Annotated in this window: 95 protein-coding genes, 1 tRNA gene and 2 pseudogenes (2 of these 98 cut by a window edge); 58 read left to right on the top strand and 40 right to left on the bottom strand. The window is 62.4% G+C overall.

Annotated elements, in window-relative coordinates:
• Together BCCGELA001_RS28655 and BCCGELA001_RS37440 are read right to left on the bottom strand one after the other, a co-directional pair.
• On the bottom strand, window positions 1-1,350 hold the 5' portion of the coding sequence (locus BCCGELA001_RS28655; RefSeq protein ID WP_060736858.1) for an acetyl-CoA carboxylase biotin carboxylase subunit. It extends 126 nt beyond the left edge of the window; the window shows 1,350 of its 1,476 coding nt (coding positions 1-1,350); its start codon is at window positions 1,348-1,350; its stop codon lies beyond the left edge, outside the window.
• 257 nt (window positions 1,351-1,607) lie between these two features.
• Window positions 1,608-1,958, bottom strand: coding sequence for a hypothetical protein (locus BCCGELA001_RS37440; protein ID WP_144441520.1), 351 nt, complete (start codon window positions 1,956-1,958; stop codon window positions 1,608-1,610).
• A 1,028-nt stretch (window positions 1,959-2,986) separates the two neighbouring features.
• Here BCCGELA001_RS37440 and BCCGELA001_RS28650 point away from each other — a divergent pair.
• Window positions 2,987-3,187: a cold-shock protein gene (locus BCCGELA001_RS28650; RefSeq protein ID WP_083543413.1), complete on the top strand. Its 201-nt coding sequence runs from the start codon at window positions 2,987-2,989 to the stop codon at window positions 3,185-3,187.
• Window positions 3,188-5,668: 2,481 nt separating this feature from the next.
• Window positions 5,669-6,088 (top strand): CBS domain-containing protein, encoded by a 420-nt coding sequence (locus BCCGELA001_RS28645; RefSeq protein ID WP_060737896.1) that lies wholly within the window; start codon window positions 5,669-5,671, stop codon window positions 6,086-6,088.
• Between the two features lie 2,341 nt (window positions 6,089-8,429).
• Here BCCGELA001_RS28645 and BCCGELA001_RS28640 read toward each other — a convergent pair.
• Window positions 8,430-9,056, bottom strand: a complete 627-nt coding sequence (locus BCCGELA001_RS28640) for a LysE family translocator (protein WP_060736857.1) — start codon at window positions 9,054-9,056, stop codon at window positions 8,430-8,432.
• Window positions 9,057-10,285: 1,229 nt separating this feature from the next.
• Window positions 10,286-10,900 carry a septal ring lytic transglycosylase RlpA family protein gene (locus tag BCCGELA001_RS38955; RefSeq protein ID WP_236840766.1) on the bottom strand — a complete coding sequence of 205 codons (615 nt, stop codon included), beginning with the start codon at window positions 10,898-10,900 and terminating at the stop codon, window positions 10,286-10,288.
• Between the two features lie 1,383 nt (window positions 10,901-12,283).
• Here BCCGELA001_RS38955 and BCCGELA001_RS36275 point away from each other — a divergent pair.
• Both BCCGELA001_RS36275 and BCCGELA001_RS37425 read left to right on the top strand, forming a co-directional pair.
• Window positions 12,284-13,528, top strand: a complete 1,245-nt coding sequence (locus tag BCCGELA001_RS36275; RefSeq protein WP_083543410.1) for a tyrosine-type recombinase/integrase — start codon at window positions 12,284-12,286, stop codon at window positions 13,526-13,528.
• A 498-nt stretch (window positions 13,529-14,026) separates the two neighbouring features.
• Entirely contained in the window at window positions 14,027-14,323 is a 297-nt protein-coding gene (locus BCCGELA001_RS37425) for a hypothetical protein (protein ID WP_335339429.1), read from the top strand.
• A 128-nt stretch (window positions 14,324-14,451) separates the two neighbouring features.
• Here the strand turns inward: BCCGELA001_RS37425 and BCCGELA001_RS28615 are convergent.
• Together BCCGELA001_RS28615 and BCCGELA001_RS28610 are read right to left on the bottom strand one after the other, a co-directional pair.
• Window positions 14,452-14,527: transfer RNA gene (locus BCCGELA001_RS28615), tRNA-Ile, on the bottom strand.
• Window positions 14,528-14,925: 398 nt separating this feature from the next.
• On the bottom strand, window positions 14,926-15,900 hold the full coding sequence (locus BCCGELA001_RS28610; protein WP_060736853.1) for a Bug family tripartite tricarboxylate transporter substrate binding protein: 975 nt from the start codon (window positions 15,898-15,900) through the stop codon (window positions 14,926-14,928).
• 106 nt (window positions 15,901-16,006) lie between these two features.
• Here BCCGELA001_RS28610 and BCCGELA001_RS28605 point away from each other — a divergent pair, with 106 nt between their 5' ends.
• Window positions 16,007-16,969, top strand: a complete 963-nt coding sequence (locus BCCGELA001_RS28605) for a TAXI family TRAP transporter solute-binding subunit (RefSeq protein ID WP_008557837.1) — start codon at window positions 16,007-16,009, stop codon at window positions 16,967-16,969.
• Window positions 16,970-17,040: 71 nt separating this feature from the next.
• Here the strand turns inward: BCCGELA001_RS28605 and BCCGELA001_RS28600 are convergent, their stop codons facing one another.
• Window positions 17,041-18,255, bottom strand: coding sequence for an ABC transporter substrate-binding protein (locus tag BCCGELA001_RS28600; RefSeq protein ID WP_060736852.1), 1,215 nt, complete (start codon window positions 18,253-18,255; stop codon window positions 17,041-17,043).
• Between the two features lie 96 nt (window positions 18,256-18,351).
• Window positions 18,352-19,245, bottom strand: coding sequence for a helix-turn-helix transcriptional regulator (locus BCCGELA001_RS28595; RefSeq protein ID WP_060736851.1), 894 nt, complete (start codon window positions 19,243-19,245; stop codon window positions 18,352-18,354).
• Between the two features lie 273 nt (window positions 19,246-19,518).
• Between BCCGELA001_RS28595 and BCCGELA001_RS28590 the strand changes: the two genes are divergently transcribed.
• Genes BCCGELA001_RS28590 through BCCGELA001_RS28580 form a run of 3 tightly spaced genes read left to right on the top strand, consistent with a single transcriptional unit; the run spans window position 19,519 to window position 23,476 of the window.
• Window positions 19,519-20,352: a substrate-binding domain-containing protein gene (locus tag BCCGELA001_RS28590; RefSeq protein WP_060737895.1), complete on the top strand. Its 834-nt coding sequence runs from the start codon at window positions 19,519-19,521 to the stop codon at window positions 20,350-20,352.
• 54 nt (window positions 20,353-20,406) lie between these two features.
• Window positions 20,407-21,513: a molybdopterin-binding protein gene (locus tag BCCGELA001_RS28585; protein ID WP_060736850.1), complete on the top strand. Its 1,107-nt coding sequence runs from the start codon at window positions 20,407-20,409 to the stop codon at window positions 21,511-21,513.
• Between the two features lie 13 nt (window positions 21,514-21,526).
• A complete protein-coding gene (locus tag BCCGELA001_RS28580) occupies window positions 21,527-23,476 on the top strand; it encodes a molybdopterin biosynthesis protein (RefSeq protein ID WP_060737894.1) in 1,950 nt (649 codons plus the stop codon).
• Window positions 23,477-23,521: 45 nt separating this feature from the next.
• On the opposite strand, the gene BCCGELA001_RS28575 is transcribed toward BCCGELA001_RS28580, so the two are convergent.
• On the bottom strand, window positions 23,522-23,752 hold the full coding sequence (locus BCCGELA001_RS28575; protein ID WP_060736849.1) for a hypothetical protein: 231 nt from the start codon (window positions 23,750-23,752) through the stop codon (window positions 23,522-23,524).
• Window positions 23,753-23,863: 111 nt separating this feature from the next.
• Between BCCGELA001_RS28575 and BCCGELA001_RS28570 the strand changes: the two genes are divergently transcribed.
• The gene (locus BCCGELA001_RS28570) at window positions 23,864-24,163 is read left to right on the top strand and encodes a hypothetical protein (RefSeq protein ID WP_060736848.1); all 300 of its coding nucleotides are present in this window, start codon (window positions 23,864-23,866) and stop codon (window positions 24,161-24,163) included.
• 5 nt (window positions 24,164-24,168) lie between these two features.
• On the opposite strand, the gene mobA is transcribed toward BCCGELA001_RS28570, so the two are convergent.
• Both mobA and fdhD read right to left on the bottom strand, forming a co-directional pair.
• On the bottom strand, window positions 24,169-24,819 hold the full coding sequence (gene mobA / locus BCCGELA001_RS28565; protein WP_060737893.1) for a molybdenum cofactor guanylyltransferase MobA: 651 nt from the start codon (window positions 24,817-24,819) through the stop codon (window positions 24,169-24,171).
• Window positions 24,806-25,696: a formate dehydrogenase accessory sulfurtransferase FdhD gene (gene fdhD, locus BCCGELA001_RS28560; RefSeq protein ID WP_060736847.1), complete on the bottom strand. Its 891-nt coding sequence runs from the start codon at window positions 25,694-25,696 to the stop codon at window positions 24,806-24,808. Before fdhD ends, mobA begins: the two co-directional genes overlap by 14 nt.
• Window positions 25,697-25,912: 216 nt before the next feature.
• On the opposite strand from fdhD, the gene mobB reads away from it, so the two are divergent.
• From mobB to BCCGELA001_RS28480, 16 genes are all read left to right on the top strand, one after another.
• Window positions 25,913-26,440, top strand: coding sequence for a molybdopterin-guanine dinucleotide biosynthesis protein B (gene mobB, locus BCCGELA001_RS28555; RefSeq protein ID WP_008557783.1), 528 nt, complete (start codon window positions 25,913-25,915; stop codon window positions 26,438-26,440).
• Between the two features lie 9 nt (window positions 26,441-26,449).
• On the top strand, window positions 26,450-27,706 hold the full coding sequence (locus BCCGELA001_RS28550) for a molybdopterin molybdotransferase MoeA (protein ID WP_008557781.1): 1,257 nt from the start codon (window positions 26,450-26,452) through the stop codon (window positions 27,704-27,706).
• A gap of 46 nt (window positions 27,707-27,752) precedes the next feature.
• The gene (locus tag BCCGELA001_RS28545; protein ID WP_008557779.1) at window positions 27,753-27,986 is read left to right on the top strand and encodes a sulfurtransferase TusA family protein; all 234 of its coding nucleotides are present in this window, start codon (window positions 27,753-27,755) and stop codon (window positions 27,984-27,986) included.
• A gap of 127 nt (window positions 27,987-28,113) precedes the next feature.
• Window positions 28,114-29,547, top strand: coding sequence for a sigma-54-dependent transcriptional regulator (locus BCCGELA001_RS28540; protein WP_008557776.1), 1,434 nt, complete (start codon window positions 28,114-28,116; stop codon window positions 29,545-29,547).
• A complete protein-coding gene (locus tag BCCGELA001_RS28535; protein WP_008557773.1) occupies window positions 29,540-31,564 on the top strand; it encodes a sensor histidine kinase in 2,025 nt (674 codons plus the stop codon). The genes BCCGELA001_RS28540 and BCCGELA001_RS28535 overlap by 8 nt, the downstream gene beginning before the upstream one ends.
• Before the next feature lie 342 nt (window positions 31,565-31,906).
• Window positions 31,907-33,559, top strand: coding sequence for an OFA family MFS transporter (locus BCCGELA001_RS28530; RefSeq protein WP_060736846.1), 1,653 nt, complete (start codon window positions 31,907-31,909; stop codon window positions 33,557-33,559).
• Between the two features lie 83 nt (window positions 33,560-33,642).
• Window positions 33,643-33,912, top strand: coding sequence for a hypothetical protein (locus tag BCCGELA001_RS28525; protein ID WP_060736845.1), 270 nt, complete (start codon window positions 33,643-33,645; stop codon window positions 33,910-33,912).
• A 280-nt stretch (window positions 33,913-34,192) separates the two neighbouring features.
• On the top strand, window positions 34,193-35,896 hold the full coding sequence (locus BCCGELA001_RS28520) for an NADH-ubiquinone oxidoreductase-F iron-sulfur binding region domain-containing protein (protein WP_008557756.1): 1,704 nt from the start codon (window positions 34,193-34,195) through the stop codon (window positions 35,894-35,896).
• Window positions 35,893-38,661, top strand: a complete 2,769-nt coding sequence (gene fdhF / locus BCCGELA001_RS28515) for a formate dehydrogenase subunit alpha (protein WP_060736844.1) — start codon at window positions 35,893-35,895, stop codon at window positions 38,659-38,661. Before BCCGELA001_RS28520 ends, fdhF begins: the two co-directional genes overlap by 4 nt.
• Window positions 38,662-38,872: 211 nt before the next feature.
• Window positions 38,873-39,346 carry a Cys-tRNA(Pro) deacylase gene (gene ybaK, locus BCCGELA001_RS28510; RefSeq protein ID WP_008557740.1) on the top strand — a complete coding sequence of 158 codons (474 nt, stop codon included), beginning with the start codon at window positions 38,873-38,875 and terminating at the stop codon, window positions 39,344-39,346.
• Window positions 39,347-39,364: 18 nt separating this feature from the next.
• Entirely contained in the window at window positions 39,365-40,450 is a 1,086-nt protein-coding gene (locus BCCGELA001_RS28505; RefSeq protein ID WP_060736843.1) for a HupE/UreJ family protein, read from the top strand.
• Window positions 40,451-40,613: 163 nt separating this feature from the next.
• Window positions 40,614-41,057: a hypothetical protein gene (locus BCCGELA001_RS28500; protein WP_008557727.1), complete on the top strand. Its 444-nt coding sequence runs from the start codon at window positions 40,614-40,616 to the stop codon at window positions 41,055-41,057.
• Window positions 41,054-41,911, top strand: coding sequence for an alpha/beta fold hydrolase (locus tag BCCGELA001_RS28495; RefSeq protein ID WP_008557724.1), 858 nt, complete (start codon window positions 41,054-41,056; stop codon window positions 41,909-41,911). The genes BCCGELA001_RS28500 and BCCGELA001_RS28495 overlap by 4 nt, the downstream gene beginning before the upstream one ends.
• Window positions 41,912-41,927: 16 nt before the next feature.
• Window positions 41,928-43,124, top strand: coding sequence for an ABC transporter substrate-binding protein (locus tag BCCGELA001_RS28490; RefSeq protein ID WP_060736842.1), 1,197 nt, complete (start codon window positions 41,928-41,930; stop codon window positions 43,122-43,124).
• Between the two features lie 65 nt (window positions 43,125-43,189).
• On the top strand, window positions 43,190-44,071 hold the full coding sequence (locus BCCGELA001_RS28485; RefSeq protein WP_083543409.1) for an NAD(P)-dependent oxidoreductase: 882 nt from the start codon (window positions 43,190-43,192) through the stop codon (window positions 44,069-44,071).
• Between the two features lie 8 nt (window positions 44,072-44,079).
• Complete coding sequence (locus tag BCCGELA001_RS28480) at window positions 44,080-44,835, top strand: IclR family transcriptional regulator (RefSeq protein ID WP_060736841.1); 756 nt, start codon at window positions 44,080-44,082, stop codon at window positions 44,833-44,835.
• A gap of 4 nt (window positions 44,836-44,839) precedes the next feature.
• Here the strand turns inward: BCCGELA001_RS28480 and BCCGELA001_RS28475 are convergent, their stop codons facing one another.
• Window positions 44,840-45,523: a GntR family transcriptional regulator gene (locus BCCGELA001_RS28475; RefSeq protein ID WP_008565782.1), complete on the bottom strand. Its 684-nt coding sequence runs from the start codon at window positions 45,521-45,523 to the stop codon at window positions 44,840-44,842.
• Window positions 45,524-45,673: 150 nt separating this feature from the next.
• Here BCCGELA001_RS28475 and tcuA point away from each other — a divergent pair, with 150 nt between their 5' ends.
• The 4 genes from tcuA (at window position 45,674) to BCCGELA001_RS28460 (ending at window position 48,965) form a co-directional block, all read left to right on the top strand.
• The gene (gene tcuA, locus BCCGELA001_RS28470) at window positions 45,674-47,065 is read left to right on the top strand and encodes an FAD-dependent tricarballylate dehydrogenase TcuA (protein WP_060736840.1); all 1,392 of its coding nucleotides are present in this window, start codon (window positions 45,674-45,676) and stop codon (window positions 47,063-47,065) included.
• A complete protein-coding gene (gene tcuB / locus BCCGELA001_RS28465) occupies window positions 47,052-48,158 on the top strand; it encodes a tricarballylate utilization 4Fe-4S protein TcuB (protein ID WP_008557701.1) in 1,107 nt (368 codons plus the stop codon). Before tcuA ends, tcuB begins: the two co-directional genes overlap by 14 nt.
• 73 nt (window positions 48,159-48,231) lie before the next feature.
• Entirely contained in the window at window positions 48,232-48,390 is a 159-nt protein-coding gene (locus BCCGELA001_RS38515; RefSeq protein ID WP_193409743.1) for a DUF5993 family protein, read from the top strand.
• Window positions 48,391-48,413: 23 nt separating this feature from the next.
• Window positions 48,414-48,965, top strand: coding sequence for a disulfide bond formation protein B (locus tag BCCGELA001_RS28460; RefSeq protein WP_144441515.1), 552 nt, complete (start codon window positions 48,414-48,416; stop codon window positions 48,963-48,965).
• A gap of 44 nt (window positions 48,966-49,009) precedes the next feature.
• Here the strand turns inward: BCCGELA001_RS28460 and BCCGELA001_RS28455 are convergent, their stop codons facing one another.
• On the bottom strand, window positions 49,010-52,414 hold the full coding sequence (locus tag BCCGELA001_RS28455; protein ID WP_060736838.1) for an acyl-[ACP]--phospholipid O-acyltransferase: 3,405 nt from the start codon (window positions 52,412-52,414) through the stop codon (window positions 49,010-49,012).
• A 678-nt stretch (window positions 52,415-53,092) separates the two neighbouring features.
• Here BCCGELA001_RS28455 and BCCGELA001_RS28445 point away from each other — a divergent pair.
• Complete coding sequence (locus BCCGELA001_RS28445; RefSeq protein ID WP_008557687.1) at window positions 53,093-53,722, top strand: TetR/AcrR family transcriptional regulator; 630 nt, start codon at window positions 53,093-53,095, stop codon at window positions 53,720-53,722.
• A 5-nt stretch (window positions 53,723-53,727) separates the two neighbouring features.
• Here BCCGELA001_RS28445 and BCCGELA001_RS28440 read toward each other — a convergent pair whose 3' ends face one another.
• From BCCGELA001_RS28440 to BCCGELA001_RS28430, 3 genes are all read right to left on the bottom strand, one after another.
• On the bottom strand, window positions 53,728-55,041 hold the full coding sequence (locus tag BCCGELA001_RS28440) for a GGDEF domain-containing protein (protein WP_008557686.1): 1,314 nt from the start codon (window positions 55,039-55,041) through the stop codon (window positions 53,728-53,730).
• Window positions 55,042-55,406: 365 nt separating this feature from the next.
• Complete coding sequence (gene pncB, locus BCCGELA001_RS28435) at window positions 55,407-56,711, bottom strand: nicotinate phosphoribosyltransferase (RefSeq protein ID WP_060736837.1); 1,305 nt, start codon at window positions 56,709-56,711, stop codon at window positions 55,407-55,409.
• Window positions 56,712-56,793: 82 nt separating this feature from the next.
• The gene (locus tag BCCGELA001_RS28430) at window positions 56,794-57,720 is read right to left on the bottom strand and encodes a LysR family transcriptional regulator (protein WP_008557671.1); all 927 of its coding nucleotides are present in this window, start codon (window positions 57,718-57,720) and stop codon (window positions 56,794-56,796) included.
• A 93-nt stretch (window positions 57,721-57,813) separates the two neighbouring features.
• Between BCCGELA001_RS28430 and pcaH the strand changes: the two genes are divergently transcribed.
• Window positions 57,814-58,596, top strand: coding sequence for a protocatechuate 3,4-dioxygenase subunit beta (gene pcaH / locus BCCGELA001_RS28425; RefSeq protein WP_060736836.1), 783 nt, complete (start codon window positions 57,814-57,816; stop codon window positions 58,594-58,596).
• A 3-nt stretch (window positions 58,597-58,599) separates the two neighbouring features.
• Window positions 58,600-59,226, top strand: coding sequence for a protocatechuate 3,4-dioxygenase subunit alpha (gene pcaG, locus BCCGELA001_RS28420; protein ID WP_008557645.1), 627 nt, complete (start codon window positions 58,600-58,602; stop codon window positions 59,224-59,226).
• A 20-nt stretch (window positions 59,227-59,246) separates the two neighbouring features.
• Here pcaG and BCCGELA001_RS28415 read toward each other — a convergent pair whose 3' ends face one another.
• Window positions 59,247-59,858, bottom strand: a complete 612-nt coding sequence (locus BCCGELA001_RS28415; protein ID WP_008557644.1) for a LabA-like NYN domain-containing protein — start codon at window positions 59,856-59,858, stop codon at window positions 59,247-59,249.
• A 288-nt stretch (window positions 59,859-60,146) separates the two neighbouring features.
• The gene (locus BCCGELA001_RS28410; RefSeq protein ID WP_060736835.1) at window positions 60,147-61,061 is read right to left on the bottom strand and encodes a helix-turn-helix domain-containing protein; all 915 of its coding nucleotides are present in this window, start codon (window positions 61,059-61,061) and stop codon (window positions 60,147-60,149) included.
• Window positions 61,062-61,111: 50 nt separating this feature from the next.
• On the opposite strand from BCCGELA001_RS28410, the gene pobA reads away from it, so the two are divergent.
• Complete coding sequence (gene pobA / locus BCCGELA001_RS28405) at window positions 61,112-62,284, top strand: 4-hydroxybenzoate 3-monooxygenase (RefSeq protein ID WP_060736834.1); 1,173 nt, start codon at window positions 61,112-61,114, stop codon at window positions 62,282-62,284.
• 209 nt (window positions 62,285-62,493) lie between these two features.
• Here the strand turns inward: pobA and BCCGELA001_RS28400 are convergent, their stop codons facing one another.
• The 3 genes from BCCGELA001_RS28400 to BCCGELA001_RS28390 form a co-directional block, all read right to left on the bottom strand.
• Window positions 62,494-64,644, bottom strand: coding sequence for an adenylate/guanylate cyclase domain-containing protein (locus BCCGELA001_RS28400; RefSeq protein ID WP_060736833.1), 2,151 nt, complete (start codon window positions 64,642-64,644; stop codon window positions 62,494-62,496).
• Window positions 64,645-64,662: 18 nt separating this feature from the next.
• Window positions 64,663-65,331, bottom strand: a complete 669-nt coding sequence (locus tag BCCGELA001_RS28395) for a hypothetical protein (protein WP_060736832.1) — start codon at window positions 65,329-65,331, stop codon at window positions 64,663-64,665.
• Between the two features lie 185 nt (window positions 65,332-65,516).
• Window positions 65,517-66,632: an HD domain-containing phosphohydrolase gene (locus tag BCCGELA001_RS28390; protein WP_008557615.1), complete on the bottom strand. Its 1,116-nt coding sequence runs from the start codon at window positions 66,630-66,632 to the stop codon at window positions 65,517-65,519.
• A 256-nt stretch (window positions 66,633-66,888) separates the two neighbouring features.
• Between BCCGELA001_RS28390 and BCCGELA001_RS28385 the strand changes: the two genes are divergently transcribed.
• The 13 genes and pseudogenes from BCCGELA001_RS28385 (at window position 66,889) to BCCGELA001_RS28325 (ending at window position 80,153) form a co-directional block, all read left to right on the top strand.
• Window positions 66,889-67,212 carry an STAS domain-containing protein gene (locus BCCGELA001_RS28385; RefSeq protein ID WP_008557613.1) on the top strand — a complete coding sequence of 108 codons (324 nt, stop codon included), beginning with the start codon at window positions 66,889-66,891 and terminating at the stop codon, window positions 67,210-67,212.
• On the top strand, window positions 67,212-67,577 hold the full coding sequence (locus tag BCCGELA001_RS28380; RefSeq protein ID WP_018317043.1) for a response regulator: 366 nt from the start codon (window positions 67,212-67,214) through the stop codon (window positions 67,575-67,577). The genes BCCGELA001_RS28385 and BCCGELA001_RS28380 overlap by 1 nt, the downstream gene beginning before the upstream one ends.
• Window positions 67,574-69,652, top strand: a complete 2,079-nt coding sequence (locus tag BCCGELA001_RS28375) for a chemotaxis protein CheA (protein WP_060736831.1) — start codon at window positions 67,574-67,576, stop codon at window positions 69,650-69,652. The genes BCCGELA001_RS28380 and BCCGELA001_RS28375 overlap by 4 nt, the downstream gene beginning before the upstream one ends.
• The gene (locus BCCGELA001_RS28370) at window positions 69,652-70,113 is read left to right on the top strand and encodes a chemotaxis protein CheW (RefSeq protein WP_008557601.1); all 462 of its coding nucleotides are present in this window, start codon (window positions 69,652-69,654) and stop codon (window positions 70,111-70,113) included. Before BCCGELA001_RS28375 ends, BCCGELA001_RS28370 begins: the two co-directional genes overlap by 1 nt.
• Before the next feature lie 36 nt (window positions 70,114-70,149).
• Window positions 70,150-71,849, top strand: a pseudogene (locus tag BCCGELA001_RS28365) (methyl-accepting chemotaxis protein).
• A 64-nt stretch (window positions 71,850-71,913) separates the two neighbouring features.
• Window positions 71,914-72,402, top strand: a complete 489-nt coding sequence (locus tag BCCGELA001_RS28360) for a chemotaxis protein CheW (protein ID WP_060736829.1) — start codon at window positions 71,914-71,916, stop codon at window positions 72,400-72,402.
• Between the two features lie 66 nt (window positions 72,403-72,468).
• Window positions 72,469-74,640 (top strand): HAMP domain-containing methyl-accepting chemotaxis protein, encoded by a 2,172-nt coding sequence (locus BCCGELA001_RS28355; RefSeq protein WP_060736828.1) that lies wholly within the window; start codon window positions 72,469-72,471, stop codon window positions 74,638-74,640.
• A gap of 135 nt (window positions 74,641-74,775) precedes the next feature.
• Window positions 74,776-75,630: a CheR family methyltransferase gene (locus BCCGELA001_RS28350; protein WP_008557563.1), complete on the top strand. Its 855-nt coding sequence runs from the start codon at window positions 74,776-74,778 to the stop codon at window positions 75,628-75,630.
• 17 nt (window positions 75,631-75,647) lie between these two features.
• Window positions 75,648-76,739 carry a protein-glutamate methylesterase/protein-glutamine glutaminase gene (locus BCCGELA001_RS28345; protein ID WP_008557560.1) on the top strand — a complete coding sequence of 364 codons (1,092 nt, stop codon included), beginning with the start codon at window positions 75,648-75,650 and terminating at the stop codon, window positions 76,737-76,739.
• A gap of 5 nt (window positions 76,740-76,744) precedes the next feature.
• Complete coding sequence (locus tag BCCGELA001_RS28340) at window positions 76,745-78,466, top strand: hypothetical protein (protein WP_060737891.1); 1,722 nt, start codon at window positions 76,745-76,747, stop codon at window positions 78,464-78,466.
• 148 nt (window positions 78,467-78,614) lie between these two features.
• Window positions 78,615-79,058, top strand: a complete 444-nt coding sequence (locus BCCGELA001_RS28335; protein ID WP_060737890.1) for a hypothetical protein — start codon at window positions 78,615-78,617, stop codon at window positions 79,056-79,058.
• Window positions 79,059-79,281: 223 nt separating this feature from the next.
• Complete coding sequence (locus BCCGELA001_RS28330; protein WP_008557556.1) at window positions 79,282-79,566, top strand: hypothetical protein; 285 nt, start codon at window positions 79,282-79,284, stop codon at window positions 79,564-79,566.
• Window positions 79,567-79,706: 140 nt separating this feature from the next.
• Entirely contained in the window at window positions 79,707-80,153 is a 447-nt protein-coding gene (locus BCCGELA001_RS28325) for a CHRD domain-containing protein (RefSeq protein ID WP_060736827.1), read from the top strand.
• Window positions 80,154-80,203: 50 nt separating this feature from the next.
• On the opposite strand, the gene BCCGELA001_RS28320 is transcribed toward BCCGELA001_RS28325, so the two are convergent.
• The 3 genes from BCCGELA001_RS28320 to BCCGELA001_RS38510 all read right to left on the bottom strand — a co-directional run bounded on the left by BCCGELA001_RS28320 (window position 80,204) and on the right by BCCGELA001_RS38510 (window position 82,838).
• Entirely contained in the window at window positions 80,204-80,569 is a 366-nt protein-coding gene (locus BCCGELA001_RS28320) for a VanZ family protein (RefSeq protein WP_008557551.1), read from the bottom strand.
• Between the two features lie 59 nt (window positions 80,570-80,628).
• Window positions 80,629-82,221 (bottom strand): EAL domain-containing protein, encoded by a 1,593-nt coding sequence (locus BCCGELA001_RS28315; RefSeq protein WP_060736826.1) that lies wholly within the window; start codon window positions 82,219-82,221, stop codon window positions 80,629-80,631.
• A 443-nt stretch (window positions 82,222-82,664) separates the two neighbouring features.
• The gene (locus tag BCCGELA001_RS38510) at window positions 82,665-82,838 is read right to left on the bottom strand and encodes a hypothetical protein (RefSeq protein ID WP_008566330.1); all 174 of its coding nucleotides are present in this window, start codon (window positions 82,836-82,838) and stop codon (window positions 82,665-82,667) included.
• Window positions 82,839-83,973: 1,135 nt separating this feature from the next.
• Between BCCGELA001_RS38510 and BCCGELA001_RS28310 the strand changes: the two genes are divergently transcribed.
• From BCCGELA001_RS28310 to BCCGELA001_RS28300, 3 genes are all read left to right on the top strand, one after another.
• Window positions 83,974-84,264: a hypothetical protein gene (locus BCCGELA001_RS28310; RefSeq protein ID WP_008561458.1), complete on the top strand. Its 291-nt coding sequence runs from the start codon at window positions 83,974-83,976 to the stop codon at window positions 84,262-84,264.
• Window positions 84,265-84,305: 41 nt separating this feature from the next.
• Window positions 84,306-84,722: a hypothetical protein gene (locus BCCGELA001_RS28305; RefSeq protein WP_060737889.1), complete on the top strand. Its 417-nt coding sequence runs from the start codon at window positions 84,306-84,308 to the stop codon at window positions 84,720-84,722.
• Window positions 84,723-84,854: 132 nt separating this feature from the next.
• Window positions 84,855-85,133 (top strand): hypothetical protein, encoded by a 279-nt coding sequence (locus BCCGELA001_RS28300; RefSeq protein WP_236840764.1) that lies wholly within the window; start codon window positions 84,855-84,857, stop codon window positions 85,131-85,133.
• A gap of 13 nt (window positions 85,134-85,146) precedes the next feature.
• Here the strand turns inward: BCCGELA001_RS28300 and BCCGELA001_RS28295 are convergent, their stop codons facing one another.
• Window positions 85,147-86,358: a hypothetical protein gene (locus BCCGELA001_RS28295; protein ID WP_060736825.1), complete on the bottom strand. Its 1,212-nt coding sequence runs from the start codon at window positions 86,356-86,358 to the stop codon at window positions 85,147-85,149.
• A 176-nt stretch (window positions 86,359-86,534) separates the two neighbouring features.
• On the opposite strand from BCCGELA001_RS28295, the gene BCCGELA001_RS36270 reads away from it, so the two are divergent.
• The gene (locus BCCGELA001_RS36270) at window positions 86,535-86,780 is read left to right on the top strand and encodes a hypothetical protein (protein ID WP_061846878.1); all 246 of its coding nucleotides are present in this window, start codon (window positions 86,535-86,537) and stop codon (window positions 86,778-86,780) included.
• A 306-nt stretch (window positions 86,781-87,086) separates the two neighbouring features.
• On the opposite strand, the pseudogene BCCGELA001_RS36265 reads toward BCCGELA001_RS36270, so the two are convergent.
• The 3 genes and pseudogenes from BCCGELA001_RS36265 to BCCGELA001_RS28275 form a co-directional block, all read right to left on the bottom strand.
• Window positions 87,087-87,849: pseudogene (locus tag BCCGELA001_RS36265) on the bottom strand (IS5 family transposase).
• 397 nt (window positions 87,850-88,246) lie between these two features.
• A complete protein-coding gene (locus BCCGELA001_RS28280) occupies window positions 88,247-90,085 on the bottom strand; it encodes a serine hydrolase (protein ID WP_008561446.1) in 1,839 nt (612 codons plus the stop codon).
• Window positions 90,086-91,382: 1,297 nt separating this feature from the next.
• A complete protein-coding gene (locus BCCGELA001_RS28275) occupies window positions 91,383-91,760 on the bottom strand; it encodes a hypothetical protein (protein WP_060736823.1) in 378 nt (125 codons plus the stop codon).
• A 489-nt stretch (window positions 91,761-92,249) separates the two neighbouring features.
• Between BCCGELA001_RS28275 and BCCGELA001_RS28270 the strand changes: the two genes are divergently transcribed.
• Window positions 92,250-92,630, top strand: a complete 381-nt coding sequence (locus tag BCCGELA001_RS28270) for a hypothetical protein (RefSeq protein ID WP_236840763.1) — start codon at window positions 92,250-92,252, stop codon at window positions 92,628-92,630.
• Between the two features lies 1 nt (window position 92,631).
• Here the strand turns inward: BCCGELA001_RS28270 and BCCGELA001_RS28265 are convergent, their stop codons facing one another.
• Complete coding sequence (locus BCCGELA001_RS28265) at window positions 92,632-93,285, bottom strand: hypothetical protein (protein ID WP_008561433.1); 654 nt, start codon at window positions 93,283-93,285, stop codon at window positions 92,632-92,634.
• Between the two features lie 19 nt (window positions 93,286-93,304).
• The gene (locus tag BCCGELA001_RS28260) at window positions 93,305-94,042 is read right to left on the bottom strand and encodes a metallophosphoesterase family protein (protein WP_008561431.1); all 738 of its coding nucleotides are present in this window, start codon (window positions 94,040-94,042) and stop codon (window positions 93,305-93,307) included.
• Between the two features lie 193 nt (window positions 94,043-94,235).
• Between BCCGELA001_RS28260 and BCCGELA001_RS28255 the strand changes: the two genes are divergently transcribed.
• Complete coding sequence (locus BCCGELA001_RS28255) at window positions 94,236-94,862, top strand: transglutaminase-like cysteine peptidase (protein WP_060736822.1); 627 nt, start codon at window positions 94,236-94,238, stop codon at window positions 94,860-94,862.
• Between the two features lie 11 nt (window positions 94,863-94,873).
• Here the strand turns inward: BCCGELA001_RS28255 and BCCGELA001_RS28250 are convergent, their stop codons facing one another.
• From BCCGELA001_RS28250 to BCCGELA001_RS28240, 3 genes are all read right to left on the bottom strand, one after another.
• The gene (locus tag BCCGELA001_RS28250; RefSeq protein ID WP_060736821.1) at window positions 94,874-96,145 is read right to left on the bottom strand and encodes a hypothetical protein; all 1,272 of its coding nucleotides are present in this window, start codon (window positions 96,143-96,145) and stop codon (window positions 94,874-94,876) included.
• 86 nt (window positions 96,146-96,231) lie between these two features.
• Complete coding sequence (locus BCCGELA001_RS28245; RefSeq protein WP_008561415.1) at window positions 96,232-96,507, bottom strand: hypothetical protein; 276 nt, start codon at window positions 96,505-96,507, stop codon at window positions 96,232-96,234.
• A 75-nt stretch (window positions 96,508-96,582) separates the two neighbouring features.
• A complete protein-coding gene (locus tag BCCGELA001_RS28240; protein WP_008561413.1) occupies window positions 96,583-96,945 on the bottom strand; it encodes a hypothetical protein in 363 nt (120 codons plus the stop codon).
• Window positions 96,946-97,433: 488 nt separating this feature from the next.
• Here BCCGELA001_RS28240 and BCCGELA001_RS28235 point away from each other — a divergent pair, with 488 nt between their 5' ends.
• The 6 genes from BCCGELA001_RS28235 to BCCGELA001_RS28210 all read left to right on the top strand — a co-directional run bounded on the left by BCCGELA001_RS28235 (window position 97,434) and on the right by BCCGELA001_RS28210 (window position 104,932).
• Entirely contained in the window at window positions 97,434-98,636 is a 1,203-nt protein-coding gene (locus BCCGELA001_RS28235; RefSeq protein WP_060736820.1) for a polysaccharide biosynthesis/export family protein, read from the top strand.
• Window positions 98,637-98,806: 170 nt separating this feature from the next.
• Window positions 98,807-99,388: a hypothetical protein gene (locus BCCGELA001_RS28230; protein ID WP_060736819.1), complete on the top strand. Its 582-nt coding sequence runs from the start codon at window positions 98,807-98,809 to the stop codon at window positions 99,386-99,388.
• Between the two features lie 64 nt (window positions 99,389-99,452).
• Window positions 99,453-100,901 carry an O-antigen ligase family protein gene (locus BCCGELA001_RS28225; protein ID WP_236840762.1) on the top strand — a complete coding sequence of 483 codons (1,449 nt, stop codon included), beginning with the start codon at window positions 99,453-99,455 and terminating at the stop codon, window positions 100,899-100,901.
• 144 nt (window positions 100,902-101,045) lie between these two features.
• Window positions 101,046-101,663: a hypothetical protein gene (locus BCCGELA001_RS28220; protein ID WP_060736817.1), complete on the top strand. Its 618-nt coding sequence runs from the start codon at window positions 101,046-101,048 to the stop codon at window positions 101,661-101,663.
• Between the two features lie 262 nt (window positions 101,664-101,925).
• Entirely contained in the window at window positions 101,926-104,175 is a 2,250-nt protein-coding gene (locus tag BCCGELA001_RS28215) for a polysaccharide biosynthesis tyrosine autokinase (protein ID WP_008561384.1), read from the top strand.
• 130 nt (window positions 104,176-104,305) lie between these two features.
• Window positions 104,306-104,932: a hypothetical protein gene (locus BCCGELA001_RS28210; protein ID WP_144441511.1), complete on the top strand. Its 627-nt coding sequence runs from the start codon at window positions 104,306-104,308 to the stop codon at window positions 104,930-104,932.
• A gap of 429 nt (window positions 104,933-105,361) precedes the next feature.
• Here the strand turns inward: BCCGELA001_RS28210 and BCCGELA001_RS28205 are convergent, their stop codons facing one another.
• From BCCGELA001_RS28205 to BCCGELA001_RS28180, 7 genes are all read right to left on the bottom strand, one after another.
• Complete coding sequence (locus tag BCCGELA001_RS28205) at window positions 105,362-106,417, bottom strand: hypothetical protein (protein ID WP_144441510.1); 1,056 nt, start codon at window positions 106,415-106,417, stop codon at window positions 105,362-105,364.
• Window positions 106,418-106,783: 366 nt separating this feature from the next.
• A complete protein-coding gene (locus BCCGELA001_RS28200; RefSeq protein WP_083543408.1) occupies window positions 106,784-108,787 on the bottom strand; it encodes a right-handed parallel beta-helix repeat-containing protein in 2,004 nt (667 codons plus the stop codon).
• 78 nt (window positions 108,788-108,865) lie between these two features.
• On the bottom strand, window positions 108,866-109,780 hold the full coding sequence (locus BCCGELA001_RS28195) for a glycosyltransferase family 2 protein (RefSeq protein ID WP_008561366.1): 915 nt from the start codon (window positions 109,778-109,780) through the stop codon (window positions 108,866-108,868).
• 39 nt (window positions 109,781-109,819) lie between these two features.
• Window positions 109,820-111,148, bottom strand: coding sequence for an oligosaccharide flippase family protein (locus tag BCCGELA001_RS28190; protein ID WP_158511641.1), 1,329 nt, complete (start codon window positions 111,146-111,148; stop codon window positions 109,820-109,822).
• A 48-nt stretch (window positions 111,149-111,196) separates the two neighbouring features.
• Window positions 111,197-111,841, bottom strand: a complete 645-nt coding sequence (locus BCCGELA001_RS37415) for a hypothetical protein (RefSeq protein WP_144441509.1) — start codon at window positions 111,839-111,841, stop codon at window positions 111,197-111,199.
• 380 nt (window positions 111,842-112,221) lie between these two features.
• Entirely contained in the window at window positions 112,222-113,346 is a 1,125-nt protein-coding gene (locus BCCGELA001_RS36260; protein WP_144441508.1) for a glycosyltransferase family 1 protein, read from the bottom strand.
• Window positions 113,347-114,144: 798 nt separating this feature from the next.
• On the bottom strand, window positions 114,145-114,254 hold the end of the coding sequence (locus BCCGELA001_RS28180; protein WP_060737885.1) for an undecaprenyl-phosphate glucose phosphotransferase. Its footprint extends 1,258 nt past the window's final position; only the last 110 of its 1,368 coding nucleotides appear in the window; its start codon lies beyond the right edge, outside the window; its stop codon occupies window positions 114,145-114,147.

The raw sequence follows: 114,254 nt of genomic DNA, 5'->3' as shown, positions 1-114,254 counted from the left end.
TGCAAGCAACGGATTCCCGTCGAGATATCCCGTATGAACGTGGCCGCGTAGAAATCCTTCATCCGCGAGGATGCGCGCCAGAGAGCCCGCGTTTGTTTCACAGCCGAGAAGTACCAATTCCCGGATAGCGCGACCTGCCTTCTGCACAGCTCCCAAGCGTGTGGGCGAATGCACAATAATCTTCGCGAGCAAGGGATCGAATGCGGTCGTAATTCTCTGACCTTCCGAGATGCCACTGTCGATCCGTATGTCGTCGCCCTCCGGATACTCGAGCATAAGTATTTTGCCGGTTGTGGGTGCGTACCCTCGTTCGGGCGCTTCTGCACACAACCGGACTTCGATTGCATGACCACTTTGCAAGATGTCGGATTGCGAAAATCCGAGTTTACAGCCGGCGGCGGCATAGATCTGTTCGGCAACAAGATCGATGCCGGTAATCATCTCGGTCACTGGATGCTCGACCTGTAAACGCGTGTTCATCTCGAGAAAATAGAACTCTGTCCCGTCAAATATGAACTCAACAGTCCCGGCATTATGATAGTTGGCCGCACGCGTGATTCCGACCGCGGCGTCGCACAATCGTTGACGCATATCGGAGGTTAACGCAGGCGATGGCGTTTCCTCGATGATCTTTTGGAATCGTCGTTGGACCGAGCACTCCCGCTCGAAAAGATGCAAAACGTGTCCGAACGTGTCACCGAGCACCTGAACTTCGAGATGCCGCGGATGTTCGATGTATCGTTCGACATAGAGCCGACTGCATCCGAAGTATCGCTGAGCCTCACTGCGAGCTTGCGCAATCGCGTCCTCTAGCGATCCGAGATCGCGCACAATCCGCATTCCCTTACCGCCGCCGCCCGCCGAAGGTTTGACGAGCAAAGGGGCCCCGACTGCTCGCGCGCGAGATATGAATGTCCCTGGATCGTCTTCTTCAACTGCGCTAGGTGCGACCGGAAATCCGTTCCGCTGGACGAAGTCGCGAGCGCGAATTTTATCGCCCATCAGTTCTATGCTTTCGGGAGCCGGACCGATGAAGGTGATGCCAGCCTTTATCACCGCGCGGGCGAACTCGACATTCTCCGATAGAAAGCCATAGCCAGGGTGAAGGGCGCCGGCCCGCGCTTTGTGAGTAGCAGCGATGATCTGGGCGATATCGAGATATGCCGCAATGGGTGTACGCCCGCTGATTGGTATAGCGGCGTCGGCCATCGAGACCGCGGGAGTGTCCGCATCGATCTCGTGGTACACGATTGCGGAGCGAAGCCCAAGCTTGCGCAGTGTCTTGATGATACGTACGGCAATCTCACCTCTATTAGCGATCAAAACTGTATCAAAGGGCAATTGTTTCATTTTCCAGATCTTCGTCAAAAGCCAAGCCGACTTAGGCCTCGTTTAACGGCGTTGTCGTCAGATGTGACGGCGGCCTACATGGGGTGCCGGCTTGGAAGAGTTGAATTGCTTCGGAGCATGCGGGGCGAGGGACTCGGGGAATTCGGATGGTCCAATTCGAGCTGCAATAGGTCGTAACGCGCAGCTCTCTCAAGCCGCAGGTCGCCATTGATGCTTGATCACAGAGGGCCCGGCCTGCTTACTTATGGAACTGTTGATCAACTGCGCGCGCCTGCTGATATTTCGTTGGCATGGTCATCGGCTTTCTTGTCGATCAGCACGATGATCGCGGAAGGATGGTCTCGTCTCGCTCCTTCGCTGAAACCGAGCGCCACATGCGCAAGCTCCTGCTCGTTGGAGCCCAAGACCTGACAAGCGCGGCGTGAAATCTCTCCGGTTGGCTGCAGGCGAAGAGCCGCGTCCGTCCGCTGGCTGATGCATTGACAAAAGTCTCTAATCCCCAACGCATCAAGCCAGGAAACCAGTGGGCATTGAAGGTACGACGCACCTTTCGTGGAAGTTCTCGAGGACAGGCTGGGGCGGAAAGTGCGCAAAAGATTGTGAGACATTCCCGAGTTTCCTTAGCCGGAAGCCGTTGGGTGGCCAGACACGGTCGCGCCTGCGTTAAGATCCTACAATCTGACGCCACGTGCGGTTCAAGCGTTATGTCGAGATCCGTACATCCCACCAACGACAGGGTGGATTGAACGACAGAAGGCGTCATCGTTGGCCGCTGAGAGGCCCAAGTCGAGCGGTGCGGAGATCTTAAGAAGCGTGTTCGCTGCGCTTGAATGCTTTGCGCGGCTGACCGAATACCAAGCTATCATTGAAAGTGATCGACAGACGGCGACAAATGGGCAATGTGGAGCGCGGCCGACGGGCTCTTACAATGGACACGTGTCGCATTGTCTTCTTCCATTAGATGCTGTTCGTTTGCATGAACGTGAAGAGAATGTTCTGCGACAGTAAACACTGGCGGCGTCGTGCTGAAGCGGTCCCGCCGTCGCGAGGTTTCGGGGCTCTACAGGTGGGCGGTCGACAATCAAGCTCCTCGGTGCCAGTGTGCCATCCACGTCTCCTCTTTGGAAGGCAAGACACGGGACTTTGCAACGCTGTTAGCCAGCCGCGACGAAATCAAGCTGAACTGTCGTCTAGCAATGCTCCGCGGTTTAGACGACAGACCGATCGTTCACGTGTAAGAGCTTGCCGTGCGCTGGCCGCGGCCATCTTCCGAAAGGATGATGCGGCCCCATGAATTCTTGAACAGCCGATTGGTCTGCCTTGCGTCTTCCTATGGCACGGGCGCCGCCCTGCGTGAGGCTTGGGCGAAACGAAAAGCCGATCTTGACTGCACGACGATGGACTCGTTACATCCATTGCCGGATGTCAACGCGGGCGACGTGCATCGGATACGATGCGTACAAATGGGCGAGAAGGGTCCTTGTGATCCCTTGATTTCGATCCTGTTGCGATTTCGGTGCGGTGGAGTGAATGCAGCTATACCAAGCGCGCGTCGGCGTTTAGCCATCGGCTCGCCGTCACGCCGAGCGAGCTATAACCCGAGCGTGTTTTATCAAGGAGCGATACAAAATTGGCGATGGGGACTGTGAAGTGGTTCAATGCAATCAAAGGCTATGGAGTCATCAAGCCAGATGAAGGCGGTTCTGACGTGTTCGTGCACATATCTGTGGTCAAGAAAGCGGGGCTGAGCGAACTGCCAGAGGGGTGCAAGGTCAGCTACGAACTAGTGACCGGGCGCCATGGCAAAACATCGGCAGAAAACCTGCGCATTGGCTAAGCTCTACTGTCGTGAGCCTCGATGCCACGAACGTTGCGCCTGCACTACCATGGCAAGTCGTCGCGAAGGTATGAAACGCTAAAGCGAGCCTTCAGGGCCGCGTGCTTGGCGCGTGATATCTTGCGCGGGACGGGGCATAGACAAGCCAGGCGCATGAGACATCCGCTCACTTGGTTCATCCGGACAGCTGGCCAGGATCTTGAAGACCCTATCTGGAACGGAACGCCCCGCTGAGGAGCAGTCAGCGCCAGATGTGGCCGCAGGGACAGCGAAATCGTGCCAGACCTGCCTGTGCTCAAGTGTCGCGCGCAGCCTGTGCTGCCCTCTGAAACGTCTTTCATTCAAACGCACCGATAAGAAGACGGTAGCGATGGAAAAGCGCGATTAGGAGGCGTGCAGCCAAGGCCGAAGTGTCTCATCTAAAAGCCTAGAAGGAACGAGAGCGAGGGTCGCTCGAATGCCGAACCTTTAAGAGGCTCCCTCGGAGCGGGATCGGCCAATTTTCCCGGCCAGTGGCGTTGCGCCGACCGGGGACGACGACAGCGTTCGTGTTAACGAAGTAGTCGCAATGTCGACCTGACCGAGAGCAAGTTACTTACATAGTTAGGAACAGCTGCCCGCCGCGCGATTCGACCAAGAACAGCATTCGAGCTTGAGCGGATATCCCGAACGAGCGACAGCGATGCTGACAATCGCCTTTTCCGTCGCGGTAATCGTGGCGGGCCACATTTATGTCGAGCAGCGCACATCCAGCGATCCCGGCAATCATCTGATAGCTCGGCAGGCGAGCGTCAAAGATGGATTGGATATTTGCCGGGTGACGCTACTTAGCGCCCACATAAGATCCGGGCGGTGGTAGGCCGCGGCTGTCGTTCGATCGTGAACTGATCCCATTTCGGTTAGCTTCGCCGTCATGGAGGACCTCAAGCGGGACATGCCATCCTGTCGAACAGCGGGCGGGATCGGGCGGACCGCACCAGGCGCCTCGCCACGCGCGTACCGGAGCTCGACACCTTTTCCAAGGGGCTAGTCGAACGCCTTGGATGCTGAAAGTGTCCAAACGATCGCATTAGGAACTGACCTAGGTCGCTGCGGTTGCCCGAAGGAAGTCGCCCATGCGCAACGTCAAGCCCGGTCAAGTTCTTCTCATCGCGGCGTTGTTCACCATGCGTGGCCTTGCGTGTTCGGCATCGCGTGGGCCTGGAGCGTAACCAAAGGAGTGGAGGATGCCGCCATGGACGAAAATGGATGCGCCCTTGGTCCGGGCTCCCTCTCGCTGGTCATCGGCTGCGGAATGATGGCGTTGATGTCTTCGGCAGCCGGCATGGCTATGACGACGCCGCAGACCTGCTTCGAAACAAGGAGTCAAAATAGATGATGAAGTGTATTGCTTGTTTCTGAGCCTCATGGTCGGCAGCTATTCATTCGTCCTGGCTCAGAGCAACTCGGGCGGCTCCGCCGTGGGACAGGCAACGACTAATTCCTCGAGCGTGCAGGGCACCGCAGGAACGAATGTCGGCGGCACGGTGAATACCAACCAGGGCAACAGCTGCGGCGATAATGCCGCAGGCGGTCAGAGCGCAGGAACGAGCCGCACCGGCCACCCCCCTACGAACAATGTGTCATCCAGGTCGAGCAGGGAGAAATAGTGCTGAGTCGAACTTTGCTCGTCGCATTTATCACGTGTGAATGTCTTAGCGACTTCTCCCATTGAACTTTCAGGTCAGCGCTCGTGCGGGGGCAGGGCAGATGTTGCTTCTGGAATAGTACGTGTCCCATGTGACGCACGCGCTGGTGCGGGCCTGCAACCTGATGCCTGGTATCAATCATACCAGCGCGGCGGCATGTCGGGGATAGGATCGTCTTTCGTGCCCGGACCATTGTCGGGCCCTGGGCGGGCTCACTGGGGCGAGCGGGCACACACGATCCTTGCGACGAACGCGAACGAGGCTCTTAAGCTCCTCGAGGACTATGCCAGCGCTCGTCAGGGGCGAGGCCCTCGTTGCGTGCCGTGGCAATCTCGGCCTCGGGCTGCTCCAAGGAACAAGCCAGACGAACAAAACCGGTCGCGATGATACTAGTCGCGCCGTTTCTGCTCCTCGGATTGCGCGCGATGGTGCCGATATGGTCGATGCCGTTTCAAAGGTTCGGCGAGGCAAATCACGATAGCGAGGTCATCAAGGAACGGATGAGACATTGCCTAGGCTCGCCTGCAAGACCGGTCGGCTTAGCTGGAGCCCCATGGTACGGGGTCAAACGAGACGAAGCCGCGCCGCAGCCTAAAAAAGCTCCAGCTCAGGGGGCCTGCTCGTTGCCGGCCTGTGGACTTTCCCAGCCTGCGTGCATTGGACAATTCACTCGTGACGCAGCGGCTCATCTCATAAGTGTTGCTCGCTGGTTATTCCATACGTTTGACATGGGGCAATATCTTTGCGGCGAGGTATGCTAGAAACCATCCGGAACGAAAGCGAGGGCGTGGCGGTGTACAAGTTTCTCGAGCAAATAGTTGCCGACTACATGACACGTAAACCCAGGACGGTCGGGCGCGACACTACGATGCGCGAGCTTGGCGAGCTTTTCAAAACCCAAGACTTCAACGCTTATCCAGCGATCGACGGCGAGCAGGTGCTCGGCATAGTCTCAAAGCTCGACTACCTATCCTGTTTTGTCTTCTCGGCCGCACGCATGAGTCCGCGATACCCGGATCTGATGCAGCGTACGGTAGCCGATGTAATGAGTTCGGAATTCATCTATGTTGCCCCGGACACCAGGCTCACTCGGGTACTTGAGCTGATGGTCAATTATCGTCTCAGGAGCGTGCCGGTGCTCGATGCGGATCAGCGGCTGGCCGGCATCATTTCCCGGGAAGATGTCATTCACGCCGTGCAGGATTGCACCTAACAATGCAATCCTGATCAAAAGGATCTGAACATCGAAGATTGATGACCTTCAGCGGTGATACCTCAATTGGGGCAAGCCAAGCTCAGCCATGAGCCACATCTCAATGCATCTAGATAGGATCCATCAGTGCGCTGAAAGCGAAATCCCACGGACAAAATGCTAATTGCGCTGGCGGGATCATGCTATTCCGGATCACTTTTGGCACAATACTCAACATCATTTTTGGGGGAGGCAACGTTCTGTCGGCAAAGACCCTCCCGGTAAGTCGTGGACGGCTGAAGTGTCTCGTCCCGACTCAGCAAGTGTTTGCCGCCCGCTTCGCAAGCAAGGCCGCCAGCGAACTGGCGTCCAAGTGCTTAGCGCCAGCTTCACCGGTGGTTCGGGTATAAGTATCGCTTCCTCGCTCCGAAACTAAACCAGACGGGTGACTTGCCATGTCAGGCGAGCGCGATCGCAAGCTCCGTTCGGCGCTGGGTAGCAATACACATTAACGAACATTCCGTCACCGCTGGCGCGAGGATCTGGCTATTGACACTCTCCTTTCCGCGGGAGGAATTAGCCGCCCCGTCAGTCGCCCGACCGGCGCCAAGGAGCTGCTCTTTATTCATTCCATCTCCGGTTGCAGATTGCGGTTTGATTCAGCGCCATGTTTGGGGACTGCTTCGCACTGCACCAGCACGTAATCGTTAAACCGCGTGGCAGCAATCACCTCATACTTCACGCAGACCTTCCAAAATTCCGGCTGCTCCCCTCGACCGTTTCAGCAAACGATTTCGCTGCGGCAGGTAAATGCGGGGGGATGCAGGGACGCCTACCAACCATAAAGTCATTGCGGCTGACGCAGTAGATCGTTTTGTCAAAGTAGCGCTGGTCCGCATGTAGTGCTCGCCGATCGCGGCGCGATGTGCAGCGTTCGATTGCATCATTCTCAAGCTACGTCTGCGTGGGAAGTCGGAGCGCATAGATACCGGCCCAGCGGTGGTGACCGAGTTTGAGATCGCAATGCGACAGGAGCCGCCGATGTCCCGACGATTTTCGGATTGCTGTCGATGCCGCCATGCTGCGTGCTTTGAGGAAGCCTTCGTCGAGCTGGAGCGGAGGCTCTGGAGGGAATCCACGCGTTTCGCTCGCCAAATGTTTCTTTCAGCAACTGACGAAGATCTTTCCAAGCCGCGGAATGGAACCGTGCACTCGGTACAGAGCTAAGTTTGAAACGTTCTCACGAAAGGTTTTATGCCCTAGACGTGTATCGCTATGACCTACTCGTTAGTTGAAAATTCCGTTCGCTGTGCTAACAGCGCTGCCTGACGAGGATAAGGAGCTAACAAGGTGAAACGTCCTGCCAAAAAGAAGCCGACGCGACGCGAGTGGACACCCGCCGATTTGCGGGTTCTTAAGAAGCATTCGAAGGATCGAACGCCGGTTTCAAGAATATCGAAGGAAATGAAGCGAACTGTCGGATCACTGCGCCAAAAGGCTCTCATTTTAGGCATTGGCCTCGGTCATCAGCGCTAACAAAGCTGACGGGTCGCGCGGCGAGCAAGCTGCGCGGCGTTCCTCCTGTGCATAACCGGTTCGGTGGTCGGCCGTTTTTTGGAGATCTCCTCGTTAGCGGCGAGGTAATCCGCGCTGATCCTGAGAAGTTTCGAGCTGCGCCCGCAAGACATGCGCGGTCCTACACTTGAATGAAGCTGCCATCTCGTAACTGCACGCCGCACCAAGGATGACCGTCGAGGCGTTGATAAGCTCTCCGAATTTATTGCGCGGCACGGGCGGCTTCCCGCAGCCCGGATTGATATTATTACGCTTTCCAATATGGCCTGGGGAGAATTCCAAGACCCTTTTCTGCTATTTCACCTTGCGCATGAACCCCTTTTCGTTTGGCACGCCACCCGCGAACCCGTTGCTATGAAGGCGCCGCCCGCGATGCGTCAGCGCCTTGATGTAGAAACTGGTCGAGCGGGCCGTCATGCGCGCTAAGATCTTTCCAAAGCGGGGCCGCCTGTACTTTTAGAGTGAAAGCGATCCGGTTGCCGTTGTATGCGGCGTGAGCGGAAAGCCGGTTATGTCCTTTCCAGGCTTCTTGCTCTTGAACGGCTAATGGTAGCTGTTCATTTTGTCAGGCCAAACCGGCCGCCCTGAACGGCCGTATCATGAATCATCACACCAAAAGAGATTCTGTTCATCTGCCCCAAGATCGAGTTGCACATCTACACAAGGAGCTTCTAACTTCGCTGATCGAGACCACCTTCGAAGTCTCCTTACCGAACAACTTGCCGGCTATCACAACACAAGCGGCGTCAGCGCTCGTCGTCGATGCAGCCAAGGGCTTGGGCGGGCGTCAGCCGTTCCGGCGAGCAAAAAGCAGGGTCGCTCCGAGCCCGCACATCACAGCGCCCGACGCCTGCCGCATCCGTCGGATGAAAGATGGCCGTCTTGCAAAACCATCCTTCGCCCTCGCGGCCCAATAGGTCACAATCAGGTCCGCGCTTGTATTGAGCGCAACCGAGACGAGACCGAGCACAACGAACTGCGTGGGGACGTTAATAGATGGATCGACAAACTGTGGGATGAATGCCAGAAAAAACGCCGCTGTCTTTGGATTGAGCGCCTCGACAATGATGCCTTCGCGAAAGGCACGACCCGAGCCGATCGCCTGTACATCGGCAGGATCGACGAAGCGCGCTTCTCGCCATGTCTTGGCGCCGAGCCAAATGAGATAGAGCGCGCCGGCTACTTTCAAGGTCGTAAACGCCTCGGCGCTGGCCATGATCAGCGCTGAGACTCCCGCGGCGCCTCCGAAAACATGTACAAGGCCGCCGAGCCCCAGGCCTACGCTCGATGCCACGCCTTCTGCTCGTCCTCCTGTAAAGGTTCGCGCCACGATGTAGAAGATGCCTGGCCCTGGCGTGATAGCTATGACTGTGGCTGCAGCAAGAAATAAAAGGAAGGTCTGAAAACTGAACATCCATTGCGCCTAAAGTCTTGGTGCGAGCCCTTGATGGGCCACTCGCCGAATTCCATTGAATTTCGTTATACGCCAAAAAATCAGCGCCGCTTCGGGGAAGCACTCTTTGATCTGTTTCAGCGACGACGGAAGCGGCGGTAGGCGCCGCGCTTAGTCATTCGTGTGCCTGTCGGTTGAGGGGCCGTTCCACTGGCGGGTTCGTCCATGTAACCCTTAAGCTGCGAATCCCTCTCCATGCGCCCTCGGCAAACAGAACTTTCGCTCACCAAGCGATGCGCTTAAAGTCGCCGATGACGCAATATAGCAGATGCGAAGGGCAATGTCAGTATATACCAGAGTTTGCTCACCAGTACGAAAGGACACGGTGGGCACCAACTCCAACATGTATTGCGACACCATCAAGGTTCTTCCGCTGCGAAGAGCAATGGAAACAGCAGCATCATCCAAACGATGAGTCTGCGGATGAATTCGAAACAGCGGATCTCAGTTGCCGTGTTGAAGTCGAGCCCTATCATGGATCCAACATGGAACGTGCGCCACCTGTCCTTGCAAGGCAAGGCCTTTGTCTTAGCCGCCCGTAGTGCTGCTTGTTCAGGCTCCTAGTTAACATATGGCTCGGCTTGCCGGGAGCGAGACTTCCTGAGCACAATCTTGGGAGGGCGAACCTCCTCAAACTGAGCTCTCCGCCACCGGGTGTGCAGCCGTGTTGGAAGTAGCTCTGCAGCTGCAGACCGAGACGCCGGGATATTTTCTTTTGCTTCCAAGAGTTTCGGGACTGATCGTCCACCGCGGCCCGGAAGTCTTTGCGGCCGTTATCCAGTCGCCGGCTCGTACATCAGCTACCGAGGCAGCATCGGCGTCGATTATCTGTCCACCCACTTCTGTTCGCCATCACAGCAGCCGGGGCCGCCGCCGTCGCCGGGTACCACGCGTAGCTCTGGCATGTCATGCTTGCTGACAAGTCTAAGGCGAGCTGCTGCAGGAGATGGCTCTCCGCACCAAGAACAATCTTACGATTCTAGGGCGGCATGATCCGCCTGGAGGCGCGGCACCCTAGTCCCGAGGTCGCCGGTGCGCTCAAAGCAGAGCCGCGCGGTTATGAAAGAAGCCTCGGCGGAAAGGAAGGCTCTGGGCTGGTGGATGCCACCGGTCAGGCCTTAAGATTGTTTCCGCGCCACATCCGCCCTGCACAGCCTCTTCTTAGTACTTCGTTACCGGCAGTTGAGTCGCTAAACGCACAGCCGCAGCCAAACGTCCTTGCTGGACAACGTACCGGCCGGTGTTGCTATTTCCATGTCGACGACGCGAAGTGAGCCGGGCTGGTCATCATACAGGTAGCGAAGGTGCCAGACCGGCCCGAGTTTTGGCGTAGTAGCAAAGTCATCTATCGCATCCGCGACGTATCGAACTGCCTCGCGATGCGTTATTGGCGCGGAGAACATAGTGTCCATCAGCTTGGCAAGGTTCATACCCTCCACGAGCATGGTTCGGGCGACTTCGTCTCCATGGACGACTCTGAGGGCGGATACGACCGCCGCGATCGAGGCAGGATTCTTGAAAGCCACGGTAGGTTTGGTCCAGCAGCCAGACGGTTGATGCATGTGCCCGCCGGCCGGTTGCTTTTTTTCGTAGGGACGATGGACGGACGCTACAGCACCTCGGTAGCCGCGATCATAATCCCAAGCTGCGCGCGGCGACGAGCAGAACTCGAGGACGCGGCCGCGGATCCATGGTCCGCGGTCAGTGATACGAACCACCAGGGACTTGTTGGTGTCAAGATCAATGACGCGGACGTCGTGCCGAACGACAGATGCGGCGCGGTCGTCATCAGAGTCCGATAGCACGATGCGCTGCCCGCTGTTTTAGTTCTATGATCTAATCACGAACCCTTTCCAGAAGAGGCTCGGTTGGAAGTTTGAGCGCCTTTATGAGCATTCGGTGTTTGTTTTGCATTGGGAGTCTGAGCTTTCGACCGCCATAATCCGTCAATGAGGCGGCTTTGAACAGGCAAGGCTTGATCGGTCCGCAGCTTCAACGATCTGCCGCCGTAGCTCGTTCGTTTTAGCCCAGTAGGTCGCAATTTTCCCCGATCGTTGTTGCCGATCTTCGTTGTGGACCTCAGGGTGGAACCGAGAACTGGAGATCCAGGGCTCTAGACGAACATACGGCGAACAAATTCTGGAAGTTGCAGCTGCCTCGAAGATACATGTCGGCTGAAGTGATCCCCCGGTGTTTCTGAGTTAAGGGGCGGCGAGCGAATTGCTTTTTGGAATGACGCCGATCCAGGGAGTGATAGCGATTGTCCTTGTTCCGCCATCTCCAATGACGACGCGTTCTTGGCCTTCTCACGCGATCACAAGCACCCTTAGGCGGCCTTCTGCTCGACCTCCATGAAGACGATGCTAGCTGCCAACAGCCTGCGATGTGAACCCATCGCGACTAGGCGGTCGAGAAAGTATGCAGCCTCCCGGCCAGGGTTCGTGGGCTTGCCGCGATGATGAACCGGTCCCTTCAAGTGCTCATTGGCCATTCGCTTGACGAGTGCCCTCAAGTGCTTAGGATGCGTTGCGTGTGAGGCAATTGGACCACTTTGAACGCGCAGCCGTGTCTCGCGTCTCGCACGCGTTATGATATCAGCGTTCTTTGCGTTCACGCTTCTGGTGCCCAGTTGGGGCGTCTCGCCGGCCCTGGGGCAAGGCCTGCCCGTAGATTGTGATTTCGCTGGCTATCTCAGCCGGACCTCCGCAAGGTGGTGACCCAAAGCGGCACAACGTGTGCGAATTGCGGATGTTTTCGCACACCAGGTGCTTTCGCGGCAGCCGGATGGAGCACTCCTCCGTAGAAGCCTTCGCACCCAACTCCCCTTTGCGGGCGCGGATCCATATTGTCCTTCCTGCGCTCTCCCGATCGTTTGCGCGAGGACGTGCTCGATTCTACGATGAAGCAGAGCGGATACTTTATGCGAAAGTAAGTCTCTGTAAATGATGGTTGGTCTGCTCTTATGAGCTCCAACCACAGCTGAATGCGTCGATGCCAGATCGAACGCAACCTGAAATTACAGTTGATACTCCTCTTCGCCTTGCTGATGCCGTGAAGATGGCGTTTCCTTTGGGAGGAATGACTGTCGCGGGACTGCGCCGTGAGCGCGATCGTGGCCGGCTGGTCACCGAAAGGATTGCCGGCAAGGAATTTACAACGCTGGCGCATATCGAACGGATGCGAGAGCTATGCCGCGAAGAAGCAAGGGCGCTAGACTACAGCTTAAGGGCTCCCGCCGAGATAAAAACGGGAAGGTCACTCACCAAGCAACATGGATCATCAGAGACAACGGACGGGATGTCAGCACAGGCTGCGCTCCAGATGAGATTGCGCTCGCGGAAGAAAGACTTAGGGACTACATAACCTCGAAGTACACGCCCAAGCGACGAGTTCGGCACATAGACGTTATCGCCGTTGCTGATGTCCTTTCAATTTATTTGGATGCGCAACTAGATAAGCTTCGCAGTCGCTTCAAGGTCGAGTTCGAAAACGAAGATACCATCCCAGATATCCGCAAGTTCAAGAAGCGAATCGAGCGATTGAATGTGTGGTGGGGCGCAAAAATGCTTGGCGAGGTCAATGGCGAAGCATGTCGCTCCTACACCAGAAAACGTGTTAAAAGGGGCGGTGCTCGCCGAGACCTTGAAGATCTCCGTGCCGCCATCGGACACCATGCAGATGAAGGGTATCATCGGGAAATCGTGAAGGTCTCTTTGCCTGAGAAGGGCGAGCCGAGAGACAAGTGGTTGACGCGAAGCGATGCGGCCAAACTGATCTGGACCTGCTGGCGCTATCGGGAAATGCAGAAGGGCTCGCGTCAGCCGTTGGATGAACTAAAGGTCCCAACGAGCAAACGTCCGCTCCGACATCTTGCTCGCTTCATCCTGTTGGGAATCTACAGCGGCACCCGTGCCGGGGCCATCGCTGCCGCATCCCCCATTCCAGCGCTTGGTCGCTCATACGTGGATCTGGAGCGAGGTCGCTACTATCGTCTGAAGCAGGGCGCAGTGAAGACCAACAAGCGGCAGCCGACTGTGCCGATCCCGTTGCGCTTGCTTGCTCACCTGCGACGCTGGCATCGGATTGATCCAGGGGCAAAGCACTTTGTCGAGTACAACGGAAAGCCTGTGAGCTCGGTCAAAACGGCGTTCAGGACTGCCGTTAGGCTTGTAGGACTCGGTCCAGGAATCTCCCCTCACACTTTGCGACACACCGCAGCGACTTGGCTCATGCAAAGAGGTGCGGATCCTTGGCAAGCCGCAGGTTATCTCGGAATGTCGCTCGACGTGCTGCTCAACACGTACGGCCATCACCATCCAGACTACTTGTCCGATGCAGTCGAAAAAATAGCCAAACGCGGTGTTGGTCCACTTCAAAAAACGAGCCGTGACCAGTTGACCCCGCATTTTGCGTCCCACGAGATTGCGCTTTGAGGTCGGCGGCGAGCTCGGCGAGGCGGACCTCACTTCGATGAATGGCAAAAGGAGGATGTCGTTCACCGAGAAGTACATGGACCTGCCGGGAGGCGATGCCGGACGCCCCTGATCGTGGGCCGGATCGCGAACAACATGGAGCTCATACGCCGACCAGACCTACGAAGGTCTGCCCGCAATTGGAAACCAACAGCTTCCAGGAGCCGGCGGTCGAATACGGCCGTGCGGACTGGCAACTATCCCGAAACTATTTCCTTCCGGTCCCAGCACGCGCCCGGTATCACCGACGAGGACCCGGCCGCGGGTCCCGACCACGGCCATACGCGCACCTGCTCGCACGGCCCCTCTCGCGCGATGAGAGCACGTGTTGTTCGAAATCGGAGAGGACCGTGCGCAAATTCGCTGGCGCTTCTAGCAACGTGCTGAACCGCACCACGTTGCTGCCGTCAGAGGCCATTACTTGCGGGCTTTGCAACGAAATCCGATTGGAGGAAAGCCATGAAGTCGATCGTCAGCAGTTTCGCGATTGCGCTTGCCGTGACTGGTTCGGCAGCCCTTGCTCAAACGACGCAGCCCAGCGCATCTGCAGCGCCGAGCGCGCAGAATTCAGGAACCGGCATCGCGGGCCAGCCCGGAACAAGAACAGTCAGCGGTGAAGCCCGGCGACACCGTGGGGTCGTCGATTGGCACGAATCCGAGCGTGCAGTAGCAGGACACATCCAACATCAAAGGACTGCCGGACAACAAAAGCCGGCCGGCAGTCAAATAGCCGAGCAAGTGGCCACCGCTCTCTGATGAGGTCGGCATCAGGCGATCAAGAGTAGCACCAAGCCTGCGAACGAAAGGCGCACTGTTTCTGGTGCGGTTTCTGGTGCGGTGATTCCGATGAACCGGAATGAATCCTCGTAAGCCTTTGATTTCATTGGTGGGCCCGGCAGGACTCGAACCTGCAACCAGACCGTTATGAGCGGCCGGCTCTAACCATTGAGCTACAGGCCCCGCCGCGAGGCGGCCGCTTTGGTGCGGCCGGCAACGGTGCGCGGTTCGTTTACAGGGCCTGAGGCGGGGGTGCAATCCTCAAGCGTTTTCAAGGAGGAAGGGTCCTCGTTGACGTTCCGAAGGCGCATCGCATGGAGGGCGCTGGATCGAGGCGGAACGCGAGGGCTGCGCGGAAAAGCGCGGCTCTGGGGACGGCTGCCGGATTTCGGAATAATGGCATCATGCCACTGGTTTGCCCGACGAGTCAAAGCGCCAAACGCGCCCCTCGGGGTGCCTGTTGACGCGCTTTGCTAAGCCCCTGTGATTGCTCAGGTCTTCTACTGTGCATGGGGTTGTTTTCGCCCCTTTGTTGCGAGAGGGCCTGTTGGCCCCCTCGAATTTCGTGCCGGCGGCGTCGCCTAGTCCACCGAGACGCCGGCGAACTCGACCACCTTGCGCCACTTCTCGGTCTCGCCGGCGACCAGCTTGCCGAACTCGGCCGGCGTCATCGCCTTGGGAAGGCCGCCGACTTCGGTGAGCTTGGCCACCAGCTTGGGGTCCTTCAGCGCTTCGCCGACGGCCTTGTTGAGGGTCTCGATCACCTCGGGCGGCGTGCCCTTCGGCGCGGAGATGCCGTAAAAGCCGACCGATTCGAAGCCCGGCACGGTCTCGGCGATCGCGGGCACGTCGGGCACGCTCGGCCAGCGCTGCGGCGAGGTCACGCCGAGGGCGCGGACATTGCCGCCCTTCACCTGCTCCAGCGCGGAGGGCAGGTTGTCGAAGATCAGCTGCACCTTGTTGGAGATGATGTCGGGGAATGCGATGGCCGATCCGCGATAGGGCACGTGCACCATGTCGCACTTCGTCATCACCTTGAACAGCTCGGCCGACATGTGCACCGAGGTGCCGTTGCCGGAGGAGGCGTAGGAGATCTTGCCGGGGTTGGCCTTGCAATAATCGACGAACTCCTGAACCGTCTTCGCTGGGAACGCGTTGGAGACGACCAGCATGTTGGTGAGCTGCATGATGCTGGCGACGGGAACGGTGTCGCGCAAAAAGTCGAACGGCAGCTTCTTGTAGAGCGAGGTCGAGATCGCGTTGTTGGGCGCGACGAACAGCAGCGTGTAGCCGTCCGGCGGGGCGTTGATCGCGGCCGCCGCCGCGATGTTGCCGCCGGAGCCGGTGCGGTTCTCGACGATGACCTGCTGGCCGAGCTTGTCCGACAGCCACTGCGCCATGATCCGCGCCACGATGTCGACCGGGCCGCCGGCGGCAAAGCCGATCAGCCAGTGCACGGGGCGGTCGGGATAGGCGGCGGAGGCGGGAGGGATGTTGCTGAAAAGTGATGCAAGAATGACGAGCCCGAAAACACCTTGACGGAAAATTCGCAACATGACGTCTCCCATTGTTCTATTGTCGTTGCGGGGCATGCTTTCACAAAATCGGTCGGCTGCCTACATCGCCGCAAGTCGGTGTTGACGCAGTCCGTCAGGGACCATCATGAGATTCGCGATACTCGTTCTCGCAGCCGTGCTGCTCGCCGGCCCCGCCGCTGCTCAAACCGGAGGCAACGCCATTCCGACCACGACAATCAGTTTGGGCACTGCCACGCCCGGCGGCGGCTTTCCGCTCTACGGCAACGCCTTCGCCGAGGTGATGAACGCGGCCGATCCGCAATTGTCCATCGCGCCCCGCAACACCAAGGGCAGCAACGAGAACATCCCGCTCTTGGAGAAGGGCGAGCTCGATCTCGCGCTGGTCGCGGGCGAGCCGGCCTATGAAGCCTTCGCCGGCATCGGCCGCGCGCCCGTGCGGCTGAAGATCCTCACCGCGATCTATTCCAACCCCGGCATGTTCGTGGTGCGCGCGGACAGTCCCTACAAGACCATCCGCGATCTCGTCGGCCAGCCGGTTGCGTTCGGAGCGAAAGGCTCGGGCCTGCCGATCCTGGCGCGCTACGTGCTGGATGGCCTCGGGCTCAAGCAGGACGAGGACTTCAAAGCGGTCTATCTCGACCGCGCCGGCGACGGCCCCGCCATGGTCGAGGACGGCCGCGTCGCCGCGCTGTGGGGCGCCGGCATCGGCTGGCCCGGCTTTGCCGCGGTCGCCTCGAGCCCATCAGGCGCGCGCTTCATCGCGCCTGATGTCGAAGAGATGACGCGCATCCGCGCCAAGCACGCGTTCCTCAAGCCGCTGCTGGTGCCGGCGAACAGCTATCCCACCCAGACCGCGCCGATCGCCTCGCTCGGCTCTTGGAGCTTTGTCCTCACCCGCGAGGATCTGCCCGACGACATCGCCTATCGCCTCGCCAAGACGCTGCACGGTGTCGAAGCGACGTTCTGCAAGAAGCTCCCGCAGGCCTGCGAGACGACCGCGTCGAACACCGTCGCGGCCGCGCCGAGGCCAGAGCTGATCCATCCGGGCGTGATGAAGTATTTCCGCGAGATCGGCGTGGTGAAATAGCGAATAGCGAATGGCGAGTTGCGAATGGCGGCCTCGTCCATTCGCCACTCCCTATTCGCCACTCGCCACCCTCACTTCTTCACCAGCGGACACGCCGGGTCCGGCGGGCCGAACGCCTTGTCGCCGGAGATGGTCGTGAGGATCTTGTAATAGTCCCACGGATATTTGCTCTCCTCCGGCGTCTTCACCTGCACCAGCCAGAGGTCGTGCACCATCAGATTGTCCTCGCGCAGCTTGCCGTTGCGGGAGAAGAAATCCTCGATCGGCTTCTCGCGCATCTTGGCGGCGACCTTGAGCGGATCGTCGGTGCCGGTCTCCTTGATGGCGTTGAGATAGTGCATCACGCTGGAATAGACGCCGGCCTGCCACATCGACGGCATCTTGTTCATCTTGGCGAAATAGCGCTTCGACCATTCGCGCGTCTTGTCGTCCATGTCCCAATAGAACGATGTGGTCAGGAGCAGGCCTTGGGCGGCCTGCAGACCGAGGCCGTGGATGTCGGTGATCAGCGCCAGCAGCGCCGCCATCTGCTGGCCGCCCTTGAACACGCCGAACTCCGAGCCGGTCTTGATCTCGTTCATGTTGTTGGGGGGACCGGCGGCAATGCCGATGATCTTGGCCTTGGAGGCCTGCGCCTGCAGCACGAAGGAGGAGAGGTCCGGCGTCGCCAGCGGCGGCCGCACCGAGCCCAGCACCTTGCCGCCATTGGCGGTGACCACGGCGGACGCATCGCGCTCCAGCGAATGGCCGAAGGCGTAGTCGTCGGTGATGAAGAACCAGCTATCGCCGCCGCGCTTGACCACGGCATCCGCGGTGCCGACCGCGAGCGCGCGGGTGTCGAACACCCATTGAATTGCGTAAGGCGAGCAGAACTTGCCGTGGAAGTCCGCGGTGCCGGTGGAGTGCGTGATGAACAGCCGCTTCTTCTCGTTGGCGACGTTCTGCACCGCGAGCCCGACGGCGGAGACCGGCACGTCGACGATCAAATCGACCTGGTCGACGTCGTACCAGCGCCGCGCGATGGTGCCGCCGATGTCGGCCTTGAGCTGGTGATCGCCGATCACGATGCTGATCGGCTTGCCGAGCACCTTGCCGCCGAAATCGTCGATCGCCATCTGCGCCGCCGTCACCGAGCCCTGGCCGGTCGGCGCCGAGGCCGGACCGTTCATGTCGGTGAGCACGCCGATCTTGACGACGTCGTCGGACAGCTGCGCCGACGCCGCACCGGACAGCAGGGCCGCCGCCAAGGCGGCCGCGACCGGCACTCCAAATCTGATTGGGTTCACGCTCTCCTCCCTCGATCCGGCTCGTTGGCCGGTGTTGCCCGGGTGTGCCCGGCTGAATTGGTTTCTTTTGCAACTATTTGGGGGCAGGCGTCAATGTCAGGCCGCGAAGCGGATCTGCCCGGCCGGGGAGGGGTCGTAGCCGGTCAGTCCCTCCGCGCGCTGGCGCAGCCGCCTGTCGCCGAGCAGCCGGAGCAGGGCCTGCATGGCGGGGCGGAAATAGCTGCGCTGCCGCATCGCAAGGTCGAAATTCTCCCAGACCAGCGGTACGAAATCGAGCCCGGCGGAGCGCGCCGCCGCGCGCGTCGCGATGCCGCAATCGGCCTGGCCGGCACGGACCAGTTCGGCGAGGTCCGGGCCGGTGAGAGCCGGCGTCTCCACGCGGCGCAGATCCCGTGTCGAGGCGCCCGCGCGCTTGAGCAGCACGTCGAGCAGCATCTGCGCGCCTGTGCCTTGTTGTCGCATCGCCATCCTGGCGCCGAGCGCGATCACGTCAGACAGGCTGTGCAGGTGCTTGGGATTGCCTGGCGGCAGCACTAGGCCCTGCTCGCGGCGCACGAATGCGACCAGCACCGCATCATGCAAATCGGGCGCTGCCCGCAGCGCTTCGATGCTGGTATCGCCGGCGAGACTGCCTTCGGCGTCCAGGGCATGGAAGTGCACCGCCGCCGCCATCACCTCGTTGCGCTGCAGGCGCTCGAGCCCGCGCGCGCTGCCCTCGCTCATCGATCCCAGGCCCGAGCCGGATTCGCGCAGGCTCCAATCCAGAAGCTCGTCCTGGCTGCCGCCGACGACCGGCGGCGGCTCGGCGATCAGCATGCCGGCCGGACGTGCCAGGCCCGACAACACCCAGAGATCGAGCTCGTGCCGCGGGAAGAGCCACTTCCCGGTCACCTTGGTGCAGGGGATCGCGCCGGTGGTGACGAGTTCGTAGAGCTTGCGTTCGCCGAGCCGAAGATAGTCGGCGGCTTCGCTGGTCGTCAGGAATTCCATCCTGCATTCCTATGCAAATTCTTGCTTCTTTTTGACGTTCGACGCAGGTGGAATTCTGCATTTCTATTCGTGTCCGCGGGAAACCATGCCCGATCATCTCGCTGCTTTGCAACACATCCTCGCACGCGCTTCCTGCTTTGGTGAACGATCCACAGAGCGCTTTCTTCTTGCCGAAATTTCCCGAGCAGGACGCGCACGGGACGCAGGATGCGTCACGAGTGCGGCGCAATCGGTCGCCATCATGATCGCGCCTCGTCCAATGGGAACCCGATCATGGCCCTCCGCCGCCTCGCCGTTGCATTCGCGCTTCTCTGCGGCCTCGCCGCGAGCGTTACGGCGTCGTCCGCGGAGGACCGCGGCATCGTCCTCGTGACGACGACAGCGACGCAGGAGTCCGGCCTGCTCGACTATCTGCTCCCGACCTTCCGCGCCAAGACCGGCATCGATGTGACGGTGATCGCGCGGCGCGCCGACGAGGTGCTCGACGGCGCGCGCAGGGGCGAGGTCGACGTCGTGCTGATGCATGCGCGACCGCAGGAGGAGAAATTCGTCGCCGACGGCTTTGGCGTGAAGCGCCTCGACGTGATGTACAACGACTATGTGCTGATCGGCCCGAAGAGCGATCCTGCGGGCGTGAAGGGCAAGGACATCGCGACCGCGCTGAAGACGATCGAAGGCAAGGGTGCGCCGTTCGTGACGCGCGGTGACCGCTCGGGCACCCATGCCGCCGAGCTCGCGCTCTGGATCGTCGCCGGCATCGACATCGCGAGCGCCAAGGGCGCCTGGTATCGCGTGGCCGGGACCGGCATGACGTCGGCCCTCGACGCCGCGCGCGCGGCGAACGCCTATGTGTTGTCGGACCGCGGCAGCTGGATCTCGTTCAGGGAGCGCGGCGATCTCGATATCGTCGTCGAAGGCGACAGGCGGCTGCTCAACCAGTATGGCGTGATGCTGGTGAACCCCGAAAAGTTTCCGAACGTGAAGAAGGATCTCGCGCAGACCTTCATCGACTGGCTGACCTCGCCGGAAGGGCAGACGGCGATCGCCGACTACAAGCTCGACGGCCAGCAATTGTTCTTCCCCAATTCGGACCGGTCGGGCGGCTGAGGCCGGCTTCGCCGGCGGTTGCCAAAGCGGGCGATGCATGGTCCATCATGGCGCATGACCCAGCGCCTGCCGCCCTCGCTCACGCCGCTCGACACCGCGCTCGCCGCGATGTTGCGCGGCGTTGATCCCGTCGCGGCCGCGGAATTGCCGCTGACCGAAGCCATCGGTTGCATCGCGGCGGGCACGCCGCTGCTTGCGGCTTGTCCGCCTCGCGACGTCGCCGCCGCTGACGGCTGGGCGCTGTCCGCCAATGATCTCGTCGGTGCGTCCGCTTACGCGCCGCTGCCGCTCGCGATGGCCCCTGCATGGGTCGATATCGGTGACGCGATGCCGGAAGGATGCGACTGCGTGCTCGATGCCGGTGCTGTCGAGCTGTCGGGTCCGCTGGCCCAGGTGCTGGCAGAGGCCGTGCCGGGGCAGGGCGTCAGGCGTGCCGGCAGCGATGTTGCTGCGCACACGCCTGCCGCAGCCGAGGGGTACCCGGTCGGTACGGCTGATGTTCTGATCGCGCGCGTCGCGGGCCTTGAGACACTCGGCGTAAGGCGGCCGCGGCTGCGCATCGTCATTGTGCCCGGTGCAGCGGCATCGGCGCAGATGATCGCCGACATCTCGCGCGCAGCCGGACTGGATGTGAAGATGCATGAGGCCGGCGCACGCGATGAAGCGTCGATTGCCGATGCGCTCGATGCCTCCTCCTGCGATGTCCTGCTGACGATCGGCGGCAGCGGCGTCGGCCGCCGCGACGCAGCCGTCACGGCACTGGCCCGGCGTGGCCAAGTGCTCGCTCATGGCCTTGCGCTCCAGCCCGGACGCACCGCCGCGGTCGCGCGGCTCGGACGGGTGCCCGTGGTCGCCTTGCCCGGCTCGCCCGATCATGCGCTTGCGGCCTGGCTCGCGCTCGTGCCTCCACTCATCGATCGGCTGTCCGCACGGCAGCCGTGCCAGCAGGTGACCCTGCCGCTCGCGCGAAAGATCGCATCCAGTGTCGGCATCGCCGAACTGGCCCTGCTGTCCCGGGAACATGATGCGTGGATGCCGCTTGCCGTGGGTGAATGGCCGCTCCAGGCACTTGCCCGGGCCGATGCATGGCTGCTCGTCCCCGCCAGCCACGAGGGGTATGCGGCTGGCACGCCGGTCGGTGCTTATCTGATGCGGGAATGATATGGGTTCCAGCATGACGATGATTCCGCGATCGCAAGAGCGCAGCGCGCTCGAACAGGAGCAGTTCCTCAAGATCCTGTCGCGCGAGGAGGCGCTGGCGCGCTTCGAGGCTGCGCTGTTTCCGCGGGCGCTTCCGACCGAGCCGCGCAAGCTTGCCGATGCACTCGGTGCGGCGCTCGCCGAAGACGTCACGGCGCCGATCGATGTTCCGCCGTTCGACCGCTCCAATGTCGACGGTTTCGCCGTGCGCTCGGCGGATGTCGCCGCGGCGAGCGAAGGCAACCCGGTTCGCCTGGCGCTGAACGGCGAGACCATCCATTGCGGCACCGCTCCGGCCCTGCAAGTCGCGGTTGGAACCGCAACGGCGATTGCCACCGGCGGTCCGCTGCCGCGCGGCGCCGATGCCGTCGTCATGGTTGAGCACACCCAGCCGGCAGGGTCGGATGCGATCGAGATGCGTCGCGCCATATCTCCGGGGCAATTCGTCTCCTATGCTGGCTCCGATATCGCGCGCGGCGAAGCGCTGCTGCGCGCCGGCACCATCATCGGTTCGCGCGAGATCGGCATGCTGGCCGCCTGCGGCATCGCCGGGGTGACCGTCGCGCGCAAGCCGCGCGTCGCGGTGATCTCGACCGGCGACGAATTGGTGCAGCCCGGCGGGGTGCTCGCGCCCGCCGAGATCTACGACACCAATGGTGCGATCGTCGCGGCGGCGGTCGACGAGAATGGCGGTGAGGCAGTTTTCCTCGGCGCCATCCCCGACGATGAAGCCAAGCTCGAAGCGGCCATGCGCAAGGCGCTGGCCGATGCCGATATGCTGGTGCTGTCGGGTGGCACGTCGAAGGGTGCAGGCGATCTGTCCCACCGCATCATCGGCCGTCTCGGCGCGCCCGGCATCATCGCGCATGGCGTTGCGCTGAAGCCCGGCAAGCCGCTGTGTCTTGCAGTGTGCGACGGCAAGCCGGTGGTGATCCTGCCGGGCTTCCCGACCTCGGCGATGTTCACCTTTAACGACATGATCGTGCCGGTGCTGCGCAGGATGGCCGGACTGTCGCCGCGCTCCGATGCCAAGGTCAACGCAACCGTGCCGGTCCGCATCGCGTCCGAGCTCGGCCGCACCGAATTCGTCATGGTCTCGCTGGTCGAGGGCAAGGACGGCCTGATCGCCTATCCCTCCAGCAAGGGCTCCGGCGCGATCACCTCGTTCGCGCAGGCCGACGGCTTCCTGCGCATCGACGCGCTCGCCGACCAGATGCCGGCGGGGACCGCAGCCGAGGTGACCTTGTTCACGCCGCATGTGCGCGTGCCCGATCTCGTCATCGTCGGCAGCCATTGCACCGGCCTCGATCTGGTCACCGCGAAGCTCGCGCATGCTGGCCTCACCGTGCGCTCGATCGCGGTCGGCAGCCTCGGTGGGCTTGCGGCGGCTCGGCGCGGCGAATGCGATCTCGCGCCGATCCATTTGTTCGACGACAAAAGCGAGACCTACAACACGCCCTATCTCGCCGAAGGTCTCGAACTCGTTCCGGGCTGGCGGCGGATGCAGGGCATCGTGTTCCGCAAAGGCGACAAGCGTTTCGATGGTCTCGGTGCGAAGGAGGCCGTTGCGGCGGCGCTTGCCGATCCCGCCTGCATCATGGTCAACCGCAACCAGGGCGCCGGCACCCGCATCCTGATCGATCGGCTGCTCGGAGGCGCGCGCCCGGAGGGCTATTGGAACCAGCCGCGCTCGCACAATGCGGTGGCGGCGGCCGTCGCCCAGCATCGCGCGGATTGGGGCATGACGATTGCGCCGGTCGCCCATGCGGCCGGCCTCGGTTTCATTCCGCTCGCTGAAGAGCACTATGACTTCGCGTTGGTGAGCGCGCGCAAGGACCGGCCGGCCGTGAGGGCGTTTCTCGACGCACTCGGCTCGAATGAGGCGCGCGCGGCGCTCGCGCGGGCGGGCTTCCGGCCCGCGTAGACAACAGATGATAGCGGCGTTCCAGCCGCGCGAGGTTGTCTACGGCTACGACGCGTGATCGATGCCGCTGGCGGCCTGAGCGTCCCGCTCCTGCTTGCGCTCACGATCCTCGGCCTCGGCAAGCGCTCGGCGTGCTGCCGGCGGTAGAGGTTTCGGATCCGGCGGCACCTCGACGATGTCAGGCTTGCTCAGTTGTCTTGTCCGATCGATCGTCTCGGAAAGGTCGAAGACGAAATCGACGAAATCGAAGATGGTATTCAAGAGAGGGGCGGCCATGGCTTGCGTCCGGGGAATGTCCACAGCTGTGGTCGCTTCCTTTCCCGGTCCGGTTCAAGACGTCATGAACTCAGATAGGGACCGTCGCGACCAAGGAGCATGAGCCAAGTCATGACCGCGTCTACGCCCCTCGATTTCCGCAAGATCGCTGCACTCGTCGCAGCGGCCGGCACGCTGTTCTGGTTCTACACTTTCCATTACATCGCGAATGTCCCGCCCGGGGACGGCAGCGGCTTTCAATGGCTCGCGGTGTTTCCGCTGGGCATGGTCTTCGGGGCGTTCTTCCTGCCGGCCTGGCTGCTGGTCGCGATCGGCCGTTTGCCGCGCTTCACCACGGCCCTCGGCCTTTGCGGCCTGATCGCCTTCGCGATCATCTGGTCGCAGCTCCTCAACGAGTTTCCGAAATCCTGAAATAATTAGGACGCGTCGTCCAGCGTCGCCAGCCGCTCGGCCTCGGCGATGTCTTCGACCGTGTTGGCATTGAAGAACGGATCGAGCGGCTCGGCAGGCCAGGTCACTGTCGCAAGCGGATAGCGTGCGGTCCAGCGGTCGATCTTGCGGAGGTCCTCGACGACCAGGGCGTGACGCAGCTCGTCGCGCAAGGCGACGCGCCACAGGCCGATCACCGGATGCGACTGATCGCCTGAGGCGGCGACCGCGAGCTCTGCGCCCTCGCGCTCGCGCGCTTCATGCAGGAGGGCGACGAGATCGCGGGGCAGGAACGGGCAGTCGCCGGCGGCACTGAGCACCCATCCGATCTCCGGACGGTTGGCCGCGGTCCAGTCCAGCGCGGCGAGAATGCCGGCGAGCGGGCCGGGAAAGCCGGGCACATCGTCGGCGACGATCGGCAGGCCGAATGCGGCGAAGCGCGCGGGATCGCCGTTGGCGTTGAGGATCAGTCCGCTGCACTGGGGCGAAAGGCGCGCGATCACGCGCTCCAGGATAGTGCGGCCGCCGATCGTGCGCATCGGCTTGTCGCCGCCGCCCATGCGGCGGGCGAGGCCGCCGGCGAGCAGCACGCCAAGAGTTGGCGGAATGCGCGTGGCCGGAAAACTAGTCGTCACCACCTTCACCCTTGCGCTTGTGCTTGGCCGATTCCTCCTCGACGTAAGCGAGGTCCTGGTCGTAGACGATGCGTTCATCGCCCGAGAGTGCGATGAAGCGCTTGCCGCGGGTGCGCCCGACCAACGTCAGTCCGACCTGCCTTGCGAGATCGACGCCCCAGGCGGTGAAGCCCGAGCGCGACACCAGGATCGGGATGCCCATGCGCACGGTCTTGATCACCATCTCCGAAGTGAGGCGCCCCGTGGTGTAGAGGATCTTGTCGGAGGGGTCGACGCCGTGGCGGTACATCCAGCCGGCGATCTTGTCGACGGCGTTGTGGCGGCCGACATCCTCGGTGTAGCAGAGCGGAGCGCCCCCCTTGCACAGCACGCAGCCATGGATCGCGCCGGCCTCGAGGTAAAGCGAGGGCATGGTGTTGATGGTCTGCGTCATCTGGTAGAGCCAGGAAGTGCGCAGCTCCGCCTTCGGCAGCGCGACGCTCTCGACCGCCTCCAAGAGGTCGCCGAAGGCGGTGCCCTGCGCGCAGCCCGAGGTCTGCGTGCGCTTCTTCAGCTTGGCCTCGAAATTGGTGTGGTGTTCGGTCCGGACGACGACCACCTGGAGGTCGTCGTCGTATTCGACCTCGGTGACCACGTCATTATATTTCAGCATGTTCTGGTTCAGCAGATAGCCGAGCGCCAGATATTCCGGATAGTCGCCGATCGTCATCATGGTGACGATCTCCTGCGAATTCAGATAGAGCGTCAGCGGCCGCTCCATCGGGACCTTGATCTCGACCCTGGCGCCGGTCTGGTCGATCCCGGTCACGCTCTGGGTCAGGCGCGGATCGTCGGGGTTGGGGACGATCAGGGGCACCGGGGTCTTGTCGATCTTCATCATGGCCACGACGTTAGCATGACATTGGGGTCAAGCCGATATATGCATGGCGGGGAGATAACGAAATGCGGGCCTCGTCGTCATTGCGAGCGCAGCGAAGCAATCCAGACTTTCTCCGCGGCGGCAGTCTGGATTGCTTCGTCGCTGCGCTCCTCGCAATGACGGGAAGGGGACACTGGTTCCGTTGGCGAGCACTGGCTGCTGGAAAAGAGAGCTGACATGAAAGTCATCGGCCTTGCAGGCTGGAGCGGGGCGGGCAAGACCACGCTGTTGACGCGGCTGATCCCGCATTTCAACGCGCAAGGCCTGCGCGTCTCCGTTATCAAGCATGCGCATCACCAGTTCGACGTCGACGTGCCAGGCAAGGATTCCTGGCGGCATCGCGAGGCCGGGGCGGCCGAGGTGCTGGTTGCTTCGTCGAAACGCTGGGCCCTGATGCACGAGCTGCGCGGCACCGCGGAGCCACGGCTGCTGGAACTATTGAGCAAGCTGTCCGCGGTCGATCTCGTTGTGGTCGAGGGCTTCAAGCGTGAGCCGCACCGCAAGATCGAGGTGCACCGCGCGGCCAATGACAAGCCGCTGCTGTTCCCCGACGATCCCGGCATTGCCGGCATTGCGACCGACGTCGCAGTTGACACCCGCCTGCCGACCGTCCATCTCGACGATATCGAGGGCGCGGCGGCGCTGATGCTCCGCGCAGCGATGCCGGTTGAGGAAGCGGTGGCAAAAAGCGCCGCGCTGCGCTGACGAGGCACCATGGCGCAACTGTCTGACGATTGCTTTGCCTTCGGCGGCCCGATGATGTCGGTCGACGAGGCCGTTGGCCTCATCACGGCGCGCGTCAACGCGATTGCCGATCTTGAGACGGCGCCGCTGGTCGAGGCGGACGGGCGCGTGCTCGCGCGCGACGTTGCTGCGCCCCTGCCGCTGCCGCCTTTCACCAATTCCGCCGTCGACGGCTACGCCGTGCGCAATGCGGATCTTCCTGATAGCGCGGAGCATGCGTTTCCGCTCGACGGCCGCATTCAGGCCGGCGGCCTTGCACAGGCGCCGATCAAGCCCGGCTACACCGCGCGCATCTTCACGGGCGCGCCGATGCCGCCGGACGCGGAAACCGTCTTCATGCAGGAGGATGTCCGCATCGACGCTTCAGGCAAGATCGTGCTGCCGTCGGGATTAAAGCCGGGCGCCAATGTCCGCCCCGCAGGCGAGGACATTCCCGAAGGGCACGTCGCGTTGCGCGCTGGCCAGCGCCTATTGCCGCAGCACGTTGCGCTCGCCGCAGCGTTCGGCCTGACCAAGCTGGACGTCGTGAGGCGTATTCGCGTTGCGGTGTTCTCGACGGGAGATGAACTCGCCTCCCCCGGTGAGCCGCGCGCGGCGTCACAGCTGTTCGATTCCAACCGCTTCATGCTGATGGCGATGTTGCGCCGGCTCGGCTGCGAGGTCGGCGATCTCGGCATCCTGCGCGACGAACGCACCTCGCTCGCGAACGGCCTGAAGCAGGTTGCCGGTGGTCATGACCTGATCCTCACCACCGGCGGTGTCTCGACCGGCGAGGAGGATCACGTCAAGGCCGCGGTCGAGAGCATCGGCTCGCTGGTGCTGTGGCGGATGGCGATCAAGCCGGGCCGTCCCGTGGCGATGGGCATCATCGACGGCACGCCGCTGATTGGCTTGCCCGGCAATCCCGTCGCGAGCTTCGTCACCTTCGTCCATGTGGTGCGGCCGACGGTGCTGGCGCTGGCGGGCGCCCTACCGGAGCCGCTCTTGCCGATCCCGGTGCGCGCCGCGTTCACCTACAAGAAGAAGGCGGGCCGGCGCGAATACGTCCGCGTTTCCTTGCGGCGCGGGGAGGACGGCGCACTGGAGGCGATCAAGTTCCCGCGCGAGGGCGCGGGGCTCTTGTCGTCGCTGGTCGAGACCGCGGGCCTCGTCGAGCTCGGTGAAGCCGTCACGGGCGTCGAGCCCGGGCAGAGCGTTGGCTTCCTGTCCTACGCCAGCCTGATCTGATCCTGCATGCGTTGACGCCGCGATCCCGCCCCGCCATGGTGCGGCGATGACCAGGACGACACTCGATCTCACTGGGCTGAAATGCCCGCTACCGGCCCTGAAGACCCGCAAGGCGCTCAAACCGCTCAAGGCGGGAGACCAGCTCGAAGTTCACTGTACCGATCCCCTCTCGGTGATCGATATTCCCAATCTGATCCGCGAGACCGGCGACAGGGTCGAGATCACCGAGCGCAACGAGGCGCGCATCGTGTTCCTGGTCGAAAAGAGCGCCGCCCCGTAGAAAGGCGAATATCCACGGCGGCGACGGCTGACTATGTTGCGCCCGCGGAGGAACGGCCGGAGCTTCGCTGCAACGCGAAAGACGCCGATTCATTGCGGTGGATGATCTCAAACCTAAGACGTCGGGCATGACTTTCTCAACAACGAGGGCAAGCGCAGCCGCAACGCCCGCGGTTGGCCGCGAGCCTGCCGCAAAGCTCGGCAAGACGGCTGCGGGGCCGGAGTTCAGCGCGCTGGCGCAGGCCTCCATCCTGATCGTCGACGACGAGCCGGGCATGCGCAATTTCCTCGTGCGCACGCTGGCACCGCGCTGCAAGCTGGTGGACGAGGCGGCCGACACCGACCAGGCCTCGCGCAAGCTCGATTCCAATCGCTACGACGTCGTCATTCTCGACAACATCATGCCGGGCAAGAATGGCGTCGACTGGCTCGCCGAGCAGCGCGCCGTCGGCTTCTTCGCCGACGCCATCCTGATCACCGCCTATGCCGACCTCGACACCGCGATCCAGGCCCTGCGCGCCGGTGCGGCTGACTTCGTGCTCAAGCCGTTCCGCTCCAACCAGATTCTCAACGCCGTGGCACGGTGCCTCGACCGTGTCCGCCTCCAGCGCGAAAACTACGTCCTGCGCTATGCGTTGCGTGCCTCGTCCGATCGCACCTTCCTGCGCGACAATCTGATCGGACAGTCGGTAGCGACGCTGCGCGTGCGTGAGACCATCGCGCGCGTCGCGGGCCTGCCGACCTCGATCCTGCTCACCGGCGAATCCGGCACCGGCAAGGAAGTGGCGGCGCGCTCGATCCACTCACTGTCCGACCGCGCCGACAAGCCGTTCGTGCCGGTGAATTGCGCGGCGATTCCGCCCGAGATGATCGAGGCCGAGCTGTTCGGACACATCAAGGGCGCCTTCACCGGCGCCGATTCGGGACGCGAGGGCTTATTCCTCTATGCGCATGGCGGCACGCTATTCCTCGACGAGATCGGAGAATTGCCGCTGCCGATGCAGAGCAAGCTGCTCCGCGTGCTCGAGGACCGCCGCGTCCGTCCGGTCGGCTCCGAGCGTGAAGTTCCGGTCGACCTGCGCTTCATCTTCGCAACCAATGCCGAGCTTCAGAAGGAGGTCGAGCGGGGGCGTTTCCGCGCCGATTTGTTCTACCGCCTCAACGTGATGCAGATCCGCCTGCCGCTGCTGAAGGATCGCGGCGACGACGTGCTGGAGCTTGCCGCTATCTTCATGAGCAAGCTGTCGGTCCAGCTCGGCATGCCGCCGGTGCCGATCGACGCTTCGGTGCGGGCGGCGCTCGCGAGCTATGACTGGCCGGGCAATGTGCGCGAGCTGCGCAATCTGATCGAGCGCACGCTGATCCTCGGCGCCTTCCCCGACGATTTCGCCGGTTCCCGCACCGACGGGCAATCGGCGCCGGCCGACAGTCTCGCGGAGCTCGAACGTCGTCACATTCTCGGCGTGCTGAAGGAGGTCAGCGGCAATCGCGAGGAGGCGGCCCGGCGCCTCGGCATCTCGCGCAAGACCATCGACCGCAAATGCGCGTTGTGGGATGTCTGATGCCGCAGGCCGCAGCGGCGAGCGCGTGCGGGGACGCTCCGTCCGCTTCCGGCTGCTCGCGATCGCGCTGCTGCCGATGCTGGTCATCCTGCCGCTGCTGCTCGGCGTCGCGATCTATCGCTGGAACGCGAAATTCGACGCGACCCTGATCTCCAAGGTGAACGGCGATCTCACCATCGCCCACCAATATCTCGCCCGCATCCTGGAGAAGACCGGCGTCCAGCTCCGCGCGCTCGGCCTGTCGGCCCGTTTCCAGGAGGTGCTGGCGCAGGATGCGCGCGGCTCCCTGCGGGATCTGCTCGACGAGACCCGCAAGGAAATCGGTCTCGATTTTCTGTATCTGACCAACGGTCGCGGCGACATCCTGGCCTCATCGCCGCCACTCAAGCAGCAACCGAGAAGTGACTGGCCGATCATCACCTCGGCGCTGTCGGGCGAAGTCCCTGCGACGGGCGTCGATATTTTCGGCAATGACGAGCTCGCCGCGATTTCGCCGGAGCTGGCCGAGCGCGCGCGATTGGACCTCGTGCCGACCCCCAACGCGGTGCCGACCGACCGGAGCGCCGAGACGCGCGGCATGGTCGTGCATGCGGCGAGCCGGGCGATGCTGCCCGACGGTGGTGCCGCGGCGCTGGTCGGCGGCACGTTGCTCAATCAGAATCTCGAATTCATCGACACGATCAACGATCTCGTCTATCGCGCGGCGAGCCTGCCGGAGGGCAGCCAGGGCACCGCGACGCTGTTTCTGGACGACGTGCGTATATCGACAAACGTCCGTCTGTTCGAGGGGCGGCGCGCGCTCGGCACGCGCGTGTCGGCGGCGGTGCGCTCGGCCGTGCTGGGCGAGGGGCGCACCTGGCTCGACAGCGCCTTCGTGGTCAATGACTGGTACATCTCCGCCTACGAGCCGCTGGTCGACAGTTACGGCAAGCGGGTCGGAATGCTCTATGTCGGCTTCCTGGAGAAGCCGTTCAGCCAAGCCAAATACCAGACATTGCTGATCATCATCGCAGCATTCATCGCGATCACCGCGGCGACCGTGCCGATCTTCCTGCGCTGGGCCAGCTCCATCTTCATGCCACTGGAGCGCGTCACGGCGACGATCGGCGAGGTGGAGCGCGGGAATCTTGCCGCCCGCACCAAGATGCCGGTGTCGGGTGACGAGATCGGCCGCGTCGCGGTTCATCTCGACAGCCTGCTCGACCAGATCCAGGAACGCGACCGGCAGCTTCGGGAATGGAATGAGGAGCTGAACGTCCGCGTGCGCGAGCGCACGAGGGACCTCGAGCATGCCAATCTCAAGCTCGAGGCGACCACCAAGCAGCTCATCATGTCGGAGAAGCTGGCTGCGATCGGGGAGATCACTGCCGGCGTCGCGCACGAGATCAACAATCCGATCGCGGTGATGCAGGGCAATCTCGACGTCATCCGCACCGTGTTCGGGGCCGATGCCGACAAGGCGAAGGTCGAGTTTCGCCTGCTCGACGAGCAGATCCACCGGATCAGCCAGATCGTGACCAAGCTGCTGCAATTCGCAAGGCCGGAGGAATATGCCGGCTATGTCGAGCGCCATGCACCGGCCAGCGTCATCTCGGACTGTCTGCCGCTGGTGCAGCATCTTCTGAACAAGACCGAGATCGCGGTGGTCAGGGATGACCGCGCCAGCCGGTTCGTGCTGATGAACCGCAGCGAGCTGCAGCAGGTGCTGGTCAATCTCATCGTCAATGCGATCCATGCCATGCCGGACGGCGGAACGCTGACGCTCCGCTCCTTCGATGCTGAGCGCGAGGGCCATCAAGGCGTCGCCATGGAGGTCACCGATACCGGTATCGGCATGAGCGTCGAGGTGATCGAGAAGATATTCGACGCCTTCTACACCACCAAACGGCGGCAAGGCACCGGGCTCGGCCTCTCCATCAGCCAGACGCTGATCAAGCGTCAGGGCGGACAGATCACGGCCGAAAGCCGCGTCGGCTCCGGGAGCACATTCACGGTGTGGCTGCCGGAAGCGACCTGATTGGACATTTTGTCCGAGGGGTTCAGGACATTCTGTCCTCTGCAATATATTGCATCGCGGGAAGTCATTGAATCGTCACGATGCGATGTCTGGCACGCGCGTTGCTCTTCTCAAGACAGGGTGTTGAGGGGAACGAGGGCGCGAAGCCGTCAGGGCGACGCTGCTTGCGAGGCGAAGGGACGTCACTCGCGATCAGCTGCCTGTTCGGCGCACATGAGGCGATGCGCACCAGACCATTCCACTTCGACATGAAGTCCGACCTGTCATGCGCGGCCGCCAGGCATGCGCGGGGCAGGTCTCAAACCGATGTGCCGGCAAGGCCGCGCTTGGGAGGTGATGCTTATGACGACTGCCGATACCGTTCTTGCACCGGCTGGTGCTCCCGGTTTTCTCGATCGTGAACGCACGATCGCGACGGCCGGCTTCAATCGCTGGCTGGTGCCGCCGGCGGCGCTGTGCATCCATCTGTGCATCGGCATGGCCTACGGCTTCTCGGTGTTCTGGCTGCCGCTGTCGCGCGCGATCGGGCTGAGCGCGCCGAAGGCCTGTCCGGACATGTCGCTGTGGCAGGAGCTGTTCACGACCACTTGCGACTGGAAGGTCGCCAGCATGGGGTGGATGTACACCCTGTTCTTCGTGCTGCTCGGTATCGCGGCGGCGGTCTGGGGCGGCTGGCTCGAGCGCGTCGGCCCGCGCAAGGCCGGCTTCGTCTCGGCGCTGTGCTGGTGCGGCGGCCTCTTCCTCGGTGCGATCGGGATCTACACCCATCAGCTCTGGCTGTTGTGGCTGGGCTCGGGCGTGATCGGCGGCATCGGCCTCGGCCTCGGCTACATCTCGCCGGTGTCGACGCTCGTGAAATGGTTTCCGGACCGCCGCGGCATGGCGACCGGCATGGCCATCATGGGCTTCGGCGGCGGCGCCATGATCGGCGCGCCGCTGGCGAACCTGCTGATGAACTACTTCAAGACCCCGGCCTCGGTCGGCGTCTGGGAGACCTTCGTCGCGATGGGCGTGATCTACTTCGTGTTCATGATGATCGGCGCGTTCCGCTATCGCCTGCCGCCGCCCGGCTGGCAGCCCGAGGGCTGGACCCCGCCGGTCAAGGCCAATGCGATGATCTCGAAGAACAACGTCCATCTCAACGATGCGCACAAGACGCCGCAATTCTGGCTGATCTGGTGGGTGCTGTGCCTGAACGTGTCGGCCGGCATCGGCGTGATCGGCATGGCCTCGCCCATGCTGCAGGAGATCTTCGGCGGCAAGCTGATCGGCCTGCCGGACGTCGGTTTCAACGCGCTGGACGCCGGGCAGAAGGCGCAAATCGCGGCGATCGCCGCGGGCTTCGCCGGATTGCTCTCGCTCTTCAACATCGGCGGCCGCTTCTTCTGGGCCTCGCTGTCGGACAAGATCGGACGCAAGAACACCTACTACACGTTCTTCATCCTCGGCATCGTGCTCTATGCGCTGGCGCCGACCTTTGCGGAGATGGGCTCGAAGCTGCTGTTCGTGGTCGGCTTCGGCATCATCCTGTCGATGTATGGCGGCGGCTTTGCCACCGTGCCGGCCTATCTCGCGGACATGTTCGGCACGCAGTTCGTCGGCGCCATTCACGGCCGGCTGCTGACGGCGTGGTCGACGGCGGGCATCATCGGTCCCGTCGTGGTCAACTACATCCGCGAGTTCCAACTCGCGGCCGGCGTGCCGCGTGACCAGCTCTACAACACCACCATGTACATCCTGTGCGCGATGCTGGTCGCGGGCCTGATCTGCAACTATCTGATCAAGCCGGTCGATGCGAAGTGGCACATGAAGGACGCCGACGTCGCCAAGTTGCAGGCGGCCAGCGCCAGCGCCGCCGCCGCGGGGCCGCACGGCTCGTACGGCATCGGTTTTGGCGGGCTCGACGCCAAGGCGGCGCTGTTCTGGGCGTTCGTCGGCGTTCCCCTGGCCTGGGGCGTATGGAAGACGCTGGAGAGCGCGGTCAAGATTTTCTGATCGCACGTTCATCGCGAGCGGGAGCGCGTCACGCGCTCCCGCCGTTCATTTCTCTTGTTTCAAGCTTACCCCTGGGGGATTCGATGGTTCGTAAACTCGTGTGTGCCGCCGCCGTGCTGCTCGTCGCCGGCGCCCTGCAATCCGCATCCGCACAAACCGCCGCGGCGCCGCCCGCCGCGACCGAGGCCAAGCCCGGCAAGATCAAGCTGAGCGCGCAGAAGCTCAAGGACATGAAGGCCAAGTGGAGCGCCAACAAGTCGAAGCTCAAGGACTGCCGCAAAGACGTGAAGGCCAAGGGCCTCGCGGGCGACGACCGCTGGTTCTATATCGAGGAGTGCATGGGTAAGAGCTGACCCTCAGCATCGGGGCATAGCGAAGCTGCTTCCTCGGAACGGGAGTGCGATAGGATTTCGCTATCGCAGCATAGGATGCCTTTATTGATCTCCGGATCAATTCAGGCTTCGTTCTATCGGTTGGCGCGTTGAACCTACGCAAGGCCGGGTCCGCGTAGCGAACCAGGGTTCATTCTCGGGCCGCGCTTAACTGCTTCAGTCAAAATGATAATCCTCTTGGCATCTGGCATGCCAAGAGCTAGAACTTGAGCCGTTCTAAAGTCGAGATCGAGACGAATCGATGAGCCACGACGTGCATAAGGTCCGCCCGTTCGAGCATCCCGGCGAGGGGCGCCGGCGCGCCAAGGCCACCCCTAAGGGCCGCCAGGTCGATCCGACCGCCGGGCACGAGATCGAGCTTCTGCTCGGCGACCGGCCGCGGCGCCGCGATCTCCTGATCGAATATCTGCACCTGATCCAGGACAAATATCACCAGATCTCGGCTGCGCATCTGGCCGCGCTCGCCGACGAGATGAAGCTGGCCTTCGCCGAGGTGTTCGAGACCGCGACCTTCTATGCCCATTTCGACGTGGTGAAGGAGGGCGAGCCCGACATCGCGCCGCTGACGATCCGTGTCTGCGACTCGCTGACCTGCGCGATGCTCGGCGGCGAGAAGCTGCTCCAGGATTTGCAGAGCGCGTCGGGGGCGGGCATCCGGGTGGTGCGCGCGCCCTGTGTCGGCCGTTGCGATACCGCGCCGGCTGCCGAGGTCGGCCACAATTTCGTCGACCACGCCACGGTCGCCAATGTGATGGCGGCGGCGAAGGCCGGCGACACCCACGCGCATCTGCCCGATTATGTCAGCTACGAGGCCTATGTCGCCGGCGGCGGCTACAAGCTGCTCAATCGCCTGCGCTCCGGCGAACTGTCCAAGGACGACCTTCTGAAATCGCTCGATGACGCCTCGCTGCGCGGCCTCGGCGGCGCCGGCTTCCCGACGGGACGCAAATGGCGCGCGGTGCTCGGCGAACCCGGGCCGCGGCTGATGGCAATCAACGGCGACGAGGGCGAGCCCGGCACATTCAAGGACCGCGTCTATCTCGAAAGCGATCCGCATCGCTTCATCGAGGGCATGCTGATCGGCGCGCATGTGGTGCAGGCTTCCGACGTCTACATCTATCTGCGCGACGAATATCCGGCCTCGCGCGAGATCCTGGAGCGCGAGATCGCAAAGCTGCCGCCGGGCGGTCCGACGCTGCACATGCGCCGCGGCGCCGGCGCTTACATCTGCGGCGAGGAATCTTCGCTGCTGGAAAGCATCGAGGGCAAGCGCGGCCTGCCCCGGCACAAGCCGCCGTACCCGTTCCAGGTCGGCCTGTTCGGGCTGCCGACGCTGATCAACAACATCGAGACGCTATGGTGGGTGCGCGATATCGTCGAGAAGGGCGCCGACTGGTGGAAGGGCAACGGCCGTCATGAGCGCCATGGCCTGCGCAGCTTCTCGGTCTCCGGCCGCGTCAAGAATCCCGGCATGAAGCTGGCGCCCGCTGGCATCACCGTGCGCGAATTGATCGACGAGTATTGCGGCGGCATGGCCGACGGCCATCAGTTCTACGCGTATTTGCCGGGCGGCGCCTCCGGCGGCATCCTGCCGGCGTCGATGGACGACATCCCGCTCGATTTCGGCACGCTGGAGAAATACGGTTGCTTCATCGGCTCGGCCGCGATCGTGATCCTGTCGCAAAAGGACAGCGTGCGCGCGGCGGCGCTGAACCTGATGAAGTTCTTCGAGGATGAGAGTTGCGGCCAGTGCACGCCGTGCCGGGTCGGAACCCAGAAGGCGGCGCTGCTGATGCAGAAGCCGGTCTGGAACCGGGCCTTGCTGGAAGAATTGAGCCAGGCGATGCGCGATGCCTCGATCTGCGGGCTCGGACAGGCGGCATCGAATCCGCTCTCATCGGTGATCAAATATTTCCCTGACGAGTTCAAGGAAGCGGCGGAATGACCAAGATTACGTTCGAGCTCGACGGCAAGCAGGTCGAAGCCAAGCCCGGCGAGACCATCTGGCAGGTGGCCAAGCGTCAGGGTCGCGAGATCCCGCATCTGTGCTATTCGCCGGCGCCGGATTATCGCCCCGACGGCAATTGCCGCGCCTGCATGGTCGAGATCGAGGGCGAGCGCGTGCTCGCCGCATCGTGCAAGCGCACGCCGTCGGTCGGCATGAAGGTGAAGACCGAGTCCGCGCGCGCAACTGCAGCGCAGAAGATGGTGATGGAGCTGCTGGTCGCGGACCAGCCGGCGCGCGAGACCAGCCACGATCCGGATTCGAAATTCTGGCACTGGGCCGAGACGACGGGCGTCACCGACAGCCGCTTCCCCGCCGCCGAGCGCTGGGCGACTGACGCCAGCCACCCGGCGATGCGCGTCAATCTCGATGCCTGCATCCAGTGCGGCCTGTGCGTGCGCGCCTGCCGCGAGGTCCAGGTCAACGACGTCATCGGCATGGCCTACCGCAATCACGGCGCCAAGATCGTGTTCGACTTCGACGATCCCATGGGCGAGTCGACCTGTGTCGCCTGCGGCGAATGCGTGCAGGCCTGCCCGACTGGCGCGCTGATGCCGGCCGTGATGCTGGACGAGAATCAGACCCGCGTCACCTATGCCGACAAGAAGGTGGATTCGCTCTGCCCGTTCTGCGGCGTCGGCTGCCAGGTCACCTACGAGGTCAAGGACGAGAAGGTGATCTATGCGGAAGGCCGCGACGGCCCCGCCAATCACAACCGCCTCTGCGTCAAGGGCCGCTTCGGCTTCGACTACATCCACCATCCGCATCGCCTGACCAAGCCGCTGGTGCGGCTGCCGAATGCGAAGAAGGATGCCAACGATCAGGTCGATCCGGCCAATCCCTTCACCCATTTCCGCGAGGCGAGCTGGGACGAAGCGCTCGACATCGCCGCCAAGGGCCTCGTCAAGATCCGCGACGAGAAGGGCGTGAAGGCGCTGGCGGGCTTCGGCTCGGCCAAGGGCTCGAATGAAGAGGCCTATCTGTTCCAGAAGCTGGTTCGCACCGGTTTCGGTTCGAACAATGTCGACCATTGCACGCGGCTGTGCCACGCCTCGTCGGTCGCGGCCCTGTTCGAAGGCCTGAGCTCGGGCGCGGTGTCGGCACCGTTCGCCGCCGCGATGGACGCCGAGGTCATCATCGTCATCGGCGCCAACCCGACCGTGAACCATCCGGTCGCGGCGACCTTCATCAAGAACGCGGTCAAGCAGAACGGCGCCAAACTGTTCGTGATGGACCCGCGCCGGCAGACGCTGTCGCGCCACGCGACCAAGCATCTGCAGTTCAAGCCGGGCTCCGACGTCGCCATGCTGAACGCGATGATCAACACGATCATCACCGAAGGCCTGACCGACGACCAGTACATCGCGGGCTATACCGAGGGCTTCGACGAGCTCAAGGAGAAGATCAAGGAGTTCACGCCGGAGAAGATGGAGCCGATCTGCGGCATCCCGGCGCAGACCCTGCGCGAGGTGGCGCGGACCTATGCACGCGCGAAATCGTCGATCATCTTCTGGGGCATGGGCATCAGCCAGCACGTCCACGGCACCGACAATGCGCGCTGCCTGATCGCGCTCGCGCTGATCACCGGCCAGGTCGGTCGCCCCGGCACCGGCTTGCATCCGCTGCGCGGCCAGAACAACGTGCAGGGCGCATCCGACGCCGGCCTGATCCCGATGTTCCTGCCGGACTATCAGCCGGTCAGCCGCGACGACCTGCGCGGCAGTTTCGAGAAGCTTTGGCAGCAGGATCTCGATCCCGTCCGCGGCCTGACCGTGGTCGAGATCATGAACGCGATCCATGCCGGCGAGATCACGGGCATGTATATCGAGGGTGAGAACCCCGCGATGTCCGATCCCGATCTCCAGCATGCGCGCCACGCGCTGGCGATGCTCGATCACCTCGTGGTGCAGGACCTCTTCGTCACCGAGACCGCCTTCCATGCCGACGTGATCCTGCCGGCCTCGGCCTTCGCGGAGAAGGACGGCTCCTTCACCAACACCGATCGCCGCGTGCAGCTCGCGCGCCAGGTGATCAAGCCGCCCGGCGATGCGCGGCAGGATCTCTGGATCATCCAGGAGATCGGCAAGCGCATGGGCCTGCCCTGGAACTACGCCGGGCCCGGTGACGTCTTCACCGAGATGGCAGAGCTGATGCCGTCGCTGAAGAACATCACCTGGGAGCGGCTGGTGCGCGAGGGCGCGGTGACCTATCCCGTCGACGATCCGAACAAGCCCGGCAACGAGATCATCTTCACCACGGGCTTCCCGACCGCGAGCGGCCGGGGCAAGATCGTGCCGGCCAAGGTGATCCCGCCGGACGAGATTCCCGACGACGAATATCCGATGGTGCTGTCGACCGGCCGCGTGCTGGAGCACTGGCACACCGGCTCGATGACCCGCCGCGCGCAGGTGCTCGACCAGATCGAGCCCGAGGCGGTCGCGTTCATGTCGCCCAAGGACATGCGCAAGAAGCAGCTCACACCCGGCGACTTCATCCGCCTGGAGACCCGCCGCGGCGCCGTCGAGGTCAAGGTCCGCTCCGACCGCGACGTCCCCGAGAACATGGTGTTCATGCCGTTCTGCTACGCCGAGGCAGCTGCGAACCTCTTGACCAATCCGGCGCTGGACCCGTTCGGCAAGATCCCGGAATTCAAGTTCTGCGCAGCGCGCGCGGAGCGGGCGGTGATGCAGGACGCGGCGGAGTAAAAAGCCGCATCGTCGGCACGACCCGTGCCATACGAACTGCTGTCATGCCCCGCGAAGGCGGGGCATCCAGTACGCCGCGGCGCATCAGTTCATTCACCTCTGTCTCGGAGTACTGGATCGCCCGGTCAAGCCGGGCGATGACAGCGATTGCGTGTGCCGGCGTGTCGCCACATCCCTTCGCTCCTCGCAGCGACGGTGGTAGACATGGCTCATGTCCAAGGTCACCCCCGCCACGCGAGCGCTCACCGCCGCCGGTGTCGCCTTCACCGTCCACAGCTACGACTACGATCCTGATGCCGAAAGCATCGGGCTCCAGGCGGCATCGGCGCTCGGCGAGGACCCCGCGCGCGTCCTGAAGACGCTGATGGCGAAGGTCGACGGCAAGCCGGTCTGTGTGGTCGTCCCCTCCGACCAGGAAGTCTCGATGAAGAAGCTCGCCGCAGCCGCTGGCGGCAAGTCGGCGCAGATGATGAAGCCGCCGGAGGCCGAGCGCGTCACCGGCTACAAGGTCGGCGGCATCAGCCCGTTCGGCCAGCGCAAGCAGGTCGGCACGGTTATCGAGCAGAGCGCGCTTGCGCATGAACTCGTCTATCTCAATGGTGGCCAGCGCGGCTTGCAGGTGCGGCTGAAGCCGGCCGATGTGCGCGGTGTCCTGAAGGCAGTCGTGGCGGATGTGCTGGCGTGAGCGCGATGGAGCGGGATCATGAGGTGGCTGCTTCTGGCGTGGCTCTGGGTGCTGCTCGGCCTTGCACTTCCGGCCGAGGCACATGAGGTCAACCTCGTCACGGCACGTGTGGCGCTGAGCCCTGATCGCACGGTAAGCATCGAGCTCGGATTGAAAGGCAGCGATGTCGACCGCCTGATTGGCACGAAGATTTATGATGCGAGACGAGACGCGGTCGATCCCGCCGCGGTCGAAGCGGTCAAGCCCGCGATCCTCACCTATATGGGCACGCACCTGGCTGTCACAGGCGGTGGCAGGGCCTGCCTGGCCGGAGATGCAGCCATCCTGGCCGACGGTGACGGCATCGTCTACCGCCACAGCTTTGCCTGCGCCGACGCTGCCGGCGACATCATCTACCGCTCTACCGTTCTGACCGAGAAGGACAAGGCTGCGCGACAAGTCGTGCTGATCGCGCAGGGGCGGTTGGAAACGCAGGCTTTGCTGGATGCCGGCAACACGACCGTCACGCTTTCGACTGCGCCGCCGACGCTGTGGTCGACGATGCAGCGCTATGTCATCACCGGCATCGAGCACATCTTCCTTGGCTACGATCACATCGCATTCCTGATCGCCGTGGTGCTGTGGGCGCGACGGCTCGTTCCCGTCGTCAAGATCGTGACGGCCTTCACCGTCGCCCATTCGATCACCTTATCGCTGGCCGCGCTCGATGTTCTCGTCATCCCGGGCCGCATCGTGGAACCTGCGATCGCGGCCTCGATCGTCTTCGTGGCCGTGGAGAACTTCTTCTCGCGCGACGTCGACAGGCGCTGGCGCGTGGCTTTTCTGTTCGGACTGATCCACGGCTTCGGCTTCGCCGGGGTGCTGCGCGAGATCGGGCTGCCGCCGAACGCAGCGGTGCCGGCGCTCGCCGCTTTCAACATCGGCGTCGAGATCGGGCAGGTCGCGATCGTCGCGGTCGCGTTGCCGATCCTCCGTCTCGCCGATCGACTGAGCGCTGCAAGCCGGTCCGAGCCGGTGAGGGAAGTACGACTGGTTTACGCGCTGTCGGCTGTCATCGGTCTCCTCGGCAGCTATTGGCTGCTCGCGCGCGTCTTCGAAGCTTGAGACCAAGCCGACCCGCGGCTGGACAAGCTCATCGCCGCGGCGCCCCGCCTCCCGCATCGGAAGAAACTCCTGCGCACTTGAGTTCGCTCGCAAGCCCTGTATAGAACTGGAATAGAAATAGAATATCGTTCTGTTGCATAGAACGAACGCGAGGGACGAAACGATGGAAGCCGAACGCGACCGTCCAGACGACGATTCACCGGTGCCGTTCACACCCGATGCTGTCATCGCGGCCTTCCAAGCGATTCCCGACCTCCTCGCCCACGACGAGGCCCTGGCTGCCCGCGGGCGCTGGCTGGATGTCGATTGTCTGCTCGGGCCGAGCACGCAGCCATTTCATCTGTCCATTCGCGCAGGACGGATCGTGGAGATGGCGCCGGCGCCGGTGCTGATGCGCTCCTGGCGTTTCTCCTATCGCGCGACGCCCGCCGCGTTCGCGGCATACTGGCAACGCATGCCGCCAGCGGGCTGGCACGACCTGCTGGCTTTGACCAAGCGCGGGCAGGCCACACTCGAAGGCGATCTGCATCCCTTCATGGCACATCTTCAGTACTTCAAGGATCTCCTGGCGCTGCCCCGGCAGAACGATTTTGGAGGCGTGTCATGAGCGGCTTCATCGAGCCGATCGTCGGGCGCTACGTGCATGTCGACATCGATGGCGAGATCAACAGGATCTATTTCGAGGAGAACGGCAGCGGCATTCCCCTGGTTTGCCTCCACACCGCCGGCTCCGACGCGCGGCAGTGGCGACATTTGCTCGTGGATGACGAGTTCACTAAACACTTCCGCGTCATCGCCTTCGACATGCCCTGGCACGGCAAGTCCAATCCGCCGGACAGCCAGTATGGCAGCGAATACCGGCTGACCACCGCGAGCTATACCGCGACGGTCCGCGCCCTCTGCAATGCGCTCGGGTTGGACCGGCCGGTGGTGATGGGATGCTCGATCGGTGGCCGCATCGTGCTCAATCTCGCCATTGAAAACGCCCGCGAGTTTCGCGCTCTGATCGGGCTCGAGGCCGCGGACTTCCAGCAGCCCTGGTACGACACGGCTTGGCTGAACCGGCCCGACGTTCATGGCGGCGAGGTCTGCGCTGCCTTGGTGTCGGGTTTGATCGCGCCCGGCGGCCCCGAAGTTGCACGTGACGAGACGTTGTGGGGCTATAAGCAGGGCGGCCCCGGCATCTTCAAGGGCGATCTCTATTTCTATCGCGTCGATGGTGATCTTCGCGGACGCACGGGCAGCATCGATGTCAACCAGTGCCCGCTTTATCTGCTGACCGGCGAATACGATTTCTCCTGTACGCCGGAAGACACGCTGCGGACCGCCGCCGGCATTCCCGGCGCGGAGGCCACCGTGATGGAGCGGCTTGGCCATTTTCCCATGAGTGAAAATCCAGATCAGTTCCGCCGCTACATTGCGCCGGTGCTGCAAGACATTCTCGATAAGCAAAAGTCGTAAACGGGAGGCGTATGTTATGAAGTTTGGTTGGATGATCGCGGCCGTTCTGGCTGCACAGACGGGTGCCGCGGTTGCGGCCGACAATGTGATCAGGATCGGCGTCCTCAACGACCAGTCCGGTGTGTTCGCGGACAATGGCGGCCGCGGCTCGGTCGCCGCCGCAAAGCTCGCCGCCGAGGATTTCGGCAGCGAGCTGCTCGGCAAGAAGATCGAGATCATTTCGGCCGATCATCAGAACAAGCCTGATATTGCATCGGCCACCGCGCGAAAGTGGTTCGACAATGAGGGCGTCGACATGATCGCGGACGGCGCGGCCTCCTCTGCCGGCTTTGCCATCCTCGAAGTTGCCAAGCAGAAGAACAAGATCTTCGTCATCTCCGGTCCGGGCTCGTCCGATTTCACGGGGAAGGCCTGCTCGCCTGTCAGCTTCCACTTCAACTACGACACCTACGCGCTGTCGAAGCTGACCAGCGACGCGATCACGCGGGCCGGGGGCAAGACCTGGTACTTCGTGACGGCCGACTACGCCTTCGGCCACGCGCTTCAGCGCGATGCCACGAAGTTCATCGAAGCCGCCGGCGGCAAGGTGATCGGCTCCGCCGCGCATCCGCTCGGCACCGCCGATTTTGCCTCCTTCCTGCTGCAGGCGCAGGGCTCAAAGGCGGACGTCGTTGGGCTCGCGACGTCGGGCGCGGACGTGCAGACCGCGATCAAGCAGGCGGGCGAGTTCGGCATCGTCGAGAGCGGCCAGAAGCTTGCCGGCCTGCTCGTCTTCATCACCGACGTGAATTCGCTGGGCCTGAAGGTCACCCAGGGCTTGCAGGTGACGACTTCGTTCTACTGGGACCTCAACGAGCAGACCCGCGCCTGGTCGAAGCGCTACGCCGCCCTGATGGACGGCAAGGTCGCGAGCATGGTGCAGGCCGGCGTCTATAGCGGCGTCCATCACTACCTCGCCGCCGTGAAGGCAGCCGGCACCACCGATGCGACCGCCGTCGCGGCCAAGATGCACGAGTTGAAAGTCAACGACATGTACAACAAGGACGTTGCCATTCGGCCCGACGGGCGCGTGCTGCACACGATGTATCTGGTGCAGGTGAAGAAGCCGGAGGAGTCCAAATACAAGTTCGACTATTACCGGGTCGTCAGCTCCAAGCAGGGCGAAGAGGTGTTCCGGCCGATGAGCGAAGGCGGCTGCCCGCTGGTGAAGTAACTGCGTCGGCCGGGCGGGATCGACACCCGCCCGGCTGCGCAGGATTTTCGAGGGAGAGTTAAGGAATGTCTGGTTCGATTGGGTTCATCGGTCTTGGCGTCATGGGCGAGCCGATCTGCCGCAACCTGTTGCGCAAGAGCGGCCGGGCGGTGCTTGCGTTCGATCTCGCCGCGGAGCCGCTGGCGCGGATCGTTGCCGACGGAGCGACGGCGGCGAAGTCGGTCGGGGATCTCGTCGCCGGCGCAGAGACGATCTTCCTGTGCCTGCCCAGCGCCAAGCACGTGATGTCGGTCTTCGAGGGCATCCTGCCGGTGATCAAGCACGGTCAGACCGTGATCGATCTCGGCACGTCCGACGTCGGCCAGACGCGTTCCTTCGCCAGGCAGCTTTCGGACAAGGGCGCGCTCTGGATCGATGCGCCGATCGCGCGAACCCGCCAGGCGGCGCAGGATGGCACGCTCAGCGTCATGGTCGGCGCGACAGAACAGCAGTTCGCGGCGGTCGAGCCGCTGATCCGGCATTTCGCGACCGATGTCACCCTTTGCGGCGGGACCGGCGCGGGGCAGGTGACGAAGATCCTCAACAACATGGTGCTGTTCGAGACCGTCAATGCCCTGGCAGAGGCGGTTGCGATCGCCAAGCACAGCGGCGTCGAGCCGAAGCTGTTGCTGGAGACGCTGTCCAAGGGATCGGCGGACAGTTTTGCGCTGCGCAATCACGGCATGAAGGCGATCGTCGCCAAGGAGTTTCCGCTGCGCGCCTTCTCGACCGAATACGCCATGAAGGACCTTTCCTACGCGCTGGAGCTGGGTGCGCAGGCCGGGCTTAACCTGCGGGGCGCTGCGCTGATGCGCACGATCTTCCAGGAGACGATCGACAAGGGCATGGGCGATGCGTATTTTCCGGTCATCGCAAAGCTCATCGATCCCTCCGGATTTCCGCAATAGGAGACCCCATGCCTTCGCCCGGCGTCGCAGCCGTCGACCGCGCTCTGAGCATCCTGGCGGCCTTCGAGGATGCGCCGGAGCCGATGACGCTGGCGGAACTCGCCCGGCGTACCAAGATGTACAAGAGCACGCTGTTGCGGCTGATGACGTCGCTCCAGGATTTCGGCTATCTCGTGCAGTTCGCCGATGGTCGCTATCATCTCGGCCCGACGCCCTTCCGGCTCGGCGCGGTCTATCAGCGGAGCAACAATCTGCATGACCGGGTGGTGCCGCTGTTGCGCCAGCTCGTAGCTGATGGCACCGAGAGCCCGTCGTTCCACGTCCGGCATGATGCCAAGCGCCGGCTCTGTGTCTTTCGCGTCGATTCCCAGCATTCGACGCTCGACCGGGTCGAGGCTGGCATGCTGCTGCCGCTCGACCGCGGCGCCGCCGGCCGGGTCATCCTCGCTTTCGACGAAGAGAAGGGCGAGGGCTACGACGAGATCCGAGAGGGCTGCATCGCAGTGTCTTTCGGCGAGCGCGATCCCGATTGCGCCGGGCTGGCCTGCCCGGTGTTCGGTCCTGGCGGCAAATGCGCCGGTGCCTTGTCGCTCTCGGGGCCGAAGCCGCGCTTCACGCGGGACAACATCAAATCGATGACGTCGCTGTTGCTGAAAGCCGCGATCCGCCTGACGCGCGCGCTCGGCGGTCCGACCGAGCTGCTCGACAAAGCTCTGCCGGCGCCGGCTGAAGAGGCGCGTCCCGCGCGCAAGGCCAGGCGATAGTCGTCTATTGCTTCTGCAACAGCTTGAGCCGGCAACGCAGCGCCTCGCGAATATGCGCGCGCGCGAGCAGTTCGGCCTTGTCGCCGTTGCGCGCAGCGATCGCATCGATGATCTTCCGATGCTCGCCGTGACTGGTCGTCGGGCGGCCTGACACGGTGAAGGTGGTCGGGCCGAGCAGCGCGATCCAGTCCTGCAGTTCCCGCGAGGCGTTGTCGAGATAGCGGTTGCGGGCGGCACGGCAGATAGCCTCATGGAAGGCGCGGTTGAGCCGCGCCATCTCAGCCGCCTCGGTCTCGGACGCCTCGACGAAGGCCTGCTCGATATCCCTGAGCGCATCGATCTCGGTGGCAGAGGCGTGCTCGGCGGCGAGGCGCGCGGCAGCGCCTTCCATGATTTCGCGCATGGCGTAGAGCTCGAGCACCTCGGAGATGTCGAGATTGCGGACGATCAGCCCGCGGCCGCCGGCAGGCTCGACGAAGCCGCGCGCGGCGAGGCGCCCCAGGGCTTCGCGAACCGGTGTGCGGCTCACCTTCAGTCGCTGCGCGACCTCTTCCTCGCGCAGGCGGTCGCCGGCCCGGTAGCTGCCGGCCTGGAGCGCCTCGCACAGCGACCGGAACACGGCTTCGCCCAAGGCGACGCCGCCACCGCGCGCGAGCGATCCACCTGCTTTTGCCGGGCGTCTGGCCATGATCCCTCGATGCGCATCCTGCCCATGCAGAGACGCCGCTTGCACGGCTTATGTATATCTTTGTATACAAAAGTACGCAATGTCGGACATGACTGGATTGAGGCTGCTGACGGAGAATGTCTCTAATTCGCGTGCCATCGGGCAGACGACATGAATAACAAGTACGATGTCCTGGTGATCGGCGGCGGCAACGCGGCGCTGTGCGCGGCGATCGCGGCGCGCCGCAGCGGCGCGTCGGTGCTCGTGCTCGAAGGCGCGCCAAAATTCTATCGCGGAGGCAACACCCGCCACACCCGCAACATGCGCTGCGCCCATGATGCCGCCACCGAAATCCTCACCGGCCCCTATACCGAGGAGGAGTTTTGGGAGGATCTGCTGCGCGTGACCGGCGGTCAGACTGACGAGGTGCTGGCCCGTCATATGATCCGGGAGTCCAAGGACATCCTGAACTGGATCGTGGAGCAGGGCGTTCGCTGGCAGCCCTCGCTCGGCGGCACGCTCAGCCTCGGCCGCACCAATTCCTTCTTTCTCGGCGGCGGCCGGGCGATGCTGAACGCGCTCTACCTCACCGCGGAGTGGCTCGGCGTCGAAGTCGCATACGATGCCGAAGTCATCGATCTCGTGATCGAGGACGGCATGTTCCTGGCCGCACGCCTCAAGCGGCCGATCAACGGCGAGACCGAGATTCGTGCCACCTCGCTGGTCGCGGCGGCCGGCGGATTCGAAGCCAACATCGAATGGCTCAAGCAATATTGGGGTGAGGCCGCCGACAACTTCCTGATCCGCGGCACGCCCTATAACCGCGGCTCGATCCTGAAGATGCTGCTCGACAAGGGCGTGCAGGAGGTCGGCGATCCCACCCAGTGCCATGCGGTGGCGATCGACGCCCGCGCGCCGAAATTCGACGGCGGCATCATCACGCGGCATGACTCCGTGGTGTTCGGCATCGTCGTCAACAAGCACGCCCAGCGCTTCTACGATGAGGGCGAGGACATCTGGCCGAAGCGCTATGCCATCTGGGGCCGGCTGGTGGCGGCGCAGCCGGACCAGATCGCGTACATCATCTTCGACTCGACCGTCGTCACGAGCTTCATGCCGACCCTGTTCCCGCCGATCGCCGGACAGACGGTGGCCGAACTTGCCGGCAAGCTAGAACTCGATCCGGCTGCTCTGGAAAAGACCATCACGGAGTTCAACGCCGCGGTGCGGCCCGGGACCTTTGATCATACGATCCTGGACGACTGCGTGACCGAGGGCATCACGCCGCCCAAGACCCATTGGGCGCGCAAAATCGAGACGCCGCCTTATCTCGCCTATCCCGTGCGGCCCGGCATCACTTTCACCTATCTCGGCACGCGCGTGAACAAGGAGGCGCGGATGCTGATGGCGGACGGCAAGCCATCGGCAAACATGTTCGCGGCCGGCGAGATCATGGCTGGCAACGTGCTCGGCAAGGGCTATGCGGCCGGCATGGGCATGACCATCGGCAGCGTGTTCGGACGGATCGCGGGACGGGAAGCGGCAAAACATGCACGGAACTAGAATCCTCGACGAAGCCGACCGGCTGATGACGGTCTGCAATTCCTGCCGCTATTGCGAGGGCCTGTGCGCGGTGTTCCCCGCCATGGAGATGCGCCGCGCCTTTTCCGACGGAGACCTCAACTATCTCGCCAATCTCTGCCACGGCTGCGGCGCCTGCTATGTCGACTGCCAGTTCTCGCCGCCGCACGAGTTCAACGTCAACGTTCCGAAGACGCTGGCGGTGGCGCGCGCAGAGTCCTATGCAGCCTATGCCTGGCCGCGGGCGCTCTCAGGCACATTTGCGCGGAACGGCCTCGTCATCAGCATCGTCGCTGCACTCAGCATGGCCGCGTTCATCCTCGGCTTCGCGGCCCTGAACGACCGCAGCGTGCTGTTCGGCGTGCACACCGGCCCCGGCGCGTTCTACAAGCTGATGCCGCATAATGTCATGGCCGCGCTGTTTAGTGCCGCCTTTCTCTATGCCGTCTTTGCGCTGATCATGAGCGTGCGCGCCTTCTGGCGCGACATCGGTCCACCCGTAGGCGGCCGCGCCGACGGCGGCTCGATCGTCCAGGCGATCCGCGATGCCGGCGAGCTGCGCTATCTCCATGGCGGTGGCGTCGGCTGCTACAATGAGGACGACAAGCCGACGGACCGGCGCAAGCTCTATCACCACCTGACGTTCTACGGCTTCATGCTCTGCTTTGCCGCGACATCGGTCGCGACGCTCTATCATTATCTGCTCGGTCGCGAGGCGCCGTATCCGTGGTGGGACCTGCCCGTGGTGCTGGGCACGCTCGGCGGCGTCGGCCTCATCGTCGGGCCGATCGGCCTGTTCATGGCCAAGATGCGGCGCGATCGCGCGCTGCTCGATGAATCCAGATACGGCATGGATGTCGGCTTCATCGCCATGCTGTTTCTGACCGGTCTCACGGGCATGGCGCTTTTGCTCCTGCGCGAGACCCCTGCAATGGGGCCGCTGCTGGCGCTGCATCTCGGCGCGGTGTTCGCGCTGTTCGTCACCATGCCCTATGGCAAGTTCGTGCACGGCATCTATCGCTTCGCGGCCCTGGTGCGCTACGCGCAGGAGCGGCGGAGCGAAGCCGGCTCTTGAGGGCCGTGTGGCGCTGATTTATCCCTTGAGCCGTTCGCGAGGGTTTGCGAATCGCGCCAAGGAGCCCGCGCTCATGTACATGTTTCTGCCCTTTCTGCTGGCGCTGGCGGGCTGCACCTGCGCCTGGCGTTCGCGCGCAGGCCTGAGCTATGCGCTCTGGACCGCAACGATCGCCATCACCGTCGCCTGGTTCTTCCATCATGCGACCGATCCGCTCAAGTTCTCGTTCTGACCGCGCGATAGATGGAAACGACAATGGGCGGACACCGATCGGTCGGCGCGATCCTGAACATGCTGGGACTGCTCGGGATCTCTTCGATCCTGGCGGTCGCGTTCTATTATCAACTTGCGCTCGGCGAATTGCCGTGCCCGCTCTGCCTGTTGCAAAGGGCCGGGTTCATCGCGATCGGCATGGGCTTCCTGTTCAACCTGCGCCTCGGCGAACGACGCTCGCACTACGCGATGATCCTCATAGCCGGCGTCATCACCGGCTTCATCTCGTTGCGGCAGGTGTCGCTGCATCTCGCCCCCGGCGATCCCGGCTACGGCTCGACGCTGTTCGGGCTGCACTTCTACACCTGGGCGCTCATCGCGGCGGTCGGGGTGGTCTGCTATGTCGCGTTGGTCCTCGTCCTGAAGGATGTAGCTGGCGAACGGGACGGAGATGCGACGATGGGCGGGCCGGCGTCCAACGCGGCGTTCGCGATCTTCACCCTGCTGGTCGCCGCAAATCTCCTGTCCACCGTGCTGGAGTGCGGCGCGGGCCAGTGCGAGGACAACCCGGTCCGTTATCTTCTGCTCAAATGATGGACCGTCGCACCGGGCATATGCCGGTGCGACGGTCGTAACCCTTACGCCACCTCGCGCTCCGGCGGGGATGCCTGCTCGCGGGCCATCGTCGTGGCCGTGACATAATCGGTCTTGCCGGTGCCGAGCAGCGGCACCTTGTCGACCACCATGATCGTCGCGGGCACCGTCAGCTCGGATGCGCCGATCGCCTTGGCCTGGGCCTGCATTGCGCTGCGCTCGGCATTCTTCTCCGTCGTCAGCAGCACGATGCGTTCGCCCTTGCGCTGGTCGGGGATCGACACGGCGACGGAGGCTGCCTGCGGCCATAGCGACGCGGCGATGGCTTCGACCGCCGACAGCGAGACCATTTCGCCCGCGATCTTGGCAAAGCGCTTGGCGCGGCCCTTGATGGTGATGAAGCCGGCCGCGTCGATCGCGACGATGTCGCCGGTGTCGTGCCAGCCTTCGGGCAGCTTTTCGAGCACGCCGGGATTCTCAGCCCTGAGATATCCGAGCATCACGTTCGGTCCGCGCACCGAGAGTCGGCCGCCTTCCTCGATGCCGGGGACCGGATCGAGGCGGCTTTCCATCAGCGGCGAGAGGCGGCCGACGGTGCCGGGACGGTTCGCCATCGGCGTGTTCATCGCCAGCACGGGCGCCGTCTCGGTGACGCCGTAGCCTTCGAGAATGCGGATGCCGTAGCGCTCCATGAACACCTGGCGGGTGCGGTCCTTGACCGCCTCCGCGCCGGCGATCACGAGGCGCAGGGTGCGGAAGTCGTAGGCATGCGCCGAGCGGGCATAGCCGGTGAGGAACGTGTCGGTGCCGAACAGGATCGTGGCGCCGGTCTGGTAGATCAGCTCGGGCACGATCCGGTAATGCAGCGGCGAGGGATACATGTAGATCGGAATGCCCGCCAGCAGCGGCATCATCATTCCGCCGGTCAGTCCGAACGAATGGAACACCGGCAGCACGTTGAACACCTTGTCATTGGCGTTGGCGTCGACCCGCGCCAGCGCCTGCGCCGCATTGGCGAGGATGTTGCGGTGGGACAGCACCACGCCTTTCGGCGTGCCTTCCGAGCCCGACGTGAACAGCACCACGGCGGGATCGTTGGCCTGGCGGGCGACGCGCGGCGTCGTGCCGGCAAGCAGGCCCTTGATCTTGTCGGCGATGCCGATCGAGGCACGGACGTCCTCGAGATAGACCACGTGCGCCTCCGCGGAGATCGCGGTCATCAGCTTGTCGAGCTTGCCTTTCTCGATGAAGGCCTTCGAGGTCAGCACGGTCTTGACCTGCGCGGCCTTCATGGCGGCGAGGACATTGACCGGACCGGCGGAGAAGTTGAGCATTGCCGGGACGCGGCCGCTATTCTGCAGCGCCATGAAGACGACGGCAACGCCGGCCGAGTTCGGCAGCAGCACGCCGACATTCTCGCCGGCCGCGGTGCCGGCCTCGAGCTTGCGGCTCAGGACCTGCGCGCCGAGGATCAGCTTGCGATAGGTCAGCTTGGTGCCGAGCGCATCCTCGATGATGACCTTGCCGGTGTCGCGGTCGCGATAGGCGTGACCGAGCGCTTCGAATAGGGTGTGATCGAGCATGGCGTTCTTGACCATCGCGTCGATCATCACGTCCTGGAGCGCGGCGCCCGCGGCGTTGCGGCGGGCCTTGCCCTTCAGCGCCGGATCGACCGGTAGCTTGACCGGCGGCAGGATGGTGACCGTGACGCGCGGGAACCAGGAGCGCTTGACCTGACTGCTGTTGAGATAGCTGAGATGCGAGCGCTGCGCGCCTTCGATGCGCACCGGCACGACCACGGCGTCAGCCTTGTCCGCGATCATCGCGGTGCCGTCATAGACCTTCATCAGCGAGCCGGAGACGGTGATGCGTCCTTCCGGGAAGATGACGACGGGCTCGCCCGCGGCGACGAGCTTGATCAGGTCGCGTGCGGCGAGCGGCTTGCTCGGATCCATGGTGTAGTGCTTGACCGCGCGCAGGAAAGGCTTGGCCCACCAGGCCTTGGAGATGCCGGTATCCACGGCGAAGCTGGCGTCGATCGGCAGCACGGCGTGCAGCAGAGGGCCGTCGATCAGGCTGACATGGTTGGGCGCGATCAGCATGCGCGTGCCCGCAGGCGGGAGATTCTCGAGCCCGCGCACCTCGGTGCGGAACAGCGCGCGGAACAAGAGGCCGCCGGCATCGCGCACGCCTTCCTTGCCCCATTTGGTGAGGACGAACCACACCGCGCCGAAGCTGGCGACGCCGAGGCCGAAGAAGATCCAGCCGACATGCAATCCCGCCGCCTGCAGCAACGCGACGAACAGCGAGCCTGCTACCATGAAGGCGGCCTGCATCACGTTGCCGGCGGCGATGATGCGGGCGCGTTCGGACGGCACCGACCAGGCCTGCACGGCGGCAAAGGAGGGCACGACGAACAGGCCGCCGCCGAAGGCAAAGGCGACGAAGTCGAGCATCATGCGCAGGCCGGCGAACGAGGTCGCGAAACTGCCTGCGGTGATGTCCTGGCCCTTGGCGGTCACGCCGATGGCCCAGGCCAGATCGAGGCCGGCACAGCCCATGATGATGGCGCCGATCGGCACCAGCGCGAGGTTCGGGCGAACATGGCTCAGGCTGGCGGCGAACAGCGAGCCGATGGCGATGCCGATCGCGAAGATCGCAAGGCACAGCGTCACCACGCCTTCGGTGCCGCCGACGACGTCCTTGACCAGCGCCGGCAGCAGCGACAGCACGATCGCACCGACCAGCCAGAACCAGGAGACGATCACGGTGCCGTCCCACAGCCGGTGATCGGCATGCAATGTCTTCAACAGGCTGAGCGTCGAGGTCCAGGGATTGGCATCGACGCGCAGGTCGGGTGCCGAGGGCGTCGTCTGCGGAATGCGAGCGGCGAACGCCCACGACAACAGCGCCAGCGCGACCACGGCCGATGCGACCCAGCCCATATGTGCGGAGCCGGCCACGAACTGGCCGCCGGCGACGGTGCCGAGCAGGATGGCCATGAAGGTTGCGCCTTCGACCAGCGCGTTGCCGGTCGCGAGTTCGCCGAGCTCGAGCTGGTCCGGCAGCATGGCGTATTTGACCGGGCCGAACAGGGCGGCGATGGTGCCGAACAAAGCGAGCGCCGCGAACAGCAGCGGCACCGAATGCAGGAAGAAGCCGGCCGCGGCAAAGCAGGCGGCGAAGATCTCGACGAATTTGAGCCGCCGTGCGACGACGGATTTGACGTATTTGTCGGCGAGCTGGCCGCCGAGCCCGGACAGGATGAAATAGGGGAAGATGAAGACGGCGCCTGCCACCGTCACCAGGGCATCGCCGTGGCCGGTCGCGGCACTGTAGAGCAGGATGATGACAAGCGCGTTCTTGAGCACGTTGTCATTGAGCGCCGAGAAGAATTGCGCCCAGAACAGTGGCGCGAAACGGCGTGAAGACATCAATTCCCTGATCATGACTAGTCCTGTTTGTAAAAGGCAGCCTGAGGTTCGTTACGGTGTCTGTGGAGCGTCACGACCGGAAGGATATGGGACGAACAAATGCCAGTGCGGCGGTGGTCACCGGCTGCTCTGTCCCCTCGATCCCTCTGATCCTGTTGGTCTCCATCCGGTCTCGTAAGGTTCGCAAATATCTGGTCGTGGCCGCCGTGCGGGCGGAATGGTCGTGCTCGGCGGGGTATCGCGTGGGGCGATGAGGAAAAGCTAAACCGCATCGCCAAGACTCATGGGATCGGCTGCGAATGTCCGGAGATGGTAATTCCTTCCTTGCAACCGGATCTTGCATTCGAGCCGATCGGAACGTGGCAGCTGTGCGCCTCAGGTAAGATGGGCAAGGTGGCGAAAGGGCGAGAAGCGGCCGAGCAGGCTGAACCGGCGGCCGTCGTGACGCGCACGCGCACGGCTCGCCCGCCACATCCGGAAGGTCGCCCGCCGCTCGGCGAGCACGCCGGCGATGTCGCAGGCATTGGCGATCCGATCGATCGGGGTCATGGCGAACCGCAGCAGGGCCCGGCCGAGGCCGGTCACGAGAGCGGTGGCGTCATCGACGAAGGTGAAGGCGATATCAACAGCAAGGGTTTGCATTTTGCAGGTCTCCAGGTTAAATTGAACAATGTTCACATGAGTAGCTTGAAAATGAACAATGTTCAAGAAGAATCGCTGCGGGAGCAGAAAAAAAATCGGCGGCGGCTCCAGATCGTGGAGATCGCCCGCGGCATTATCTCGTCTAAGGGATTGAGATCATTGAAGGTTCGTGACGTCGCGGAGGCCGCCGGCTGTTCGGTCGGCAGCGTCTATAATGAGTTCGGCGACTTCGACGGGGTCATCCTGACCGTCAATCGGGAGACGGTTCAGGCGCTCACAGCGCAGCTCCGCGCCGTTCCTGCCGAGGATCCCGTCCGCCAACTCTATGGTCTTGCCGCGACCTATCTCGACTTCTTTGCAGGCCACGCCAACCTGCTGCGGTCGCTGTTCGAGCACCGGATGGAGGACGATCGTCCTTATCCGGACGACATCCTCCAGATGGTCATGGATGCGTTCGCGCTGATGCATCCACCCCTGGTGCGGCTATTGCCGGACGCGGATGACGTGAAGATCGCGCTGCTGTCGCGCACGCTGTTTTCCGCGGTGCATGGCATCATCTCGCTCGGCCTCGAGGAGCGCATGGTGGCCGTGCCGCCGCAGATGCTGCACCAGCAGATCGAGCAGTTCGTCGACGCCCATCTCGCCGGCCTCGGCATTTTGCCTCTGCGGCGTCCCAAGTGAGCGCTTCAGCCTCGCGCCGCGACGGCCTCGCGCGGGCGTGGCCCCACGACGACGACCTCCGCTCGTCCGCGATCGACCTGAACGCGGTTGCGTCCCTTTTCCTTGGCGCGGTAGCAGGCGGCATCGGCCCGCCGCATGGCATCCTCGAGCGTGATGCTGCGGTCGGCGATGCAAGCGACACCGATGCTGGCGGTCACCGCGAAGCAACGATCGTCCCAGGCGAAATTGAACAGCTCGAGTGACCGGCGCAGCTGCTCGGCGAGATCCATGACATCGATCGGCGAGCACTGCGGCAGGATCAGGCCGAATTCGTCGCCGCCGAGCCGGGCCACCAGATCATGCGGCCGCCGGTCCCGTTGCAGCAGGTTTGAGATCTGGCAGAGCAGGCGGTCGCCGGCGAGATGGCCGAAGCCGTCGTTGACGCTCTTGAACTCGTCGAGGTCGAGCAGGATCAGTCCGAGCGGACCGGCCGCAACGTTGTCCAGCTCGCTTTGCAGGCGCGCCTCGAAGGCGCGGCGATTGGCGAGACCCGTCAGCCAGTCGTGCGAGGCCTGCCAGGCCAGGCGCTCCTTCTCGGCATGCAGGGCGTCCTCGAAGGCCTGTCGTTGCTGCACCAGGCGTCGCGTGTGCCAGATCAGAAGCAGGATCAGCATCGCGGCGGTGGCGATGTTGATAAAGGTCAGCGTCACTTTGATCGTGCGGGAGCCTTCGCCGAGCACGGTGGAGAACCTGTTGGCGTGCACCGTGAATTGTGCGTTGAGCTCGGAGAGCCGCGCGGACAGGACTTGCAGGCGTTTGACGTCCTGAATGGGCCCGTTCTGGAGCTCGGACCGGATAACCTCCCCGAACACGCTCAGCTCCAGCAGCATGGGATCGGTGGCAGCCCATTCGCGGATTGCGTCCTGGAGGAAGCTGACGCGGTTGAAGTAGCGAAATAGCCAGATCAGTCCCGGCACGTCCTCGGGATGGTTGCCGCCTTGCAGGAAGCCGATGCGAGCAGCTTCGGCGTCGACCGGGTCGCGCTCGAGCGCCCAGCGCGCGAACTCGTCGCCGATGGGGACGGCAAGGGAGGCCTGATATTGCGCGAACTGGCTTGGCTCGCCTGAATGCAGGTAGCGGTTGAGGAAATAGACGGCGTTCTTCTGCGAGCGCGACCACAGCGCCTCGCCCGCCACATAGGCACGGACCGACGACATCACCTCGAGGCTGAATCCCGCGATTGCCGCCTGGAGCAGGACGACCATCACGAAAGGCGAGACAAGCTTGATGACGTGAAGGAAGCTGTCGCCCTTCGGCGACGTCGCGGTTCTGCGAAACACCCTGCGTTCCCCAAATCGATCAACGATCCCAACGGAGCGTCGCGCCTGCAACGCGAAGTAGAGCGCATGGTTGCTTAACTCGACCTGAAAAGCGCGGGGGACCGTGCCGGACGGTGAAAGTAATGTGACGTGGATGTGCGCAGATCGTTTCAAATGCCGCGAAATCGCAGTTTGCCCGATATCGGCTAACAATGCTCGTCATTGCGAACGCAGCGAAGCAATCCACACCGTTCAGCTGAGGCAGTCGGGATTGCTTCGTCGCGTCGGCGCAAAATTGCTTCGCAATTTTGTCGCGAGCTCCTCGCAATGACGGCGGATGAGCGCTACACGATCTCCGTCGTCGAGAGAGTCTGGTGTGCTTGCTGCTACACCAGCACCGGCTTGCGCACGCGGCCGGCATCGCCGAACACGCGCAGGTAACGCTCGATCTCCGAGGGCAGGCCGGTCGCCTTTTCCGGATTGTCGGAGAGCTTGACGGCCGGCTGGCCGTCGACCGACGACACCTTGCAGACCAGCGAGATCGGATCGAGATTGAACGAGCCGTCCGGCGCGCAGCCGACGAAATCGTTGGTGAGGTTTGTGCCCCAGCCGAACGAGAGCCGCACCCGGCCGGCGAAGTGGTGATAGGTCTCCTCGATCGAGCCGACGTCCATCGCGTCGGAAAAGACGAGGAGCTTGTCCTTGGGGTTGCGGCCCTTCTTCTGCCACCAGGCAATGATCTCCTCGCCGGCCTGGATCGGCGGCGCGCTATCGGGTCGGAAGCCGGTCCAGTCGGCGACCCATTCCGGCGCATCGCGCAGGAAGGCTTTCGTGCCGAAGGCGTCGGGCAGCGCGATCAGCAGATTGCCGCCGTAGGTCTGGCGCCATTGGTCGAGGATGCGATAAGGCGCCCAGCGCAATTCCTCGTCGTCCCTGGCGAGCGCGGCCGCGACCATCGGCAGCTCATGCGCGTTGGTGCCGATGGCCTCGAGGTCGTTGTCCATCGCGAGCAGCACGTTCGAGGTGCCGATGAAGGACGAGCCAAGGCCTTCCTTGACCGCCTCGACGCACCAGCGCTGCCACAGGAAGCCGTGGCGGCGGCGGGTGCCGAAGTCGGACAGCCGCAGATTTTCCAGCCTGCGCAGCCGCTCCACCTTGGTCCACAGCTTGGCCTTGGCGCGGGCGTAGAGCACGTCGAGCTCGAAGCGGCCGCGGCCCTTCATCGCCGCGCGCGAGCGCAGCTCGTTGAGGATCGCGAGCGCCGGAATCTCCCACATCGTGGTGTGCGCCCAGGGGCCGTGGAAATGCAGCTCGTACTGGCCTTCGACCTTGCGCAGCTCGTATTCGGGCAGTCGGAATTCAGCCAGCCAGCGGATGAAGTCCGCCGAGAACATGTGGGTCTTGCCGTAGAAGGTGTTACCGGCAAGCCAGATCAGCTCCTTCTTGGTGAAGCGGATGGTGCGGGCATGGTCGAGCTGGGCGCGCAGCTCGCCCTCGTCGATGATCTCGGCGAGACGGACATGGCGCGAGCGGTTGATGACCGAGAAGGTCACCTGCTGATCCGGGTAATCTTCCCGAATCATTTGCAACATCAACAGCTTGTAGAAATCAGTATCAAGCAGGCTGCGGATGATCGGATCCAGCCGCCAGCTGTGATTGTAGGTTCGGCTCGCAATGTCGGTCACTGTCATGGGGCGATTTTAGCGTGGCCGCCCCTGCGCAACCAGTGGGTTTGGCGGGATTTAGGTTTTCCGCAGGCGCGGGCTCCGTCGCTCAGGCGGCCGCCGTCGCGGCGACGGTCTCGAGCTGGCTCCTGATCCAGCGATGAGCCGGGTCCTTCTGATAGCGCTGGTGCCAGACCATGAACATCGGCAGCTCGGCCAGCGTTCGCGTGCGGGACGCCAGCGGAATCCGCGCTTGCGCGAAGCCGCGCATCACGCCGGAGGCGAGCAGGCTCGGCATGCTCGCGAGCATTTGCGAGCCGCGCAGAAACGACGGCACGCCGGAAAAGCTCGGCACCGAGATCGCGATGTCGCGGTGGAATCCGTTGGCGGCGAGCCGGCGATCGAAGTCGAGCCGCTCGTTGTCGGTATAGACCACGGTGATGTGGCGCGCCGCGAGATACGCGCCGCGGCCGGCCGGCGCGTTGCGCGCCTTGGCGTCGTAGTAGCAGACGTAGTGATCGCTCAGGAGTCGCTTCTGCACGATGTCGACACCGGACGGCGGCAGTGGCGTGATTAGCAGATCGCAGCGGTTTTCACGCAGCATCGCGGGCGAGGGCGATTGCGAGGGGATCACGCGCAAATTCAGGCTCTTCACTTGCGCGGCGACATGATCGAAGAACCGCGGCAGCAGCAGGTCGCGCTGGAAGTCGTTCGCGGCGACCGTCAGCGAGAGCTGCGCGCGCGGCGGCTCGAACGCAGTGCCACCGGCAAAGCTGCGCATCTCGTCGATCAGGGCGCGAGCCTTGCCGGCCAGCGCCTGGGCATGGGCGGTTGCGACGATGCCGCGGCCGGACTTGGCGAACAGCGGATCGCCTGCGATCCGCCGCAGCTTGTTTAGGGCGTGACTGACGGCCGATTGCGTCAGGCCGAGCCGCGTGGCCGCCGCGGTTACCGAGCCTTCTTCCAGCACGGCGAGGAACAGCTCCAAGGCGTGGCCATCGAGAGCCAAATGATCGATTTCCTTCATGTAATTCATTATAATCGATCTATTTATCTTGAGAATAGATCGTCCCATGATCTCTCGACAAGCCGAGCGCCCGGATGGGCGCCAGAGGGAGAGACAACGCCGATGAACGCCCAGGCGCCAGCCCTGCAGGATCCCCGCCTCAACCGCCCCGAGCCGTTCACGCCGCGGGACGGCGGCTTCTTCCAGCGCGATCGTTCCATCCATCCGCCGGCGCATGCGCCCGGCTACAAATCCTCGGTGCTTCGCTCGCCGCGTCAGGCGTTGTTGTCGCTGGAGAATTCAGTCTCGGAGATCACGGGCCCAGTGTTCGGCCACAACGATCTCGGCCCGCTCGACAACGATCTGATCCGCAACTACGCCAAGGACGGCGACCCCGTCGGCGAGCGCATCATCGTCCACGGCCGCGTGCTGGACGAGACCGGCCGCGGCGTGCCGAACACGCTGGTCGAGTTCTGGCAGGCCAATGCCGGCGGCCGTTACCGGCACAAGAAGGACACCTATCTGGCGCCGGTTGATCCGAATTTCGGCGGCTGCGGCCGCGCGCTCACCGACGACACCGGCTACTACTATTTCCGTACGGTGAAGCCGGGCCCCTATCCCTGGCGCAACTTCGTCAACAGCTGGCGCCCCGCCCACATCCATTTCTCCGTGTTCGGCTCGGGCTTCGCGCAGCGGCTGATCACGCAGATGTATTTCGAGGGCGATCCCCTGATCCCGGTCTGCCCGATCCTGACCACGATCCCGGACAAGGACGCGCTCGACCGTCTCGTGGCGCCGCTCGATCTCAACGCCTCGACGCCGTTCGACTCGCTCGCCTACCGCTTCGACATCGTGCTACGCGGCCAGCGCTCCACTTATTTCGAAAATCGCTCCGAAGGAAACTGAGCAATGCCACAGCCGCTCAACTACCTCAAGGAAACCGCCTCGCAAACCGCCGGTCCCTACGTCCATATCGGCCTGATCCCGGCGATGGCCGGCTTCGACATCTTCGAGAAGAACTTCTCGAATGTCCTGGTGACGCCGGGCACCAAGGGCGAGCACATCACGCTGGAAGGCAAGGTGCTCGACGGCACCGGCACGCCGCTCCGCGACGTGCTGCTTGAGATCTGGCAGGCCAATGCGGTCGGCCGCTACAACCATCCGGCCGACCGCTCCGCGGGTGCGCTGGAGCAAGGGTTTCGCGGCTGGGGCCGCGCCGGCTCCGATTTCGAGAGCGGCCTCGTGACCTTCGAGACCGTCAAGCCCGGCGCGATCACCGACAGGGCCGGCCGCAAATGCGCGCCGCACGTCAATGTCTGGATCGTCGCGCGCGGCATCAATATCGGGCTGAACACGCGGCTCTATTTCTCGGACGAGGAGGCCGCCAATGCCGCCGACCCCGTGCTCAACCTGATCGAGCCGCCAGTGCGCCGCAAGACGCTGGTGGCTGCGCGCAGCGAGCGCGCCGGCAAGATCGTGTATTCCTTCACGATCAATTTGCAGGGGCCGGACGAGACGGTGTTCTTCGACGTGTGAGCGCGGCTGCCGTCCCGGGATCATTCCACCCGGTCGTCGCGATTGATCGCTCCGCGCTGGAGGAATTGCGGTAACTTGCGCATCTCGCGCGCTACTGGCCGCTCGGCCGGATCGCGGCCCACTTGCGGCTTCAGTTCTGCCAGATCGATGAAGACGTCAGCCTGTCGGCGCAGGTCGTCAGCGATCATGGGGGGCTGAGTGGAAAGCGTGGAGACGACCGTCACGCGGACACCGCGGCGCTGCAACGCTTCCACCATCGAACGGAAATCTCCGTCCCCTGAGAACAACACGATCTGATCGACATGCCTGGCGAGCTCCATTGCGGTTACGGCAAGCTCGACGTTTATGCTGCCCCGCAATTTGCGGCGGCCGGTCGTGCCGTCGAGGAACTCCTTGGTGAGCTTGGTGACGACCGTGTATCCATTGTAGTCGAGCCAGTCGACCAAGGGGCGGATCGACGAATACTCCTGATCCTCGACGACGGTCGTGTAGTAGAAGGCCCGCAACAACGTGCCTCGGCTTTGGAATTCACCAAGCAGACGCCTGTAATCGATGTCGAAGCCGAGCGCTTTGGCGGTGGCATGGAGATTGGAGCCGTCGATAAAGAGTGCGATCTTCCCAATCGAAGGCATTCTGCTCAAATCCCCAGTTCCGCACGAAAGCCGCCGGTCAGTCGCCGGGGCGCGGTATGTCGACGGCACAACACTCAAGCCGCCGATGGCTTGCTGAAAAAAGCGGCGCAGACGACCGGACAGGTATGGCCGCCTTGCGCCAAGGTTAGGGAGGTCCCATGCCACCAGCGCCAGGGCGCCGAATGCCGCCACGCTAAGGCGGCCGCGCTCCCCGCTCAATTGTACGGAGGTAAACGGGCGCTATCCAAAGGATGGGACCCTATATACGAAGGTAAGTGGCAGCGAGGTCTATCGCGATTTCGCCGCCTCGCCATGGAGCTGCGCCCGAAAAGCGCGCGGCGATAGGCCCGTGGCCGCGGCATAGACGCGGCTGAAATAGGCGGGGTCCTCGAAGCCGAGCGTATAGGCGATCGTCGAGACCGGCAGGTTGGTGTAGACGAGGTTGCGCCGCGCCTCGCGGATCAGCCGGTTGAGGATCAGGTGCGAGGCGGTGTCGCCGGTCGCCGCCCGCGTGATCCGGTTCAGATGCGTCGGGGTGACCGACAGTTCCCCGGCATAGTCGGCGACGCTCCAGCGCTCCAGATGGTGCTGCTCCAGCAGCGCTTCGAAGCGGCGGAACAATCCGGTTTCTGACGAACCGTTGCCGCCGCTTTCGCTCGTGAGGGCGCGCGCCACCAGCCCGATCATGGCCGAGGACAAGGCGCGCAGCACATGCGCGCGGCCGAAATCGCGCGCGGCGTGCTCGGCAAAGATCTGCTTCATGGTGGTGCGGATCTGCGGCGTGCCGCGCACAACGGCCGATCGCGACAACGCAGCCCGCAAGCCTTCCGCGGCGAGCAGCGTCTCGTCGAGAATTTCCGCGGCGATGGTCAGCACCCAGCCTTGAGTGTCAGGCACGAAGCGGAAGCCATGGACATGGCCGACCGGCACGTTGACGATCTGCATCGGCTTGAGCGGCACCACGCGGCCGTCGAGCGTCGCCTCGCCCCCGCCGCGCTCGATCAGCAGCACCTGATGCAGCCGGGCATGGCGGTGCACGGCCAGCGTCCAGTCGTGCAGCACCGAGCGCGACGCGATGGTCTCGCAATGCACGACATCGGGCAGATCGCCGGACTCGCCGAAAAGATTGTAGACCCGGATCGCCGGGGCAGGGGCTGCGCTCCTCATGTTCGAATAGTACAAGACAAAGGCGAAACCCTCCATCGGTCCGCGGCGCTGGATCTGCAAAAAAGTGCCGACGGGAGGACGCAAAAATGAAAGTTCAGGTCTGTATCATCGGCGGCGGACCGTCAGGGCTGCTGTTGTCCCAACTCCTGCATCTGCAGGGCATCGATACGGTCGTGCTGGAGAAATACAGCCGCGAGCATGTGCTCGCCCGCATCCGCGCCGGCGTGCTGGAACACGGCTTCGCCAAGCTGATGCGCGAGGCGCAGTGCGGCGAGCGGATGGACCGCGAGGGCGAAATCCACCACGGGTTCGAAATCGCCCATGCCGGCGTGCTCTCCAAGATCGATCTGCACAAGCATTCCGGCGGCAACTCGGTGCTGGTCTACGGCCAGACCGAGCTGACGCGCGACCTCTACGAGGCGCGCGACCGCCTGGGCGGCAAGGTCGTGCACAATGCCGAAGACGTGAGGCCGCACGATCTGACGTCGGACCGTCCCTATGTCACCTATCGCTCGAACGGTGAGACGATCCGCGTCGATTGCGACTATATCGTCGGCGCCGACGGCTTTCACGGTGTCAGTCGCAGGTCGATCCCGAAGGACGTGCTGCGTGAATATGAGAAGGTCTATCCGTTCGGTTGGTTAGGGGTGCTGTCGCGCACCAAGCCGGTGTCGCCCGAACTGATCTACGTCAAGCACGAGCGCGGCTTTGCGCTCTGCTCCCTGCGCTCCCAAGTGCTGAGCCGCTATTACGTCGAGGTGCCGCTGACGGACAAGGTCGAGGACTGGAGCGATGACGCGTTCTGGGCCGAGCTGAAGCGCCGCCTGCCGGTGGAGGTCGCCGATCGCCTGACCACGGGTCCGTCGATCGAGAAGAGCATCGCGCCCTTGCGCAGCTTCGTCGCCGAACCGATGAGCTATGGCCGCCTGTTCCTCGCCGGCGATGCCGCGCATATCGTGCCGCCGACCGGCGCGCGCGGGCTCAACAGCGCGGGCTCCGACATCTATTATCTCTATCACGCTCTGCTCGCGCACTACCAGAACGGCGACGATTCCGGCCTTGCCGGCTATTCCGCCAAGGCGCTCGCGCGGATCTGGAAGGCGCAGCGCTTCTCCTGGTGGATGACGATGCTGCTGCACCGCTTCCCGGACCGGCTCGACTATGAGGATCGGCTGCAGCAGACGGAGCTGGACTATCTGCTGTCGTCCGAGACGGCGCAGCGCCTGCTCGCGGAGAATTATGTGGGACTGCCGTTTTAACGGGATGATCTCGCAGCGCGCGATGGTGCCTTTCCTTCTCCCCTTGTGGGAGAAGGTGGCGCGAAGCGCCAGATGAGGGGTTGCTTCAGCGAACTCCACTGCGAGCGGTTCACGCGCGGAAAGGTACCCCCCACCCGTCTCGCCGCTGCGCGGCGAGCCACCCTCTCCCATAAGGGGAGAGGGGAAGGCAGCGCGCTTGGCCGTCGTCGCTACTTACCTTCCAGCGTATTGACCGGCGTCCATTCGGGCGGGGGCGGGTTTGTGGCGAACGCCCGCGCGCGCTTCGCGAACATGGACGAGACAGGATCGATGCTTGCCACTTTCTCGAACGCTTCCGCCGCGGTGGCGAAATTCCTTGTCCGCCAGCAGGCCAGCCCTTCGGCATAGGCTGCGGCCACCTTCGCCTGCAAGTCGCTCTCGGCGCCTTGCTCCGCCATCGGCTCGAACACCCTGATTGCCTCGCCGCGTCCCTGCACCCTGATCGCATCGAGCTCGCGCCAGGCGAACGTGTCGCCGGTCTGCGCCATCGTGGTTTCCGATGCCATGATCGCGGTGGCGTAATATTTGTTGGCGCCTTCGAGCCGCGAGGCCACGTTCACGGTGTCGCTCATGACGGTGTAGTTGAAGCGGCGGCGCGAGCCGATATTGCCGACCACGGCTTCGCCGCTGTTGAGGCCGATGCGATGCGACAGACCGTGGCCGGCGAAAGCGGGATGGCTGGCATTGAGCTCTGCGAGCTTCTGGTGACATTTCAGTGCGGCACGCACTGCATTGCGCGCATGTGCGGGATCGTCGGCCGGGGCGCCGAACATGGCGACGATGGAATCGCCGATATATTTGTCGACATAGCCGCCATGGGCTTCGATGATGTCGGTCATAGCTGACAGATATTCGTTCATCAGCGTCACCAGCTCGCCCGGGGTCATCGTTTCTGCAATGGAGGAGAAACCGCTGAGGTCGGAGAAGAACATGGTGACGTTGCGCATCTCGCCGCCAAGCGCCGGCATCTTGCCGGAGGCCACCATGGTGTCGATCACTTCGGGGGCGAGATAGAAGGCGAAGCTCTGGCGCAGGAAACGCTCGTCACGATCGGCCAGCACGAAGCGGTAGCCGATCATCATCGCGAGCGCGGCGAGGCTCGCGAGCGCGGGCTCGGTCAGCGGCAGCGCGAGTGCATGAACGAACGCTCCAACCGCGATAGCGGCGTAAACCGCGGTGAGGCCGAGCCAGGCCATCAGCGCGCCGCCCGGCGCGAGCATGCAGGCCACGCACGCAATGACGAGCGCGAACGCGACCGTGAGAATGCTCCGCGCGGGAAAGCCAAGCTCCGTCACCGCATCGCGCTCGATCAGGTTGCGCACGACGGTGGCATGCACGAAGACGCCCGCGACGGCGCTGCGCGCGCGTTGCGCGGCCCGCTCGGGCGCGGGCAGGGCGCAGCGCGCCCCCGGCGTCCCGTCATATCCGCCGGACAGGCGCATCGAGGTGAGCTTGCGGTCGTCGAAATTGAGGACGCTGCCGAGCAGCACGACCTTGCCGTCGAAGGCGCGGCGAAAGAAGTCGCGGTCGCCCTTCTCGACGCAGGCGCGCAGGTCGGCGAAGGAGAAGGTCGGAACGTCACGGCCCAGCCCACGAAAGTTGAGCGTCAGCGTGTTCGGCACCGCGCTCGGGATGGCATAGCCGGACAGTTCGGTCGCACCCGACGCCGCGATCTCGGGCGTTGCGCCGAGCGCGCGGGCGGCGAGCTCGACGGCCATGGCGGGCACCGGCTTGCCGTCGACGGAGAAACTCAGCGGCATCCGGCGGATGACATCGTCCGCGTCGGTGTGGACGTTGAGCGCGCGGATGTTGGTCCGCACCGCCAATTGCTGCGCGCGGTAGGGCCGCTCCGGATGGTCGTGGCTCAGGATCTCGCCGAGCACCAGCTTGCCGCTGTCGGAGAGCTGTCGCAGCGCGATCAAATAGTCCCGGTCGAACCCCCTCATGCGCGCGCCGAGCGGCGCCTCGCCAAAGGGAATCTCGGATTGCTCTATCGAGCTCGGAAAGATGACGTCGTAGCCGATGACCTTGGCGCCGCCCTCGGTGATGCTGCCGAGCACCCGTCCGATCTCGCGCGTCCAGGTCTGCGTCGGCGATCCCTTGAAGGGCGGCGTGTCGTAGGTCTCGCCGTCGATGGCGACCACGACCACCGGCGACGTCGCGGGATCGCGGCGCTCGCCGACCAGCTTGGCGCGCAGCGCCGTGAGGATGTCGAGCGAGAGGCCTTGCAGCGTCTGGAGCGGTGGGGACGTGAAGATCGCGCCCGCCAGGAGCGCAATCAGCATCGCTGCAAAGATGTCCCGTCCCCCGATCCGCCGCATCGCGCCGTTGCAGGCCGTCTATTCGAGACGCAGCAGGCGGCCGATGATCGGGGTCGGCGAGGTGGTGGCGCTGGCATCGACCAGGAAGGTGTAGCGCTTGGCTCCGACAATGGCGAGATAGCTGCCGCCCGGGGTCAGTGACTTTCCGGCCTTGGCAAAATCATAGAACTTGTTGCCGACCATGTTCTCGCCCTTGAGCGATACGCTGATCGTGGGCTCCTTGCCGTCGGTGCGCTCGATCACCAGCGTGCTGCCGGCTTTGGCTTGCACCAGCGGGGAGACGCCGTAGAGCGTCGGCAGCTTGGCCGGACCGCCCTTTGCATCAGCTCGCATGGTGCGGAAGGTCGTCGCCGCGCTCTGGTTCGCCTGGCGCTCCGGGAGTCTTGCCGCATTGGTATCGCACGGCACCTGTTCGCGTTTGATCTCGCCCAGCTGCACGGTGCTCTGCTCGGCCCCGACAAGGACGACGCCCTCGCTGATGGTCTCGCGCTGGCAGGATTTGAGGTAGCTGAGCGTGATGCTGGCCTTGGGCCCGAGCTTGATGATCTTGCCCGGCGCCACATAGTCCATGAACGCGACGCCATCGACCTTGCCTTGGACGTCCTCGACGATCGCGGCAGGTGTCTCCGCCACAGCGGGGGCCGCAAGACAGAACGCGCCGACAAAGGCGCCGATCAGGCTTCTCATGGGAGTTCTCATCCAATTCGACGATGTTACCGGTGCCCGGTCCCGGTTCGATGCTTAGCAGGGGCTGCCCGGGATAAGTGTGACCAGAATCACTCAGTGATTGGTGCCACTCTAGCAGCAACCGGTTCAAACCGGCGACCAGAGAAAAAACCAAGCTGTCGCAAGGTGTTGGCGGATTGCTCCCGTCAGGCGGCCGGCACGGCCGCGGTCGGATGGCCCGCACTCTCTACAGTGGGAGCAAGAGGAGCCTCGGTCCTCTGAAAAGCGATCGTCCGCTGGCCGGCAATCTCGATCACCTCGTCCCAGCGCGACAGGAAGGCCTCGACGCAGGCCGGATCGAACTGCCGGCCCTTGTTCTCCACCAGGTAGTCGCGCGCCATCTCGAGCGGCATCGGCTCCTTGTAAGGCCGCCGGGTGGTCAGGGCGTCGAAGACGTCGGCGACCGCGACCACGCGCGCGGCGATCGGAATCGATTCGGCTTTGAGGCCGCTCGGATAGCCCGCGCCGTCCCAGCGCTCGTGATGACCTGCGGCAATTTGTGCACCGAGCTGGATCAGTTCGCAGCCGGAGTCCGCCAGGATCCGCTCGCCGATCGCGGCATGCGTCCTGATCACCGCCATCTCCTCGTCGGTGAGCCTGCCGGGCTTGAGCAGGATATTGTCGGGAATGGCGACCTTGCCGACGTCGTGCAGCGGCGCGGCGAGATAGATGTCGCGGCAGAGCCGGGCCGGCAGGCCGAGCTGCTCGGCGATGATGCGACTATAGCGGGCGACTCTCAGGGTGTGCTCGCCGGTGTCGTTGTCGCGGTATTCGACCGCGAGTGCGAGGCGCAGGATGATCTCCTCCTCGCGCTCGCCGAGCATTCGCGTGGCCGCCGCGACTTCGCTGGCCAGATGTGCGGCACGATCGTTGAGCTTGCGCACGGCTGCACCGAGCTGAATCAAATTCCGCAGGCGCACCGTCATCTCGACGCTTTGCGGAGCCTTGGGCAGGAAATCGGTTGCACCTGCCTGCAGCGCTTCCATCTTGAGGTCGTCGGTCTGCCGCGAGGTGATCATCGCGATCGGGATGTCGGCGCAGCCGGGCAGGGACCGGAAGACACGAATGAAGCTGATGCCGTCCATATGCGGCATCTCGTAGTCCACCAGCACGAGGTCGAAGACGCGCTCGCGCGCGCAGGCCAGCGCCTCCACCGGATCGAGGAAGGTCGTGGCCTCGACCCGGCCTTCGGCTTCGATATGGCGTTTCAGAAAGTTGAGGACGGAGCGGCTGTCATCAACCAGGAGCGCTTGGGTGAGCATCGGTGGCCGGGCTCTGTTCGCTGGCAAAGGCACGAACCCCACGCATAACCCGGGCGAATTTAACGCGAAGCAAATGAGGAACACGTGCACATCGGGCTGCCGCAGTACGTAATTTCACGGAGCTGTGCACGTCTGCAGGCACTTGCGCGAATTCCGACAGAATGTGACCCGTAGTTGTACGGACCATCGCGTTAGGGTTTTGCTCACTCGATTCACGTCAAACGTGTAGCGGAATTTTAGCAATAGCGGGGCAGCGATGGCGCTCAATCCCACGGAGCCGAAGTGGTCGTTGCGGTTACCCGCTGATTGCAGCATCGCGGCCATTCGCAGCGTCTATGACCTCATTCGCGAGGCGTTCGGACGCCAGCAGCGGCTCGAGATCGACTGTTCGAACGTCGACAAGGCCGACGTGACGTCGATCCAGCTTCTGCTGTCGACCGCAAAGACCGGCGAGGCGCAAGGCCGCCCCGTGGTGCTGACCTCCATCTCCCAGTCTTTCCGCAACACCCTGCACCGCGCCGGCTTCGCCAGCGAGGCGATGATCGATCAGCACTTCCCGCAAAAGAAAGATGGCATCTGATGGCCACGATCCTGACCGTCGACGATTCTCCCAGCATCCGGCAAATGATCAAGGTCGTGCTCGAGCCGGCCGGTCATAGCGTGATCGAGGCCGGCGACGGCGCGCAAGGCCTCGCCAAAGCCCAGGCCGGCAAGCTCGACCTCGTCATCACCGACCTCAACATGCCCGTCATGAACGGGCTGGAGCTGATCAGGGCGCTGCGCAAGCTGCCGAGCGCGGTCGGCATGCCCATCGTGTTCCTGACCACCGAATCCAACGACACGGTGAAGCAGGAAGCCAAGAGCGCCGGCGCCACCGGCTGGATCACCAAACCGTTCAAGCCCGAGCAGCTGCTCGCCGTCGTCGGCAAGCTGGTGCGTGCATGAGCGCAATGGACCCGACCGAGGTCTTTCGTCAGGAAGCCAGCGAACTCTTTGAAGTTCTTGAAGGGGCTCTGCTCGATCTCGGCCAGCGTCCAGACGACCGCGAGCTGGTCGATTCCGCCTTCCGCGCCCTGCATACGATCAAGGGCTCGGGCGCCATGTTCGGCTTCGACAAGGTCGCCTCTTTCACCCACGAGTTCGAGACCGCCTTCGACCGTGTCCGCAAGGGCGAGATCAAGCCGACGCAGGAGCTGATCTCGGTCGCGCTCGCCGCCAAGGACTATATCCGCGCGCTGATCGAGGATCCGCAATCGACCGACGACGTCATCGGCGAGGCCATCCTCGACGACCTCAAGCGCTTCGTCTCATTCGACCATCCCTCCGCTCCGGTCGCCGAGATCACCGAGGCGCCGCCGCTGGCTCCTGCCGAGAGCAAGCAGGCCGGCTGGCACCTGTATCTCGAATTCGAATCTCACATCCTGCGCAACGGCTCGAATCCGCTCGACCTGCTGGAAGATCTCTGCAAGCTCGGTCCCTGCTTCGTGGTCCCGATCACGGACGGCATCCCGTTCCTCGACGAGATGGAGCCGGAAGACTGCTATCTGAAATGGGACGTCAAGCTGCACGCGGCCTGCGACAAGGACGCGATCGACGACGTCTTCATGTTCGTCCAGGACGAGATGAAGCTGACGCTCTCGCCTCTGGAAGTCGTCGAAGCGCCCGCGCCTGCGCCGCTGTTCAACCTGCTCGACGAGGAGCCGCCGGCCCCGACGGTCGAGATGCCAGCCCCGGTGGTCGAGGTCGCTGCCGCGCCCGCCGTCGAGCAGCCCATCGCAAAGACCGAGCAGAAATTTGAATCAAAGCCGGACACCAAGCCCGAGACCAAACGCGAGGAACGCGGCATCGCCACCGTTCGCGTCCAGGCCGAACGCCTCGACGAATTGATGGACCGCGTCGGCGAGCTCGTCATCGCCCAGGCGCGGCTGACCCAGCTCGCCTCGTCCGGCTCGGATCTCTCGATCAAGATGATCGCCGAAGAAATCGAACGCCTTGCCTCCTCTTTGCGCGACACCACGATGGGCGCGCGCATGGTGCCGATCGGCTCGCTGTTCGGCCGCTTCCGCCGCCTGGTGCACGATCTGTCGCGCGACCTGTCGAAGCCGGTCGAGTTCGTCACGTCAGGCGAAGATACCGAGCTCGACAAGACCATGATCGAGTGCCTCGCCGATCCCTTGGTCCATTTGATCCGCAATGCCATCGACCACGGCATCGAGGACAATGCGACCCGCGCCGCCAAGGGCAAGACCGAGCAGGGCCGGATCGAGCTCGCCGCGGTCCATTCCGGCGCGCAGGTGCTCGTCACCGTCAAGGATAACGGTGGCGGCCTCAACACCGCGCGCATCCGTGCGAAAGCGGAAGAGCAGGGGCTGATCGCAGCCGGGGCCGTGCTCACCGATCACGAGATCCATCAATTCCTGTTCCACCCGGGCTTCTCGACGGCGCAGACCATCTCCGCGCTGTCCGGCCGCGGCGTCGGCATGGACGTGGTCAAGCGCACCATCGAGAACATGCGCGGTTCGATCGACCTGTCGACCAGGCCGGGCCAGGGCACCACGGTCACGCTGCGGCTGCCGCTGACGCTGGCGATCATCGAGGGTCTCCTGATCCGCGTCGGCGAAGGCCGCTACATCATTCCGCTGTCGGCGGTTGAGGAGTGCGTCGAGCTCACCGCCGATGACGAGCGCTCGCGCGGCCGCAACTTCCTCAACGTGCGCGGCAATCTCGTCCCCTTCCTGCGCTTGCGCGAGCTTATGGCGGCATCGGGATCGCCGGACCGGCACCAGAAGACCATCATCATCTCGACCGGCGAAACCAGGGTCGGCCTCGTCGCCGACCAGATCATCGGCAACCACCAGACCGTGATCAAATCGCTGTCCAAGCTGCATTCGGACGTCACCATCTTCTCCGGCGCCACCATTCTGGGTGACGGCACGGCGGCGCTGATCCTCGACGTCGCGCAACTGGTCGCGCTGGCGCAGTCGAAGGTCGAGAAGCAGCATATCAACGAGGCGGCGTGATGAACGACGGACTGTCAGGGGAACATCAGCCGGGCGCGAGGCAGGTCGTGATGATCGGTCTCGGTGAGGAGAAGTTCGCACTCGATGCGGGCCTCGTCCGCGAGATCATCGATCCCGTGCCCGTGACCAAGGTCGCGGGCGCGCGCGCCTTCGTTCCCAGCGTCATCAACGTGCGCGGCAACGTCATTCCGCTCGCCGATTTGCGCATCCGTTTCGGCATGCCGCAGCTGGAGGCTTCGGCCGACACGCGCATCGTCGTCATCGAGCTCGAGCTCGACGGTGAGCCGGTTCTGGTCGGCGTCACCGCCGACAAGGTCTACGAGGTCACGGAGATCTTGCAGGCCGACGTGCAGCAGACGCCGCGTGTCGGCATGCACTGGAAACCGGAGTTCATTCGCTTCATTGCGAAGTGGCGTGAAGAGTTCGTCATCGTTCCGAACATGGAACGCATTCTGAATTGAAATGAGATCTCGGGGCGAGATCGGTAGGGGCTGGATATGAGATTTACCGTCAAGGCAAAGCTTGCCAGTGCATTCGGCGTAATTCTGTTGCTCTCCATGGCCGCGGGAGGCCTCGCTTATGTGAAGCTGAGCGACATGATCGACACCGCCGATAGCCTGGTGGCGCGCGCCGGCCGGATGGAACGAGCGGCTGAGATCGAGCGAGCAATCCTGCTCCAGGTTCGCGCCGAGAAGAATCTCATTCTCGCGCCCGAAAGCGAAACGCAGCATTTCCTTGCCGAGATCGCCAAGCAACGTGAGACGCTTCTGAAGCTGAAGGACGAGATTCACGCTGCGGCCTCTCCCGAAGGCAAGAAGCTGCTCGACGGCTTCGCCGCTGCCTATGCGCATATGAACGCGGTGCAGGACGAGACCCTGAAGACCGCCCGGACCGACAAGACAAAGGCGGCCGAACGCTCCATGACTGAGGTTCGCAAGGCCGTTGGCGAGGCGATGGAAGCCGCCGAGGCCTACGTCATGAACTCCAGGAAAAACATGGCAAATCAGGCCGCCCAGGCTCATGCAGATGGCAATCGTGCCCACTTCCTGTTGGTCTCGTTCGTCCTTGCCTCGCTTGCGATTGGTCTGATAGCCGCGATCTGGATCTCCGTCAGCATCGCCCGCGGTCTCGGCCGCGCGGTGGGGCTCGCTGGCTCGGTTGCCAACGGCGATCTCAGCCGGACGATCGATGTCTCCAGCAATGACGAGATCGGCGATCTCACCAGATCGCTGAACAGCATGGTCGAGAAACTCCGGCAGGTCGTCTCGGAGGCGCTTACGGCCGCCCAGAATGTGTCCGCCGGCAGCCAGGAGCTGTCCGCCAGCGCAGAGCAGCTCTCGCAGGGCGCGACCGAGCAGGCCTCGTCGGCCGAGGAAGCGTCGTCCTCGATGGAGGAGATGGCCTCGAACGTGAAGCAGAACGCCGACAACGCCAATCAGACGGAGAAGATCGCGGCCCAATCGGCCAGGATGCGGAAGCCAGCGGCGTTGCCGTAGGCCGTGCGGTCGAGGCGATGCGGACTATCGCAGAGAAAATCACGATCGTACAGGAGATCGCGCGCCAGACCGATCTGCTCGCGCTCAACGCGGCAGTGGAGGCCGCGCGCGCCGGCGAGCACGGCAAGGGCTTTGCCGTGGTCGCCTCCGAAGTGCGCAAGCTGGCGGAACGCAGTCAGGCGGCCGCTGCCGACATCGGCACGCTGTCGAGCGAGAGCGTGAAGGTCGCGCAGGACGCCGGCGCGATGCTGTCCAAGCTCGTGCCCGACATCAGGAAGACGGCCGAACTGGTCCAGGAGATCACTGCAGCCTGCCGTGAGCAGGACGTCGGCTCGGCCCAGATCAACCAGGCGATCCAGCAGCTCGACAAGGTCGGCCAGCAGAACGCCAGCGCCTCCGAGCAGGTGTCCTCGACCTCGGAGGAGCTTGCCTCGCAGGCCGAGCAGCTCCAGTCGACGATCTCGTTCTTCCGCATCGAGCATGGCGGACGCGGCGAAACTGCAGCGCCGGCGCCGATCGACCGGGCCGTCACCCAGCTTCGTGCCAAGGCTGCGCACATGGCAGCAGCGGATCGCAGTGGGAAGAGGCCCGCGCCTCTCCGCAAGCCGGCGCGTGCGATGAAAGTCGCCGGCGGCGGCGGCGGCTTCGCCTTCGACATGCACGAGGACGAAGACGAGCGCGACGCCGAGTTCCAACGCTAATCAATCGGTCCGGCTCTGATGCCGGACCGCATTCATTCCCAACCCCGGACCCTTGGGCTGCATCATGGCCGCAACCTCGCAATATCTGACGCTCGGTCTCGCCGGCGAGACGTTCGGCATCAGCATCCGCAACGTCCGGGAGATCCTGGACATGCGGCCGATCTCGCGGCTGCCGCACGCGCCGAACTTTCTGCTCGGCATGATCGATGTGCGGGGCAGCGGTTATCCGATCGTGGATCTCAGGACCAAGCTTGGCTTGCCCAGCGTCGCCGCGACTGAGGCGACGCGCATCATCATCCTCGACGTGCCGATGAAGGACCGTCTGGTCGGCGTCGGTTTCGTCGCCGATTGCGTTTTCGAGGTCACCGACATCGACGAGCAGGCGATCGAGCCAGTGCCCGAGGTCGGCGGCAAGTGGCAGTCCGATTATGCAGCCGGCATCGGCCGCAAGGGGGAAAAATTCGTCGTGATCTTCGATCTCGCCAAGCTGATGGCCAACGATGAGGTTCCAGAAGTCCGAGAAACGGCGCCGGATGCGTTCTGCGCCGCCTGAGCTCCTACCAGTAATGCGTGGCTAAGCCCAATCCACCTCAATTCCATTCGAACTACGAGACTGAAAATGAGATTCACCGTCAAGGCAAAGCTCGCATCTGCGTTCGGCGCAGTCATCGCTCTCTCGATGATTACTGGAGGAGTCGCCTATCATTCTCTCTCCACGCTGACGGAACAGCAGGAGCGCATCGTCGGCCAGGCCAATCGCACGAAGCTGGCCGCCGACGTCATGAGCGCAATCCAGTCGCAACAGCGCGCTGAGACCCGCATGATACAGGCCGTCTCCGATAAGGAGACGCAAGACAATTACAACGCGATGCTGACGCGTCGCGAGAAGACGCTCAAGCTCAATAGCGAACTCTATAGCAAAGCGAGCGAGGCCGGACGGCGCCTGCTTGATCAGGCCGCCGGTCCGATCAAGCGCATGAACGAGCAGGAAGATCAGGCCGGAAAATTTGCGCTGCTCAACTCCAACAACAGGGCCGCCCAGCTGTGGAAGTCCGAAGGCCAGCCGGCGGTCAAGGACCTCGACGCAATGCTGGATGCAGCGCTCGTGGAAGCCGGTGGCAGCGGTTCCGAGAGCCAGCGCGCGGCTGGATTGCTGACGGCCCGCAGTGAGGTCGCGCGGCTCGCACGTTCGGTCGTCTCGAGCTATTCGGTCACGACGCTGCAGGAGGTCGAAGCCGATGTGAAGGAGACCAACCAGCGGCTGGCCGGTCTCAAGGCGGCCGTCGCGCAAGTGAATCAGGCAGGTGCGGTCAGCGGCGTTAACGCGCAGTTTGACCGTCTCGCGAAGGTCGTCGACAACGTCTCGCGTCTGACGTCGGAAGCCGGCAACCTGAAGGCGGCGGCGATCGCCGGCGGCGAAGGCCGCAAAGCCTTCAACGAGGCTCTGGATGCCATCGAGCAGTACGTTCAGCGGAACGAAAAGCAGATGGCCGAGGTCGCGGAGGAGGGCGCCAGGGACGCGGCCTTCGCGAAGATGCTTCTGATCAGCATGATCTGCGCTGCGCTGTTGATCGCAGTCGCTTCGGCGACCTGGATCGCGCTCAATATCAGCCGCGGGCTCGCCCGCGCAGTTGGTCTCGCCAACGCTGTATCCGTCGGCGATCTCAGCCAGAAGATCAGCGTGTCCAGCAATGACGAGGTCGGCGATCTCGTGTCGTCCCTCAATGCGATGACCGCCAATCTGAATGCCACCGCGGCGGTCGCTAACGAGATTGCCCATGGCAACCTCACGGTCGAAGCCAGGCCGCTGTCGGACAAGGACACGCTCGGCCTTGCGCTCGAGCGCATGATCGAGAAGCTTCGTCAGATCGTGTCCGAGGCTCTCACCGCGGCACAGAACGTCTCCGCCGGCAGCCAGGAATTGTCCGCGAGCGCCGAGCAGCTCTCGCAGGGCGCGACCGAGCAGGCCTCGTCCGCCGAGGAAGCCTCTTCTTCGATGGAAGAGATGGCCTCGAACGTGAAGCAGAATGCCGACAACGCCAACCAGACCGAGAAGATCGCGGCCCAGTCGGCCAAGGATGCCGAAGCCAGCGGCATCGCGGTGGGCCGCGCCGTCAACGCGATGCAGACCATCGCGGAGAAGATTACGATCGTGCAGGAGATCGCACGTCAGACCGACCTGCTCGCGCTCAACGCGGCAGTGGAAGCCGCGCGCGCCGGCGAGCACGGCAAGGGCTTCGCGGTGGTCGCTTCCGAAGTGCGCAAGCTGGCTGAACGGAGCCAGGCCGCCGCAGCCGAGATCGGATCGCTGTCGTCGGAGACCGTCAAGGTCGCTCAAGATGCCGGTAATATGCTGTCGAAGCTCGTTCCGGACATCAAGAAGACCGCCGCGCTGGTCGAGGAGATCACTGCGGCCTGCCGCGAGCAGGACGTCGGTTCCGCCCAGATCAACCAGGCGATCCAGCAGCTCGACAAGGTCGGCCAGCAGAACGCCAGCGCCTCCGAGCAGGTGTCCTCGACGTCCGAGGAGCTCGCCTCGCAGGCCGAGCAGCTGCAGTCGACCATCGCCTATTTCCGCATCGACCAGGGCGCAAAGGGGCAGGCCGCTGCGCCGATCGACCGCGCCGTCACCCAGCTGCGCGCCAAGGCGGCGACGATGGCGGCCGTCGAGCGTCCGGCCAAGAAGCCGCAAGGCAAGCCGGCGCGCGCCGTGAAGGTGGCCGGCGGCGGTGGTTTCGCCTTCGACATGAACGACGGTGCGGACGATCGGGACGCCGATTTTCAGCGCTGAGATAAACCGAGGGATCGGCTCGCCCCGAGGGCTGGCCGGTCCGTTTTTCAGGCGTCAACGCGTAGGACGCAAGATGGCCGGCATGGCCCGACATTCAGTGCAGGAGGCCGCCATCCCGGATGGGGGCATGCAGCGATGATGCCTGCGTTACAGGATACAGCCGTGCATCTGTCGGACCGCCACTTCCGGACCATCGCCGAACTCATCGAGGGGCAGGTCGGCATCAAGCTGCCACAGGGCAAGCGGCTGATGCTGGAGGGGCGGCTGCACAAGCGCGTGCGCGCGCTGAACTTCTCCGACCTCAACGAGTATGTCGAGAACCTGTTCGAGGCCGATCATTTCGACACCGAGCTCACCCATCTCATCGACGTGGTGACGACCAACAAGACCGATTTCTTCCGCGAGCCGCAGCACTTCACCTTCATGCGGGAGGTCGCAGTCCCCGCTTTGCTCAAATCGCATGGACGCAGGAACGCCAACCTGAAGATCTGGAGCTCGGCGAGCTCCACTGGCATGGAGGCCTACACCACCGCGATGGTGCTGGACGACATGACGCGGAACGGCTCGCGCTTCCAGTACCGCATCCTTGGGACCGACATCTCGACCGCCGTGCTGCGCCTCGCCAAGACCGCGATCTACACGCGGGACGTGCTCGCCCCGGTGCCGGAGCCGTTCCTGAAGCGATATTTCCTGTCCTCGCGGGACAAGTCGCGCGGTGAGGTGCGGGTGGTGCCGGAATTGCGCCGCATGACGCATTTCATGCGGATGAATCTCATGGACGCGTCCTATCCCGTCGACCGCGACGTCGACATCGTCTTCTGCCGCAACGTCCTGATCTATTTCGAGCGCGAGACCCAGCGCAAGGTGATCGAGCGGCTGTGCAGCCATTTGCGGCCCGGAGGCTATTTGCTGGTCGGCCATTCCGAGTCGATGATTCACAGCGCGGTGCCGGGCCTGAAGCAGGTTCAGCCCACCATTTTCCAGGTTTGATCGGAGCCCCGCCAACAATGCCGAGGGAGAAAGTTCGCGTATTGATCGTGGACGATTCGGCGTCGGTGCGCCAAATCCTGCAGACGATCCTCAACGACGATCCCGACATCGAGGTGATGGGAACGGCTTCGGACCCGTTCGCCGCGGCGCGCCGCCTCCAGAACGAAATCCCCGACGTCATGATCCTCGACCTCGAGATGCCGCGGATGGACGGCATGACGTTCCTGCGCAAGATCATGGCGCAGCGTCCGATCCCGGTGATCATCTGCTCCTCGCTGACCGAGGAGGGCTCCAACGTGATGTTCGAGGCGTTCGAGGCAGGCGCCGTCGACATCGTGCCGAAGCCGAAGATCGACACGCGTCAGGCGCTGCTCGAATGCTCCTCGCGGCTGCGCGAGGCCGTGAAGTCGGCGGCGCGTGCGCGCGTGCGCCCGCGGGCGGCGCGTCGTGAGATCGAGAAGAAGCTGACGGCCGACGCGATCATCCCGCCACCGGTGCAGGGCAAGGTGCGGCCGACCACGGAGCGTATCGTGTGTATCGGTGCATCGACGGGCGGAACCGAAGCGCTCAACGACGTCCTGGAGATGTTGCCCGCCCATTGTCCGCCGATCGTCATCGTCCAGCACATGCCGGCGGGATTCACCGCGGCCTTCGCGAGGCGTCTCGACAGTGTCTGCCAGATGCGAGTCAAGGAGGCCGAGGACGGCGAGCCGGTGCTGCCGGGCTGCGCCTATATCGCGCCGGGGGCCCGTCACATGCTGCTCCAGCGCATCGGCCTGCGCTACCAGATCGCGATCAAGGACGGCCCGCCGGTGTCGCGGCATCGTCCGTCGGTCGACGTGCTGTTCCGCTCGGCGGCCCAGCACGCCGGCGCCAACGCGCTCGGCGTGATCATGACCGGCATGGGCGACGACGGCGCGCGCGGAATGCTGGAGATGCGCAAGCTCGGCGCCTCCACGCGGGCGCAGGACGAAGAGAGCTGCGTGGTGTTCGGCATGCCCAAGGAAGCCATTGCCCATGGCGGCGTCGAGAAGGTCGTCTCGCTGCACCAGATCCCGCGCGAGATCATGCTCTGGTATCAGGCGGGGCACGCGGCGGTGGCAGGTTGATCGCGATGTCCATCATTCCCGCCAGCACGCTCACCGAAGCGATCGTCGCGGTCGAGGACGTCTCCTCGCGGATCGAGGACGTGTTCGCGCGCGTCGGCAGCGAGCTCGGACGCGGCCATCTCATCTTCAAGGAGCTGAACCAGGGTCTCGCAACGCTTTCCTCGGAGCTCTCCGGTGCAGAGATCGAGGGCGCCGCCACGGCACTGCAGGAGATCGCCGCGCGGCTCAGCAAGCTGGCGCAGGCGTTGCCAGCCGAGACCGCGCTGCTGGAGACGATCGGCAAGAACACGCTAGATGCATCCGCTCTGCTCAAGCCGCTGTTCAAGCACATCCAGATGATCACCATCATCGCCCGCAGCGCGCGGATCGAGGCCGCCTCGCTCGACGGCGATCGCGAGGGCTTTCTCGCCTTCACCCAGGAGGCCTACGATCTCGGCAAGGCCGTGCAGGGCTCGATCGAGGGCTGCGCGCGCGATCAGCAACGCCTGTCCGAGGCCGTTGCCACCGCCTTCGGCCGGCAAAAGGAGTTCGAGAGCCGCTACGGAAATCAACTGGCGTCGGAGAGTGCCGAGCTCGGCGCGGCCTATTCCGGCTTGCGCGACCAGCGCGGCCACAGCAGCCATCTCGCCGACCTCGCGAGTTCCAGCACCCGGAAGATCGCCGAGGCGGTGGGCAGCGCCATCATCTCCCTGCAGGCCGGCGACAGTACGCGCCAGCGTCTCGAGCACGTCTCTCACGGCCTCAGCCGTGTTTCGGGATCGACCCCGAGCCTCGTTCCCGAGCCGATGGCGAGCGAGGACGATGCGCGCGCGATCTGCCAATTGCAGGCGGTTCAGCTCAGGGATGCCCAGCGCGAGTTCAGCGGCGATATCGGGCAGATCGTTCGCGCGCTGGCCGCCATCCTGCGCGATGCGGGCAGTGTCGTCGGCCACGGCCGCACGCTGTTCGGTGGCGAGGACGGCGGCTCGTCATCGTTCCTGGCGCGCATCAAGCAGACGCTGGCCCATGCGTCGACCCTGATTGCCACCTGTGAGGGCGCCGGCCGCGCGGTGGATGAAGCGCTCGCGATCGTCGAGGACACCCTGGCCAAGTTTCGTCAGGCCATCGCCGGGCTTGCCGAGGCAACCGTCGACATCACGCTGATCGGGATGAATGCCGGTCTCAAGGCAAGCCATCTCGGCAGCCGCGGCAGCGCCTTCGTCGTCATCGCCAACGAGCTCAAGGCGACCGCAGACCAGGTCTCCGCGGGGGCAGGGCGCTTGAAGCCGGTGCTCGACGGCATCGAGAGCTCGGCCATGGAGCTGAAGCAGCTCCGCGTGCAGGGGGATCCGACGCAGCTCGCCAAGCTCGAGCCGCAGATTCTCCAGGCGCTACGCGAGGTCGAGGCCGGCAACGAACGGCTCGGCAAGCTGATGAGCCGGCTCGTCGTCGAAGGTGCCGAGTTCGAGGGGCTGATGAATTCGGCGCAAGGCTTGATGAGCACGCTCGCCGAAGGTTCGGCGGCCTTGCCCGCGGTCGCCGCGCGCCTCGAGACGGCCAGTGCCGGCGCGCAGAAGCCGCGTCCGCAGGACGAAGCCGTTCTCGATCATCTCTTCGCGCGCTACACGATGGAGCGCGAGCGGGAGGTTCACCGCGACTTCCTGCAAACGCTCGGACTGGCATCGATCGCCGCCACCCGCCGGGTCGAGGCGGTCGCGCCCGCCGATGACGGCATAGAATTGTTTTGAGACCGCTGCCGCGCCATTCGACGTCGGCAGCAATTTGATCGGTCGGTTTTGCAGCGTGTTAACCGTTGGAAGACGCGCGCTGCGTTGGTCATTGTCGCGCCCCAGATTTGGTTGCAGATACCAGTGAATTTTACGACGGATGATTTCGATGCGAGAAGGCAAATACGCTGCCTGGTTCAGGACGCCGCACGGCCAGGGCACCGGCATCGTCCATCTGGCGGAGGGGCGGATTTCGGGCAGCGACAGCTTCTTCACCTATGGCGGCTCATATCAATTCGATGACGATCGGCGTTTCACGGCCGTGCTAACCACGCGCCGGCACGCCGAGGGGCCGTCGACGCTGTTCGGGCGCGACGAGGTCGAAGTCAGCCTTTCCGGCATATGTACCGGTGCGATGGCGACGTGTTCGGGAACGGCCCGGGAAGCGCCCGGCTTGATGTTCGAAGCGACGCTGATCTACAGCCAGGAAGATGCACGGGATGACGACGGCGCCCGGTGCGAGGTCGTGAAGCTCAAGGCCGACAAGCTGCCGAGGGGACTCGACAGCCGGTCCCGGCCGCGACATCCGTTCCCGGCAGGTCCGCTCAGGTGACAGCCGGATCGACGAGGATCCGCAAGGCCCCGCGCTCGCACCTGCCGCCAGGATTAGGGTTGCGTTGACGCTGCTGTCTCGAAATCGCGCCGCCGCCGCGTCGCAGCAACCCTGCCTTTAGAAGGCGAGGGATAGAGCATGATCCGGAAAAGTGTGCAGCGGCTTTCCGAAAAGATCATGCTCAAACAATGGTCTGGCGGTCGATCAAGTGTGGTGGAAGAACATGCCTCAAATCTGGATGTCATACGATGAACTCGGCGCGCTGTGCGGCTGCGGCGCAATGGCCGCCAGGGATCTCGCCATCAATCTGTCGCTCGATCGTCGCAAGAGCCGCGACGGGACGACGCGCGTCAAGCTCGATCTGGCACTGACGGCGAGGTTCTTCGCATCCGTTCGCGAGGCGGATTTCGATCTCGACTGCGCCATCGAAGCGCTGCACGACACCCACCGGCAGATGGCTGCATTGCTGGCTCCCTCCGAGTTCCACAACAGGCGCGGGGCGGCCTAGCTTCTGCCGTTCCGGCCCTTCGCCTGCGGCGGCTAATTCCCGCGATCGTCCTTCCGAATCATCATAAGCTGCTGCGATGGAATTTCCCGCCGGCGTCGGTGTTCGATCGCGATGGGGCGTGGAATCCGCAGGAGGAGTGCATGGTCAAAGCCGTCTGTCGGCCGTCGGTGGCGCTGCTGGGGACGCTCGCGCTGATTGGAAGCGTCATCGCAATGAGCGGAAGCGCAGTTGCGGAGATCGTGAAGTTGCGAGCCGAGCTCAAGGGAAGCAATGAAGTGCCTCCGAACAGCTCGACGGGGTCGGGCAAGGCCGAGGCGAGCTACGACACTGAAACGAAGACTCTAACTTTCGTCGTCACCTATGCCGGATTGACGGGGCCGGTCCTGGGGGCGCATTTTCATGGACCCGGCGAGGCCGGCAAGAACGCCGGCATCGCCCTGCCGTTCAAGACGGTGGAAAGCCCGATCCAGGGCAGCGCCACGCTCACCGAGGCGCAGGCCGCAGATCTGCTGGCTGGAAAGTGGTACGCGAACATCCATACCGCCGCGAACCCGGGCGGTGAGTTGCGCGGCCAGATGATGAAGTAGGCGCCGGGTCGTGCGGCGCCGCTCGTCGCGCTGGGACGAGGCCGGCTGCTTCAGGACGGCGGGCGGGGCAAGAACGCCAGGATCATCTGGGCGAGCATGACGCCGACGGTTCCTCCTGCCGCCTTCTGCAGCACGTCGAGGAAGCCCGGATCGCGGTCGGGGATGAACGATTGCATCACCTCCAACCCCATGGCGACCGCGATGACGAGCGAGCAAGCCAGAGCGAGCCGTCCGGGCAGCAGGAAGGACAGAAGGAAGCCGAGCAGACCATAGGCGCTGAAGCGTTCGATCACCACGATCCAGTAGGCCTCGTGGTGCCCCATGAGCGCGGGTCGCCCCGCCAGCTTCGCCAGCGTGGCGTAGATGATCAGGGCAAGACAGATGCTCGCGGCTGCTATGAGGTGGTTCCTGCGCATGGCGCCAACATACAGGGTTGATCGCCGCTCAGGTTCGAAAGCCGAAATTATCGTTAAAGTCAGGCCACCAAGGCCGTGCTGGTGGCGGCTGCCGCATCCGACTGCGCCACTCCGCGTCCCTCGACGAGCTCGTTGAATTTGGCGAGCGGCAAAGGCGGCGCCACGAGATAGCCCTGGCCCTCTTCCACGCCCGATGTGACCAGGGCGCGGAGCTGCTCCTCCGTCTCGATGCCTTCCGCGATCACGGTCATATGGAGGTCCCTGGCCAGCGCCACCAGCATTTCCACGATCGTCGTCGTCGATGCGTCCACGGTGATCGTGTCCACGAAGAACTTGTCGATCTTGATCATGTCGGCGCCGAGGCCCTTCAGACGAGACAGCCCGCTATGGCCGACGCCAACGTCGTCGATGGCGACGCGGAAGCCATGGTCGCGCAGCTCGGCGACGACAGAAGCGGCACGCGCGAGATCGTCGAGCTCGTCGCGCTCGGTGATCTCGACCACGATCTGGCGTGCGGAGACCCGTGCCGTCAGAACCTTGCGGCGCAGCGTTTCGACGAAGCCTGCACTCAGGAGCTGCCTGGGCACGACGTTCAAGGACATCTTGAAATTCTTGTCTGCTCTCAGCAACGGCCTCAGCTCGGCAAGCGCCGATTCCAGGATCTGCCAGGTCATTGCCTGGATGCGTCCGCTGGATTCGGCGAGCGGAATGAAGTTCATCGGCGGGACGACCGAGCCGTCCCGGCGCAGCCAGCGCGCCAGTATCTCGCAGCCTCTGATCTGACCTGTCCTGAGGTCGAAGATCGGTTGGTAGTATGGCTTGAACTCGCCGGCCGCCAGCGCCCGATCGAGATCGGCGACAGGCCCCTCCATGCGGCGGCTGCGCGCCAGCAGGATGCCGAACATTGCGCCAAGTCCAAGCGCGACGGCGAGGATGGGCCAATAAGCTTCGTTGTTCCAGCTCGAAAGGACCGCGCGCTCGAGCCTGATCGTGGCATGAAGCGGGAAATGCGCAGAACTCCTGTCGAAATTGACAGGATCTACCAGGGGCTTACCGGCGTCAGTCTGGAATGCTCCGAGCTTCTCACCGCGGCTCAAGGCGAGCCTCACCTCGCTGTGTGCGCGCAGTTCGGCGGGCATGATGTCGAACAGGCTGGCGTTGATGCCGACGATGGCCACCAGAGCGGAGCTGTCGTTGACGTCCGTCAGCACGCCCAAGGCGTCGCCGCCGAACTGCTCGACGCGAAACAGCGAAAGCGCGCTGTCGTGCGAAGGCAGCATATCGCGGCGATCCATCCATCCCTTGTCGAATTCGAGCGTCTCGGAATAGGCCGAGCAGATCACCGAGCCATCCGGTTTGACGAGGCGAACATCCTTGATCGCCGAACGCTGGTAGACGTGAAGGCGGGTGGCTTGCAGCGCCGAAGGATCGCAGCTGGCGAGATTGCGCCTGGCGAGATCGTCCAGGCTGGCCGCGGCAAAATCGACCGCAAACTCGGAACGGCGCAGGACGACCTCGGTCAGCTCGTTGAGTTGATGCGCCTGCTGCTGGTGAATGACGGCCTCTGCCGCGAAGTGTCCCGCCAGGCCGAACGCCATCGTGCTCGCAAGCACGAGCGCCGCAAACGGCAGGTTTGGTCGGTGCAATCTCATCCGGTCCGGCAGGAAATCAGGAGAGCCGAGGAGATTGATCGTAACCGGCCGAGGCTAAGATAGGGTTTAACGGGCGGTGCGGGTGGAGGGCGGCCGTCCCGGGATGCCTCCCGGAGAAGACGCAAAGCGAGGGCGGGGCCTCAATCGGCGCTCACCGAGGGTGAACCGTAATGGTCTCTGGTTGGCTGGACCTGTCGATCCCGGGCGTAGCGGGATCGCGGGTGGCCAGCAGACGAAGCACCACGAAGGCGATGTTGATCGCCAGCCAAACCAGCATTGTGGAAATGACGAAATTTGCCACTGCCAGACCTCACGAGTGAAGTCTGGAACAACACCCGATCGTCCCTTCGGTTCCATCTGGGAAACTGAGGCTGCAACGAACTGCAAGGGGAACGCGACGACTGACGAGGAATGCCGCGCATCCTCGGTGCACTGCTTCGAGGTTAGCCTTTCTTGCCCGCCTTCGACTTTAGCGAAAGACCAAGCCGCAAGGCCATGCGCTTGATCGCATCAGGCGAGCGCCCAAGAGCTTTCACCGCCTCTTCCAGCGAAGCCGAAGATTTCGCCAGCTCCATGAGCTTGCGGTCTTCCTTGAACGACCAGGGCTTACGCGCCATAACTGAAACGATCCTCTCATCGACACAAGGACAAAGCCGCCAAGCGGACCCATGTTCGCTCGACGGCTTTGCTTGGGTGGGGCCGGGCTTGGGGGAGCCCGGTGCGAAGGATGGATAAGCCAAGCGCGAGAGTTCGCAACAAACAACGCGGATTAAGCTAACTGCTCAACCTTACCGCGATGAAATTGCGGCATGAGGCTCCGTATAACCACGGGGCTACGTCGATGCCGTCGGCGATCGCCGGCACATGCGCATTCGAAACTGCATCAAAGACCTCGTTACGCCGGTGCAGACGTGCTCGATCGTGGCGCGCTTGCGGCTTGCTCTCTTGCCGACATGAACGCGGATTAACATCGCCCGGCTGGATTTCGCTCTCGAACGATGAGAGATTTCCGCCGTTCTTTCGGCCCCTCGCTTCTCGCGCGACGACCAATTTTCGAGCACCACGTTGCACAAACTTCATCTTCGTCTGACAAATGTTTCAGCGGTATCGATCTTGAAGTCGTGACGACGACACGATGAAATAGGATGGGAGGAACGTTCCGAAAAATGGGAACATTCCAGATGTTGGCAATTCTTGTTCTGATCTCGATTTTCGTAGCAGGCTTTTGTTGCGGCTATGGCGTGCGCGCGTGGCGCTCGCGCAAGCGATCGGAACGATATCGTCTCTATGCTCCGTACACGCCCGCCTCGATGGGAGCTGGCCGGGGTCAGCCCCCGTCGTCGTGATCGGCCGGAGCATGATCCGGAAAAGTGTGCAGCGGTTGCCGACCAGATCATGCTCGAGCAACAATTTGAAGCGCGTCGAGAATTCATGCTGATCTCATCGCAAGTCTGGCGTGGCGGCCAATTCCCGAATGGCTGTCGTGGTGAGCGCGACTAACCATATGCGGTTAGGTTAATCTGGCGCCGTCCTTGAGAGTTTGGGTGAGGCAACCTAAAAACGTATCGGTTCATGGCGACGGTTCGGCCGCCTCGATTTTCCGGGGCTCGCGTAGGTAGGCGTGGATGGCGTATGTGATTGCATTGCTGGGCGCGGCGAGCTGCGGCCTCATTTTGACTGTATTCGTTTGTGCCTATGATCGGCGGCTGAAAGATCTTCCGGGGCCTTGGATCATGAACGAGGGCCATTCCAATGATTGATCAGAAGCACAATGCGCCCCGCAGGTATTTCATCGATGCCCAAGGGCATCGTGTTCTGATCGGCCTTTCGCTCGAGGAGACGGCGGAGTTCGAGGCGCTGGATGCTTCCTCGAAGGAGACGGTTCATGGCGCGGCCAAGATCCGTGGCGGTGAAAGGTCTGCCGCCGCGGGCGAAATTCGCTGGCTCGAACTCTATTCCAAGCACGAAGGCGCCTGGCGGAATTGGATCGCACGAAGCCAGGCCGCGCAGGCGCAAGATTTAAGCTTTGTTAACTATGTCTGACCGATGGTAGCTGCCTGAATCTCGAAGGTGGGATGGCCCAGATGTTTCAGCTGTTCCTGAGAGCGCGCGCACACAATCTTCTCGGCTCCCGCCGCGAGGACAAGACCTTCAAGGCGCGCTCCGCCGAGCGTGATGCGGAGACCGACCGCGCGCGGATCGGTGCCGTCCTGGCGGCCATCGAGACGGCGTTGCAGGACGCGGAGAGGGAGCAGGCCGGCCTCAACCGGCGTGTCGACGATGCGCTCGCGCGTGCGTCCGTCACCTTCGGCAACGGCACCGACGAATATCTCGAGCGTGAGCCGCTCGACAATCATCATCAGGATCTCTTTGCGGCGGACATCTCGAACGGCCAGCGCCGGCTCAAGGAATTGGCCAGCAGCATTGCTCACCTGAAATTCGTCAAGACCGCAATGCTCACGCGCTTTCCCGATTTCAAGCCGCCGCAGCTCAACAGCTAGTACAACGCTCCCGATGCGCCGTACGTAGCGGCTACTGTGGTGCGTCACGATTCTGCGCCGGTTTGCCGTTTGGTGCGTCGATCCTTTTTGATATGGTCCCGGCAACCATTCACGGATTGAAGGAGCGAAGAGATGCCGGTCAGGAATTTGCGGACATTGGTTGGATTGGCAGGTGCTTTGACGCTGGCCGCGCCGGCGACGGCTTCGGCCATCACGGCCGAAGTGGCGCGCGCATGCGACGCCGCAGTGGCGAAAGCTTTTCCGCCCAGGCAGATCGGCAACCCTGCGGCCGGCAGCGCCAAGGGAACGGGCAAGGAGCAGCGCGAATACTTCCAAAAGTGCGTCGCCAACAACGGCAAGGTCGACGACACGCCGGCAGCCGCGCCCAAGGACAGCAAGCCGGCCAAATGAAACCAGGGCTGCGCTATCGGCGGGGCGGCGGGCAGGGCGAGTAGAACGCGCCGTTCGCCGCATTGATCCGTTCGACGCATTGATTGGGATCGGTGATCGTCCCGGCGACGGTGAAGTCATAGCCCATGCCCTTGACCACCACGACGTAACGGCCGGGCGCGAGCGTGAAACCGTCTTGCTCCGGTTGAAGCATTAGCATTCTCGACTGATCGTCGATCGGACCTACCTTGTAGGGGTAGGACATGCTGCGGATGACCCACGAATCGCCCGCGCTGACCATGGCCGCTTTCCCGGTGGCATCGACGCCCATCGACCGGGAGACTTTCGCGATCACCCGAACTTCGGTCCCGCTTGCGTCGACGCCCCCGTCGGGCCTGAACACGATGAATTTGATGTCGCCGTCCATCAAAGTGGTCGCGCTTGGCGTGTTGATGGCAGCCGAGATCGCGACGCGCCGGTCCGGAATCTTTCCGGGCACCGGCTTGAGCTCATGGAGCTGGCCCTCGCTCAAGGCGTAGACTCCGAATGTCGTCGGCAGGGGCATCGACGGATGCGCAGCTTGCATCGGCTCCTTTGCGCTCTCCGGCATTCGTTCAGCTGTCTCGCTTGCCGAGGGAGTCGGAATCGCGGTCGGCTGAGCCTCCGGGCTCTTGGGCGTACGTTCGGGCTGCGCCACGTGCGGCTTTGCCGTTAGCTGTGCCTTCAGCCGCGGCCAATAGACGATCGCGGTGCCGGTGCCCGCAATGAGCAGCAGGATGGCCGTCAATCGAACGAGAGAGTTGAAAGCACTGCTCCGCTTGGGTTGGTCGAGCGATCCTGGCGGTGCGGCAGGACGCCGCAGCGTCTCGGCAGCCACTGGTATGGCTGATGACGCCAAGGGAGTCGGCGTCGGAATGGGCGGGGGAACGGCGACGTTCACGGGCGGAGAATTCGCCACGGGGCCCGCGGCACCCTTGGTCAGTAAAGTCTTCTCGCTTCGCTCAAAGGCGCGTTCGACCTCCCGAATGGCGCGTTCGAGGACTTGCTGGAGCTCTCGGGCTTCCCGCGCGTCGGCGTGGGTGAATTGTTCCAGAAGCTTGATGCGGGCCAACTCGTAGACGACCTCTCGCATCTCCCGGGGGTCGTTCGAGATGTCGCGGATCCGTGCTGACAACAGGCGGACAAGCCCGGCCTTGATCTCTTGCGCCTCCAAGGCGTTGGCTGCTGTGTCGCCGGGCTCCGTCATCAAGGCCGATCAACTAGCTCGGATAATGCTGTTTCGCTAGGCTTTTCACCCCGGCTCCCCCTCGACCGCGGTGGATTGCCTGGTTTATCCGGCCCGGAAAGCTTCCGCTCGGAAGAGCTTGCTTTTGAGCAGAAACCTGTGACATTTCGCCCAGCTCCTCTTTCCGGTGTTGGACCATGCGCGGCATTTTGACAGCAATCATGTTTTCGGCCTTTCTGGTTCAATCTGCTTCAGCGCAAGGAACCAAGGATCGGCCCAACACCACCAGCTCCAGCATCGTGACGACACCGGATAAGAAGAAACAGACCACCCAGGCCGCCTCCCGGCCGACCGCTGTCCGGAATGTGGCGGGCAGCCTTCCTGCCGGGCAGTCGGCTCAAGGCGTCTGGAGAGATGGCAAGCTAATTGCCGTGCCTCGGTGAGGTCACGCAACGAACCGTGAAGGAACGGTGTTCGCCTCCTGACGTTCTTGCTTGGGAGATGTCGCACATGAAACGCTTAGTCTTGATCACGTTCGCGCTTATCGTGCCCGCTGGCGCCTGGGCCCAGGGCGTCAACGACCCTTCGACGCCCAATCGCAACGTGATCATCGTCAATCCGTCGCAGCCCGCGCGCCCTAATGCAACGCGCAATATTCCAAGCCGGATCCAGGCTCCCGTGACGAGTGGCGCAGCGGCTCGGCCCTATCATGGGAACATGACCCGCGGCAGCGGGTCGGGCCGTCGTTACTAGAGCGTGGACTCAAAACGCGCAGCCAGCCATCGCCAGATCGATGCGAGTTGGACGAAGGCAAGGTAGTTTCCCGCAAGCCTGTCGTAGCGCGTCGCCACACGACGACATTGTTTGATCCTGTTGAAGAACCGTTCGACCTGGTTGTGAGCGCGGTAGAGACAGGGGCTGAAGCAGATCGGATCGCTGCGATTGCTTTTCGGCGGGATGTTGGCCCGCGCCCCCTTGTTCATGGCAAACTCTCTGATCCAGTCGGCGTCATAGCCACGGTCGGCAAGCAACATTGATCCGGACTTCAGACGAGCGCGCACTCTTCCTGCAAGTCGAACGTCGTGGGCCTCGCCGGGGCTCAACGCCAACCGTACCGGGAGACCATTGCTATCGACCACCGCGTGGATTTTGCTCGTCAAGCCGCCGCGTGACCTTCCCATCGATTGGCGATGGTTCCTTATGATGCAGGCCCCTTGCTGATGCACATGGACAATCGAGGTGTCGATCATTTGGACAGCGGCATCATGGCAGCCGCAGGTGCGTCTATGATGCGGCTCCAGACACCAGCCCGCCGCCAACGGACAAAAAGGTTTTAGCACGTGGTTTACGGACCAAACGTCTCGGGCAAATCGCGCCAAGGCGCTCCGGAGCGCAAGACCCAGAAGATGCCATTGAGGACACGACAGTCGTTAACCCGAGGAACGCCACGCGGCTTGTTGGCAGCATGGGCTTGATGGCAATCCATTCATAATCGTCGAGTTCGTAGCGCATGATTCGAGCCCACAGTTTGGGAGTTTGAATCACAGGGGTCTGGCCAGACGCAACGCTTCTGGGCAGGCCCCGGTTGGACGCTTACGGGGTAGAAGCGGACATCAGCCAGCCGACAGTATCCGCTGAAACCGTCGAAAATGACCCGAAGCAGGCGTTCCGTGATTGCCGCTGACGACTTGCATGCTCACTCAATCTGCAATTTCAAGACTGGCAGCAACGTCCTCGCCTGTTCGGCTGAGCCGACGCATTCGTGTTCTTTCCATCGCTGAGGAAAGGGTCGTGGATCAGATCCTTAAGTTCTGGCGCAAGCGGTGCAGCGTTTACATTGGCAACTGGATGAGCGTCCGCCAGAATCCTCACCGGCTTGTGGGAACACAGTGAATGATCCGACACCACCTCATATCGCGTCGCCCGCCGGCCAGTCGGTGATGCCGTTCTTGATCGTCCATCCAAGATTGTCGATCGCCGTTCGCATGGCGTTGAGCTGGGCGTCGTTGCGGGTGTTGGCGAGGATCGCCCAGCAGAAGCCGTCGGAGGTCCGGACCAGTTCGCTGATGGTGCCGGCGAAGTCGCCGAGATGCCACCAGTTGCCCGCGCTGTTCACGGCCCAGCCCTTGGCGTAGTTGGCGGCTCCGCCGCCTGCAGCCGGCGCCGTGGTGGCGGTCGCCATGGTGACGACGGTCGTGGACTGGAGCAGGTCCGGCCTCGACGGGAAGCCGTCGAACCGGAGCGCGATGCGCAAGAGGTCGGTCGGGTTGGCGATCCAGCCGCCATGGGCATCCATGCGAGCGACGGGCAGGGCGTAGGGGTTAAACGTTCCCTGCTGGGTGTAGGTGACCTCGTTCGAACGGCGCTGAGCCAGGGTGTCTCCGGCGATGTGCATGTCCGTCACGCCGCAGGGCGCGAGCACCCGCTGTCGCACGAAGTCGGCGTAGCTCAACCCGGACACCTGCTCCAGCACGCGGCCGAGCACGCAATAGCCGAAGTTCAGATAGTCAAAGATCGCACCCGGGTTGTTTGCAAGCGTGAGGCCAAGCATCTGGCCGATCAGATCCGCGTGTGTGGCGCTGGGCTGGCCGAACATCGGGTCCTGCGCGCCGCTCCAGCCGCTGGTGTGCTCGAGCAGATGCTGCACTGTGATTTGCGTGACCCGCTGATCCGGATAGGGCAGTGTCCCGAACTGCGTGCCGAGGATGCCGCCTTGCCCGAAGACCCGATCGGTGAGCGCCAGCAATCCGGCTTCGATCGCCCGGAAGACCGCCATCGAGGTGATCGGTTTTGACACGCTGGCGATACGAAAGAGGTGGCTTGGCAGGACCGGCGTTCCGGCGCTATCCGCGTTGCCAAAGGCGCGTGCGAACATCAACGCGCCGTTGCGGGTCATCGCGATCGAGACACCGGGCACGTTGTGAGCGGTCATGAAGTTCTGCACCGCCTGGCGGATCGTCGTCTCATCGCGATCCGACAGGAAGGGTTTGTGCCAGATCGAGGCGTAGTGAACCGTGCCGCCCTCGGGATACCCGTTTACCTTGACCAGCCGATAGCCGCGATTCACCAGGGCGTTGAATTCCGTCTGATGTTGCGCAGCGTCGATGCCGTGCCGGGCCTGCCAGGTCAGGTCCGGTCCGCGGCTCCAGAGTGCCGCGTAGCGGGTTTGCCCGCCGTCCAGGTAGCCGCTCACCCGGTGCAGGATGAAGCCGTGGGTGGCCCAATGATTGAACTGCTGCTGGTATTCTCCGGCCGTCATGCCGTGGCGTGCCACCCATTCCGGCGTCGTTGTCCGCTCCCATATGGAGGCGAAGCGCACTTGGCCGGCTTCGGTGTAGCCACACAGGTCCACCGGGCGGAAGCCTTCGTTCGGAAGCGTGTCCACCTGGTTCTGCCATTGTGCCGAGGTCAGGCCATGCCGCGCCCTCACTTCCGGCGATGGGATGGCCTGCCAGATGGAGCTGAAGCGTATCCCGCCGGCCGTGTCATGACCGCTCACTGCGATCGGGCGGAATCCCTGGGCGGGCAGGGTCGTGAACAGCTGCTGGTGCGCGGCTGCGTTGATGCCGTGGCGTACCTGGGTTGCGGGTCCCGGTGATTGCTCCCAGACGCCGGAGAACCGTTCGACGCCGTTGGCGCTGCCGCCATTTACGTCGATGGGACGAAAGCCCTGGTTCTTCAGAAGATCGAATGCGCCTTGATAATCAGCGCCCGAGAGGTTGTGACGGGCCTGCCATGCGGTGACCATGTGCGCCTCTTGCTTGCCGATGTTGCGACTGATGCTTCAACAGAGCGACACCTGGCTCAGCGCCTCGTTCGCTCTTCGTGAATGACGTGCAATACGGCCCAAGAGTATGGGTTTTCGGCGAGCGGCGGTGTGAGCTCGCTCACGTTCTGCAAAAAAATGGCGGCGTCATGAGAGTCGCATAGGGCTGTGTTTTCGGCGTAGGGTCTCGACCATGATCGGCGTACGGGTCCCGCCATACGATTCAATGAAATCAACGTCCTGAAGGGGGTCTCGACGCCGCTTTGGATTCAGGCATGTTAATCCGGGAATGCGGATCTGAGGCAGCAACGGATTTGAACATTCCGAGACGCAGGGCAGTCAGCTTCGGCTCCAGACTTATTGCGGACGTCCCGCCAACTGCATGTGAAGACCGCTAGTGACCCATAGCTGACATGCTCCCGTAGCTGCTATTCTTGGCAAGCCGACACTTAGGCGTAGGCAATCGATGCGCGCGATTTTGCATTTGCTGGCTGGGCTGCTCAGCGCCTTGGTCGTGATTGCGGTTGGTGCTTTCAGTCATGACGCTGTGAAGGCTTTGTTCTTTCTGGTTTGGATGCCGGCAACCTGGCTGGTCCGCCTTTCAGACGTGATATGCCCACCGACAGGCGTTAGATGCTTTCTGGGATCAGTCAGCCAAGGCTCGCATCATCTCTGGTTCGGGCTATGTCTAGTTGTTTTCTGGTGGATCGTTATGTGGTTCGCGATATGGCCGCTCTTCCGTTCGCGTCGGCCGTATCCGCCGAAAAATTTGGATTCTGATTCTGGGTCCGTAAGGGATCTTCACGGCAATACCTGCCGAAGGCCGCTTGTGTGACCCCTAACGGACTTCACTGGTCTTGTAAGGCAATCGCGAGAAGATCTATGAATGAGTGACGGAATTCAAGGGATGAAGGTCCGTTGTACTAGACTGCTGAATACACATGGAGAGCCCGTGCGGACGAGCGGGTGGCTGACCATCGGGAAAGAATACCTCGTTCTAGAAGTCCTTGTTGACGAGCAGGCAGGAAGTAAATTTCGGGTCATTAGCGATGACGCTGACTGAAGTGGTCAGACTGATCAAAAGCGAAACCCGCTGAAGTCTCCTTCTGGCCCATCGCGACATTTGGTGCAGTCGCACAAACCCGGTCGGTATCGGAGTGAAGCGGACATCGATGAAGTTTATGAGTGCGCGCCCTAGAACATGCTGCATTGGAGCATGCTGCGCGCAGCGACCAGTTTATCCTGGTCTCATTGCGTTTTGGCCGCGGTTAGGCGTGCTCTAGTGCGGGTTGACTTCGACCTCCAAGGTCGACGTTCCAAAGTCATGTCGGTTCTTGCCTGAGATCAACAGCGTAAACTTATCCGGGCTCGGCGGATGCTTTTCCGCCGAATAGCGAAAGCCGGACCCCACCACCGCCAATTGTCCCCGCGATGGTCCGCTCACGACCGATACGTTGAAGATCTGCATGTACGACCAACGCAGCCCCTGGATGCAGTCGGCTCCAGGAGCGATTGACATGGTCCATTTCACCGTATCGTCCGACAAGGCGAACGGGGTTCGTTCCTTGATGCAGAGGGGGCTGGCCTGCGCCGCGAGGCCGGACATGGCGGAAGCCGCGATGGCAACGCCGAACAGCAATACCAATCTTGCACGCATTCTCGGCAACTCCACGAGCGGACGCCGAAGGTAGCAGCAATGAGCTAACGAGGTCTTAGAACGAAGTTGTTCGTCGTAGCGATCATCTGACCTCAAGCCGCGCGATCATCCGGCGCCTTCCTCCGAACCATGCCATCCTACCCCTGTTTTGCCCGACGGATCAAACCGAGTTTCGGGGATTTGTAACCCATTGATTTGGCTGGCGCCGCCTACTGTGCATGGGGTTGTTTTTTCGAACTTGATTGGAGAGTCTCCGAAGGTTTCGAGGTCAGGAGTCGAATATGTTCGTCCGGCCGTCATCCGCCGCCCCGCCAAACGGCTTGCCCATCGAATCTACCGTCTTGCAGTTGTTGCAATTGGCAACCTCATGGGCTGAACTTGTCGTGGCTCTTGACTGCTGTTGGCCTCATTGGAGTTATCGGAGTGCAATCCGTTCGCCGCAATTCCGTCTCAGATCGCATCCCAGGGTGCGCACCGGTCAGGGTGATCGTGGCCGTTGCCGTAGGCTTTGCCATCTATGTTGCCTGTCCGCTCTCGTGTTTGGCTCAGAGCGCACCGGAGCCCTCGGCGAACGACTATCTTCCACCGGGCGAGCCGGAAGTCTCGCGCGATGAATGGCGGCAGCGCATCGAGGAGGCACGGCGCCGGGCCAAAGAAGCCTCGCGCGAGCGGCGCGCGCATCCGGAGTTCTACAAGCCCGCTCCGGAAGATCCGGACGTCGTCGCAACCGAACGTCTCCTGCGCGACGACAGCCTGCAACGCGGCGACATCGTTACGACCAAGAAGGGGATGTTCGTCTACCAGGGACGATCCGACCAACCGCGCCGCGATCAGGACTTCGTGCCGGTCAACCCGAAATCCGTGCGCTGAGCTAATACCGCCGCAAGATCTCGTTGAATTTGGGATCGGTGACCTTCGTGGTCTCTAGCAGCAGGGACTTGCCTTGCGGATTTGCCTGCACATAGGCGGCGATCAGCAGAGGCTCGTAACGCGAGCGATTGGCCAGTGCCGACCGGATATCGGATTGCGCGAGGAGCTTGATCTCTTCGTCGCTTGCAGCCGCGCTCGAGGTCAGGGTCCGGACGCGCGAGAGCGCGACTTCGATCGGCACCGCGCCGGTCAGGTAAGACATCTTCACCGCAGGCATGACCGCCTCGCCGGCCTGGGCCTGCAGCGTGCCGAGCGTCAGCCATAGCGCGGGCCTGATTGGTGAGACTTTCAAGGCGGTGACGACCGCGCTTTGGGCCGCCTTGTTCTCCCTGGCTTTGCCGGCCGCTTCGGTCGAAGGGCGGTGGAGGACGTCAGCAGCCGTCGCAGCCGCGTAATTCGCCAGCAGCTCGCCATCCCATGACACGGACGCCAAACCACCTGCGGCAGCCAGCTTCGTCTTCTCGGGCGGAATCTCGCCCGAGAACAAATCGCTGGCGCGAAAGTTCGGTCGTATCAGATCGCCATAGAACGCGATGCCGGCGTGAAGCGCCAGCACGATTGCGGTCAAGATGCCGATGACGCGGAGCGGGATCACCGAAGTTCGGCCTAAGCTTTCAAATTGCGAGAAGACTATCGCCTTGGATCGTCAAGAGCGTCAAGTTGCCGGTCGCATATGCACCGGTGTCGATGTTGATGCGGTTCGCCCGGATGTCGGGCGCGCTGACCGGGGTATGACCGTGCACGATATATTTGCCGAAGCGCTCCTCGGAGGCGAGGAATTCCTCGCGGATCCAGAGCAGATCCTCGTCCTTCTGACGATCGAGCGGGAGGCCCGGCTTGACGCCGGCATGGACGAAGAAGAAGTCGCCGCAGGTAAAGGACGAGGGCAATTGCTGGAGGAAGGCGAGGTGCTCCGGCGGCACCGCGCGTCTCAGTCCCTCGATCAGTTCGACCTGCTGCTCCGCGGACGGGTTCATCGTCGGCGTGATGCCGTAAGAGACCAGCGTCAGGAGGCCTCCATAGTGGCGCCACTCCTGCAGGCGGGCGGGGTCCTTGAGGACCTCGAGCAGGAAGACCTCGTGGTTGCCCTTCAGGCAGACCGTCTCGTGCGATTTCGAGCGCGCGATCAAGAGATCAAGAACGGCGCGTGAGTCCGGGCCGCGGTCGACATAGTCGCCGAGAAAGACCTGAATGGCGCGTTGCGGGGCCGAGCGGGCGAGGTCGGCGTCGATCACGGTTAACAGCGATTGAAGCAAATCGGCGCGGCCATGCACGTCGCCGATCGCATAGACGCGAACGCCATCGGGAAGCCGAGGCTTGGTCTTCTTTCGGAAGCGGGAGGAAAGGCCCATCAGGTCGGTCGAATCGTATCCAGCGTCACGAGCGGAACGTCGTGACCGCTCTTAGCAGAACAAGTCATGCATCGGTATTCTTAATTGTTTCCGACCGATGAGCCCGCATTTTGATTAAAGCATTGCGTGACCTTTGAGCCGTATTTCAAGAGGTCTCGCGTAGCGTCTCCCCAACAAGAACGGGGAGCGCGACATGCGCAAAGTAGTAAGGTTCCTGGCGGCCGTGGCTGCGATCGTGGTTGCTGCGGGGGTGCAGCAGAAAGCGGAAGCCGCCTTCGTCGGCGCGCCCATGGGGCTGCGCGGCGCCATCCACTACATCAAGTTCGACCAGCCGACGCTGGCGCCGATGGCGTTCACCGTCTTCTGCCTGAAGTACAAGGACGAGTGCAAACCGCGTCCGCAGCAGATCGTGTTTCGAGGCGGCCGTCTGAAGCTGACGGCCGAGCGCATGGCGCAGATGCAGGAGGTCAACCAGCGGGTCAACACCGCGATCCGCCCCGAAGCCAATCTGGAAGGGCTGCGCGGCGAGAAATGGCTGCTGCACCCGACCAGCGGCGATTGCAACGATTACGCCGTGACAAAACGCCACGATTTGATCGCCAAGGGCTTTCCGGCGCGCTCGGTGCTGCTCAGCGAGGTCGTGACCACCTGGGGTGAGCATCATCTCGTTGTGGTGGTGCGGACCTTCTCCGGCGATCTCGTGCTGGACAATCTCTCCGGCCACATCATGCCGTGGTCGAAGAAGTCCTATCGCTGGGTCCGCATCCAGTCGCCCAAGAACCCGAACTACTGGGCCTCGCTCGGCGATCGCGCGGTCTGATCACCCGCGTTCTATCGTGATCCGGATTGGCTGACGCTCTGCGACAGCCCGAGGCCCACGATCACCGACAGGCACAGGATGGCTGCCGGGCGCAGCAATCCCGGACCTGCGAAGCTCTGGACGAGCGCAAAGAGAACACAGGCGGCGGCCGCTGCGGGAAAGAACGAGTCGCGGCCGCGCCGCAAGGCGCCGAAGAACAGGCGGACCAGGGCGATCAGGCTCACCGCCATCATGGCAGCGAAGCCGATCCATCCCATTCCCGCAAAGACCGCTGTCGCCGCTGAGGGGGCGGTCAAGAGGGCTCCGGCATCGTTCTGATAGATTCTGCCGACCGCAGCAAAAGTCCCGGCGCCGGCGCCGAACCAGCGCGTATCGGCCAGCATGCGCTCGAGCGCGGCCTTGGTCTCGGTCCCCATCTCCGGGACGAGCCGCAGAAGGACCGGTCCGGAATTTTTCTCGAAGAGGAAGGTCAGGACGATGGCCGCGCCGATCAGGGCTGCCACCGACAAGGCGGTCGCGGCCAATGGTGACAGATCCAGTCTGCGGATGACGAGGATCAGCAGGATCAGCACGACGCCGAAGCTTGCTGCGACCGCGCTGTTCGTTCCGGACAGCCCGAAGATCGCGATTGCGCAGGCCAGGGCCCCGACGAGACCGCAAAGACCGATGAAGACGGAGCGAAGGACCGAGTGATGCGTTTCGGCCCGCTCAGCCGCGAGCTGCATGACCGCCAGATTGAGCATGAGGCCGAGGCCGGCCAAGGTCGTCGTGAGGTCAGAGGGCGCGGCTGCAGCAAGCCCCGGCGAGAGCCGATGCAAGTCCAAGACCAAGGCGGCGACCGCCGTTACTCCGCTCAGCACGAAGAGAACCAGCTCGGCACGGCTGCGGTTGCGGACCACCAGGATGGCGACGCCGAGCAATGAGATCGCTGCGAGCACCAACACCAGCGCGTCCACCGTCAAGCCGATATCGGCGGTGATCGGCCCGAGCGAGAAGCCGCCGAGGGAGTCGTGGGCACTGGCCCAGATCGGATGCGCCCAGCTCAGCGGAAGCGGGGCGAGCTGAGCGGCGATGCACAGCGGAATGGCGATGAGGATCCAGCGGCCCCAGGAGGTCGCGCGGACATAGTGCTCGTAGTCGGCCTTGCGCGTGCTCGAGGCGGCCGCCAGCAAGCCTAGCGCTGCGGCCATCGACCCCAGCTGGGCACCGAACTTGGCGCCGGCGATTTCGAGAGCGGAAGCGGAGACGATGGAAACGATGAGGGCAAAATAAGCGAGGGACAAACGGCGCGCTCGATGCGGAATCCTGAAACGAGTCAGGTCACCATACAAGCGGGCGTGTGGTTTTCAAACAGAGGCCTGCGTCGCGATCAGCGGGTGGCCTTGACCGGTCGACCGAAGACGCGGGTGGCGCGTGCGGCGGCAAGGGCAAAGCGCGCCCCCGAACCGAACAGGTAACCGCCCTGGAGAGCGATGGCTGCGAACGCCGCTGCCTTCATGCCTTCAAGGAAGCCGAGGCTGGTCATCATGCTGACCGGCAGCATGGTGAGCACCAGGGCGAATGTTACCGGCAAGAGCACGAACACGCGAAAGCGTTGGCCCAGCACGGCACCTGTGAGAAAGCTGAAAATCAAAAAGGCGGTCATTCGAAACACTCTCCGTGCTCCGGACCCTAGGTTTCCCGCCTAAAAAGACCCTTAAGTCGTATGGCTAAATTTGGCCTATTGGCCGCAATTTGCCAGCAGCGAATGATAGGCCTCCCGCAACCCATTGAGGGCCACCATTCCCTTGATCTCGCTGTCGCCTTCCCTGACCACCACGGACAGGGAGGGCGTCGTCTGCCACTTTCCGGCGGCAAAGGCCGAGACCTCGTCGGGCAAAAGCACAGCGGCGCCCGCGGCCGCCATGCCGGCATCAAAGGTCAAGGTGCCGCCGCCGCTCGCAGCAATGGTCACCTTCGGGCGGCTCCGCGGTGGAAAGGGCCGGATCAGGGCCACCAGCACGTCGACCTTGCCCTTCGGGGCGCAGCGGACGATCAGGCCAGCGAAGTCCGGGTCGGATTGGCTGGTGTCGGCAGTCTTCATGATGGCCGCGAAGCTTTCGCCGTCCTTGGTCCCTTGCGTCCGGGTGAATTTCCAGACGGAGGAAGGGGTGGAGGTCGCCGCCGCAACGATCGGCGCTTCCTGACATGAGAAACCGGTGCTGCCGGTGCAGGGAGAGGCAGGACCCCATGGGCGATCAGCGGCGCCTAGGAGGGAACCTGCCAAAAGCGGGATCAGAAGGAGGCCAGTCACAGGGGTTCCTACTCTTAACGGACCCAGCCTTAGCAGACGACAGCCAGGGCAAGAAGCCTCGCGCTCGACACACTGCGCCCTTGAGTCGGGCGATTTGCTCGCCAACCGGGCACAGGAAATACAACAAATAGTCACAAAGGGTTAAGCTAGGCCCCAAACAGTGGCCCCCACGCAACAGTAGTCCAGCGATCGCACTGTTAACCATCGAGGAACCCTTGTCGCACCCCCCATCCCGCCGTACCAATCGGTGTCAATTGGGGTCTCTCGGGGCGCGATTCATGCATTCCTATGCCAAGTCATATTTACTCAAGCCAGCATTTCTGGCCGCCGCGTTGGCGCTCGGAGCCTGCTCGACCAATCCAGGTTCGGGTCCGCTGACGGACGACGTTAACAACAAGATCCAGACCGAAAACGCGCCGGCCTACGAGCTGGTGCCGCTCAATCCGGCGACCGTGAAGATCCTGCACACCCACGAGCCCAAGGGGCTCGCCGGCGTGTTCACCGATCGCCGTCCGCCCGCCAGCATCGTGTTCGGCATCGGCGACGTCGTCAGCGTCACCATCTTCGAAGCTGCAGCAGGTGGTCTGTTCATCCCGGCGGAAGCCGGCGTCCGTCCGGGTAACTTCGTGACCATCCCGGACCAGGCGGTCGACAATGACGGCTTCATCACGGTGCCCTATGCCGGCCAAGTCAAAGCCGCGGGCCTGACTGCGGTTCAGATCCAGCGCTCGATCATCGAAAAGATCGGCAACCGCGCCATCGAGCCGCAGGCGGTCGTTGCGATGTCCTCGCAGCGTACCCAGCTCATCAGCGTGCTCGGCGAAGTCAATTCGCCGGCGCGTTATCCCGCAAGCGCGGCGGGCGCGAAGGATCGCGTGCTCGATGCGATCACGCGCGCTGGCGGCATCAAGGGCCAGGGCTTCGAGACCTGGGTCATGCTGGAGCGTGGCGGACGGCGGGCCACCGTGCCGTTCGAAAATCTCGTGATGGCGCCCGAGAACAACGTCTATGTGCGCCCCGACGACAGCATCTATGTCTATCGCGAGCAGCAGAAGTTCCTGGCGTTCGGCGCCAGCGGCCAGAGCGGCGAGTTCAACTTCGACGCCTGGCGCATCAACCTCGGCGAAGCTGTCGGCAAGGCCGGTGGTCTCCTCGACGGTCAGGCCGATCCCGCTGCCGTGTATCTCTACCGCCGCGAGCCGCGCGACGTCGCGGCCCAGCTCGGCATCGACGTGAGCAAGTACACCTCCGACACGATCCCGGTCATCTTCAACGTGAACTTCCGCGATCCGGGCGGCTTCTTCCTTGCGACCAAGGTCATGATGAAGAACCAGGACATCATCTACGTCTCGAACTCGCGCAACGTCGAAGTCGCCAAGTTCCTGAACTACCTCCGTGTGATCATGGCAACCGGCAACGATGCGGTGAATCTGTCGAACAACGCGCTGATCTTCCGCAACAACGTCAAGCTGGCGCCGTAAGGCACGACTTGATCGACCAAAGACGATGGCACCGGGGCTTTGTCCCGGTGCCATTTTCGTTTAGCAATCGAAGCGGTTCTGTTGGGGCTACGAGTTCGGGATCTGGATCAAGGCGCCGCTGAGCACGGCGCGCCGGTCATCGGTCACCCCGCTCTGTTGCAAGGGGCTTCATGCGCTTTCGAGCATACTGGCGTCTTCTGGCCCTCGTCCCTTTCGCCGTCGCGCTGGCGCCGGCCGGGACAGCTCTCGGCGCTCCCGCAGAGCTGGGCGTCCGCCATCGCATCGACGTGATGATCTCCGCCGAGCCTGACGCTCCGATCCTGTCGCGCCTCAAGGGAGCCAAGGCCGAGCTCGCCTTCACGGTCCGCCTGTCGGCGAACTCCAAGGAGAGCAAGTTCTTCGGGATGCTGCGTCCGTCTTTCCCTGATATCGTCGTCCCCGATGACCCGGGCAAACCGCTGGTGCAACAGACCAAGCTCTGGGAAGAGGATGTCTGCCATCAGCGCCGCGGCCTGCCGAAGGTCACCGTGACCCAGCTCAGCGGGCATTTTGCGGACGGCGAGGGGCGGATCGAGATTTCCGCCATCAACCGGCATATCGGCCTTCTGGTCCCGCCCGACGAATTGACCCCCGGAATAAAACTCGGTCCGGGAAGTGATAGCTTTGGGGTATTCTATGCGTTCCGGGCGCAGACCCGGAACAGCCGCCTCAACGTGGATCTGAAGATCTATCCGATCGATTGCTTCCTCTAAGCTCGAGCAAGCTCGCAAAACGCCGATGCGCCTTTGGCCTCCCACAATCCGCTGGTCGTGGAGCTTGCCCGCGGCCTTCATCCTGCTCTTCGTCGCCGCCGGCGCGCCGTTCCCGTTCGGCTCGACCAATGATCTGTCGATCGCGTTCTGGTGCCTGTGTCTCGGGATCGCGGTGATCTTCGCGCCGACGCGCGATCTGCGCACGCCGCATCTGTGGCTGCTCGCCGGCATCGGCGTCATCGTCGCCGCTTACGGCTTCGTGCTGCATGAGCAGCTCTCCGACCATCCTTGGGTGGCGCCGTTTCAGCCGATCTGGAAGCAGGCCTCGGACCTGCTCGGCGTGCCAATCGCCCCGTCGGCATCGATCGTCAAGAACGAGGCGTTCTTCGCACTCGGCGCGCCGCTCGCCAACATCCTCGCCATCGTGCTCGGCATCACCGTCGGTGCCGATCGGATGCGCGCGCGCCGGCTCTTGTGGGTGATCGCGATCTCGGGCGCGGCCTACGCGCTCTACGGCGTCGCCTCGTTCCTGATCGAGCCGACCATGATCCTATGGCGGGACAAGACGGCCTATCTCGGCAGCGTCACCGGCACCTTCATCAACCGCAACACGGCGGCGGCCTATTTCGGCTCGGCTGCGGTGATCTGGATGCTGCTGATCCTGGAGGACGTCCGCCGCCGCCTGCCCGAGCGGCACATCGAATGGTGGCGCCTGTCGCTCGATCTGCGCACGATCCCGCCGAGAGAGATCCTGCCGCAGCTCGGCTGCCTGCTGATCTGCCTGATGGCGATGTTCATGACGACCTCGCGCGCCGGCGTCGGCCTGTCGCTGCTCGCGATGATCGTCGCCTTCACGCTGTTCCTGCGCAAGGACCTGCCACCGCGCACCGGCATCTGGATCTCGCTCGGCGCGGGCGCAGCCGTCGCGCTCGGCCTGTTGCAACTGCTCGGCGGCCGCGTCTCCAGCCGCTTTGATAGCCAGGGCCTCGTCGACGAGGGCCGCATCGAGGCCTGGAAATCGACGCTGCGGATCATCGCAGACAACCCCTGGTTCGGCACCGGCATGGGCACCTTCCAATGGGCCTTCCCGCCGTATCGCAGTCCCAACATCTCGATTCGCGGCGTCTGGGATGCCGCGCATTCGACGCCGCTGGAGCTTGCCTCCGAGGTAGGCATTCCCATGGCGCTGCTGGTGGCGCTCGGCTGGGCCATCATGCTGCTCGTGCTGGCCAGGGGCGTGTTCGGCCGGCGGCGCGATGTCATCATCCCGCTGGCGGCTGCGGCCACGGCGACGCTGTCGCTGCTGCATTCGTGCCTGGACTTCACGCTCCAGGTGCCCGGCTACAGCATTCCGTTCTTTGCGCTTTTCGGCGCGGGCCTGGCGCAATCCTTCTCGAGCCGGGAGGCCCGGAAGGCCGCTGAGGCCAGCGCCACCAGCCGGCGAGGCGAGGGGCTCACCGCAACCGCTGGCGCGGCCCCGCGCGCGCTGCCCGAGCTTCATAAAAGTGTCTAGATATGAAGCAGTTGCGCTGTTTACGAAGTCTTTAGAATAAGTGGACAGCCCCAGCCGCTTCCGCTAGGTTCCTGCAACCAGCACAGCCGTTTGCCCAGGCCGACCACGCAATTCGGGGCAGCTGATTTTTTGGAGGTTGATTTAATGAGCGTTATCAGAATCGCGCTTCGCATGGCCGCCGCCGCAGCGCTTGCCGCGACGATCACGACGGCCGCCAGCGCCGCGATTTACCCGCCGCAGCGCCAGCTGCCGGCCACCGTCATTTCCGAGTTCAAGGCCGCCCCCAACAGCCTGTTGCAGCAATATCCGACCGGCGGCCCGCAGCTGATCTCGCGCGTGCGCGACCTCGGCGCCTCCGATCCGACCACGCTGCCGGGCCTGATCGCGCTGTTGAAGGATCGCGCGACGACTCCGGACCAGATGCGCGCGATCGTCGGCGGCCTCGCCCAGGTCGCCCGCATGGCCGCGACGAGCGACCCGGCCTTCGCCACTGAGATCCAGGCCGCGATCGCCAACACCGGCAATGCCGACGTGATCGCCGCCTACCAGGCCGCGACCGGCGACGTCCAGATCGCCGCGACCGGCGGCGGCGCGGGCGGCGGCGGTTCCGGCGCCGGCGGCCCGACCGGCACCGGCGGCTTTGCCACCGGCGGCGGCAGCAGCGGCATCGTCGTGTTCGGCAACAACACCACCGCCAACAACCCGACCGGCATCGGCAGCGGTTCCGTCGGTGGCACCACCAACAGCGTCAGCCCGCGCTGAGCCGGCTGGCCTCGCGGGCCCTTCACACGATCAATGCAGCGGCGCCAGCGGGCGCCGCTTTGCTTTTGCGCCGTTAAGCTTCCCACAAGAAGGTGCGCAAGCCGCGCGGTGCGCTGCGCCAACCGCGTTCAATTGCAGGCAGGATTGTGCTAGTGTTGCGCGCAGCGCGGGCTTTGGCATCGGGTTTGCTCCGGACGCGAGCGGGCAGTGGGCGAACGTCCAATTCTCATAGATACATCGATCCATTTTCAGGAATTGCTGGATGTTGCAGGTGAATAAGCCGACCTCGGAGATCAACCGTGATTTCACCGAGGCCGACGGCTCTCCGTCGCAGACGCTGACCTCCTACCTCGACATTATCAGGCGCCAGTTCCCGACCATGGTCGCGATCGTCTCGGCCTGCGTGATCCTGGCGCTGCTCTATCTCTTCACCGCCGCGCCACTGTTCACCTCCACCGCCTCGATGGTGATCGACACCCGCAAGGTGCAGCTGTTCCAGCAGCAATCCGTGCTCGGCGACATCTCTATCGATTCCGCGACGGTGGAGACCCAGGTCGAAATTCTAAAATCCGAGAACATTAGCCTGGCCGTGATCCGCGACCAGCACCTGATCGATGATCCCGAATTCACCGGCGCGGGCGGCGGTCTGCTTGGGACCGTGATCGGCGCCATTTCCAGCCTATTCTCCGACGGAAAAGCTCTGTCCGAATTCGAGTTAACCCGCAAGGCGCTTGAGCGGTTCGAGAGGAACCGCACGATTAAGCGCCTCGGCCTCACCTATGTGATGGAGATCGGATTCACTTCGAAAGACCCAGCCAAGGCCGCGCGCATCGCCAACGCGATCGCCGACGCCTATATCGTCGACTCGCTCGAAGCCAAGTACCAAGCCACTCGCCGCGCCAGCGTCTGGCTGCAGGACCGCATCAAGGAGCTGCGCACCCAGGCCTCTGCTGCACAGAAGGCGGTGGTGGATTTCAAGACCGCCAACAACATCGTCGATACTGGCGGTCGGCTGATGAATGAGCAGCAGCTCGCCGAGGTGAACAGCCAGCTCATCATGGCGCATGCGGCCACGGCCGAGGCCAAGGCGCGGCTTGACCGCATGAATGACATTCTCAAGCAAGATATTCCTGACGCAAACGTCGCAGATGCGCTCAAGAACGAAACAATCGTCAAGCTGCGTGCGCAATATGTCGACTTGGCCTCCAAGGAGTCAATTTGGTCAACTAAGTATGGTCACGATCACTTGGCGGCTCTCAACCTGCGCAATCAAATGGCAGAAATTAAGAGGAACATCACAGCAGAACTCAAACGTATCCAGGAGTCCTACAAGAGTGACTACGACATCGCGGTGACGCGCGAAGAAGCCATAAAGTCGAGTCTCGCCAACGTGGTCTCGGAATCGCAGCTTACCAATCAGGCGCAGGTGCAGCTACGCGAACTCGAGAGCAACGCCCAGTCCTATCAGGCGATGTATGACAACTTCCTACAGCGCTACATGGAAAGTGTGCAGCAGCAGTCTTTCCCGATCACCGAAGCGCGCGTTATCAGCGCGGCTACGACGCCGCTTCTGAAGAGCCATCCGAAAACGATGATCATTTTGGCAGCGGCGCTGCTAGGCGGGTTGATGCTTAGTTTCGGGGCCGCAATGGCTCGGGAATTGTCGGATAACGTCTTCCGGACTACAGGCCAAGTGGAGGAAGTGCTCGGCGCAAACTGTATTGCTATTCTGCCGGCGCTCGGCGCCCCCTCAACGGGATTCGGCGCAAGACGCGCAAAAAGTGAGAACGCTCCGCAGCCCGATCTATTGCGTTACGTTGTCAACAATCCGCTCTCGCGCTTCTCCGAGGCTGTCCGCTCGCTAAAGGTAGCGGTGGATCTTAACTCGATCGTGCGTGAGAACCGGGTGCTGGCAGCGACTTCGACCCTGCCTAACGAGGGCAAAAGCACACTCTCGACCAACCTTGCTCAGTTGATGGCGCATGGCGGTGCGCGAGTGATTTTGGTCGACGCCGACTTACGCAATCCCTCCCTGTCGCGTGCCTTGGTGCCGGACGCAAAGATCGGCTTGGTCGACGTCGTTGCGCAGAAGGTCAAGCTTGAAGACGCCGTGGTGATCGATCCTGACACTAAGCTATCGATCTTGCCGGCCGGAATCACCTCGAAGCTGCTGCACACCAACGAGATTCTGGCCTCGAAAGCGATGCACGCGCTGGTTACCCAATTGCGGTCGAGATTCGACTACGTGGTGCTGGATATGCCGCCGATGGCACCGGTCGTCGATGTACGAGTCACAACGTCCTATGTCGACTCTTACGTGTTCGTTGTGGAGTGGGGCAAAACCAAGACGGATGTCGTCCAGCATAACCTCCGTAACGCGATCGAGATCCAGGACAAGCTGCTCGGAGTGGTGCTGAATAAGGCCGATACTAAGGTACTAGCGCGTTATGAGTCCTACCACGGTCGCTACTATTACCAGAAATACTACGCACGCTATGGGTATGTCGAATAGCGGTCAGGCCGCAGTGTCGATGCCGAGCTTATTGTTGCCGCTTCTGGGCTTTGCGGGCGTGCTCTGGTCGTCTTCCGTGTTACCCCTATTCTGGTGGATAGCGCCAGCCCGGGAAGTGCCGGCGCGGATTTTGATCGATGACCGCTTTAAGCGCGGCGCACTTGAGGAGATTCTCGCGCAGCTTGAGTCCCCGCCAGCGTCTTTTGTGCAGCATCCGGACGTCGAGCGTGCAAAGGCGCTCGTTGGTCTACGCGCCAGCGACGAGGCCATGATGCGCCGCGGCCCAGAGAAGGCCGATCACCAATTCGATGGTGTAGAGAGCAAGGTGCGATCAACCCTAGTCCTGAATCCGGCGGACTCTTTCCTTTGGCTAATGCTGTACTCCGTCACAACGACCCGCAACGGATTCGATACAGTAAACATAGGCTTTTTGGCTCAGTCTTATTCAACTGGCCCGCTTGAAAGCTGGATCGCGTTACAACGAAACAGGGTAGCGCTAGCCGTCTTCGCAATGCTTGACGAGGCGATGCAGCAGCGGAGTGTCTCCGAGTTCGTGGCCCTCGTCGACAGCAGGTTCATTGCCGAGGCCTCAGGGAATCTAACGGGCGTGGGATGGGCTTGGCGCGAGCGTCTATTGGCTGGTTTAGGAGAGACGGACATCGTCTCTCGCGAAGCCCTTGCTAAGAGACTGGCGAGAGATGGCGTAATGGTCAGCATACCTGGCGTCGAACTAGATGAAAGGTGGTGGCGACGATGAGCAACAGTTGCTTGGGCATGCTGGTGAGGTCTTCCCTAGCCGCCCTCTTTCTTTGCCTGCAGCCGTTACATCCAGTTCTTGGGCAGTCTGCGGGTCAATCCAGGTTCGCATTGCAGGGGCCCGCCGAGCAAGTTGGGGCACCGGTCATTCGAGATGCGTTAGGTCGTCCGTGTCTTGACGTTGAAGCCGCGACGCGCGCCCATAGCGTAAATCGAGTACTCTACGATCACATCGTGAGCATTAAGAATCGATGTGCCAAGCTGATCAAAGTAAAGATTTGCTATTTCAATTCCGACAATTGCAAGAACGTGGACGTGGGTAACTATCAACGCGAGGATGTGATTCTGGGAACGATGCCAAAAGTTAACTCATTTCGCTATTCGATTTTTCAGAAATGATTGCGCGGCCGCCCTCACAAAAGGCTTTGTCTTAAGCGGTTGGAATCGTCTTGATGGATGGCGGAGTACTCGGCGTCGAGTAGCGATCTAACCGACTCGACTGCATCCTTCTTGCATCGGGTCCTCCGCTCGGGACCCGGAGCGCTGACCAAGAGAAGAAGATCATCAGAAAGGCCGGCTCGACCGCAATGGGTTGGGAGAAAAAGACGGCAACGACGGCAGGTAGACATCCAGGAATCCATAGGCGCATATTCCGGCAAGTCACCAGATAAAGGGTAATGACACAAACAAAATAGAAGACGCCGTAGACCCTCAGTTGACTGAGAAGCGAGATGCCTTCGGCAGAAGCGAGATTTCCCCAGCCGAAACCGTCGCCGAACCAAAGATTCTCGACATTGAAGGCCTCGCTGATCAAGATGTATCGTTCTGCAAATGACCCGGATTGGGAACTAATCTTGGCTTCAAGGCCAATGTACTCAATCGTATACAAGGCCGGCCAAATGAAAATGCCAACAGCCAGAATGGTAAGGAAAGCCGCGAGCGGTCGGAAATGGAAGCGATAGAGAATGAGCATCGCGCCAGTGAAGAAAGACAGCGTCCCTATCGTTGAGAACGAAAGCAACGACGCGACAAGCGGGATTATAACGAAGATACCTCTCCAACCTCTCAGAAACGCATAAGTGGCAGCCCAACACGCGAATGGTGGAAATATCCCGGGTTCTCGAAATATTCCCGACAAGCGAGGCATTGAGCCGAACCAGCCCGATATCTCATTAGCCACTACGGTGAACGGGAAGGCGATGTTTCCGAAATCGGCTCGGTAGGTGGCTAGATCGATTTTAAAGAGAACCAATGACGTGACCGGCCAACCCGCGGCTAAGAGGGAGAATGTAGCAATCAGGCTCGCTGCACTTGCAATAACCGTGAAGGCGAAAGTGTCGAAAAACAACGTAGTGATGCTTCGTATTGACATAACAACAAGAAGCACCATTAGAAACGCTACAGAGATCAAAAATGCCTTCGGACTGTCCTCTGAGTGAAAATATAAAGAGAATGCGGAGCGAACGAACACATAGCAGACGATCAATACGAAAATTCCCAGTTGGGTCGCCAGCTGTGGCTCTAGATCGACTCTGAGCCGACCGCGCTCCGCACGAAAGACAAGCGCAGTAAGAAGGAATAGGATTGCGCAGCAAACTTGAAATGAGTACGTGCCGCCAATGGCAGTTGGGCGCAAATTTGCGATCGCCAAGGAGAGAGCGATAACGACGAATTTCGTGCCACGGTCCGGCCGGTCCTTGCTAGCCTCCGAGGGACGCCGGGTTTTAGTGCCTGATCTTGAGAGCGTCTGTCGCATCTTCTATGAAGGTTCGAACTCGTTTGACTTTAACCGATGAGCGCTTTGATAGTTAATGCCATACGGGCAGGAGAGGGAATGGCAACCTTACAATCGTCAATTGGCCTTTGCACGAAATGGCAGAGAGGCGATGTTCGAAATGGTGGCTGCGATGTTTCTCCTAGTCTCCTCTATTCCGCTACTTACTGAAGGCTCTGTCGATAAAGATGCGGGGAAACGTTCGACGTCGACATGAACAGTTGTCGACTCCGACTCCACAATGTAACGGGCGGCAGCATCGGTATATCGAACAACCGGGACCTTGTCGGAAAAGTTGTGGACCAAGCGATTACCGATGGGGGCTCCCGGACTGTCGGTAAGGATTGTCGAGAAGCCCGAATATTTCTTCGCTAGCGCATTTGAGCGCTGCAATCCGACCTGCAGGCTTTTCCAAAGCAAGCCGCCTGGCGCGACCATGTTCGCCTGCCAGCCTAGTCCGCGCGCGTCAACCCGAATGAGGCTGCTACGACTATGCAGGCCAAGATTGCCCTCGACCAAGTTGTCGCGTCCTCCACCGATTAGAATTGCTTCGTCGACGTTGACGAAAACGTTGTTGGTAACGGTTGTTCCAGAGAGCTGGTCGTCAAGATAGATACCGCGGATCAGCGCTGAGCCAATCCTGTTTGTGATATCATACAAGAAGTTCGAAGCAATCACATTGCCCTGGTAGGTCCAGTTCCTTCCGCCATAAATGGCGCCAGCATCCTCACTGTCGAGCACGACGTCGTGCAGGACGTTGCCCAAGATCCGATGGTCATTGCCGAAGAAAATGATACCTGAGTGCGGAGCCTGGAAAATTTCGTTGCTGCTGACGGTGACACCCACGCCGGCTATGCGAACGCCTGGTTGATAGCTCGGAAGCACCACGCCAAAGTGCGATATCCGACAATTTTCGATTACATGGCCGGAAGGCGTCAGTGTATTCAGATCTCCGCCGCTAATAGAAATGCCGCCGTACCCAGTGTCGTCGATGACGCAACGCTCGACTCTATTGTCGATCCCGCCGTCGATCAAAAGACCAAACGTGCCGCTTTGTCCGACGTAACATTCGCGGAATACAAGTCGCCTGGATCCCTCTGCGACGATAGTCGATCCTATAGATTTCTCGAAAGCAATGTTCTCGAATGTAATGTTTTCTGCCTTCGTGATCCTGATGAGTGTGTCGACCACCGGTATCGACGGTGTGTCCTTCGCTTCGTTGGACGATGCGACGACATAAATGCGAGCGTCAGCCTTATCGATATAAAATTTGCCGGGAGCGTCAAGGCCTGCGGCGACGTTGACGAGCGCGAACCGCGCTGATGCCCGGACTGGTGCTGCCGGCTTTGCGAGGATCAAATGTGTGCTGTTGAGTGATCGAACCGGCGAAAACTCGTACCACCAATTCCACCCCCAGTATCCGGCGACCCACACGTCGCGTTCGTCAGCGAGGTGTGCTGGAGCGTTCATCAGAGCGACGGAGACGGTGCCGTCAGTGCCGAAGGGCTCAATTCTCGGGTGTTGCTCGTAACCACTGGTGGGCCAACGGGCTGGGTTCATCCGGCGATCGCCCTGGAAGACAAACAAGCGACCCGGTCGAACAGGATTGAAACTGCTATGAGAAGCGAAAGCCGGGAGCGCGACAGCCGCTGCCTTTCCGAGCCCGTAAGCTCGAATCTGGGTTCGGGTCTCCGAAGGCACGCGATCGATCACTTTTGGATCGGGGTCGCTGGCCTCGAGCACTGCGCCCCCCGATATTCTTGTTCCTTCTCCCAATGCACCGCGAAAGATCATATCCCCTGCTTTTGTACCGGAGTCGCGCTGGTCAAGCGTTATGGTTCGATCAAGGAATATCTTTGGGGGGAGTTGCACAACGATTGTTGCTTCTGGATTGGCGCTTCGATAGGCGCGAGCTTGCCCTAGCGCTTCCTGAAAAGATGAAAAATCTCCGCCCCTCATTTGAATGAGGTGCTCGGCCGCGCGAGCCTCGGACACTAAGACAGTAGTTGCGAGCATCACAAACCTCGCGTGCCCCCCGAATGCTTTCGCGATGGATCGGAGAGAAGGGCGTTCGATTGTCATTTGTGCGTCCCGAATTTTGTACCGCTCCTGCGTGCCCGTAGACTGCAGCCGGTGTGGGCACGGTGGGTCGAGGCGAGATCAATGTAGCGTAAGCCCCGTTAATCGCGTCAGAGTGTCACGAATTTCGCTCGGTGTTCTGTGTCCTCGTATCGCTCGGCTTAGCTCTTCGAGTTTGGCACCAACCAGAAAGCGGTACCAGAAGCCCTGCAATACATGATAGATGGCACCCTCCTTTCCGTCGAGAAAACCCAACCTGAAGACGAAACGGTAGAGAAAGTAAGCGAGCGCGCTGAGCTGAAATGGGACTCGATTGTAAAACTTTTCTTTTACGAATCGCTTGACAGCGGCTTGATGCGAACTTGCTTCGATCGAAAGAGAGTCGTCGCGTTTCATGAAGCCTAGGCGCTGATTAAGCGCATCGATCGCTTCGCGGGTCGCGTATTTGTTGTGCTTGTCGGTAAAGAAGCTGAGGTTGTTGAGATTGCAATCAGCGAAGCCACCTTCGAAGGTTACTGTCCTGCCTCCATGGATGATCATGTGCTCGTCCATCCATCGGTCTTCTATGCGTCCATAGCCTCGGCGCCAAAGCCGCAAAAGAACGAGGGTTCCCCGCCCGCCGTGCTTAATTGTACGATTCATGAAAATGAGCTTGCGCTTTAGATTAATCCCAACAACTTCCCTAGGAAGGGTTGGCAGTTTCTCCACTATTTCGGTCGCCAGATCAGCCTCCACGATCTCGTCCGCGTCGAGTCTCATAACCCAGTCCGATGTAATAGGTGCGTTCTCCAGCGCCCATTGAAATTGCTTGGCATAGTTCACGAACGGATGTTCTATTACGACTGCACCGTACACCTCGGCAATCTCTCGCGTTCGATCCTTCGAGCCGGAGTCGATCACGAAGATTTCTTTTGCGATCCCAACTACGCCTTCAAGAGCGCGTGCGAGATGTAGCTCTTCGTTATAAGCTAGGATAATGATAGCGAGATTAACCATGGATATTCTGTGCTCTCAAAGCCTCGATGACGGGGTCTGTTAAGGCTTCGTCGATCTCTCACTCATCGAAATTGGAGGGTTCAGGCGAATTAGTAAGGTTCGCCATGCTGCTACTGGTCCGGGAAGCCGCCTTACCTGCTGATCCCGACAATTCATCACTATGATGACAAGGGCGCCAATCGCTTGGGCGAGTGCTGCTGCGCAACCGACCCCAATCGCTCCAAAAGTCCATCCCAGTACAAGGCCCGTAGAGCCACACGTGGCTGTGATCAGCGAGTTACCAAGGATGTTCCATCTCAGTTGACCGACACCTATTCCCATGAAGTACGCTGGCACCGATAGCAGGTTTGCAAGCCAGCCGAATGCGAGCAGCGCCACGAAAAGAATAAATAGCTCGTTGATGTTCCCAATGAGGGCTAGGCTCGCCAATGGAGAGGCAAGGGTAAGAAGTGCAAACGCGGGAATACCTAGAGTCATGGTGACGCCCATCGAAGAGGTGTACAGCCCAGCGACGCGATCAGGTGCGTTTACTTTTGCTGAAGCAAATGCCGGGACCAAGCTTTGGATCGGCGAAATGACTATTGCTCGAGTTTGGAAGACAAGACGATTTGCTACTTCGAAGAGGCCTGCCGCCTCCAGTCCTCCAAACATCGACATCAAGAACTTGCTGATCGGGTCGTACAGGAAGACAATAAGGCCAGCTGCCTGTAGTTGAGATCCGAATCGAACCAATTCTTTAAAAGAATGCCAATTCCAGCGATGCGGAACCAGAACTCCCACTGTCTTGTATAGAATATACTTGGCGATAATCAGATTCGTGATGATGCAAAAGCAACTCTGCAGAATTTGTGCTTGTGCAAGTCCGGCCAGTCCGAATTGCGGGATCAGCACAACAGAGGACATTGCCTGGATCAAAAGCCCGCCAATGATTACCGCGCTTTTGAGATCGGAACGATGTAGTCCTACGAGGGTGGAATTGGTCGTTGCGGCAATGTTGCCGAGCACAAAGGACGCCAACGCGTACGGAAGCAGGCCCTGAGCTTCCAAGGCCGCTGCTGGCGTTCGAATGGCCAGTGGGATGCCTTGCTTCGCCGGAAGGTAGAAGGCAAGAGCAAGCAAGACGTACAGCGCTAAATTCGTGAGAATCGCCGTATCGATGTAGTCGCGAGCGGTCGATTTTCGTTCTTCCTCACGGGCCGTCGCGATGAAGCGAACGAGGCCGGATGCTGTGCCCGCGTCGGCAAGCCGCATTAGTGAGGTAGTTGCCAAAACCAGCGACCAGATACCTAAAGCTTCAAGGCCCAGCTTGATCACGACTATGCGGTAAAGGAGAAATAGGATTGCGGTCGAGCAGAGTGTCTCGGCCACGGACCATATTCCGTTGCGCTTCAGGTGAAATTGCATCGCGATCGCGCGTCAGGTGCTCAGAGGTTGGCCGGCAAATGCCGACTTCAGCGTTCGCAGGCTAACCTCTCGGATGTCGTCGACGGTTGAAGTTTGCCGTTGAACAGGCAATTCGCGTTCGAGCAGGATTTGAGCTGCTGTTCGGAAGTCTTCGAAAGGCAGTTCAATACTGCAGTGGCGGATCGACCGCGATAATGCTGCAAGGTAAGATCCTTCGCGAACAATCGTTGGAACGCCCAACTGAAACGCTCGTCCGAAGATGCCGGACGCCTGATCATAGGCCGGCGAATAGCAGCTCCAAACCGCATTGGCTAATTCGTAGAGGGCAAAAAATTCGAACGGCTCAATGTACCTGTCTATTAGGTGGCCTCCCGCGGCCCGAAACTTGGCGGCAGCCTCGCCACTGCCAATCGAGGTCTTTCCACCGACGACGAAGAGGTATCTAGAACGGATAGCTTCACTTCCGCACCAGACCCTACTCAAGAAGTCGAAGCCCTTCTCGTAATTCTGAGTTCCAAGAGCCAGTATGATGTGACGTCCGGCCGCGCGGTCCCGTATGTCGCTAGTTAGGCTGGTTTCCCCTGATTGAGGTCTTTCTATCACCGACAGGTCCCACATCTGCGGATCGTAGATCCAGCCGCTGGCGACCATTGACATTCGTGGATCAACGGAGAACGGCAGTATTGTAAGTATCTTTGTCCGCGGCAGTCTCGACACGATTCGTAGGAACCAGTGCTTCATGGTGTGTCGAGCAGTCTTGCGCTCGATCGCTTCCCTAGGTCTGAAAAGGAGGGCTACTGTCCGGCGATGACCAAACACCGTTTGCGCAAGTGCTCTAAGGAGCAGCCCGTAGCTGCCCTCGATCATCGGGATAAGCACGCAATCGCAATCTCCAAACGAGGGATTTGCAATTGCGGTCGTCTTAACGCGCGTTGAAACGAGAGGGAGCGCGCTAACGAACAAGTCTGTGTACTCGCGCCGATGACCTCCGTCTCCGTCTTCAACTATGCAAACGGTTAACGCACCAATCTCGTTTTTCAGCATTCTTGTCTTACCGTAGGAGTCGAGCCAACGATTGTGTCGTTGGACTGGCCAAAGACCCGATCCAATGCCCCTTCGATGGCTCGCTTCTGCGCATGAGGATTCCACCGAGCCTGGATTACCTTCATGCAGTCCGATCGAACAGTTGCTCGATCGCGGCCAGCGCTGAGCCATTTGTCGATGACCTCGGCGAGATCTTGCGCACTGTCTCTTCTGAAAAAGGCGCCGGTTTTCCCGGGTTCGATAGTTTCAACCTCCGGCATTTGTGAATCGAGGTCTCCGTGTGTGATCACGGGTGTGCCGTAGGTTAGGCTTTGAATAGCAGTCAGCCCCACTTTGCCGGGCGATACGGTAAGGTCTGATTGGTACGTAGCTTCGCCAAGGATTTCTTCATTGTAGCATGCGCCGTAGAAAAAGACGTTGAGCTTGTGATCAGACGCTAGCTTTTCGAGAGCCGATCTTTCCGGCCCATCTCCGATTAGGAGTACATTGAAAGGAGATCCTCGTTCTGCGCATAGTCTCGCAGCGTTCATCAGCAGATCGAATCGACACGCGGACGTCAGACGGGCCGAACAAATAATCAAAGGAAGGGAAGGGTTTGGGAAAAGGCGTCTGAAACTCGTGGTCCTCTTATCTGGATCAGTAAGGATTCCTGAGAGCACCGCCTGACCTTTGTCCCAATCGAGCGAGTTCCCAATTGGGATGATATTCTTCCCAGTGTATCCTTCAGCTTGAGCAACCGCTATCGCTCTGGTCGCGTATGTCAGAACAGCATCTGCCTGGCTATAGAAGAGACTTCTAATTTTTCGTCTAAGTAGCGGTTCATGCTTCAGCCACCCGTGCGCCCAGAATATTGTTTTTTTTCGCATCAACTTGGCAACGACGATCATCGCCCAAGCGGCTGGCATGTATGGATGCGCATGCACTATTAAGCCCTTGATACGAGGGTCGAGAACGGCGCGCCAATATCCGCTTAGTCTCCAGATCTTGCCGAAGGTCCGGAATCGCAGAGGGTAAACGGAAATGTGTTCGTTGCCGGTGAAAACTTTGATGCCTTCATGTTCTTCGTGGGATCCGTAGAAATTAAACGAATAGCGATCGCTGCTAGCTAGCGCTCGCATGATCGGTTCGCGGTAGTGAGGAAAGTAGTGGTAGATGACTGCTATCCCGGTTCTCAAAACTTAACTCCATTCAAGCTGATCTTCGCGACAAAGACGAAGTCAACCCATAAGAGTTCGCCGTCGTTTAAAGAGTGGTCTGACGTCAAGGCACGACGAGTCGGATTTGTCATCGCTCAGCCGATTTGCTTCGAATCGTTGCACGAATGTCAGGCTCGATGGCAGTACCAACAACCTCACTACGATAACGCACGAACCTGGCTGGATTGCCTACGTATATGCCCCAAGGATTGAGGTCCCTCATTGCGACCGCCCGTGCACCGAGAATAGCTCCTACCCCGACGGTCACTCCGGGTCCTACAAAGGCTTCGGCTGCGATCCACGCATTTGAACCAATACTGATTGGTCGGGTAATCAGTTTAAACTCGCTATCATTGACATCATGGGTCCCTCCGCAAAGATGTGCTCCTTGAGAGACCAGAGCAAAAGGCTCAAGAATTATTTTGTCCATGCTGTAACAAATTACGCCTGGGCCGATGCATGAATGCTCGTGCATCTCAAGATTTGGAGGATACCATACTTTCGTCCCTGGATAGATCTTTGCCGTTGGCGCAATTTTTGCGCCAAATAGGCGAAGCAAAAAGCGGCGCCAAGCGTGGAGGGGAATGGGGGTCCAAGCGCCAAAGATAGCCCACGTTAACTGCCAAGCCGTGCGTTCGATTCGATGTGCAAGCGAGAAGCTCGGCCCACCCATACGAGGGTTTGTTAATTTCGGGTCTAGAAGGGACATGGCTGCACGATCTAGTGCGCGGCACTTAGTCGAAGACTGACGATCGCTGTTCGCAGCATGATCTTGATATCCAGCCACAAGCTCCAATTGTTGATGTACCACAGGTCATACTCCACGCGCT

Origin of the sequence: Bradyrhizobium sp. CCGE-LA001 (genome assembly GCF_000296215.2) — a bacterium.
In the GTDB taxonomy this organism is placed as follows: Bacteria; Pseudomonadota; Alphaproteobacteria; order Rhizobiales; family Xanthobacteraceae; genus Bradyrhizobium.
This window is presented reverse-complemented; position numbering and strand designations above follow the sequence as displayed.

What these genes read in the sequence shown, in the direction of transcription:
- BCCGELA001_RS37440 (WP_144441520.1), bottom strand. Translation starts at nt 1,958, where the DNA reads ATGTCTCACAATCTTTTGCGCACTTTCCGCCCCAGCCTGTCCTCGAGA.
- BCCGELA001_RS28650 (WP_083543413.1), top strand. Translation starts at nt 2,987, where the DNA reads ATGGGGACTGTGAAGTGGTTCAATGCAATCAAAGGCTATGGAGTCATC.
- BCCGELA001_RS28640 (WP_060736857.1), bottom strand. Translation starts at nt 9,056, where the DNA reads ATGTTCAGTTTTCAGACCTTCCTTTTATTTCTTGCTGCAGCCACAGTC.
- BCCGELA001_RS36275 (WP_083543410.1), top strand. Translation starts at nt 12,284, where the DNA reads ATGCCGCGAAGAAGCAAGGGCGCTAGACTACAGCTTAAGGGCTCCCGC.
- BCCGELA001_RS37425 (WP_335339429.1), top strand. Translation starts at nt 14,027, where the DNA reads ATGAAGTCGATCGTCAGCAGTTTCGCGATTGCGCTTGCCGTGACTGGT.
- BCCGELA001_RS28610 (WP_060736853.1), bottom strand. Translation starts at nt 15,900, where the DNA reads ATGTTGCGAATTTTCCGTCAAGGTGTTTTCGGGCTCGTCATTCTTGCA.
- BCCGELA001_RS28605 (WP_008557837.1), top strand. Translation starts at nt 16,007, where the DNA reads ATGAGATTCGCGATACTCGTTCTCGCAGCCGTGCTGCTCGCCGGCCCC.
- BCCGELA001_RS28595 (WP_060736851.1), bottom strand. Translation starts at nt 19,245, where the DNA reads ATGGAATTCCTGACGACCAGCGAAGCCGCCGACTATCTTCGGCTCGGC.
- BCCGELA001_RS28590 (WP_060737895.1), top strand. Translation starts at nt 19,519, where the DNA reads ATGGCCCTCCGCCGCCTCGCCGTTGCATTCGCGCTTCTCTGCGGCCTC.
- BCCGELA001_RS28585 (WP_060736850.1), top strand. Translation starts at nt 20,407, where the DNA reads ATGACCCAGCGCCTGCCGCCCTCGCTCACGCCGCTCGACACCGCGCTC.
- BCCGELA001_RS28580 (WP_060737894.1), top strand. Translation starts at nt 21,527, where the DNA reads ATGACGATGATTCCGCGATCGCAAGAGCGCAGCGCGCTCGAACAGGAG.
- BCCGELA001_RS28575 (WP_060736849.1), bottom strand. Translation starts at nt 23,752, where the DNA reads ATGGCCGCCCCTCTCTTGAATACCATCTTCGATTTCGTCGATTTCGTC.
- BCCGELA001_RS28570 (WP_060736848.1), top strand. Translation starts at nt 23,864, where the DNA reads ATGACCGCGTCTACGCCCCTCGATTTCCGCAAGATCGCTGCACTCGTC.
- fdhD (WP_060736847.1), bottom strand. Translation starts at nt 25,696, where the DNA reads ATGATGAAGATCGACAAGACCCCGGTGCCCCTGATCGTCCCCAACCCC.
- mobB (WP_008557783.1), top strand. Translation starts at nt 25,913, where the DNA reads ATGAAAGTCATCGGCCTTGCAGGCTGGAGCGGGGCGGGCAAGACCACG.
- BCCGELA001_RS28550 (WP_008557781.1), top strand. Translation starts at nt 26,450, where the DNA reads ATGGCGCAACTGTCTGACGATTGCTTTGCCTTCGGCGGCCCGATGATG.
- BCCGELA001_RS28545 (WP_008557779.1), top strand. Translation starts at nt 27,753, where the DNA reads ATGACCAGGACGACACTCGATCTCACTGGGCTGAAATGCCCGCTACCG.
- BCCGELA001_RS28540 (WP_008557776.1), top strand. Translation starts at nt 28,114, where the DNA reads ATGACTTTCTCAACAACGAGGGCAAGCGCAGCCGCAACGCCCGCGGTT.
- BCCGELA001_RS28535 (WP_008557773.1), top strand. Translation starts at nt 29,540, where the DNA reads ATGTCTGATGCCGCAGGCCGCAGCGGCGAGCGCGTGCGGGGACGCTCC.
- BCCGELA001_RS28530 (WP_060736846.1), top strand. Translation starts at nt 31,907, where the DNA reads ATGACGACTGCCGATACCGTTCTTGCACCGGCTGGTGCTCCCGGTTTT.
- BCCGELA001_RS28525 (WP_060736845.1), top strand. Translation starts at nt 33,643, where the DNA reads ATGGTTCGTAAACTCGTGTGTGCCGCCGCCGTGCTGCTCGTCGCCGGC.
- BCCGELA001_RS28520 (WP_008557756.1), top strand. Translation starts at nt 34,193, where the DNA reads ATGAGCCACGACGTGCATAAGGTCCGCCCGTTCGAGCATCCCGGCGAG.
- fdhF (WP_060736844.1), top strand. Translation starts at nt 35,893, where the DNA reads ATGACCAAGATTACGTTCGAGCTCGACGGCAAGCAGGTCGAAGCCAAG.
- ybaK (WP_008557740.1), top strand. Translation starts at nt 38,873, where the DNA reads ATGTCCAAGGTCACCCCCGCCACGCGAGCGCTCACCGCCGCCGGTGTC.
- BCCGELA001_RS28505 (WP_060736843.1), top strand. Translation starts at nt 39,365, where the DNA reads ATGAGGTGGCTGCTTCTGGCGTGGCTCTGGGTGCTGCTCGGCCTTGCA.
- BCCGELA001_RS28500 (WP_008557727.1), top strand. Translation starts at nt 40,614, where the DNA reads ATGGAAGCCGAACGCGACCGTCCAGACGACGATTCACCGGTGCCGTTC.
- BCCGELA001_RS28495 (WP_008557724.1), top strand. Translation starts at nt 41,054, where the DNA reads ATGAGCGGCTTCATCGAGCCGATCGTCGGGCGCTACGTGCATGTCGAC.
- BCCGELA001_RS28490 (WP_060736842.1), top strand. Translation starts at nt 41,928, where the DNA reads ATGAAGTTTGGTTGGATGATCGCGGCCGTTCTGGCTGCACAGACGGGT.
- BCCGELA001_RS28485 (WP_083543409.1), top strand. Translation starts at nt 43,190, where the DNA reads ATGTCTGGTTCGATTGGGTTCATCGGTCTTGGCGTCATGGGCGAGCCG.
- BCCGELA001_RS28480 (WP_060736841.1), top strand. Translation starts at nt 44,080, where the DNA reads ATGCCTTCGCCCGGCGTCGCAGCCGTCGACCGCGCTCTGAGCATCCTG.
- BCCGELA001_RS28475 (WP_008565782.1), bottom strand. Translation starts at nt 45,523, where the DNA reads ATGGCCAGACGCCCGGCAAAAGCAGGTGGATCGCTCGCGCGCGGTGGC.
- tcuA (WP_060736840.1), top strand. Translation starts at nt 45,674, where the DNA reads ATGAATAACAAGTACGATGTCCTGGTGATCGGCGGCGGCAACGCGGCG.
- tcuB (WP_008557701.1), top strand. Translation starts at nt 47,052, where the DNA reads ATGCACGGAACTAGAATCCTCGACGAAGCCGACCGGCTGATGACGGTC.
- BCCGELA001_RS38515 (WP_193409743.1), top strand. Translation starts at nt 48,232, where the DNA reads ATGTACATGTTTCTGCCCTTTCTGCTGGCGCTGGCGGGCTGCACCTGC.
- BCCGELA001_RS28460 (WP_144441515.1), top strand. Translation starts at nt 48,414, where the DNA reads ATGGGCGGACACCGATCGGTCGGCGCGATCCTGAACATGCTGGGACTG.
- BCCGELA001_RS28455 (WP_060736838.1), bottom strand. Translation starts at nt 52,414, where the DNA reads ATGATCAGGGAATTGATGTCTTCACGCCGTTTCGCGCCACTGTTCTGG.
- BCCGELA001_RS28445 (WP_008557687.1), top strand. Translation starts at nt 53,093, where the DNA reads ATGAACAATGTTCAAGAAGAATCGCTGCGGGAGCAGAAAAAAAATCGG.
- pncB (WP_060736837.1), bottom strand. Translation starts at nt 56,711, where the DNA reads ATGACAGTGACCGACATTGCGAGCCGAACCTACAATCACAGCTGGCGG.
- BCCGELA001_RS28430 (WP_008557671.1), bottom strand. Translation starts at nt 57,720, where the DNA reads ATGAATTACATGAAGGAAATCGATCATTTGGCTCTCGATGGCCACGCC.
- pcaH (WP_060736836.1), top strand. Translation starts at nt 57,814, where the DNA reads ATGAACGCCCAGGCGCCAGCCCTGCAGGATCCCCGCCTCAACCGCCCC.
- pcaG (WP_008557645.1), top strand. Translation starts at nt 58,600, where the DNA reads ATGCCACAGCCGCTCAACTACCTCAAGGAAACCGCCTCGCAAACCGCC.
- BCCGELA001_RS28415 (WP_008557644.1), bottom strand. Translation starts at nt 59,858, where the DNA reads ATGCCTTCGATTGGGAAGATCGCACTCTTTATCGACGGCTCCAATCTC.
- BCCGELA001_RS28410 (WP_060736835.1), bottom strand. Translation starts at nt 61,061, where the DNA reads ATGGAGGGTTTCGCCTTTGTCTTGTACTATTCGAACATGAGGAGCGCA.
- pobA (WP_060736834.1), top strand. Translation starts at nt 61,112, where the DNA reads ATGAAAGTTCAGGTCTGTATCATCGGCGGCGGACCGTCAGGGCTGCTG.
- BCCGELA001_RS28400 (WP_060736833.1), bottom strand. Translation starts at nt 64,644, where the DNA reads ATGCGGCGGATCGGGGGACGGGACATCTTTGCAGCGATGCTGATTGCG.
- BCCGELA001_RS28395 (WP_060736832.1), bottom strand. Translation starts at nt 65,331, where the DNA reads ATGAGAAGCCTGATCGGCGCCTTTGTCGGCGCGTTCTGTCTTGCGGCC.
- BCCGELA001_RS28390 (WP_008557615.1), bottom strand. Translation starts at nt 66,632, where the DNA reads ATGCTCACCCAAGCGCTCCTGGTTGATGACAGCCGCTCCGTCCTCAAC.
- BCCGELA001_RS28385 (WP_008557613.1), top strand. Translation starts at nt 66,889, where the DNA reads ATGGCGCTCAATCCCACGGAGCCGAAGTGGTCGTTGCGGTTACCCGCT.
- BCCGELA001_RS28380 (WP_018317043.1), top strand. Translation starts at nt 67,212, where the DNA reads ATGGCCACGATCCTGACCGTCGACGATTCTCCCAGCATCCGGCAAATG.
- BCCGELA001_RS28375 (WP_060736831.1), top strand. Translation starts at nt 67,574, where the DNA reads ATGAGCGCAATGGACCCGACCGAGGTCTTTCGTCAGGAAGCCAGCGAA.
- BCCGELA001_RS28370 (WP_008557601.1), top strand. Translation starts at nt 69,652, where the DNA reads ATGAACGACGGACTGTCAGGGGAACATCAGCCGGGCGCGAGGCAGGTC.
- BCCGELA001_RS28360 (WP_060736829.1), top strand. Translation starts at nt 71,914, where the DNA reads ATGGCCGCAACCTCGCAATATCTGACGCTCGGTCTCGCCGGCGAGACG.
- BCCGELA001_RS28355 (WP_060736828.1), top strand. Translation starts at nt 72,469, where the DNA reads ATGAGATTCACCGTCAAGGCAAAGCTCGCATCTGCGTTCGGCGCAGTC.
- BCCGELA001_RS28350 (WP_008557563.1), top strand. Translation starts at nt 74,776, where the DNA reads ATGATGCCTGCGTTACAGGATACAGCCGTGCATCTGTCGGACCGCCAC.
- BCCGELA001_RS28345 (WP_008557560.1), top strand. Translation starts at nt 75,648, where the DNA reads ATGCCGAGGGAGAAAGTTCGCGTATTGATCGTGGACGATTCGGCGTCG.
- BCCGELA001_RS28340 (WP_060737891.1), top strand. Translation starts at nt 76,745, where the DNA reads ATGTCCATCATTCCCGCCAGCACGCTCACCGAAGCGATCGTCGCGGTC.
- BCCGELA001_RS28335 (WP_060737890.1), top strand. Translation starts at nt 78,615, where the DNA reads ATGCGAGAAGGCAAATACGCTGCCTGGTTCAGGACGCCGCACGGCCAG.
- BCCGELA001_RS28330 (WP_008557556.1), top strand. Translation starts at nt 79,282, where the DNA reads ATGCCTCAAATCTGGATGTCATACGATGAACTCGGCGCGCTGTGCGGC.
- BCCGELA001_RS28325 (WP_060736827.1), top strand. Translation starts at nt 79,707, where the DNA reads ATGGTCAAAGCCGTCTGTCGGCCGTCGGTGGCGCTGCTGGGGACGCTC.
- BCCGELA001_RS28320 (WP_008557551.1), bottom strand. Translation starts at nt 80,569, where the DNA reads ATGCGCAGGAACCACCTCATAGCAGCCGCGAGCATCTGTCTTGCCCTG.
- BCCGELA001_RS28315 (WP_060736826.1), bottom strand. Translation starts at nt 82,221, where the DNA reads ATGAGATTGCACCGACCAAACCTGCCGTTTGCGGCGCTCGTGCTTGCG.
- BCCGELA001_RS38510 (WP_008566330.1), bottom strand. Translation starts at nt 82,838, where the DNA reads ATGGCGCGTAAGCCCTGGTCGTTCAAGGAAGACCGCAAGCTCATGGAG.
- BCCGELA001_RS28310 (WP_008561458.1), top strand. Translation starts at nt 83,974, where the DNA reads ATGATTGATCAGAAGCACAATGCGCCCCGCAGGTATTTCATCGATGCC.
- BCCGELA001_RS28305 (WP_060737889.1), top strand. Translation starts at nt 84,306, where the DNA reads ATGTTTCAGCTGTTCCTGAGAGCGCGCGCACACAATCTTCTCGGCTCC.
- BCCGELA001_RS28300 (WP_236840764.1), top strand. Translation starts at nt 84,855, where the DNA reads ATGCCGGTCAGGAATTTGCGGACATTGGTTGGATTGGCAGGTGCTTTG.
- BCCGELA001_RS28295 (WP_060736825.1), bottom strand. Translation starts at nt 86,358, where the DNA reads ATGACGGAGCCCGGCGACACAGCAGCCAACGCCTTGGAGGCGCAAGAG.
- BCCGELA001_RS36270 (WP_061846878.1), top strand. Translation starts at nt 86,535, where the DNA reads ATGCGCGGCATTTTGACAGCAATCATGTTTTCGGCCTTTCTGGTTCAA.
- BCCGELA001_RS28280 (WP_008561446.1), bottom strand. Translation starts at nt 90,085, where the DNA reads ATGGTCACCGCATGGCAGGCCCGTCACAACCTCTCGGGCGCTGATTAT.
- BCCGELA001_RS28275 (WP_060736823.1), bottom strand. Translation starts at nt 91,760, where the DNA reads ATGCGTGCAAGATTGGTATTGCTGTTCGGCGTTGCCATCGCGGCTTCC.
- BCCGELA001_RS28260 (WP_008561431.1), bottom strand. Translation starts at nt 94,042, where the DNA reads ATGGGCCTTTCCTCCCGCTTCCGAAAGAAGACCAAGCCTCGGCTTCCC.
- BCCGELA001_RS28255 (WP_060736822.1), top strand. Translation starts at nt 94,236, where the DNA reads ATGCGCAAAGTAGTAAGGTTCCTGGCGGCCGTGGCTGCGATCGTGGTT.
- BCCGELA001_RS28245 (WP_008561415.1), bottom strand. Translation starts at nt 96,507, where the DNA reads ATGACCGCCTTTTTGATTTTCAGCTTTCTCACAGGTGCCGTGCTGGGC.
- BCCGELA001_RS28240 (WP_008561413.1), bottom strand. Translation starts at nt 96,945, where the DNA reads ATGAAGACTGCCGACACCAGCCAATCCGACCCGGACTTCGCTGGCCTG.
- BCCGELA001_RS28235 (WP_060736820.1), top strand. Translation starts at nt 97,434, where the DNA reads ATGCATTCCTATGCCAAGTCATATTTACTCAAGCCAGCATTTCTGGCC.
- BCCGELA001_RS28230 (WP_060736819.1), top strand. Translation starts at nt 98,807, where the DNA reads ATGCGCTTTCGAGCATACTGGCGTCTTCTGGCCCTCGTCCCTTTCGCC.
- BCCGELA001_RS28220 (WP_060736817.1), top strand. Translation starts at nt 101,046, where the DNA reads ATGAGCGTTATCAGAATCGCGCTTCGCATGGCCGCCGCCGCAGCGCTT.
- BCCGELA001_RS28215 (WP_008561384.1), top strand. Translation starts at nt 101,926, where the DNA reads ATGTTGCAGGTGAATAAGCCGACCTCGGAGATCAACCGTGATTTCACC.
- BCCGELA001_RS28200 (WP_083543408.1), bottom strand. Translation starts at nt 108,787, where the DNA reads ATGACAATCGAACGCCCTTCTCTCCGATCCATCGCGAAAGCATTCGGG.
- BCCGELA001_RS28195 (WP_008561366.1), bottom strand. Translation starts at nt 109,780, where the DNA reads ATGGTTAATCTCGCTATCATTATCCTAGCTTATAACGAAGAGCTACAT.
- BCCGELA001_RS37415 (WP_144441509.1), bottom strand. Translation starts at nt 111,841, where the DNA reads ATGTCAATGGTCGCCAGCGGCTGGATCTACGATCCGCAGATGTGGGAC.
- BCCGELA001_RS36260 (WP_144441508.1), bottom strand. Translation starts at nt 113,346, where the DNA reads ATGCGAGCGCTAGCTAGCAGCGATCGCTATTCGTTTAATTTCTACGGA.